The following is a 93,551-nucleotide window of genomic DNA, read 5'->3' on the forward strand; positions in this document are numbered from 1 at the left end:
GCCGAGGTCGGCTCGTCGCAGAGGATGAGTTCCGGCTTGGCCGCAAGGGCTCGGGCGATCGCGACGCGCTGCTTCTGGCCGCCGGAAAGCTCGGCCGGATAGCGGTCGATGAAGCCGTTGCCCATCTCGATCTGGTCGAGCAGTTCCTTCACGCGCGCCGTCTTTGCCGCACCATGCAGGCCGTCATAGAAGCTCAGCGGGCGGCCGATGATATCGCGCACGGTCTGGCGCGGGTTCATGGCGGTATCGGCCATCTGGTAGATCAGCTGGATACGGCGCAGCTCCTGCCGCGAGCGGTCTTTCAAGGCCGGCGTCAGCGGCTTGCCGTCGAAGGAAATCCGCCCGTCGCTCGGCGGCAGCAGGCCTGTAATCACGCGGGCAAGGGTCGATTTGCCGGAACCGGATTCGCCGACGACAGCCAGAGTCTGGCCTTTAGGAACATGTAGAGAAACATCGTGCAATACCCTGAAACCATTGGAATATTGCGCACTGATATTTTCGACTTTCAAAAGAGCGCTCGATTGATCGACGGCTTCCGCCCGTACCTCCTGGCGGACGTTGACAAGGGCACGGGTATAATCCTGCCTCGGCTCCTCGATGATCTGCTGGACGCTGCCGTATTCCACCGTCTTGCCGTGCCGCAGCACCATGATGTCGTCGGAAATCTGAGCGACGACGGCGAGGTCATGCGTGATGTAGAGCGCGGCAGTCTGCGTTTCTTCTATGGCGTGTTTGATCGCTGCGAGCACGTCGATCTGCGTGGTGACGTCGAGCGCGGTCGTCGGCTCGTCGAAGACGATCAGTTCAGGATTGGAGCAGAGCGCCATGGCAGTCATGGCGCGCTGGAGCTGGCCGCCCGAAACCTGATGCGGATAGCGCTCTCCGAACGTTTCCGGATTGGGCAAACCGAGAACGCGGAAGAGATAGAGCGCCCGCTTTCTCGCCTCCTCCTTCGTCATCAGGCCATGTTTCACAGTGGCTTCAACGACTTGATCACCCAAGCGATGCGCCGGATTGAAGGCGGCTGCTGCCGATTGTGCGACGTAGCAGACCCGCGCGCCGCGAATCCTGCGGATGCCTGATTTGCCGAGCGGCAGGATGTCGGTGCCGTCGAGCAGCACCTGGCCGCCGGTAATTTCCGCACCGCCTCGGCCATAGGCAAGCGCCGAAAGGCCGATGGTGGATTTGCCGGCGCCGGACTCGCCGATCAGCCCGAGCACCTTGCCCCTTTGGAGATCGAAGGAGACGCCATCGACGATGGTGACGCGCTTCGGCGGTTCGCCGGGCGGATAGCTGGTCGCCTCGATCTTTAGATCGCGAACGGAAAGAAGCTCAAGCATCGCCACGCCCTCCCTTGAGGCTGGAGGTGCGTCTCAACAGCCAGTCGACCACCAGATTGACACAGATCGCCAGTGCCGCAATGGCGGAGCCAGGCACGAGCGCGGCTGAAATGCCGAAAATGATCCCGTCCTTATTGTCCTTGACCATGCCGCCCCAATCGGCCGACGGCGGCTGTATGCCGAGGCCGAGGAAGGACAGGGTGGAGAGAAACAGGATCGAGAAGGCAAAGCGCAGCCCGAATTCGGCCAGCAGCGGTGACAGCGTATTCGGCAGGATCTCGCGGAAGATGATCCAGAGCTTGCCTTCGCCGCGCAGCTTGGCGGCTTCGACGAATTCCATGACCGCGACATCGAGCGCCACGGCGCGGCCGAGGCGATAGACGCGGGTGGAATCGAGGATGGCCATGACAAGGATCAGCACGATCAGGTTCTGAGGCAGGACGGCAAGCACGACGAGCGCGAAGATCAGCGTCGGGATCGACATCATCAGATCGTTGAAGCGCGAGAAGACCGTGTCGATCAATCCACGCGAGACGGCGGCGGTGAAGCTCAGGATGATGCCGAGCGAGAAGGAAATGATCGTTGCCGCGAGCGCGACGGACAAGGTCGTGCGGGTACCGTAGATCAGACGCGACAGGATATCGCGGCCGAGATTGTCGAGGCCGAAGAAATATTGCGCATCGGCCGGCTGCCAGACATTGCCGACGACTTCCGTCTCGCCGTAAGGGGCGATCCAGGGCGCGAAGATCGCGCAGATAAACGCGATCAGGATACCGATGATGCCGATCCAGGCGGTGACAGGGATATCTCTCAATCTCATCGCGGATGCCTCAGACGCGGGTTGGCGACGATGGCGAGAATGTCCGCCGTCATGTTGAGGAAGATGTAGACGGCGGCGAAGATCAGGCCGCAGGCCTGGACCACGGGCATGTCGCGCACCGTTACTGCATCGACCATGTACTGACCCATGCCCGGATAGACGAAGACGACTTCGACGACGACGACGCCGACGATGAGATAGGCAAGGTTCAGCGCGATGACGTTGATGATGGGCGCCAGCGCATTGGGCGCGGCATGCTTGACGATGGCGCGGAAGGCGGAAAGCCCCTTCAGCTCTGCCGTTTCCATATAGGCCGACGACATGACGGACAGGATGGCAGCTCGCGTCATGCGCATCATATGCGCAAGCACGACGAGGACCAGCGTGGCCGTCGGCAGGGCGATCGCCTTCAATCGGTCGAGGAAGCCCATCCCGTCGAAGACCGTCGCCGGAAAGGTCGCGATGCCGAATTTGACGGAAAAGAACATAATGAGGAGATAGCCGATGAAGAATTCCGGCAGCGAGATTGCGGCCAGCGAGATGACATTGATGATCTTGTCCGGTAAGCGGTTCCTGAAATGGACGGCGAGCATACCCAGGCAGACGGCCAGCGGCACCGAGATCAAGGCGGCGAAGCCGGCCAGAAACAGCGAATTGCCGAGCCGCTTGCCGATCTGCTCGCCGACGGAATTCTTGCTGGCCCAGGACGTGCCGAAATTACCCTTGACGGCATTGCCGAGCCATTCCGCATAGCGAGTGACGACCGGGCGGTTGAGGCCGAGTTCCTCGCGGATATTCGCGACCGCCTGCGGTGTTGCCGACTGACCGAGATAGGTGGTGGCGAAATCGCCGGGCAAGGCTTCGAGCCCGCCGAAGATCAGGACGGAGACCGCAAAGAGCAGGATGATGCTCAGCACGCAACGCTCTATAATGAGGGACAGCAGCGGAAAGCGCTGCTTGAACCTCAGCCCGGGCAGAACGGTTCCGGGGGGCTGATTGGACATGGCCGATGCCTCGCACTGGGAGCGGTTCCATGTTTCAGGGAATCGTTGAGCCGCTCTATCTTGTTGTTCTACGCAATTCCGAACGGAAAACAGCTGCGTATTTTCCTGAAATTGCCTGAAACGTCGGGAGGACCGCGAAAGGCTTTCGCGGTCCCGGCTTCCTCAGGGGTGAGGGCGTTTTCGCCCGGCTTCAGGCATCAGGCATCGAGCCAGACACGGGTCGCGACGTAGCCGTTCGACATGTCATTGCCGATATCGTGGACATAGCCCTTCACCTGCTTGGTGGAGGCGTTCACGAAATCGTTGAACATCGGCAGGATGACGCCGCCTTCGTCGCGCACCATCATCGCCATGGCGCGGTAGAGCTCCTTGCGCTTGGCCTCGTCCAGTTCCGAGCGGGCCTGAAGCAGAAGCTTGTCGAAGTCGGGGCGCTTGAAACGCGTATCGTTCCAGTCCGCCGTCGAAAGATAGGCGGTGGAATACATCTGGTCCTGCGTCGGCCGTCCGCCCCAATAGGAGGTGGAGAAGGGCTGAACGTTCCAGACATTCGTCCAATATCCATCGCCCGGCTCGCGCTTGACCTCGATGTTGATGCCGGCCTTCTTGCAGCTTTCCTGATAGAGGACGGCCGCATCGACGGCGCCGGGGAAGGCGACCTCCGATGTACGCAGCAGCACGGAACCACTGTGACCGGACTTCTTGTAATGGAAGGCAGCCTTGTCGGGATCGTATTTGCGCTGCTCGATCCCTTCGGGGAACAACGCGTAGGTGCTATTGATCGGGAAGTCGTTGCCGATCTTGCCGTAGCCCCCAAGGATCTTCTTGACCATCGTCTCGCGATCCATCGCGTATTTCAGTGCCAGGCGCAGGTCGTTGTTGTCGAAAGGCGCCTTGTCGCAATGCATGATGAAGACATAGTGGCCGCGGCCGGCCGTGGCCAGGATTTCCACAGTCGGCGCCCGCTTCAAAAGATCCACGGTCTTCGGGTCTACGCGGTTGATATAATGGACCTGACCGGACGACAGGGCGGCAATACGAGCCGTCGCATCGTTCATGCAGATGATTTCGACGCTATCGACGAAGCCTCGGTCGGTACGCCAGTCGTCCTTGTTGCGCTCGAGCGTGGCGCGTACGCCGGGCTCGAAGCTCACCATCTTGTAGGGGCCGGTGCCGATCGAGGCCAATGGGTCGTCATAGCCGCCGTTCGGCTGGATGACGAGGTGATAGTCGGTCAATAGCAACGGCATGTCGGCGTTGCCTTCGGTCAAGGTCAGGACGAGGTTGTCGCCGTCGGCCTTGATCTCCTTGATCGACTTCATGACGCCAAGCGCGCCGGATTCCGATTTCGCATCCGTATGACGCTTGAGCGTGGCGACGACGTCGTCGATCGTCAGATCCTTGCCGTTGTGGAACTTGACGCCCTTGCGGATCTTGAAGGTCCAGGTGGCGGCATCCTTCGACGGTTGCCAGGATTCGGCGAGCGAGGGGACGGCGGCACCCGTCAGCGGGTGAGATTCCACCAGCATGTCGCCCCAGCAGCGGCCGATGCAGAACATGACCTGCGACAGGAATTTCGCCGGGTCTTTTGAATCGGTAGCAGCGCCGCCTTCAAGGCCAAGCTTCAGATGACCGCCGCGCTTCGGTTCGGCTGCCATTGCGCTTTCGGTAAAGAGTTTGTCGGCGAGCGTCAAAGTCACGCCCGCAGCCATTGCGCGGCCCATGAATTCGCGGCGGCTGAGCCCGCCCGCGGTGACGCGGCTTGCCAGATATTTCGTGTAGTCGTTCATTCCCCTGTTCCTTCTTCTTGCCGTGTTGACAAAGCTTTCGGGCAAGTCACTTCAGGTCACGGTTCCTCTTCCGCCTGAAGTCTGTCGCCCGCGAGCATGCGGGAAATTCAGCGGTTGCCGCCGCTTCTATCTTCCTTTCCAGATTGGGGCTCGCTTTTCCGCAAAAGCCCGTGCGCCTTCCAATTGATCTTCGCTCGAATAGAGGACGTCGACGGTTGCAAACTGCCGTTTGGTAATCTTGTTCATGGCAGCCTGAAACGTCGAGCCTTCCGCTTCACGAACGATTTCCTTGATCGCCGCATAGACGAGCGGCGGACCGCTTGCCAGCAGTCGGGCCAGTTCCCAGGCCCGGTCCATCAGCTTGTCGGCCGTGACGATCTCGTTGACGAAGCCCCAGCGATGGGCCTCCTCGACATTGAGCCAGCGGCCGGTCAGCAGCATGTCCATGGCGATATGATACGGAATTCGTTTCGGCAGCTTGATCGACGCCGCATCGGCGACGGTGCCCGAGCGGATCTCCGGCAAAGCGAAGGTGGCGTGGGCGGCGGCGACGATCAGATCGGCGGAAAGCGCGATCTCAAGCCCACCGCCGCAACAGATGCCGTTGACGGCGCAGATGATCGGCTTGTTGAGGTCGCGCAGTTCCTGCAGGCCACCGAAACCGCCGACGCCATAGTCGCCGTCGACGGCATCGCCATCAGCCGCAGCCTTCAAATCCCAGCCGGCGGAAAAGAATTTCTCGCCGGCGCCGGTAACAATGGCGACGCGCAGATCCCGGTTGTCGCGGAAATCGCGAAAGATCAACCCCATCTTGCGGCTGGTCGCCAGGTCGATGGCATTCGCCTTCGGCCTGTCGATAATAACCTCAAGAATGCCGTCCACGCATCGCGTTCGAATGGGATCTTGCAACTTCCGCTACCTCCTTCGCCGGATGAGGGCATCTGCGACAACGACGCCGCGAGATTCTGGTAGGACCATCAATGGATTAATGTCCAGTTCTTCAAGCCGTGCGGCGTTCGTTACGACATATTCTGCCGCGGATAGGACGGCTTCGGCTACGATTTCGAGGCTGCTTTTCGCACCACCTCGATAACCTTCGATCAATTTGCGAACCTTCAGCCGCGAAATCCGCTCAAGAACCTCGGCTTTCGTCACGGGGAGCGTCAAAACGACGGAATCCTCAAGCAATTCCACGAGAATTCCGCCCGCGCCAACGGTTAATGTCGGGCCGACGACCGGATCGCGGACCGCGCCAACGATGAGCTCTGCGATGGGACGGTCGACCATCCGTTCGACGAGGAAGCCGCGAGCGACACCGGCCATGCTCTCGGCCGCATCCCTGACCGCATTCCTATCCCATAGGTTGAGCTTGACGGCACCGACATCGGATTTGTGCTCGACCCCAAGCGCCTTGAGCGCGACCGGGAAACCGAGCTCCTCCGCGCGGTCGGCCGCGTCGCGTGCCGTCATGGCAGTTTTGCCCATCGGGATGGCAAGGCCCGAGGCTGCAAGCTCGGCCTTGGCTTCGGCCTCGCTTAGGGTCTCGATTTCACCTGCTTCCGTGCGTGTGCTGAGAAGCGGCAATGGCTGTGGCTTCTTCCAGGCAACGGCAATCCCTCTAGCTATGTCCGATGCCGCCAGCGCTTCACTGATACCGCACAGCGGCACGATGCCGGCTTCGATCAATTGCCCGGCAATCGCTTCCGGCATGTTTTCGGGCAATGTCGCGAGAATGCCGGCGCGGGCCTCGGTCTGCTTGGCGGCCGCGATGATGGCGGAAACGGTAATCATCCAGTCCGTGCCGTCGCAGCGGTCTTCGCGCGGGAAATCAAGCACGATGAGGTTGAGGGCATAATCGCCGGCGAACATGGCGCTGAATGCTTCCGTCTGCCGTGCCAAATCACCCCAGACGAAGGTGTGGTAGTCGAGGGGGTTGGAGAGCGTCACCATCTGCCCGAGGCTTGCGCGCAACGCTGGCAATTGCTCGGGCTTCAGGGCACGGAATTCGACATTGCGGCCGACGGCGGCATCGGCCATCAGCGATGCCTCGCCGCCCGAACAGCTCATCGAGGAGATCGCATTGCCGTCGAGCGGACCTGCGACGTGCAGAAGTTTCAGCGTTTCGATGAGTTCCGGCAATGTCGCGACGCGGCCGATGCCGAGGCGATCGAGAACGGCGTCGGCAACCGCGTCGCTTCCGGCAAGCGATGCCGTATGCGAGACAGTGGCGCGCTGAGCCTGCTCGGATTTTCCGACCTTCAACGCGACGACCGGCTTCTTCAGCGCTCTGGCGCGTATGGCGAGCGCCTCCAGCGCCCTTATATCGCCGAAGCCTTCGATATGCAGGCCAACCGCCGTGACACGGGGATCTTCAAGGACGGCCCGGGCTAGGTCCGACAGACCGGTCTGCGCCTGGTTGCCCGCCGTCATCAGATAGCTGATCGGCACGCCGCGTTTTTGCATGCTGAGATTGATGGCGATATTGGAGGATTGGGTGAGGATCGCGACACCGCGTTCGGTGCGCACGATGCCATGCTGGTCTGGCCAGAGCAGGGCGCCGTCGAGGCCATTGATCATGCCGTAGCAGTTCGGCCCGACGATCGGCATGGCGCCTGCCGCCTCGACAAGTGCCTGCTGCAGGTCCGCGCCGCCGGCCAGTTCCGCGATGGCTTCGCTGAAGCCCGAGGCATAGCAGACGGCGCCGCCAGCTCCTCTTGCGGAAAGTTCACGCACGATATCGACTGTGAGCGTTCGGTTGACGCCGACGAAAGCGGCGTCCGGCGCGTCGGGCAGTTCGGCGACCGACCGATAGCAGCGGCGACCAAGTACGCTCTCCTGCGTCGGGTGCACCGGCCAGATCTCACCAGCGAATCCCATGCGGTCGCATTGCTCGATCACGCGCCGGGCTTCACGACCGCCAAAGACGGCGATCGTTCTGGGTCGGATCAGGCGGTCAAGCGAGCGCTGCATCATGGGCTCACGCTCCGAACGGCCGAAGCAGATCACGGCTGATGATATGCCGCTGGATTTCCGAGGTGCCGTCCCAGATGCGCTCGACGCGGGCGTCGCGCCAGAAGCGTGCGAGCGGCAGGTCGTCCATGAGGCCCATACCGCCGAAGATCTGGATTGCCTCGTCGGTGACGCGGGCGAGCATTTCCGAGGCGTAGAGCTTGGCCGAGGCAATCTCGCGATTGGCCGGAATGCCGGCGTCGAGCTTCCAGGCGGCCGATAGGGTTAGCAGGTCGGCGGCGTCGATCTCGGTGATCATGTCGGCAAGCTTGAAAGAAACGCCTTGGTTCGCGCCGATGGGCTTGCCGAATTGCTTGCGCTCGGCGGCATAGGGTAGAGCGAGATCGAAGACACGGCGCGCCCGGCCGACGCAGGTGGCTGCCACCGTCAGCCGAGTTCCGTAGAGCCATTGATTGGCAAGATCGAAGCCGCGATGCACCTCGCCGAGCACCTGCGACTTCGGCAGCCGGCAGTCGGTGAAGCTCAGGATAGAGTTGTGGTAGCCGCGATGCGAAACCGAGTCGTAGCCTTTGAGAATGTCGAAGCCCGGCGTGCCGCGGTCGACCAGGAAGGCGGTGATCTTCTTCTTGACGCCTTTGTGAGTATCTTCCTCGCCGGTCGCGGCGAAGACGATGACGAAATCAGCGACATCGGCATGCGAGATGAAGTGTTTCGTGCCGTTGAGCACGAAATCATCGCCATCCTGCCGCGCCGCGCATTTCATGCCGCGCATGTCGGAGCCTGCGTCCGGTTCGGTGATAGCGAGCGCGTCGATTTTCTGGCCGCGCACCGCCGGAAGCAGATAGCGCTCGCGCTGTTCGCCCTCGCAGGCCATCAGAATGCCGGATGGACGGCCGAAGAAGACGGTGAGACCCATCGAGCCACGGCCGAGCTCGCGTTCGACGAGCGTGAAGGTGACATGATCGAGCCCCGCGCCGCCGATCTCTTCAGGGAAATTGCAGGCATAGAAGCCGAGTTCGATACATTTGCGCCGGATCTCGTCTCCAATTTCAGACGGCACGATGCCGGTGCGCTCGACCTCGTTTTCGTGCGGATAGATCTCCGTCTCGACGAAGTCCCTGACCGTCTTGACGATCATCTCCTGTTCTTCGCTGAGCCCGAAATTCACGATCGCTTCCTCCTAGCGTTTTTGTCCCACATGACGGCCGGCTCCCTCCGGCATGGCCAAGGCTGCGTGCGCGGCAGACATAGGCCTCAGCTTTGCCAGCACCTCCTCCGGTGCGGCAACTGCTCTGCCCGCCTTCGCGTCCACATGCAGCAGCATCTGTTCCGCGGTGGCGATCACGTCGCCGCTCGCGGTGTCATGCAAAGTATGGAACAGATGCAGCCGCTTTTCGTCGGACCCAAGGACCTGCGTGGTCGAATGGATGACTTGGCCGAGCTTGGCTTCGCCGAGATGGCGGATATGGGTTTCCACCGTATAATAGCTATGGCCGCGCTCGACATAATCGAGATTGACGCCGATCAGCCGCAAAAGCGCGTCAGACGTGTCGCCGAAGACCTGCAGATAGCGATGCTCGGTCATATGGCCGTTATAGTCGACCCAGGCCGGGCTGACCTTAGTGTCGATCAGGCGCAGTGGCTTTGTGATATCCGGCGTCTCTTTCCTGTCCCCGCCATCAGCCCAGAGCTGCCGTTCGAAATCCTTCAGCAGCTTGCCGGCGCCCCAGCCTTTGCCGCCATGGCCCCCCTTCAGGCTCTGAAGGATGCCCACGAGGTTTTCGTCGCGGATGCGTTCGAGTTCGCGGATCGACAGGCCGTCCGCCTGCTCGTCGGACTGCCGGCCGATCTTTTCGACGAGGGCGTCGTCGAGATCGACGACGTCCATAAGCTTCGTCCAATTCCACTGCAGGGCAGGGCCGAACTGCGCCAGGAAGTGCCGCATGCCGGCCTCGCCACCGGCAATGCGGTAAGTCTGGAACAGGCCCATCTGCGCCCAGCGCAGGCCGAAGGAATAGCGGATGACATCGTCGAGCGTCTCGACGGTGCAGATATCGTCCTTGATCAGCCAGAGTGCCTCGCGCCAGAGCGCTTCCAGCAGGCGGTCGCCGACGAAAGCTTCTATTTCCTTGGCGATATGCACGCCCTTCATGCCGATGGGAGGCAATCGTTCCATCGCCGCCTGGATGGTCGCAGCACTGGTCTTTTCGCCGCCGATGATCTCGACGAGCGGCAGGAGGTAGACGGGATTATAGGGATGGGCGACGAACAGGCGCTCGGGATGGCGCATGTCGCGTTGCAGATCGGTCGGTAGCAGCCCTGAGGTGGATGAGCCGATCAACGCATCCGGCCGTGCGGCTGCGTCGATCTGCGTCAGCACCTTGCGCTTGAGATCCAGTCGCTCGGGCACACTTTCCTGGATCCAGTCGGCACCATCGACCGCCGCTTCCAGCGTGTCCCGGAACGTGAGCTTGCCACGCGGCGGAAGCGGCGCGCCGGTCAGCATCGCATAGGCTTTCTCGGCATTGCCAAGAACTTCGCCGACGATGCGAGTTGCCTCCGGATGCGGGTCATAGACATCGACATCGATGCCCGCGAGCAGGAAGCGGGCGATCCATCCGCCGCCGATGACGCCGCCGCCGATACAGGCCGCCTTGTTGATCTTCGTCATTGTGGCCTCAGCGCTTCGTCAGTTTCAGCTTCTTGCGGACATCTTCGGGGCCGATGATGCGTGCGCCCATGCCTTCGACCACCTGCACCGCCTTTTCGACGAGCTGAGCGTTGGTCGCGAGCATGCCCCTTCCGGCATAGAGATTGTCTTCCAGCCCGACACGGACATTGCCGCCGGCAAGGATCGCAGCCGCAGGATAGGCCATGGCATTGCGGCCGATGGAAAAGGCCGAGAAGGTCCAGCTGTTGGGAACGTTATTGACCATCGCCATAAAGGTGTTGAGGTCATCGGGCGCCCCCCAGGGGATGCCCATGCAGAGCTGGATGAGGACCGGGTCCTCGATCAAGCCCTCCTCGGCAAGCTGCTTGGCAAACCAGAGATGACCGGTGTCGAAGGCTTCGATCTCCGGACGCACGCCGAGATCGGTCATCTTCTTCGCCATGGCCCTCAGCATGGAGGGCGTGTTGGTCATGACGTAATCGCCAAGATTGAAGTTCATCGTGCCGCAATCGAGCGTGCAGATTTCGGGCAGGCATTCGGCGACGTGGCTGACACGCTCGGTGGCGCCTGCCATATCGGTGCCCCTGGCATTCAGGGGCAGGGGGCTCTCGACACCGCCGAAAATCAGATCGCCCCCCATGCCGGCCGTCAGGTTCAGTACGACATCGACATCGGCGGAACGAATGCGGTCCGTGACTTCTCGGTAGAGTTCGTTGCGGCGGCTGGCAGCGCCCGTTTCTGGATCGCGGACATGGCAGTGAACCACTGCCGCCCCAGCCTTGGCGGCGTCGATCGCGGAGTCGGCGATCTGCTTGGGAGTGATCGGAACATGGCTGGATTTGGAAACGGTGTCGCCGGCACCGGTCACGGCACAGGTGATGAAGACATCGCGATTCATCGCAAGAGGCATTTTTGTTCTCCCTCGTATTGAGGACATTACGAGCCATGAGAGGCCTTTATGCTTTGCATTATCGGAAGTATTCGATACAGTTTCGGAACTGTCGGAGGAATGGGTGATGCTGACACTGGCCAATGAGACGCTCGACATCGACCTCCTGATCCTTCCGGAGACGAACCTGATCCTGATCGCGTCGGTGATCGAACCCTTGCGCGGCGCCAACCGCATTTCCGGAGCCGAGCTATACCGGTGGCGTCTGTTCACGCCGGATGGATCGCCTGCGGAAACGACTAGCCTCATTCCAGTGCCTGCATGTTCCAGCTTCCGGCCAAGCTCGGACGCAACGCCGCTATTCGTGCTCGCCAGTTACAACTGGCGACGCAGTGCAACGCAGGCATTGAAAATGCAGCTCTCGCAAACGGCGCGTCATCGATCGATGGTCGCCGGCATCGAATCCGGCACTTGGTTGCTTGCCGAGGCCAGCCTGCTCGACAATGTCTCCGCCGCCGTCCACTGGGAGGATTTTGACGATTTCGCGCTTGCCTATCCGCAGGTGCGTGCGGTCAGGGATCGCTTCGTGATCGATGGCAAGCGGATCACCACAGCGGGATCGCTGCCGACCGTCGACCTCATGCTGGAGATCATCCGGCAGCGGCAGGGCTATTCGCTGGCGCTCGAGGTCAGCCGTCTGTTCATCTATGAGTCGGCGAGTACTCAGAGTGCAGGGGAGCTTTCGCCATCGACGGCCGGCCTGCGCATGCGCGATCCGCGAGTTGCTCAAGCCATCCGCCTGATGGAGGACCATATCGAGCAGCCGCTGGTGCTCACGCGTCTCGCCCGCCGCATCGGTGTCAGCGCACGCCACCTGCAGGCTCTTTTCCAGGAGAGTATCGGCGCGCCGCCGCATGTGCATTATCTGGCTTTGAGGCTCAATGCGGCGCGGCGCAAAGTCATCGAGACGAAGGCCTCCTTTGCTGAGATCGCGGCCATGACGGGCTTTAATTCGGCATCGGCTTTTTCGCGCAGCTATCGTGCCAGCTTTTCCGAAAGTCCCTCGGGCACGCGCCGCAGGCTGCGCCGGCATGTTACGGCTGCAGCAGAGCCGACATAGGCCGGAAGGCCTCGCGCACCATTTCCGCCAGCTCGCGGATCGCCTCGCTGGAATGATAGGGATTGCGGCGGAGCACGACACGCGATGAATCCACAGGTGGGAAACCATCGTCACTCGTTAGCTCGCGACAGCCATGCGGAATGTTGCTACGCGATAGCGTGGTCACAGCAAGCCCAGCGGAGACGGCGTTTTTTAGGCCCGAGCTTGTATCGGCGATGAAGGCAATACGATAGGCGCGGCCCTGCTGTTCCAACGAGCGCAAGGCAAAATCGCGTGCCCATGTCGAATTACGATAGGTGGCAACAGGCAGCGGCACGGCATCATGCAGGCGATGCACCATGGATGTCACCCAGACCGTCGGATCGATGCAGAGAACTTCACCCTTGTTCTGGTTGCTCCAATCGAAGACGACGGCGAGATCCAGTTCGTCCTTCTCCAGAGCGGCCAGATTGTGCGCCGTGTAATCGCAGGAGACAGTGACCTCGACCGCCGGGTGCCTGATAGCGAAAGCGGCCAGTGCCGCGGGTAGAACAGTCTGACTGTATTCCTCCGGAATTCCGATCCGGACTGGCCCGTCGAGCGGCTTCGTGCGGATATTCGCCGCCGCCTCGTTCAGGAGCTCGATCACGCGTTGCGCGTAGGGAAGTAATTGAGTGCCGGCGCGGGTGAGAACGGCGCCCCGGGCACTTCTCTCGAAAAGCGTTTCGCCGATCGTATCCTCGAGCCGCTTGATCTGGGCGCTGACCGCCGATTGCGTGCGGCCGATCCTTTGAGCGGCCGTGGAAAAATTGGACGTCTCGGTGATGACGAGGAACGTTCGCAGAAGGTCGCTCTCAATGGGGTCACGCATTCGGGTCACAAATATTTCTGATAGCTACTATCTCTACTATTCGTTTGCCTGATGTCAAATATCGGCGCACACAAGCAGCGTTCCTTCGTTCCTCGAGTCCACACATGACATTCCAGTTTCCGGCCCGCTCCGCTTTTGCCAGCGATTACGAGAGGGGCGTTCTACTTGTGGCGACAGCAATGCTTGCGTGGAGCTGCAGCGGCATCTATGCGCGCCTGCTGACCGCCGACATATGGACGGCGATCGCCTGGCGTTCGCTGTTCGGTGGCCTGTTCCTGCTGATTCCAAGTTTTTTCCTCGAAGGCGGCTTTTCGCGGCGGCAATGGGCATCGATTTTTCATCCCGCCGGGTTGGCGATGCTGGTCTGTCAAACTGTCAGCCAGGCCTGCTTCATCGGCGCGCTCTATACCACCACGGTCGCGAATGTGACGATGATCTATGCGACGGCGCCGTTCATCGCCGCATTTCTCAGTTGGACCATGCTGAAAGAGCGTGTGGCCAGGCGGACCTTGATTGCCGGCGGCATCTGCCTCGTCGGCGTCGCCGTCATCGTTGCCTCATCGATCGGCGGTGGCACGGGCATTGGCGATCTGCTGGCGCTCGGCATGACGGTCACCTTCGCGCTCATCATCGTCATTCCGCGTATGGATCCCGGTATTCCGATCCTGCCGTCGAGCGTCGTCAGCGGGCTTTTGACATTCGTCGTCTTTGTGCCCTTTGCTTCGACAGGCTCGGTGGATATTTACAATTGGCTTCTGCTGGCGGCTTTCGGAGCGACGAATTTTGCACTCGCCTTCGTCCTGTTTCTCTTCGGGTCGAGAAAGATGCCAGCTGCCGATGCCGCTCTCATCAGTTCGATGGAGATCGTCCTTACTCCATTCTGGGTCTGGCTGTTCTTTTCCGAAATGCCCCCGATTGCGACCTTTATTGGCGGAGCGATCATCTTCGCGACGATCGTCTGGCATACGGCCATCGACCTCAGGCATAGCCGCCGCCGTCGCGCGTTGGCTTAGCGGCGCGACATTACGAAGCCGCTATTTCTCGCCATGAGGCGGCGCGCCGACCGATCCGCGCTGGATCAGCCCCGCCTTGATCGCTATCCGTTCCACGGGCAGATCCTTGCCGTTCAGCCTTGAGATCAGCCTCTCGGCCGCCTTCTTGCCCATTTCATAGACCGGCTGGTCGATGACGGTGATCGGGGGCGTCGTGACGGTGGTCCAGTCGGCGTCCAGAAAGGAAATCATCGAAATATCGTGCGGTATGGACAATCCCAGTGCCTGCAAGCTCTTGAAGACTCTAAGGCCGACGAGGCTGTCGGATGTGATGAGGGCGGTCGGCGGCGCCATGTCCTGCAGCAAGCTTTTGACGACGGAGTCAGTCCTTGGCTGATTGGTTGCGCCAAGCCTCACATAATGTTGAGCCGTCTTAATGCCGGCGTCAGCCTGCTGTTTCAGCACTCCCTCCATGCGTTCGCGCACCGCGGAATTGGAAATGCTGCTGATATCGCCAAGGAACTCACTCTTGGCATCCATGGCCGATATATAGGCGATCCGCCGATGCCCCATGTCGAAAAGATGGCGGGTGGCGATCATGGCTGCATCAAAATCATCACCGGTGACCGCATCGACGCCCAGTTCCGAAATGCTCCTGTCAAACAGAACGAGCGGCACGCCGACGCGGCGTATATCCTGAAGATGCACCATCCGGTCACATCGTGCCGGTGTCACGATCAATCCATCGACACGCTTGCCAATGAGCAGGTCGACCGCTGATTTCTCCGCCTCGAACTCCTCGCCGGAATTGGCGATGATGACGTTGAAACCGGCTATGCGTGCGACATCGCTGATCCCTCTGACGGCGAGACTGAAGAAAGCATTCTCGATATCGCCGACTATAACCCCGATGATTCCGGATTTGCCGGTCGTCATGCTGCGTGCCAGTTCGTTCGGGCGATAGTCGAGCGCTGTTGCGGCGGCAAGCACCTGCTCGCGAACCCTGTCGCTGACGACGCCATAGCCGCCGAGCACCCGTGCTGCAGTTGCCTTTGAGACATTCGCAGCTCTTGCAACATCGGCAACGGTTACGGGGCGTTTCGAGGTGAGGGGTTCTTCCATTCAATGACGACTACAAGAGTTGTTGACGGGCGGTCAATCTCAAGTTAACAAATAGCAATGAGACCGGTCTCTTTATATATGATACCGGTCTCTTGTCCAGATAATCTCTTGCCAATGTATGGGTGGAGAGGCGGACGCGCATGCACGAATGCCAAGAAGAGCATCCTTCAGAGCGGAGAACGAACATGAAACCATCTGCTATATTCGCGGCCATTGCCGCGCCGTTGCGCGCCGGCGCGCTGGCCTATCTCGTCGCGGCAAGCGTCGGTCCGGCGATTGCTGCCGACAATCCCTACAATCTGATCGATCCAAACGTCATCAGCGTCGGTACGATGGGCGACGCCAAGCCCTACACTTTCACGACGGCTGACGGGCGGTTCACCGGCTTCGATATCGAACTCTTCGAGAATGTCGTTTCCCGCATGGGCTTTCCGAAGGACAAGGTGACCTTCACTGGCCAGGAATTTTCCGCCCTGCTGCCATCGGTTGCCAATCAGCGCTTCGACGTTGCCGTGGCGGCGATCGGAACCACCGAGGCACGTAAGAAGTCAGTCGATTTCTCTGACGGCTATCTCGCCGGCTACCTTTCTGTCCTGACGTCGGATGCCTCGATCAAGGATGCAAGCGGCCTCAAGGGCAAGCGTCTCGGCGTCGTGCAGGGCACGCTGCAGGAAGTCTACGCGACGAAGAATTTTGCCGGCACGGATCTGGTCAAGTTCCCCGACAACAATTCCGCCGTGGCGGCGCTGAACAACGGCACGGTCGATGCACATTTCCTCGACTACGAAGCCGCCAAGCAATATGGCGAGCGCTACCCCGCGCTGAAAATTGCGGTGAACATCCCGTCCTTCGATGCACCGGCAGGTTTCGTCGTCCGCAAGGGCAATGATGCTTTCCGCTTGGCGCTCAACAAGGCGCTGCATGAGGCGATGCAGGACGGCACCTGGAAGACGCTCTACGAGAAGTGGTTCCCTGGCTCGCCGATGCCCGATCAATATCTTCCCAAGAAGTAAGGCCGCGCCACCGTCCGGGCGTGCCGGACGGCGGCATTGACCTGCCTCGCGAACTTCATGGGGAATTGAATGGATTGGTTTGAAAACCTCCGTCGCAGCTTTCTTGACTGGAATGCGATGGCAGACGTCCTGCCGAGCATGATCACGGTCGGACTGAAGAACACGCTCATCCTGGCCGCCGCCTCCACCGTGCTCGGCGTTGTGATCGGCATGGTGCTGGCCGTGATGGGTATTTCGCAATCGCGCTGGCTGCGCCTACCGGCGCGCATCTATACCGATATATTTCGCGGCCTCCCGGCGATCGTGACGATCCTGATCATCGGCCAGGGCTTTGCCCGCATCGGCCGCGAGATCTTCGGTCCGTCGCCCTTTCCGCTGGGGATCATCGCGCTCAGCCTGATCGCCGGCGCCTATATCGGTGAGATCTTTCGATCCGGTATTCAAAGCGTCGAACGTGGGCAGATGGAGGCCTGCCGTGCGCTCAGCATGAGTTACGGGCAGGGGATGCGGCTGATCATCATCCCTCAGGGCGTGCGGCGCGTCCTGCCGGCCCTCGTCAATCAATTCATCGGCAACGTCAAGGATTCGAGCCTTGTCTATTTTTTGGGACTGCTGGCTTCGGAGCGCGAGATTTTTCGAGTCGGCCAGGATCAGGCCGTCGTCACCGGCAATCTCTCACCCTTGCTGCTGGCAGGGATCTTCTATCTCGTCATCACCGTTCCACTGACGCATCTTGTCAACTATATCGATGCACGTCTGCGTCTTGGGCGCCAGGGCCGCAGTTCCGGTGCGACAAGCGGCCTTGTCGAGGTCGGTGAACTCGAGGCGGCTTCGAACGCTCAGGTTCCAGATGCTTTGCGCTTCAAGGGCGGGGCCGTTCAAATCCGCGATCTCAGCATGTCTTACGGCGACCTTGAGGTGCTGAAAGGCATTGATCTCGATATAGAAAAGGGCACCGTGACCTGCATTATCGGCCCATCGGGATCGGGAAAGTCGACGCTGCTCAGATGCCTAAACCGCCTGGTGGAGCCAAAGCGCGGCGATATCCAGCTCGACGGCGAAAGCATTCTGTCCATGAAGCCGGAAAGTCTGCGCCGGCGCGTAGGCATGGTCTTTCAGCATTTCAATCTCTTTCCGGATCATACAGCGCTTGAAAACGTCATGCTGTCGCTGACGAAAATCAAGAAGATGCCGAAAGGCGAGGCTCGCCGGATTGCCGAGATCCGCCTTGCCGAGGTGGGGCTGGCCGGACGCAAGGATCATCGGCCTGCCGGCCTTTCCGGCGGCCAGCAGCAGCGCGTTGCCATCGCCCGCGCCCTTGCCATGGAGCCGGAGGTCGTCCTTTTCGACGAAGTCACGAGTGCACTCGATCCCGAGCTGGTGAAGGGTGTCCTCGATTTGATGGCCAATCTCGGACGCCAGGGCATGACCATGGCGGTCGTCACGCACGAAATGGGGTTTGCCCGCAAGGTGGCCGACCAGGTCGTGTTCATGGATGAAGGTCGCATCGTCGAAGCCGGGCCGCCGCAACAGATTTTCGACAATCCTCAAAGTGACCGCCTGAAGCGCTTCCTCGCAGAGGTTCTCTGACAAACAGGGCCGGCGAGACTTCCGACGGCCTTTCGATCGCAACATTCAAACTGACAAGGTTTCCCAACATGCATGCTTCCACTCGTCCTTCGAAGGTCGTTGTCGTCGGCGGCGGTATCTTCGGCGTTTCCACGGCCGTTCATCTGGCGCGGCTCGGCGTTCAAACGACGCTGATCAATGACGGTGCTTTGGCAAACGGCGCATCCGGCCGCTCGCTCGCCTGGCTCAATTCGGCACGGCGCCGGTCCGATGCCTATCATCGGCTACGCCTGGCCGGGATCGACCGCTATCGCACACTTTCCGTCAAATATCCGGATGCGACCTGGCTGCGCTTCGATGGCGGCCTGACCTGGGATGCCGATGATGCCGATAACGACATTGTTGCCGTTTTCGATTATGAGCATGACCTCGGCTATGATGCGCAGTTGCTGGCGCCCGATCAGATTGCCAAGACGACGCCGGGCGTTGATGCCCGTTCGGTGACCAGGCAGGGAGCGATCTTCAATCCGGGGGAGGGCTGGGTCGATCTGCCTTCCTTGATCGGCGTTCTTGCCGAAGAGTTCCGGGCCTTGGGCGGCGAAATCATCACTGATGCGGGCCGGGCAACCGTGAATGTGCAGGGTGGCCGCGCCAGCGGCGTTACGACCGCGGACGGTGCCGATTGGGCCGCGGATGCCGTGCTGCTGGCGGCCGGCGGTGAGGTGCCGGCGATCGTTGCGCTGGCCGGTCAGCATATCGGCGACGATACGCCGATCGCGCTTCTCGTTCGTACGAAGCCGATCAAGCACCCGCTGAAAGCTGTGCTCAACACGCCGCGCGTTGCCATTCGTCCGACACCCGACGGCGCCTTTGCGCTGGATTCGGCCTGGTCGGAAGAAGAGGTGATCAAGAAGGCGGACGGAAGTTACGAGATCAAGCCCTCGACGCTGGAAGGCTTGCTGCTCGAAGCCTCAAAGGTGCTCGAAGGGAATCCGAAGCTCGAAATTGCCGATTACGGCGTCGGCCCAAAGCCTATTCCGGGCGACGGCGAACCGGTATTCGGTGAATTGCAGGCGATCCCGGGCTATTTCGTCGCCTTCAGCCATAGCGGCGCAACGCTCGGCCTGATCGCCGGCGAACTGCTTGCCCACGAGATCGCCACCGGCAGGCGTCATCCACTATTGGCTTCCTTCCGGCCGGAGCGTTTCGTCAGCTGATTCAGTTGGCAGATCTTTCTCTGATGAACGAGGTCTGCCATAATATCAACATACTACAGCCCATTTCTAAAGCATAATAGCAGCATTAGTTGATGAAGCGAGGCTCATTGAAGCGGCCACCGTTCTGCAACAAAATGTAACAACTCATAACACCCCGTTACGCCGCGAATTGCTATATTCGGCTGGTGTTTAAACGTGAGGTCGCTGATGCTGGCTAACCCTGTGCCGTCCCATTCACAGACCGATGTGTTGATCTGTCTGGACAACCAGCAGGTCGCATCCCGCATCGGTGCGGTCCTGTCGCAGCAGGGATTGACGATATCGGCAATACCGGCGGCCGGGCTTCAGCAATGGTTGGAGCCGAATGGCTGCCAACTTGTGGTGACGCATACCGCAATGATCGGAGAGGTGCGCGATCGCCTGAACCTGCCGGTCGTCAATATCGAAACTTTCATATTCGATCGCCCGGATCATATAACCGAGGGCGCTGCCCGGCAATTCGATGGCGACGCCTTCGTCAAGCGCGTATTTTCGGTCATGAATGGAACGCAAAAGCGGGCGGCCGCCGGCTGACTTGAGCAGCCGGCACCATGGCTTTTCAGAGCCGTTGCTGGCTGGCCTTGTCGAAGAAGTGCAGGTTCGGAGTCTTGAGCGACACTTGAATCTTCTGGCCCGGCACAAGCTCGACGCGTTCCCGCATCACCCAGGTCAGTTCCTTGCCTTCGAGATCGAGGGCGACATGCGTTTCCGAGCCAGTTGGTTCGACAACGGTGACGGTCGCCGTAACACCGCCTTCCGAAGCAAAGGAAAGATCTTCCGGTCGTATGCCAAGGATGACCTCCCGGCCCTCCGAATGAGCCGGGGCGTTTTCAAGTTCGATGCGGGTGCCGGTCGGCAGCACGAGGGCCGAAGAAGCTCCGCCCATGACCTCGCCCTCAAGGAAATTCATGGCCGGCGAACCGAGGAAGCCGGCGACGAAGACGTTTCTTGGCCGATCATAGAGTTCCAAGGGTGAACCGACCTGCTCCACCTTTCCGCCCTGCAAGACGACGATCTTGTCGGCCATGGTCATGGCTTCGATCTGATCGTGGGTCACATAGACGATCGTTGTCTTCAAACGCTGATGCAGAGCCTTGATTTCGGCCCGCATCTTCACGCGCAGCTTGGCGTCGAGGTTGGACAGCGGCTCGTCGAAGAGGAAGACCTTGGGATCGCGCACGATGGCGCGGCCCATGGCGACGCGCTGACGCTGGCCGCCGGAAAGCTGGGCGGGCTTGCGATCGAGCAACGGCTGCAGCCCCAGTATCTTGGCGGCTTCGCCGACCTTCTCATCGATCTCGGCGCGCTTTGCGCCGGCCAGCTGCAGCGCAAAGCCCATATTCTGCGCCACCGTCATCTGCGGATAGAGCGCATAGTTCTGGAACACCATGGCGATGTCACGATCCTTCGGCGGCAAGTTATTGACGATTCGCCCGCCGATCGAGATCTCGCCGCCGGTAATATCCTCAAGCCCTGCGATCATACGCAGCAGTGTGGACTTGCCGCAGCCCGAGGGGCCGACGAGAATGACGAATTCGCCGTCCGCGATTTCCACGTCGACGCCATGGATGATGTTTACCGCGCCGTAGGACTTCCTGACGTTCTTGATGGTCAATCCGGACATGACATTCTTTCCCTTTGGATCGATCAGTGCTTCTTGCGGATGCGAAGCGCCTGGTATGGCTTGCCCGGCAGGTCCACGCCGAAGGCAGCATCTGCCTTGCCGCCTCGAACGATGGCGCCGTGGCGGGTCGGATGCGGGATCGGCGCTTCGACTTTCTTGGCGGGCGTGATCGTCATCTCCCACGTGTCGATGATATCGACGTCATAATCGGTTCCGTCCTTCGGCAGGCCGGTGGACCAAATGACGGGTTGGTGTTCGCCGAGATAGATGTAACTGACATCGCCGTCGCGTGCGCCGGAAACGCGGGTCCAGGGCCATTCGCCGAAGGAGGCCATCGGCTCGAGGCCGTTGACCACATCCTGCTCCAGGAGATCGCGCAGGAAGCCGATGCGCTTCCAGGCTTCGCCGCGTAATTCTCCGCCCTTTGCCCACCAGATGAGGTCCTCAGGATGCGAATAGGTTTCGCCATGGCCGGCATAGCCGCCGCGCGTCACCGTGATCCAGAAGCGATGCACCAGCTCTTGCGCCGTCAGGTTGCCCCAGGACTGGATGATATTGCCTTCATATTCCGGTTCGTCGTTGACGACTGGCTTGCCATAGGCTTCGCGCCATTCCTGCGTGCGCTTCACGTCCCAGTTCTGAATGCAGGTATGGGTCACCCACGGCTTGCGATGATCGAAGTTCATCGTCGGCTCGCCATTGTGGATGGACTTCAGATGGCCGTAGGGATCGTTCTCTTCGAGAATGTGGAAATAGCGGTCCCACTGCTGCAGCGGCTTGGTGTCGAGGAGGAAATCATATTCATTCGCAAGCGCCCACCAGACATTGCGATAGGCGGCTAGGCGTGCCGCGAGATAGGCGACATAGCGGAAATCCTGCTCGGCCGACATGTCGGCATAGCCCCAGCGGTCATATGGGTGGAATATGATGATGTCGGCTTCGATGCCGAGATCGCAGAGGGCAGCGACTTGGCTTTCGAAATGGCGGAAGAGAACCGGGTTCGGCCTGTCGAAGTCCTCCTTGCCGTCGGCGCCCTTTTCAAAGCAGGCATGGAGCGGCTCGTTGACGTTATAGGGATAGTCCTTCGGAAAGACGCCCATACGGATCTTGTTGAAGCGGGATTTTTTCAGCGTCTCGAGCGTCTGGGCCTGCATGTCGAGCGGCTGGTGCGTCCAGGCATAGCAGGTGGTGCCGAACGACAGAAAAGGCTTGCCGTCGGCATAGGCGAAATGGAATTTGTTATGGACATGCACGGGGCCGTGGTTGCCCTCGGATGGCCTGGTCGCGACGAAAGAACCGGTCTTGCCATCCAGTTCCGATGTCTTCGAGCGCGTGCGGAACGACCATTCGCCTTCGTTGTCCGGCATGAAGCGAACGCGATAGACGCCGTCGCCATCGTAGAAACCGGGCACGCGGATCTCGCGGCTGTTCTGGCTGAAAACGGCATCGAATGCCACATCGAGATAGGGATTGCCGCCGGAAGGGCCGTTGAAGGCCGCTTCGAACAGCCCCCATTTTTCGACGGACGCGTTGGACATGATGTTCTCCTCGGAAGATGTGTGGCTGGCGCGATCGCTCAGCCCTTGACCGCACCGGAGGTGAGGCCAGAGACGAAGTAGCGCTGGAAGATCAGATAAACGATGGTGGCCGGTAGCACCGTCATGACGATTGCGGCATTCAACTGCCCGTAATCATTGGAAAACTGGCCCTGGAAGGACATGAGCCCGAGCGGCAGCGTCCACATGTGCTGGTCCTGCAGCAGCACGAGCGCCATCGCGAACTCGTTCCACGTCGAGACGAAATCCAGGATCAGCAGTGCCGCAAGGACAGGCAGGCAGACCGGCAGGAAAATTCGGCGGAAGATGGTGAAATGGCTTGCGCCGTCGATGAGGGCCGCCTCCGACAATTCCTTCGGAATGCCCTTGAAGAAGCCGTGAAGGATGAAGACCTGATAGGGCACGCCGAAGGCGATGTAAGGCAGGATCACGCCGGGATACGTGTCGATCAGCCCGAGCGAATTGACCAGCGTAAACAGCGGCGCCAGCATGACCTGAAAGGGGATCATCGTGCCGAAAACGACGAGGAGTAGCAGCAACTTGCTGAACCGCAGCCGGATCTTGGCGAGTGCATAGGCGGCCATCGCCGAGAGGATGAGACCGAGCGGCACCTTGATCACAGTGATGATGGTGCTGTTTAGGAAGGCATTGGCGAAATTGCCGCGCCCCCAGGCGCTCGAATAATTTTCGAAGGCCGGATCGAGCGGCGGCATGAAGGCGCCGGTCGATGTCACGTCTGCCTGCGTTTTCAGCGAGGTGAAGACGATAAAGACGAAAGGGGCAAGCCAGATCGCGGCCACCACCAGCAGCGCGATCCACAGGCCGATCAAAACAGGATCCCGCTTCCGCTTCGCAGGCGTGATTGTCTCGAAGCCATCCGACATGGATGTGGCCGATGCCGCCGTCATTGTTCGGCCTCCTCATGCTTTTGCGTCCAGCGCAGGTAGGGGATGACGACGATGATGGTGATCAGCAGCAGCACAACAGAGATCGCCGCGCCACGGCCGAAATCGAAGATCTGCATGGCCTGCGTGAAGGCCCAGAGCGCCAGCATCTGCGTGGATTGAGCCGGTCCGCCGCCCGTCAGGCCGTAGACGATATCGAAGGCCTTGAGCGACGAGATGAGCGAGAGAACCAGCACGATGGTCAGCGTCGTGCGCAACGCAGGCAAGGTCACGTAGCGGAAGATGTTCCAGCGCCCGGCGCCATCGATGCGGGCAGCTTCGACCAGCGTCTGCGAGACATTCTGCAGGCCCGCAAGGAACAGGACCATGGAGAAGCCGACGGATTGCCAGAGGAAGGCGACGAAGACGGAGTAGAGCGCGATATCCTTGTCGCCGAGCCAGTCCTGAATCCAATCTTGCAGGCCCATCGAGGTCAGAATTTCGGTGAAGAGACCGAAGAACGGATCATACATCCACTTCCACATGGTCGCGACCGCGATCGGGGCGATAATGACAGGCAGATAGAAGATGGCGCGAAAAGTGTTGCGGGCAAAGAGCTTCTGATTGAGGCTCAGCGCCAGCAGCAGGCCGACCATGGGCGGAAAGATCACGCACATGATTGTCCAGATCACCGTGTTGCGGAAGGCGACCCAAAAGACCGGATCCTGCGTGAAGATGTATTGATAGTTCGCCAGACCGACAAAGGGGCGCTGCGGGTCGAGGCCGTTCCATTTCTGGAAGCTCAGCACCACTACGTTCAGCATCGGATAGAGCGCGAAAATCGCGTAGATCAGCATGGCCGGCGCAAGCAGGATCGCTGCCTGAATGCGGGGATCATGGGTTCGATTGCGGAATGACATTCTAATTGCTCCCGGCGGCAGCTGGCGCGTGGGCATACAGACGAGGGAGGCCGCCCATCGCAATTTGCGATGAGCGCGGCGGCCTCCATCAGGGGATCAGCTACGACCGGAGATGAATGTCTGCAGCTGCTTTGCAGCGTCTGCCGGCTGGATGTTGCCGGAGGCAACATCGTTGATGACCCGGAAATATTCGGTGGTCACGTCAAGCGGAAACGCCTGGTCACCATTCATGTAGACCTTGCTGTAGTTTTTGAAGATCTCAAGCCATTTCGCCTCGAGCGGTTTCTGGTCGGTGTACTGGACGTTCTTGTTGACGGAGATCGAGCTGATTTGGCCGACAAGATCCTGCTGCATCTTGGTCGACAGGAAGTAGTCGAGGAACTTCGCAGCAAGATCCGGATTCTTGCTCTTGGTGCTGATGTAGTTGTACTCAGCAAAACCGTAGAGGCGGTTGGTGTTCGTCGGGAACGGCACGACTCCGTAATCGTCGAGATTGACCTTGCTGCCGCTCAGCTGGCTGACCAGCCAGTCGCCTTCGAGCATCATCGCGGCGCGGCCGGCGACGAACAGCGTATAGGACTGCTGGTTGCTGATGCCCATGAAGGGCTTCAGCGTATAATCCTTCGTCCACTTGGCAAATTCGGTAAAGGCTTCGGTCGCGCAGGGTTCCTTGGTCCAGTCGGCCTTCATGGCCATCAGCGCATCATGCTTGTCGGCGCCGCACTTGGTTTCGAGCAGCACGTCCATCAGGCGCATGACGTGCCAGTTGACCGAACCGCCGAAGGTGAAAGCCGGAATGCCGGCCGCCTTGAGTTTTTCTGCATCTGCGAGCAGCTCGTCGTAGGTCTTCGGCTCCTGGGTGATGCCGGCCTTCTGGAAGAGCTTCTTGTTATAATAGATCGCTTCCCCTTTGAAGGTGAAGGGAACGCCATGCTTGCCGCCCGGATAGAGATCGGCAAAAGCGGCGGCCGACGGAAGCAGTTCGTCGTTCCACTTGTACTGGGTGTAGTACTTGTCGAGCGGCAGCGAGAGACCAGCCTTCACATATTCGCCACCAAGGCCGAGCCCAGCCCAGCTGAAATAGATATCCGGCCCTTTGCTGGAGCCAGCGGCAACGCGAAGTGCGGTCTTGTGTTCATCGACGCCGCGCTGAACGATTTCGACATGGGTGCCGGGATTGGCGGCTTCGAAGTCCTTTGTCACCTTCTTCAGCGCGCCGTTTGCCGCGCCATTGTCGAAGTTCAGCGTCCACAGCGTCAGATCTTCCGCGGCAACATTGGTTGCTGAAAAAGCAGCCACCACCATCGCGGCGGCGCCGAACCAATGCGCATATTTGAAGTTGCCAGCCATCTCCCGTCCTCCTCTGAGCAAAGCTGAGGGCGGTTTTGACAAATCGTCGTCAACATGTCAACTGGTATGATGAGCTTATCAGCCGTATCACGTAAAGTGATCCCGAAAGCAGCTTATCACGAGCACGGCCGAAGCCGCGCCGGGATCCATGTGTCCCAAGGCACGATCGCCGAGGCGCGATGACCGGCCTTTTGCTGCAATCATGTCTTTCGTTGCTTCTGCGCCTGCCGCACCCGCTTTGAGACCTACTGCCAGACATTCGGCAAGCGGCAGGCCTTGATCTCGGGCGGCTCGGCAGGCGACAGCGGCGGGCACCCAGGCGTCGACCATGGTCTTTTCACCGACCTCGGCCTTGCCCCTGTCCTGAATGCCCTTGGCGAAGGCCGAAAATATCTCCACCATATCGTCGTCGCTCAGCGAGGCCTTCCCCTTGGAGACGGCACCCGCACGCATGAGCGCCGTCGCATAGAGCGGTCCGGATGAGGCGCCCACCGCATTGAGGAAGGACTTCGCCGCTGTGTTGAAGACCAGTGTCGGATCTGATGTCGATGAATCCAGCTCCAAAACCGCTTTGGCTGCAGCGGCAAAGCCAAGCTCCATAGCGATGCCGTGATCGGCATCGCCGATCACGCCGTCCAATTCGCAGAGACGGTCCTTCTCGCTGGCCATCGCCTCGGCGATCCGCGCGAAAAGCGACTTCAGCTCTTCTGTTCCGATCATGGTCATGACAGCGCCTCGCCGGAACGGAACATGGCGCAATCGCAGGGGTGATCGATGAGCCGCTGCAATTCGTCATCGAGATGCATGAGGGTGATCGAGGCTCCGACCATTTCCAGCGACGTGCAGTAATTGCCGACCAGCGACAGGTGAATGTCGACGCCTGCATCGTCAAGCATCGACTTGACTTTGCGCATCATGATGTAGAGCTCCATGAGCGGCGTCGAGCCGAGTGAATTGACGAGCACGGCAACGCGGTCACCCGGTGCCGGCTTCATTTCGTCGAGGATCTTGCCGACGAGTTCGCTCGTCACCTCGTCCGCCGATCGCATCGGTCCGCGGGCGACACCCGGTTCGCCATGGATACCCATGCCGATTTCCATCTCGTCGACGCCGATTTCGAAATTCGGCTTGCGTGTCTGCGGCAGCGAGCAGGGGGAAAGCGCCACACCCATCGTATAGGTGCGCTCGTTCGCCCAGCGCGCCACACGCTCGACATCGTCGAAAGCGTACATCAGGTCGCAGGCGGCGCCAGCGGCCTTGAAAATGAAGACGTTGCCGGCAACGCCGCGACGGCGCTCCTTCTGATCGGCTGGTGCAGAGGCGATGTCATCCGTCGTCAGCACGGTACGGACCTCGATGTCGTCCATGGCAAGCATTTCCGCCGCCATGTCGAAATTCATGACGTCGCCTGCATAATTGCCATACATGAACAGCACGCCGGTGCCGCCGTCGACTGCCTTGGCGCATTCGATGATCGGATCGGGTGGCGGCGAGGCAAAGACATTGCCGATCGCAGCGGCATCGGCGAGCCCCTTGCCGACGAATCCGAGAAATGACGGCTCGTGCCCGGAGCCGCCGCCAATAACCAGACCCACTTTGCCGGTTCGCGGGCCACGGTTTGCCACGATCGAGCGGGGCGACCCGTCAATAGCGCGCAGGTGACGCGGATGGGCTGCCAAAATGCCGGCCAGCATTTCGTCGACAGCGGCCGCACCTTCATTGATCAGTTTCTTCGTCTTCACGCCGATACTCCCAAATCATTGCGATCGTTGGAACTAACTTGCGCGTCTGCGAATGAAGGTCAATCCATCAAAGCGGCGGAAACTGCCTCATAGGCTGCAAGTGTCAGCCGGGCATTTCCGGGCTGTTTCAAAAGACGAAGTTTCCCCAATTCGATTTCTTGCGAGACGGGTGTGATGTTGACCAAATGGAGTTGCGGTGACATTTCGGCTTTCGTCGTGATGAAGGCGAGCACGGCGGTCTGATCGGACGACAGGCATTCTTGCCACGGGCTGCCGGCAAGACGGGACAAGATGGAGACGGCTTTGAAAAGCGGCCGGGCGTTTCCCGCTACCGACGGCTCATTTTTGCCAGCGATCAGGCCGAAAGAGCCGGTCAGCGCCGAAAGCGTCAGACACTCCAATCCGGCATCGAGGACGCGGGCGGCATAGCCGAGCGCAAAGGCCTCGCCGAAGCGGGCATTGTGCCGCGGATCGCTGTTGGCCATGGCGATGCGTGCGCCATGGGGATTGTCCATGGTCCGGCTACCATAGGGGTTCTGCCGCATCGGTATGGTCGAGGGGCCGATACGGTAAGGCTTGTCACCGTAGATGGCGCGCACCGAGCGTGTGATGAAGGGCAAGGCTTCCAACGTCTGCATGACGCTGAGATCATCTGCCGCGTGCACGATCGGATTGGTGCAATGGGTGATGAAGCCGAGCGTATCGGCGGGCACCCGTTTGCGATTGAGTTCGGTAAAATAGCTTAGCATGCCGCCGCCGATGCGCACATCGGGGAAGGCCGCATGCGCGGCCGCGTAAACGTCTTCGAGAGGCGGGCAGTCTGGCCATTTGCTGCCCGGCGGGGTCGATTGCCGATCGACCGAAGGCGATATGACAATGGCGTCAGGCTTGAAACCGGCATCTCTCATCAGGGTCGCGATTTGCTGTGCTTCGGCAAGCGGAGCAAGGCGGCACGGCAATGCGATTTCCAAAGTCGATCGTCCGGCATGAAGCGCTGCGATGGCCGCAAAGGATTTTAAGGCATCAACGCCATGGCCGGCATCGGGGTCGAAATGAAAGAGCAATTCCTGCGGCGCGATTTCCGCAAGCCGATTACGCGCGGCGAGCGTGGCCTCGGCTTCCTCGGGCGTAACGACGAGCCCGATCGCAGGCATTGTCCCGGACTTTTCTCCCAGATTCAGCGTGATCGGACGCTTGTCCGCAACGGTCGCCGCCGGCGCGATGGTCGGACGCCGCATGTCGCCGATGGCGAGAACGATCCGCTGCCGCATAGGCTCGCCGGCCGGGATGCGATAGGGCCAGGGCAGGGCAAGCGGGCGAACATAGGTCTTGTAGGAAGCGTCCGACCAGTTGCGCTGGTCTTCCATTTCGAACGTGTCGCCCTCCATGCGGCATTCGGCGGTCACGTCGGCGGTTACGCTATGGGTGATTGCCCGCATGTCCTTGAAGGGCTGCCATGGTTCGATGAGGTCGGGGAAATGTGTGCTCTCGCGGGCGCCGTCAACATGTTCCACCAAGACGGGCGTGCCGGCGACGGCGACAATTGGATGCAGTATGCAAAAGCCGCAGCGGTTGGTTTCAAACCCGGTATTCGAGAGCGCCTCGGCTTCGAAGATCAGTGCTTCGTTTGCCTCAGCGACAATCCGCACGCTGATTGTTAGTTCCGTTTTTTCGGGTCCTGCACAGCGCGCGACATAGCTGATGGAAAAGCCGTCTTGACGCTGATCGATCCGCAGGTCGTCGATAGCGGGAGCATAAGTGCCCCAATCGCGATCACGGATCAGATAGGAAACGCCTCGCAGGACTTCCGCGCCGTCATAGCGGATCGTCCGAAGATTGCCATCCTTGAAATCGACCGTGAGTCTACCGGCGGTCAGCCGGACCGGCGCAGCTTCAGTCTCGCGCGTGCCGTAGAGCTGAAACGGATCGATCTCGGTGGTCATTTCAACGTTGCTCCGATATCGACCACGCGCCTGCTGGCGGCGCTCTCATAGGCCGCTTCGACAAGCGCAAAGGTTTTGAGATTGTCCGCGCCGGAGGTGGAAGTCTCGCCGCCATCGGCAAGGCGGTCTGTCCAATGCTGTTGGATCGCAAGGACGCTTTCCTGGATGTTGTGCCACGGACGCGAGGCCCAGGACAGAAGCTGCGGCGAGGCATCCGAGACGGTCGCACCATCAGGGCCGTTGACCTCGAGACGATATCCCTGCGACAGCCGAATGCTACCCTTCGTGCCGTCGAGTTCGATCAGCGTCTCCGGGAATGGCTCGGTGGCAAGCTTGGAGGCATAGCTAACATCGACGATCGATGTCGCGCCATTCTCATGATCGAGCAGGATGGTGGCGACGTCCTCGCCCTTGATCTTCGGATTGACCCGCTTGGTGCGGGCCGTCAGCGAAGCGACGTCGCCGAAGATGAAGCGGGCGATATCGAGCGTATGGATGCCGAGATCCTCGATAATGAACCGTTCGCCTTCGGCGAGATAAGGTTGACCCGAAAACACGTCGTAGCCGGAGCGGAAGGAGAAGCGGCCCCAGAATGGCTCGCCGATCGCGCCCGATTGCAGAGCAGCCTTGACGGCCTGAATGGGTGTCTGCCAGCGAAAATTCTCATGCACCATCAGCGGCACGCCGGCTTCAGCGCAGGCTGCGACCATGGCCTTGGCATCGCTCAACGTCGTTGCGAAGGGTTTCTGGCAGATCGCCGGGATCTTGTAGGATGCAGCCATCTCCACGAGGGCGCGATGGCTTGCCACCGTCGTTGCAATGTCGACGAAATCGAAGCCGCCATCGGCAAACATTGCTGCGGCATCCGCGTAGCGGCGCTCGATGCCGAACTGATCGCCGACGAGCTTCAGCCGCTCCGGGTCGCGGTCGCAGATTGCGACGATATGAGCCCCTTGAACATCTCGCCACGCGTGCATCTGATTGATCGCGAAGAAGCCGCAACCGATCAATGCGCCCTTGAGTTCTGCCATTTCAGCCTGCCTTTGCCATTTGCATGAGAGTGACGCGCTGCTGTAGGCGCCGTTGCGCCTGGTCCACGACGACAGCGATGATGATGACACATCCCTTGATCACCATCTGCCAGAAGGATGAGACACCCATCATGACGAGGCCATCCGAAAGAATGCCGATGACGAAGGCGCCGATGATCGTACCGCCGATCGTGCCGCGCCCGCCCGACATGGAGGTGCCACCGAGCACGGCTGCTGCAATGGCGTTCAGTTCGAAGCTTTCGCCGGTTGCCGGATGCGCCGCCATCAGTTCCGACGAAATGACGATGCCGACGATGGCGGCACAAAGCCCCGAGAACATATAGACGAATATCTTGACCACATCGACACGGATGCCGGACATGCGCGCGGCGCGTTCGTTGCCGCCGACGGCGAAGATGTGCCGGCCGATCGGCGTCGAACGGGCGACATAGGCGGCGGCGAGCGCCAGCACGATCAGGATCCAGATGGAAACCGGAAGGCCAAGCAGACGGCCGGCGCCGAAGACGTCGAAGCCCGTCGTATCATATTCCGGCCGTCCTACAAGGTTCGGGAAGGTCTGCCCGTCGGAAGACAGGAGCGCAAGGCCGCGGGCTATATAAAGCGTTCCGAGCGTGGCGATGAAGGGCGCCACATTGAGCTTGGTGATGAGCAGGCCATTGATGAGCCCGATCAGCAGCCCGACGGCCAGCGTGATCAGAATGATCTCGTAGATGTTGAAGTAGACGGTATAGCCGATCGGCAGTTCGACACCGTTCAGGATGAGGGCGCCCGCCACCATGCCGCAAAGGCCGACGATGGAGCCGACTGAAAGATCGATCCCGCCGGTGATGATCACGAAGGTCATGCCCATGGCGAGAAAGGCGTTGAGCGCGACATGCTTGGACATCAGGATGATGTTGGCGGTCGAGGTGAAGTTCGGCGCGAAAATCGCAAAGAAGATGACGACGGCAAAAAGCGCGATGAAGGTTCTGAGCTTCATCAGCGTCAGGAGAACGGAGCCGTTCGAGCGATTGGTCGCGAAGGTGGAGGACGTATCTGCGGTCATGACGCGAGTTTCCCTGTATGTCCGTGTCCCTTGGCGGATGCCGCGATGATGGCCTCTTCCGTCGCTTCGCTTCTGTCGAGAACGGTCACGAGCTTGCCGTTGCTGAGCACGGCGATGCGGTCTGAAAGTGCCATGACCTCTTCAAGGTCCGATGTTGAAAACAAGATTGCCAGGCCCTTGCCGGCGAGCCTGCGCATGGTACGGAAGACGTCGGCCTTGGCGCCGACATCGATGCCGCGGCTCGGCTCGTCCATCAGAAGCACCTTCGGATCGGTCATCAGCGCCTTGCCGATGACGACCTTCTGCTGGTTGCCGCCGGACATGGAGGTGACCTCGAAATCCGGATTGGGGGCCTTGATCGAGAGATCGCGGATCATGCCGCGAATGGCATTCTTTTCGGCCGCCGGATCGATATGGAAAAGCAGCCGGGCGAAGCGGCCGAGGCTTGCAAGCGTCAAGTTGCCGGCGATGGAGAGGACCTGCACCAATCCTTCGCGCTGCCGATCCTCGGGGATCAATGCAAGGCCGTTCCGGATGCGCCGGGTGGTGTCGCGGGCGCGGATCTCGACTCCGTCGATGTAGATCCGCCCGGTCGAATGCATATGCCGGCCCATCACGCATTCGAAGAATTCGCTGCGTCCGGCACCCATCAGGCCGTAGATGCCGAGGATTTCGCCGGCGCGCACCGACAGCGAGACATGATCGACGGCAAGGCCGCCCGTACGTCGCGGCAGGCTGATCTCCTCAGCACGGAAGGCTTCCTTGCCGATCGTATGGCCTCCGTCCCTGGCAAAGTCCTTGGCATCCGATCCGATCATCGAGCGGACGATCCATTTCGTATCGATATCGCGAACCATGGCCTGGCCGGTGATCTGCCCGTCGCGCAGGACGGTGATGTAATCGCCGATCCGCATCAGCTCTTCCAGCCGGTGCGAGATATAGACGATCGCCACGCCTTGAGCCTTAAGCTCTGCAATGACCTTGAACAGAATGTCGACTTCCGCCGCTGATAGCGCCGATGTCGGCTCGTCCATGATGAGGATGCGGGCATCGAGCGAGATGGCCTTGGCGATCTCGACAAGCTGCTGCTGCCCGATCGGCAGGTCTTCCACCATGGTTTCGGCGCTGATGCCGGCATCGAGCCGATCCAGAAACCCGTTGGCCCTTGCGATCTGCGCCTTGTGATCGATGCCAAAGACGCCGCGGGTGATTTCTCGCGTGGCAAAGATGTTCTCGGCCACTGTCATGTTGGCGAAAAGATTGAGCTCCTGGAAGATCATGCCGATTCCGCGGGCCTGCGCGTCGGCCGGGCTGCTGAAGGAAACTTCCTCGCCCTCGAGCAGGATGCGGCCCGAGGTCGGCCGTTCGACGCCGGCGATAATCTTCATCAGGGTGGATTTGCCGGCACCGTTTTCGCCGACGAGCACGTTGACCGCGCCGCGATGCAGTTCGAGGTTGGCGTGCTTGACGGCAACGATGCCGGAATAAACCTTGGAAACGTCCTCCAAACGCAGGATGATGTCGTTATTTCGCATTTCGCTCATGGTCATTGCCCCAATTTCAGGGCCGAGGGGGTGATCAGCGGAAGCTGACCGGATGCAGGCAGCGGAAACGCACCGGTCACGTTGATCGTCTTTCCGATCAGCCCGTCGCGAGGCAGGGCCGCCAGAAAGGATGAGTTTGCCTTCTCATTGAAGGCTTTGCCGAATTGAGCCCATTCGATCTGGTTCCTGAATTCGTTGAAGTCGAGGAAATCGAGCGCGTCGCGCAGCGCCGTGCCGCGGACCGCCGGGCCGATCTGCACCTTCGCGTCCGCCTTGCCGTCGCCATCCACATCGACGTCGAGGGTTCCGGCGCGGGAGGCTGTGTCGGCAGCAGCGATCTTGCCGCTCAGCTTGACGGCATAGGTCCAGGGCGATGACGCCTGTTTTCGCGGATTTCCGTATTTCGCGCCGGCATCGTCCGGGTTCGATTTTATCGCCTGCAACACCGCCTTGAGGTCGCCCGCGCGTTTGTCGATGTCGGGAAGAACCTGAGACTGCCAGATCGCATCGACCTTTGCCGTGGGATCGAAGGCAGTCTTTGCCGCCGCTGCCGCCTTCTCCTCGGGCGTCGGCGTCTTGATAATCTTGCAGCCGGGCAATGCCGCGGCCAATACAAAGGCCACGAGCGCGCCTCTGATCCTCAACATGCAATGCACCTCGATCTTGCGCGAAAACATTCAGAGAGCGCGGTTCGTCCGCGCTCTCCAAGCTTCCCGGTCCGCCATCAGTTCTTCAGCGCGAAGGTCTCAAGCTTGTTGGCATTATCAGCATTGATGAGGACGCAATCCATCAATTGCTTCTCATCCTTCGGCACCGTCTTGTTCTTGATGTAGGCATCGGCCTGTTCGACCGCCTTCTGAGCCTGGGCATAGGCCGGCTGCATCACGGTCGCCTTGATGCCGCCTGCCTTGATCGAGTCGCGTACATCGTTGGAGCCGTCGAAGCCGACGACGATCACGTCCTTGCGGCCGGCGGCCTGCAGGGCGGCAATCGCGCCCATCGCCATGGTGTCGTTGCCCGAGATCACGCCCTTGATGCCGGGGTTTGCCTGAAGGATTGTCTCCATCTTGGCATAGGCTTCCGTCTGGCTCCAGTTCGCCGACTGCTTGGCGACCAGCTTCAGGTCGGGATAGTCGTCGATGACATCGTGGTAGCCCTGCGAGCGGATGCCGGCATTCGTATCGGCTTCGCGGCCGACGAGCTCGGCATAATTGCCTTTCTCCCCCATCAGCTTGACGAATTCCTGCGCGCCGAGCTGGGCACCCTGATAGTTGTTGGAAACGATCTGGGCGACCGCGATGCCGGTGACGTTGATTTCGCGGTCGATGAGGAAGGAGGGAATGCCCGCATCCTTGGCCTTCTTCAGAGCGGCGACGGTCGCGTCCGCGCCGGCATTGTCGAGGATGATGGCTTTGGCGCCGCGTCCAATGGCCGTGTCGATGACTTCCGATTGCTTGTTGGCATCGTCGTCATGCGTCATGACGAGCGTCTCGTAACCCAGCTCTTTTGCCTTGGCTTCGGCGCCGACGGCCTCTGCCTTGAAGAATGGATTGTCGAAGGCCGGTGTGATGATGGCGATCAGATCGGCCGCAAAAGCCGGCATTGCCGTTCCCAGAGCAAGCGCACCGGTAAAGGCTGCAAGTGTCAGTCTGCGTCTTAGTTTCATGGTCTCCTCCCAGTTATGAAACAGGCCCCGTTCCCGGCGGGGCGGCAAAGGGAGGGCGAGACCCTCCCCGGGGCCGTCGATCAGGTGATGCGACGGATGCTTTCTGCGATCTCCTGCGGCTCGAACACTTTCTTCCAGTCGTCGCGCATGAGGGCAGGGATGCCGAATTCGATCGCCTTGTTGCAGGCATCGGAGAACACGCCATCGACTTCCTTGAAGATGACGGCGCCCAGCACGTTCATGTGGCCCAGCAGGAAGTCGCGGGCGGCCTCGGCCGGAACGCCGCGGGCGACGCATTCATCCATGGCCTGGCGCATGACGACGAGCAGCGAGGCGCAGACGGTTTCGGAAAGACCCGGTTCCAGCATCGCCATCTGCTCGACGGTGACGCGGTGCGAACGCATGACGGGCGCCCAGATGACCTTGGCGATTTCCTCACCGAGAGCATAGGCGCTTTCCGGACCCTGCATCAGCGCCGAAACGATATGCTGCTTGGCAAAGAGGCCGCCGAAATGGTCCTTCTTCGCCTGCATGTCGGTCTCGTCGTTGAAGATCGGCGGGTGGCAGGGATGGGTGACGAAATAGATGAGGTCTTCTCGGCTCGGCAAGTGCCCGGCGAAGGGGGCGGCTGCATCGAGAGCAACGACCATTGTGTCGGGCTTCAGCTTGCCGACGATACCGGCTGCAACCTTGCCGATCGCGGTGTCCGGTACTGCGAGGATCACCACGTCTGCGCCATCCAGCGCGGCATCGACGGGGACGCAATCGATGGAAAGATCATTCTTCAGGCGGGCCTTGCCGGCGTCGCTGACCTCGACATGGCGCACGTCGAAGCGCGAGCCCTTCAGGTTCTTGGCGAGCCGATAGCCCATTTTGCCACCGGCGCCGAAAAGAGCAATTGCAGTCATGTTAGTACCTCGTTCACTTTCAGAGTGTGGTATCGTAAGTGGTATAATGAGTCAATGAGTATGCCAACTGCCTGCCGAAGAATGCACAATTATGATCCTCTGCCGTCGCGGATCTGCGCGAAGTAATCGTCAATGCCGACCTGCCCGCCCTTCAGCGCGATCTGCAGACCGTTGGTAGGCGCGTAGCTGCCATGGGCGGTGCAAAGCGGTGAACCCGGTGTTTGCGGCAATGGGAGAAGTGTCGTCAGGGCCTCGACCCGCAATTCCTTCAGCGCGTGGCTCGACGTGTCACCGCCGGCAATAACGGCGCGGCCGAGATTTTCCTGTTCGATCAGACGTCGCAGGATCGTGCCGAGGGCCTGGCCGAGACGATGGCGTGCGCCGGGAATACGGTCGATATCGCCGCCACGGTCGGCCGAAGGGCCGAGTGCCGTGTGAAGAATGACGCTACGGCCGGCCTTGAGGCTGGCCACGCCCGCGGCCACCGCCGCATCCAGCGCCAGCTCGGCATTTTCGCCAACAAGCACCAATGGATCGAGATCGACGCCGTCAAAACCATAGGCCATGGCACGGCGGATTTGCCGCTCGGTCGTTAGCGATACGCTGCCCGAAACGACCGCCAGGCGATCCACCTTACCCGGAGAAGCGAACTCCGGCTTCTCTCCGATCAGACCTTCGTTGCGCCAGGCATCGAAAAGGGCATATTCGACGCCAGATGAGCCTGCGACGAAGGCGTTGCCCTTGCCTGCAAGACGCCATAGCTGCTGTCCGGCGGCAGCCTGGGTTTCTGGGCCGTCGACATCGAGAAGTAGAATACCTGCCTCTTCCGCGGCCAGCGCATCGATCCGCGCATTGGCATCGGTCGCCCGGATCGTGACGAGGTCGGCTAGGTTGACGGGGAGGGACGTTTGCCTGCCCAAATGGACGGTCAGATCGGCCTCGCCCATCGGCGTGACCGGATGTCGGCTCATGACCGGATGGCGGTCGATGCGGAACACCTGCCCCTGATAGGCGGCAAAGAGATGGCCGAAGGCCGTGTAACGCCTAAGCTGCGGCGCTCCGACGACGACCGGCACGACGGTTTGCTTAAAGAGCGCCTTGCCGATCTCGATCGCCTTGCCGATGTTGCCGATCCCGGGGCTGGAATCGAAAGTGGAGCAGACCTTGTAATGGCATAGGGCCGCATCAAGACTTTTCAGCCATTGGAAGACGGGCGTCAGATGCTCGTCCATCCATTGCGGCGTTTCGCTGCGGCTGGTGCCGGCGATGCCGATGGCGCGGCAATCCTTGAACCGCTCCAGCATGGCCTCGCTCGGAACGCCGAGAAAGAGAGCGGTTGGCACGCCGTTTGAGGCAAGTGCCTCCATGACGTCGGTCGAGCCGGTGAAGTCGTCGCCGTAATAGCTGAGAAGAAGATTGGACATCGCTGGAAGACTGGACATCGCTATTACGCGCCCTTGCCGTCACTGAATTTCGCGATAGAGGCGGCAAGCTCCGGATGATCCCTCGCATAGTCGGCTAGCGGTATGCCGCAAACTGCCGCCTGCCAGGCCTGCTTAATCGCGCGAACGCCCGCGGCTGGTCCGAAGGGGTGGCTGACGATGCCACCGCCGCAGAGGTAGAGAAGATCGGTCGTCCGGCCGGTGCGCTGATAGGTTTCGGGTGCCTGGCCACCCCATTGGCCGGAGCCGGCGACGGGAAGCGGACAGTCAGACGGATCGAAAAGCGGCGTGGTGATTGCCTTGAAGGATTCGACGAAACTGTCGTCCGGCTCCCAATATTTGACCCTGATGCCGTTGATCTGGAACTGGTCGACGCCGAGCAGGCGCCAGAATTGCTGGTATACCTTAAAATCCATGCCTGCGCCGGGATGACGGGTCAGTACGTCCCAGCCGTTGCGGTGCGCATGCAGCACCAGTCCCGAACGCTTGCGCAGGAAGCTCATGCCACCAAAGCCGATGGAGTTGATATTGACGACGGCGCAATTGCCCCCCGCCTTCAGCACGAGATCGTGGTTGCGCATCATCTCGTCTGGATCGGCATGGGAAATGCCGAAGGCATACATCACCTTCTTGCCGGTTTTCTGCTCATGATCGAGGATCAGCGGCATGATGGCCTCGATACGCTCTTTGAGCGGCGAATAGGCTGGGCTCGTCAGCTTCTCGTCGTCCTTGATGAAATCGACGCCGGAGCCGATCAGTTCGCCGACGAGGGCGGCGGTCTCCTTCGGCCGCAGACCGAGTGCTGGCTTGACGATGGTGCCGATGATCGGGCGGCCGCTGACGCCGGTCAGGCGCATGCTACCGGTAACGCCGAATTGCGGACCCGGATGCGCCTCGCGAAAAGCTGCCGGCAGCTTCATGTCGACGATGCGGATGCCGGTCATGCCCTTGATCGAGAAGACGCCGCCGATCGCGATCGTCATCAGCGCCGCAAGATCGGTGCCGATCGCGTCCAGCGGAAAGGCGATATCGACATCGGCGCGATGGATCGGACCGCGGCCTTCGGTGACTTCCGGCCAGGTCGGGCGCTCGGCGTCGGCAAGCGGGCGGATCGCGGTGACCCGCGCGGCGACCCGCGCCTTGAGCTCTTCCGTCTCGCCCGGCACCGCGACGAAAGTGCCGGTCGACTGATCGCTGGCGATCTTGCGGGCCATCGCCTCGATGCTGCCGGGCGTTTCAATACGGTAGGTGATGGTGATGCTCATAAGCGACTGAATGCTCCTCTTACCAACGCTTTTTCGCGTGGCGCAAACTGGTGATCTGGTATAATGAGTATTCCAACTTCTGCAACGATTTTTTTCCCCGTCAGCCGGCAAGCCGTTCCGTACAGGCTTCCACCGCGGCGGGGAAAAATGCATAAGGAGAAAAAGCTTTGGGAAAGCGGGATTCCATGGGTCAGCCGGTCGAGCAAATTGTACGTCGAAAGCTTTCTGACGAGGTATTCGACCGGCTGGAGCGATTGATTACATCGGGAGAGCTCAAGCCTGGCGATGAAATGCCGTCCGAACGCGTCCTGATGGAGCGCTTCGGTGTCGGACGCCCGGCGATCCGTGAGGCCATGCAGGCGCTCGCCAATATGGGACTGGTCAACATTTCCCATGGCGAGCGCGCCAAGGTGCTTCAGCTCACGGCGAAGTCGATCTTCCGGCAGGTCGATCTGACCGCAAAGATCATGCTGTCGCAATCATCCGATTCGCTTGAGCATCTCAAAAGCGCGCGCATCTTTTTCGAGCGCGGAATGGCGCGCGAGGCGGCGGCACGCACAACGGAAAGGGATGTTGCCGATCTTCGCGAGATCATCGAGCGGCAACGCGCCTCTCTCGGGCAGGCGGAAGAATTCATTTCGGCGGATATGCAGTTTCATACGCGCATTGCCCAGATTTCCGGCAATCCGATCTTTGTGGCTGTCAGCGAAGCCATGCTGGCATGGCTGAAAGCCTATCACACGGATATGCTGATCTGGACCGGCAAGGAGAAATTCACGCTGGTCGAACACGAGGAAATCCTCGCGCGTCTGGCGGAGAATGATGCGGACGGAGCCGAACAAGCCATACTCAAGCATCTGGAAAGGTCGCGCGCGCTCTACATAAAATAAGCGGCCTCCGCCTATTTTATTCGGTCCGGATGGTGTCCAATGAAGCGACGCCGTCCTTTTCATCACATTTTATCCTATCATCCGCCAGATGCAGTTGTTGCCGGATGATGAACGCGAGAAATCGGGCAAACTCGGAAATCCCGGTCGGCAATTTCAGATAGAGTTCAGCCAGTCCGGCTATATCCTCGGCCTGTCACTCACGCGAAGCGGCTGTGCTTTCGATATGCATTGCCATTTTCGTGTTGCAAAACAGTTTCATAGCTAGTTCGTCGCACCGTTCCGGTGCAAAGCCCCCCGAAGAACTGAGGATATCAAAACGTGGCTGATGTTTGTACGCAAGGCGTGGACACGGGCTTTGTCGCCCTGGGTTATGCCAAGATTGCAATCCTGGGCGTCGTGCAGGGACTGACCGAGCTTTTGCCGGTCTCCTCCACCGCCCATATGCGCCTGGTGCCGGCTTTGCTCGGCTGGCAGGATCCGGGCTCGGCCTTCTCGGCGGCAATGCAGCTTGCAGCACTTGCCGCCATCGTTTCCTATTTCTGGAGCGACGTTCGTTACGTCACCTTCGGATCGCTCGACGCCATCAGGCAGAGAGATTGGCGTTCGCCTGCAATGCGGCTTGCGATCGCCATCGTGATTGCGACCGTGCCGATCGTCATCGCAGGTCTTCTTCTCGCATCCTCCCTGAATGCCTGCGGGACGTCATTTCGCAGTCTCTGGGTGATCGGCATTGCCTGCGTTGTCATGGGTCTGCTGCTGGCGATCGCGGAACTCTACAGCCGTCACCGGAAAGGAATCGAGCAGATGACGCTTGTAGATGCCCTGTTCGTCGGCATCACGCAGGTCGGTGCGCTGGTTCCGGGCGTCTCGCGTTCGGGGTCTACGCTGACCGGCGCGCTATTCCTGGGCCTCAAGCGCGACGAGGCCGCACGTTTTTCGTTCCTGCTGGGCTTGCCGGCCATTGCGCTTGCAGGTTTGAAGGAGCTCTTCACGCTCTATAAGGCGCATCTTCCGATGGAAGCCTGGTCGGTGCTGATCGTAGGGCTTATTGTCGGCAGCATATCGTCCTTCATCACTATCTGGGGACTGATGAGCTTCCTCGAGCGCTTTTCGACCTGGCCTTTTGTGATCTACCGCATCGTGCTCGGCGTTGTTATCATCTTCGGTGTGCTGACCATGGGCTGGGCCTGAGCTATCCGACTGCAGTGCATGAATGATGGCGCTGCCCCTTGGGGCAGCGTTTTTCGTTTGGGACCATTATCCGAAGACGAGGCCGCCGTCGACGATGAGGTTCTGCCCCGTCACCGCCCGTGCCCAGGGGCTTGCAAAGAAGAGAACCGCATCGGCCGCCTCCTCCGGAGTGGTGACGCGGCGCAGCGGCGTGTTTGCAGCGATAATGTCGAACACGGATTCCGGCGTGGCGCCGCTTGCATCCGTGGTGCGCAGAAGGCCGCCGGATACCATGTTGACTGTGATCCCGAGCGGGCCGAGTTCCGCGGCAGCCGTTCTGGTCAGCGACAGCAGTGCCGCCTTGGCGGCGGTATAGTCGTGATAAGGCACCACCGGGTTCTGGAAGAGGTTGGTGCCGATGGTGATGATCCGGCCAAAACCCGGCTCAGCCATTGCCGGACGCGCTGCCTGTATCAGGTTCAGGGCGCCCTGCAGCGCGGTTTCCAGCTGCATTGCCATCTCGGCCCAGCTCAAGGCATCCAGTTTCGAACGCGCGTCGCCGTTGAAGCTGAAATCGGCCAGCGCATTGTGGACGACGGTCGTCGGCGATCCGAAATGCTGCGTGACATCGGAGACAAGCCGCTTTGTGTCCTCGATATCGCGAATATCGGCCTGGAAGGCTTTGGCATGATCGCCGAGCTGCGCTGCGAGGACTTCTGCCCGCTCGCGGCTTGCGCGATAGTTGATTGCCACCTTCGCGCCTTCACGGGCAAAGGCGGCCGCAATGGCGGCGCCGAGGCCGCGCCCCGCGCCGGAGATGATCACGATCTGATCCCTGAGTAACAGGCTCATGTCTCTACTCCTTGTGTCTGTTCGCCCATAGCGCATGGAAATGCTGCACGGGGCCGTGGCCGCTTCCGACCGCAAGCTGACCCGCGGCGGCAACCGCGGCGGCGAGATAGGCTTTGGCCGATGCGACAGCTTGCGGAAGCGGCAAGCCCTTGGCGATCTCCGCGGCAATCGCGCTGGAGAGCGTGCATCCGGTTCCATGCGTATTCTTCGTCGGCAGCCGCTCAGCCTCGAACCAGGTCAATTGGCCAGCGCTTGCCAGCACATCCGGACTTTCGTCACCTTCAAGATGACCGCCTTTGACCAGGACAGCCGACGGCCCGAGTGTGGCCAGCGCAAGCGCCTGACGCGCCATGTCCTCGCGGCTTGTTGCCTCGGCATCGTGCAATAGTGCCGCTGCCTCGGGCAGGTTCGGCGTTATGACTGTCGCGAGCGGTAGCAATCGCGTCGTCAGCACGTCGACGGCGTCGGCAGCGAGCAGGGCCGCACCGCCCTTGGCGATCATGACAGGATCGAGCACGACAGGCACGCCGGGATGCCGCGCCAGAATGTCGGCAACGGCATCAGCGATCGCGGCGTTTGCGATCATCCCGATCTTGACGGCATCGACGCGGATATCGGCAAAAATCGCCCGAATCTGATCCGCCACGAATTGAGGCGGCACCGGATGGACGCCGGAGACGCCCTTGGTGTTTTGAGCCGTCAGGGCCGTCAGCGCGGCCATTCCATAAACGCCGCGAGCTGAGAAGGCTTTCAGATCGGCCTGGATGCCGGCGCCGCCGGAAGGATCGGAGCCGGCGATGGACAGGACATTGCGGATCATCGGCGGGCCTCCTTGATGGCATTCGCAATGAGGGCTGTCGCCGCTTGCGGGTCTGGGCGGCCGCATATGGCCGAGACCACCGCGAGACCGTCGGCGCCGGCTGAGAAAACATCGGCGGTATGTTCCGCTTTCAGACCGCCGATCGCGACCGATGGAACCGGGCAGAGCCCGACGATCCGGGAAAGGCCATCGATGCCGATCGGCTGCTTGTGATCGGCTTTGGTCGGCGTGGCAAAGACCGGGCCGATGCCAGCGTAATCGACGATATCTGCATCGATTGCGCAGGCGAGGGCCTCCGTTTCCGCCGAGAGGCCAAGGATCATGTCCGGACCGATCATACGGCGGGCATCGGCGGCATCCATATCGTCCTGACCGATATGCAGGCCATCGGCGCCGATGGCGATGGCAGCTTCGACATTGTCGTTGACGATCAGCCGGACATTGGTTCCATGCAGGATCCGCTTGAGGGCACGGCCAGTCTCGATCATGGCTGCAGTCGAAGCATGCTTATCGCGAAGCTGGATGATGGTGGCGCCGCCGGCGACGGCTGCGCACGTCGTCTCCACCATGCCGAGTTCGGCGCACAGCATGGGATCGAGGACGAGATAGAGCGAGAGATCGAAGTCTTTCATGCTACCCATATCCTTGCGTCGCGATCCAGTATTTCCGGGGTAAGACCGGCGAGTGCATCGAGGAAGCGCCAGGAGAAGGAGCCTGGCCCCTCTGCCGCCGCTCCTGCCCGCTCGCCGGCGACCGCGAAGGCGGCAAGCGCCGCGACGGTTGCATCCAGTGGTGCATCCGGCGATGTCGCGGCAAAGGCACCGGCAAGACAGGTGAGAGAGCAGCCGAGCGCCGTCACTTTCGGCATGAGCTGCGAGCCGCCGGCAATGCGCCGCGCCCTCTGCCCGTCGGTCACGAAATCTGCAACGCCGGTTACCGCAACCACGCAGTCATGCTTTTCGGCCAGTTGCCGGGCGGAATCCTCCGCCTGCTCGACGGCATCCCGGCTATCGACACCCTGGCCCCGGCTCGCACCGCCGGCAAGCGCGATGATTTCCGATGCATTGCCGCGAATAATCCCCGGCCGCAGCTCGAGCAATTGCGCGACCGCCTTGCGACGGAATGCAGTCGCGTAGTGAGCGACTGGATCGAGAACCCAAGGCCTGCCGGCATTGTTCGCCGCCCCCGCAGCCTTCAGCATGCCCGCAAGCCAGCCGGACGAGAGCGTGCCGATATTGATCGTCAGCGCGCCGGAGATAGCGGCAAACTCGCCGGCTTCCTCTTCGGCATGCACCATCGCCGGCGATGCGCCGGCGGCGAGCATCACATTGGCCGCGATATTCATGGCGACGAAATTGGTGATGCATTGCACCAGCGGAGGGTTGGTCCGCATCGTGCGAAGCATATGGCCTGCTGTGGTTTGGTCTTGCATATCGCCCCTTTCAGGCGGCGAGACGCATAGGGACGACGTGCTGTGCTTTGCGAGGTCCCGAGCGACTCCCTCCGCCAGCATGATCTGGTTCAGGTTCGAAGGGTGCTTCTCAGCCCGCCGGATAGCGGACGCCCCTGTCTCTCATCTCCTTATCTTTCGCAGACAAAAGCAGCGCTGTCATCATCAAATCACAAAGGCCGTGACGGCGGGCGAGATCAGGTCTGCCCGCTTTCTGCATGATCTATGCAAATAGCGCATAGGTGCAGTGATACCTTGGCTCTGCAAAAGGATGGTCGCTTCGACTATATATTTCTCATCGAAGCGACGAGAGCGCCAAGCACGGCAGCTCAGCTTCGAAAGCCCAAGGAAAGGGGATCATCATGAACGTAGCACGCTCTTTCAATAACTGGCGCAAGTATCGTCAGACGGTCGCCGAACTGGGCCGTATGTCTACGCGCGAACTGCACGATCTGGGTATCGACCGCGGCGAAATCCGCAATGTTGCCCGCGCAGCCATCGCTCGCTAACGGCCGCAACGGCTCCTAATAAAAGCTGCCTTATGCCAGCGCCTGTTCCTTCCCGAGCAGGCGCTTTTGCTTTGCGTCCGTAGTCGCCTGCTCTTGCAGTGCATGCCGAAGATTGCATCGGTTCAGCTATCTGCTTTTCGCATGGCGCATAACTGCCTTGCAAAGAAGTGCCTATGAACTGAGCAAAAGACTGATACCTTTCTCCCACCGAAGCGATGCATCTCCTCCCGCATCCTTTGCTTGGCAGACGTCCTTCTCCTCCCAGAGACGACTGCAGGAACAATGGAACTCCTCCTCCCATCCGTTGTTCAGTTCTTGTAGAAAGCCTGCCGCACCTCCTCCCGCGGCAGGCTTTTTCATTTTCATCGAATGCCGCGCCCAGCAGCGAGGCGTTGAAGAGTGCGCAATTCCCTCTCGCAAAAATGAACGGCCGCCACTATGTGCGACCTATGTAGCGCGCTACATCGAAGATCGCCCCAACTTGAACCCCGAAAAAGGAGGATGCCATGACCGGTTCTGCCGAATACACGCCGCCGAAAATCTGGACCTGGAACAAGGCCAATGGCGGCCAGTTCGCCAACATCAACCGTCCGATCGCCGGGCCGACCCATGAAAAGGAATTGCCGATCGGCCGCCATCCCCTCCAGCTCTATTCGCTTGGAACGCCGAACGGCGTGAAGGTCACCATCATGCTGGAAGAGCTGCTGGCGCTCGGCCATAGCGGCGCCGAATATGATGCCTGGCTGATCAGGATCGGCGAGGGCGATCAGTTCGGCAGCGGCTTTGTCGACGTCAATCCGAATTCGAAGATCCCGGCTCTCCTTGACCGGAGCGGCCCGAAGCCGGTCCGCGTTTTCGAATCGGCATCGATCCTAGTGTATCTCGCTGAGAAATTCGGCGCCTTTCTGCCGAGCGACCAGCCGGCTCGTGCCGAATGCCTCTCCTGGCTGTTCTGGCAGATGGGCAGCGCTCCCTATCTCGGCGGTGGCTTCGGTCATTTCTACGCATATGCTCCGACGAAGATCGAATATGCGATCGATCGTTTCGCCATGGAGGTAAAGCGCCAGCTCGACGTGCTCGACCGCCGTCTGGCCGAAAGCGAATATATCGCCGGCGACGACTACACGATCGCCGATATCGCAATTTGGCCGTGGTACGGCGGTCTTGCCAAGGGCTGGCAGTATGGCGCGGCCGAATTTCTGCAGGTGCAGGACTATAAGAACGTGCAGCGCTGGGCCGAGCAGGTCTATTCGCGTCCGGCCGTCAAGCGCGGCCGCATGGTCAACCGCATGTCGGGCGATCCCTCCGAGCAGCTGCGCGAACGCCACGATGCAAGCGACTTCGATACGAAGACGCAGGATAAACTCGAAGCTGCCGGCTGATTCCGGCAACTCCACTTTTCGTAGCAATGAGCTCGCGGCCCTTCGGACCGCGAGTTTTTTTGCGCTTGCGGCCGGTGTTGCTGGCCTTGGCAAGTCAGCCTCGCTCCACCTTGAAAAGCGTAATGTTCGGTTGCCGAAGCCCCCCGGCATAGAACGCGGCGCGATCCTGCGAAGCGTTTCGACTTTAGTGAAAGAGGAATGCTTCTACATGCAGCAAATCGCTGGCAACGGTGCCTTGGATAGAAACCTGACAGCGGGCGCATCGTCGCAGCAGCGGGATGAGGACAGGCTGGCGCTCCTGAAGTGCTTGATCTCGGGTGGCGACGAACGCTTGGATTGCGATGCTGCCAGCGGTCTCAATATGTATGGCTATGGCCCATCGCCTCGGCCGCGCGACCTTGCCTTCGGTTCATCCACGGCCTCGACCATTTCTGCGGCGGCTTTTGCCGAAGTCGAGTCTTATTACATGGGCTTGATGCGCGAGATCGCAACCGGCTCGGCTGCAGCGATCTATGGGCGCGAAATCGGGCGCATCCGCGACGATCTGCTGCGTCTGCTCGGCCTCAACCAAAGATCCGAACCGCGCGTCGATGCGATCCTTGCCACATCAGGCACGGACATCCATCTTTTTGCCGCCTCGCTTCTGGCCCGCGAGGGCGATCGCGATCTGATGACCATCACGCTGATGGGCAACGAGACGGGCAGCGGTGTCATGACCGCGTCGGCCGGCCGGCATTTCATGAGCCGCGTCAGCAGCGAACGGGCCGTCGTCAAGGGCGAGGAATTGCGGCCGGGTGACGCTACGCGCAACGCCACCATTGCAGTGCGCAACAAGGATGGTTCCCTTCGCGCCGAGGGCGAGGTTGAAGACGAGTTGCGTGGCCTGATCGAGCTTGCCCGCGCCGCCGGCCTCAGATGCCTGCTCGTGGTTACGGATGTGTCGAAGACCAGCTTACTGGCACCGAGCCTGGAGACCGTTCTACGTTTGAAAGCGCGGTTCGAAGCCGTGCTGGATATCATGATCGATGCCTGTCAGTTTCGCCTGTCGGCGGCAACGATCCGCGCCTATCTCGCGCAGGGCTTCATGGTCGCGGTCACAGGTTCGAAATTCCTTGCCGGGCCGATTTTCAGCGGTGCGCTTCTCTGCCCGCCGCAAATGTCGGAACGCTTCAAGTCCCGCACGCTGCCGGCCGCACTTGCCGACTATTGCGGGAAGGCGGAATGGCCGGAAGGCTGGGTCGCCCGCGAAGTTCTGCCGGAACGTGCCAATTTCGGGCTGCTGCTGCGCTGGAAGGCGGCGCTGTTCGAGCTCGAACGCTTCGCCGGTATCCCCGAGGATCGCATAATTGCGGTCCTCTCCGCCTTTGCCAGGGCAGTGGCTGAGCGCCTTTCCGGCGATCCAGCCTTCGAGCAACTGGAAAGCCGGCCCTTGGATCGGCGTGCGCTGTGGGGCGCGTCGGCGGCTGTTCGCTGGGATGAGATCGCCTCAATCTTCTCGTTCTACCTGCGCAATAGCACCGATGGCGCCATGCTGACGGCGGCTGAAATGGCGACCGTCTACAAGGATTTGGCCATCGAGAATGATGACGTTGCCTCGGTACGCCTCGGTCAGCCGGTTCGCTGTGCCGATTTTGGCGACATACCTGCCAGCGCCCTTAGAATCTGCCTGAGCGCGCCGCTGATCGTGGCGGCCTGCAAGGGCGAAGAGGCGCTTGCGACGCTCATCACGCAGGCGATGCTGGTTCTGGATCGTACCGCCGAAGTGGCGAGCCGGCAAAGGGACGTGTCCAACGCGCGGGAGATACGCCGCAGCGCGTAATTGCCGCCGCATAATTCCTTAGATCGGGATCGATTTAAGGATAAAATCATGCCGCAGCTTATCGCGCTACTGCGATTTATGAGCCCCGGCGTTCGTCGCCGTCAAAGCCGGCGAAGTCGCCCCTGACGATGCCGTGCCGCTGCAGCTTGTCGTAGAAGGTCTTTCTGGGAATGCCAAGCGCCTCGATCGTGCGGCGGACATCGCCATTATTCTGTGACAGCGTCTCGCGGATGAGTTCGGCTTCGTAACGCTCCACCCGGGCGGGCAGCGGCAATCTGGTATCCGTCATCGGCATTTCATTGGGTTTGGATGCCGCTGCCGTTTCGAGGCCAAGCACGAAGCGTTCGGCAAAATGCGAAAGCTCCCGAACGTTTCCCGGCCAATCGTGCTGTTGCAGATGACGGCTCACAGCCACGGAAATGGCAGGGACTTCACGCTTGAACCGGTTCGCGGCCCGTTCGGCGAAATAACCGAAGAGCAGGGGGATGTCGTCGCGACGTTCACGCAGGGGCGGGATGGAAAGAGTGACGACGTTGAGTCGATAATAGAGGTCCTCGCGAAAATCGCCGCGCTGGCCTGGATCGCCAAGATCGACCTTCGCCGCCGCCACGACGCGCAGATCGACGGGGCGGACCTCGTTCGTACCAAGGGGGGTCACCTCGCGCATCTCGAGCACGCGCAGCATCTGCACCTGAATGGCCGGAGGCATGCTTTCGATCTCGTCCAGGAAAAGCGTGCCGGAGCTTGAGTGCTCGATCCGCCCGACGCGTTTCTTCTGTGCGCCCGTGAAGGCGCCCGGTTCGTGACCGAAGAGCTCGCTTTCGATGACGGTTTCGGGCAGGGCGCCGCAGTTTAGCGCAACGAAATTGCCCTTGGCGCGGCGGCTCCAGCGATGCAGCAGGCTTGCCACCACTTCCTTGCCGCTGCCCGTTTCGCCGGTCACTAGCACATCGACGTCGGTATCGGCGATCTGTCGCAGCGTATGGCGTAGCCGCTCGATGGCGGGGGTCTGGCCGATCAGAGGGAGATCGCCCTGAGCCTGCTCGGCTGCCTGCCGCAGCGCGCGGTTTTCCAGCACAAGCCGCCGCTTTTCCGCCGCGCGGCGCACGCTTTGCACCAGCCGGTCCGTGGCAAAGGGCTTTGCGATGAAATCATAAACGCCATTCTGGATTGCCTGCACCGCCATCGGTATATCGCCATGACCGGTCATCAGGATGACAGGCAGATCGGCATCGAACGTCTTGATATGGGCGAAAAGCCGCTGTCCATCCATCTGCGGCATCCTGATGTCGGAGACGACGACACCGGCAAAGCCGGCATGTAGGGCACTGAGAGCATCTGCTGCCGTCGGGAAGGCCGAGACTGCGAAGCCCGCGAGTTCGAGCGTCTGCTTCGTCGCCTTCAGCAGATCCTTGTCGTCGTCGATGAGGAAGACGGGCGAGCTCTCGTTCATGGTATGGCCTTGCGCAGATGGATGGTGAAGCGGGTGCCGCTGCCGTTGCTCTCGACGTCGATCCGGCCGCCGTAGTCGACGACGATATCCTTCGAAATGACGAGGCCGAGGCCGAGGCCCTTTTCCTTTGAGGTATTGAACGGTGTAAACAGCTGGTCGAGGATTGCTGCGGGAATGCCAGGCCCGTTGTCCGAGACCACGATCTCGACTTCCTCCGAAGTCTCGCGCACCGATACTTCGACTTTGGCCTGTTTACGGCCCTCCAGGGCTTCCAGAGCGTTTTGGAACAGGTTGATCAGCACCTGCTCCAGCCGGATGCGCGTGCCGATGACGCTGAGCCCCATCGGTGGCAATTCGATCTTCAAGGCATCCAATCGGCCGGCAAATCGACTTCTGAGAAGGATGACGGTTCCCTCGATCACGCTTCTCAGGTCCACCGGTTCCGGCGCGGTCCGCCCCTTGCGGGCAAAGGCCTTCAGTTCTTCGGTGATGGTGCCGATACGCTCCGTCAGTGCCGCGATCGCGGACAGGTTCTCCTTGACCGGCTCCGTCTGCTGTCTGTCGAGAAAAATATGCGCGTTCTCGGCATAGGCGCGGATCGTCGCCACCGGCTGGTTGATCTCATGGGCGACGCCGGCTGCGACCTGGCCGAGAATGGCGAGGCGATTGGCCTGTACGAGATCCTGCTGCACGCCCTGCAGCTTGGCTTCGGTCGCCCGATGGTCCGCTATCTCCGCTTCCAGGCGGTCGCGCGCCAGGCTGAGATCCTCCGTGCGCTCCAGAACACGGCGCTCGAGTTCCTCGCGCGCGATCCTGCTGACGGCGATCTGCATGACGGCGACGTCCCGGCGACGCAGCAGAAAGGCGGCAAAGGCCAGAATCGGCAACAGGACGGTCAAGGTGAGAAAGCGCATCTCGCGCACCGAAGATGCGATCGCCTGATCTGTCGGGATCAGATAACCGAGCTGCCATGGCGTCGAGGGGATTGGCGTCGTCAGGCGCAAATATTCTGCAGCACTGCTCCCCGGCAGGACGGCGCGTACGATGGTCGCATCCGGACCTACGGTCTCCGGATGGCTGATCGGCAGGGGCGACAGCGGTGCTGCGCCGAACTGCAGGCTCTTTCGAATGGCAGCAGCCTCTTCACGCGAAAATGGCGTCGTCGTCATGAAGCGCCATGAGGGCAGGCTGGTGATGAGGACGACGCCGCGTTCATCGGTCACGTATGCCGGGCGGCCGGTCTCGCTCCAATCGGCCTCGAGCTGATCGAACTCCATCTTGACGACGACGACGCCCAAGGCGGAACCGGCCGCGCCGACGCGGCGGGAAATATAAAGACCCGGGCGATTGCTGACCGTGCCGAGCGCGTAATGCTCGGCGGTTCCGGCTTCCATCGCCTTGCTGAAGTAATCGCGGAAGGAATAGTCGTTGCCGACGAAACTCAAGGGCTCGCGCCAATTGCTCGATGCCATCGCAACGCCATCCTTGCCGGTGACATAGAGGACGGAGGCGCTGGTTCCCGAAACCAGGCTTTCCAGCTTGCGGTCGAGGGCAACGACGTTATCGGCGTGTTGGTTGGTGAGCGCATCGCGCACCTGCTGATCGTCGGCCAGCAGCAGCGGCAGGGCGCGGGGCCGCTCAAGGACTGCCCTCAAAAGCGCGACCTTCAGGTTCGCATCCGTGTGTCCCTGCCTCTGCAGCATCTGTATTGCCGACAGGCGGCCGTAGACGCTCGCCCCGTAGAGGCCGGCGGCAAGAATGGCCGCGCTCAGAAAAGCGAAAACGAACCAGACGCGGCGGGAGCGCCGACCCAGTTGCTCAGGCGTCAAAAGTCGTTCGTTGGCCGGGCGCTGCAGCATGGCCATATTGTGCATGATTTCGCGCTCATAGCAAATCGATCTGTGCGGATCTTCGCACATTCTGACGTTCAACATTCTGTAATTGATCTCGAAGCACAGCAAAAACAATAGGTTATTTTGAGTTATCTGTTTGGCACACGCATTGCAGAGGGAGACGGAACAGTCGGAGGCTGTTGAATTCTAGTCGTCGCCCGGAGGGCCGAGAGATCGGTTGGGCTTAACGGAGGACATCATGATTGCTCCCATCGCTGCCGCCGAAACGCGCGGCAAACTTCCCTTCTACCGGCACCTTTACGTGCAGGTTCTCACCGCCATCGCTGCCGGCATCCTGCTTGGCCATTACTACCCGCAACTCGGCGCTTCGCTGCAGCCGCTTGGCGATGCCTTCATCAAGCTGGTGCGCATGGTCATCGCGCCCGTCATCTTCCTGACGGTCACCACCGGTATTGCCGGCATGTCGGATCTGAAGAAGTTCGGCCGCGTCGTCGGCAAGGCGTTCGTCTACTTCCTTACCTTCTCCACCCTGGCGCTGATCGTCGGTCTGATCATCTCCAACGTCGTGCAGCCGGGCGCCGGCATGCACATCAATCCGGCGACGCTGGATACGAAGGCCGTCACCAATTACGCCGCGCAGGCCCATGATGCCTCGGTCGTCGGCTTCCTGATGAACATCATTCCGGATACGATCGTCGGAGCCTTCGCCAAGGGCGACATCCTCCAGGTGCTGTTCTTCTCGGTCGTCTTCGGTATCGCGCTCGGCGCCGCCGGCGAACGCGGTCGTCCGGTCGCCGACTTTCTGCAGGCGCTGACCACCCCCATCTTCCGCATGGTTGCGCTGCTGATGAAGTTCGCGCCGATCGGCGCCTTCGGCGCGATGGCCTTCACCATCGGCAAGTATGGCATCGGTACGATCGCCAATCTGGCTTTCCTGATCGGCACCTTCTATGCGACGTCGCTGCTGTTCGTGCTCGTCGTGCTCGGCGCGGTTGCGCGCTACAACGGCTTCTCGATCCTGGCACTGATCCGTTACATCAAGGAGGAGCTGCTGCTCGTGCTCGGTACGTCTTCTTCCGAGGCGGCGCTGCCTGGCTTGATGAACAAGATGGAACGTGCTGGCTGCAAGCGCTCCGTCGTCGGCCTCGTCATTCCGACGGGTTACTCCTTCAACCTCGACGGCACGAATATCTACATGACGCTGGCGGCGCTCTTCATTGCGCAAGCGACCGATACGCCGCTGTCGCTCACTGACCAGATCCTGCTGCTGCTGGTCGCCATGCTGAGCTCCAAGGGCGCTGCCGGCATCACGGGCGCAGGCTTCATCACGCTTGCCGCGACCCTTGCCGTCGTTCCCTCGGTTCCGATCGCCGGCATGGCGCTGATCCTCGGCATTGATCGCTTCATGTCGGAGTGCCGCGCCCTGACGAACTTCGTCGGCAATGCTGTTGCCACGATCGTCGTCGCCCGCTGGGAAAACGAACTCGATCAGACCAAGTTTGCCGCCGCCATGGCGGGGCAGCTGAGCGAGGAAATCGACGTGCCTGCATTGCAGGCCGCCGAGTAGGTTTGCCCCTATCCGCAACTACGGAACGGTCCTCCTGCGGGGCCGTTTTCAGTTTCCGTGCCCGTCCGGTCACAGTTTTGTTTATCGCTGCGAATGCAACCCCTCCGCACACCGTCATCAACAGTGGCCTTCATAAAACTGTCACCGCAACAGCTCACAGCATCTTAATGAAAGTTGGGAAGCATGGCGCTGCCGCGGGCAGAACAGGAGGGCATGTGTGAGGGATGATTTTGTGATCACATGCCGGCCGGCCTTGAGACGAGTATGCCTTTGCCGAACGTGTTGCGGGTAGTCGCGGGCCATGGCGTCTTCAATCTCAGCGCAGCAAAAGATCCTGAAGCGTTCGGAGAGTTTTCTGTCCGAGCTTGCCGCTCATGCCGATGCTCTGCTCCACGGCCGCGTCTGCGAACAATATGCCGCCATCTGCTATAGAAAAGGCATCGGACAGGACGATGCCGAGGTTCTCGTCGTCACGAGCCGGGAAAGCGGTCGCTGGGTCGTTCCCAAGGGTTGGCCGATCAAAGGCAAGAAGCCGCATGAAGTCGCTGCCATAGAGGCCTATGAGGAAGCCGGCGTACGCGGCAAGGTGAAGAAGAAGCCCTTCGGCTACTTTACCTATCTGAAGCACCTTGCCGACGGCAGTCACGTTCCCTGTATCGTCGGACTGCATTTGCTGGAGGTCGATCAGATTTTGCAGGATTTTCCGGAGCGGGGCCAGCGCCGAACCGAATGGGTCTCCTTCATCGAGGCCGCCAATCGCGTACGCGAACCGGAACTCAAAGGGCTTCTGCTTGCAGCCGAGCGGAAGATACGCAAGGCAAAAGGCAAGAGGTGAGCATCCCGCGAATCGCCGTCGTCGCCCCGCATCCGCCACGCACTGGTGGAGGAAAAGGCCGCTCAAATAAGCCTGCAGCGAACGGCCCGCATCTTCGTAACCAGGGCCGCCGGGATGATCACTTAGTTTTAACAGGCGTAACGAGCCGCGAGCTGGGGGATTGGCTGCCATGCGCTTCTGCGCTTGCCCTTGCCGCATCGATGCCTATATTGACCCAGCGTTCGACCGCGTCTGTTTAGGTCGATATGCCTCCTGGCTGCAATAGCTGCCTTCACCCGGCAACGAGCTGGCCGGCGGACTTTGGAAGGAGAAATTTCATGTCCATTACTGCGAATAATATCGATAGTTCAAAAGCTTCTACCGTCCCGCATGGTGAGATTGCTGCCGCCGTGCGACAGGCGCGGGAAGCCATCGGCTACACGATCGACGATCTGTCGGAAACCTGTGGTCTCACCAGCGAGGAAATCGTTGAAATTGAGGCAGGCGCAGAGGCCGATCCGGCAAAGCTTCGCCGTATTGCCACCGCATTGCAGGTTCCGCCCTCGACTTTTTTCATCATGTGAACAAGCGGCGCACTTCGGTGCGCCCCTTCAATTTGCGCTGGAACACAGTGCATGGCATCAGCATCCCGGTAATAGCGCTTGAAGCGTTCCTCCCATATCCGGGATGCCCATTTCCCCGTACCGTCTGGTTGTCCCGTTCGAGGTGATGTCGCCGCTGCACGCGATGTGCCGTTCATCCGATAGGGATGTCCTTTATGGAGTATTCGGCTAGAGCCGGACGATTTTAAGTCTGTTCAACCTGAAATCTGAAATCGCTCTGCAATCAACAAAGCCGGCATGATGGTGTCGTTCGGAAACAGATCACACTTTTCGACATCCGGCGGATGCCTTTGAAGGCAGCCCGCTTTCGCAGGCCCATCTCATTGCGAGATGCACGTCCTGCCGCGCCGTTTCGTATTTCAGGCATTATTTTGTTACCCAACATTTCCGGTGGCGGGAATTTTGTAAACCAACGTTTCCAAGCCGGGAATTTCCGTATTGGTGCCGCAAAACCCTTCTTTTCAGGGAAATGATAGTTTGTATAAGGATTGAAAGAACGGAATGAAGCCTATGAACGCCAACGCTGCTCCCGACATTCTGATAGTCGATGACGATCACGAGATACGCTCTCTGCTGAGCCGGTATCTCGAGGAGCAGGGCTTCCGTGTAGCGACGGCAAGCGATCTGCGCGGCTGCAACGACGCGCTCAACCGCCGGCATCCCGACCTGCTGGTGCTGGACGTCATGCTTCCCGATGGGTCGGGCCTCGACCTCTGCCGTGACCTGCGCAACCGCCGTCCCCGCGTCCCGGTCATCTTGCTGACCGCCTTAAAGGAGGATATTGACCGCATTCTCGGTTTGGAGATCGGCGCCGACGATTATCTCGGCAAGCCGTTCAATCCGCGCGAGCTGGCCGCACGCATTCGTGCCGTCCTGCGCCGTACGAACGACGATCTTTCGTCGGAGCCGGAGCATAGGCGCTTTCAGTTCGCCGATATGATGCTTGATCCGCAACTTCGCCGCGTCAGCAGGGACAATGGCGAGGTCATCTCCTTGACGGGCGCGGAATTCGATCTTCTCAAGGCGTTCCTGGAACGCGCGGGGCGGCTGTTGTCCCGCGATCAGTTGCTCGATCTGACGCAGGGACGCGACCGCGATCCGGCCGATCGCTCGATCGACGTCCTGATGAGCCGGTTGCGCCGCAAGCTCGGGGAAACGGTGGAAGAACCAATCTTCCGGACGATCCGCAACGGAGGCTATCAGCTCGTCGTTCCGGTAACGGCTATCAAGGGCGATTCATGAGGTCGCTCGGCGCGCGTTTGGCTCTGCTTTTGATGACCGCCATCGTGCTGGTCGTCATTTCCTCGTCCTTTGTCGCAAGTCTCGTCATGCGCGGACCACGGCCGGACATGACCGTCGAGCGCATGGCTAGACAGCTTTCCATTCTGGCGACCTTTGCGGAGAAGGATAGGACAGCGGCGGCGGCAGCTGGATTGGTCGTCAGACCCATGCCGGCCGTAGGTCAGCGCGACCAGGAGCTCTCGCGCTTTCTCATGGAAGCGCTGCTTCGAATTGCCGGCATGCGCGAAGCGATCATATTGCGTCAATCGACCGGCGAGATGATCGCCTCCCTGAAGCTCTCCGACGGCAACTGGCTGATCATGCCGATGCCCGAGCACGGTCCGCCGCCGGACGGCTGGAAGATTCTTGTGGGGTGGCTCGGCCTCATCATTATCGGCAGCGTGCTGGTTTCGATCTTTGCCGCGTCGAAAATCATGAAGCCGCTGCGTCTGCTGGAGGAAGCGGTCGCTGCGGTCAATCCCGACGGCACGCTGCCGCATATACCGGAGACCGGCCCGGGTGAGATCCGCGCGACTGCCCAGGCCCTCAACGGCCTGTCGGCCAGGGTGAAAGCCGCCACGGAAAGCCGCATGCGGCTTGTCGCCGCCGCCGGTCACGATCTGCGGACACCGATGACGCGGATGCGCCTGCGTGCGGAATTCATCCGGGACGACAAGGAACGGCACAAGTGGTTTTCCGATCTCGAGGAGCTCGACAGGATTGCCGACAGCGCCATAGGGCTGGTTCGGGAGGAGATTTCCAATGATAGTCTGGAAAAGGTCAGGCTCGACAGGATCGTCGAGGATGTGGTCACCGAGCTGAAGGCGATCGACATGAACGTCAGGGCCGGCGACATGGAACAGACGACGATCTGCGCGGGTCCGCTGGCCGTCACGAGGGCGCTGCGCAACCTTCTCATCAATGCTGCGACACATGGCCAGTCGGCAACCGTGACGGTGACGCATCTCGGCAACAGGGCCGTTGTGCGGATTGTCGATACGGGTCCGGGCATTCCGGAGGATCGGCTGAACCAGGTGTTCGAACCCTTCTTCCGAATCGACATGGCAAGGCAGAAATCCTTCCCCGGCGCCGGCCTAGGCATGGCCATCGCGCGCGAAATCGTTACCCGGTTCGAGGGTGAGATCACGGTACGCAACCGTCAACCCCGGGGCCTGGAGCAGGTCGTGTCATTCAAGAGCGCCGACGCCAGGGTTGCAGGCTGATACAAACAGAACAGGCCAACAAACTCATCGTTCGAACATAAACCTGCTTCGCTTGAGAAAGGGGCCGGTCCACGCCGGTTTTCGCCCATGTAGGCTTTACTTGCCTGAAGTATTCAAAAATTCTAGAAATGACGATGCTTATGATAATATTAAAGAATTTTCTAAATAACGCTCCTGCGAAGGGAAAAACCGAGACACTAAATTTCGTCAAAATGCCTTGTTTCAGCAATCTTCAGAAATGTTCCGGGCACCAACTGATGTAAAATTACAGTCGATCAGCAGCGTGACTCGAGCAGGCTTTGATCGCCCCGCATACCCGGCTTCGCCATGACGCCCCCAACACGAATGGTGAAGCCGGATTGCTTTCCGGCCCCGGCCTTGGATTTTTCCCGGAAATATCAGCCTGTTGAGAATGCCCCATCGGATCAGGCTGCGAGGCATTGCGGGCGGGTAGCCGAAGGTCAGGCCGATTACGCGGGAACAGGTGAACGCCAAAATGATCGAATTCGTCGAATAGATCAGTGTGAAGCTGGACTCAAATGATTGAAGGTAAAGCTCAAAGCCGAGCGCGGTCGCAATGCCGAAAGCACCACCCAGCAGATACACGAGTACGGTTTCGGTCAGGAAGCGCTGGAGAATGCTTGCGCTGACAACCACGTGACAGGCGCCAGAGGAGCGGCAGACAGCAAGTGCCCAGGCCCGATGCTTTGCCGTGATCGAGTTTTGGCGGGCGCGGGAATTGGGTCATTGGCACGTTTGGGACTGACGGTTATCGGGACCTTATGTTCCACGGTGTTCGGATGAGATTATTTAGCCGTGCTCGGGTGCGGGCCTGTATCGGCATCGATAACGGCGGGAATCGATACGTCGACCAGGCCATCCCAGCCGCCGCCCAGTGCCTTATTGAGCGCGATATAGTCGGTGGCTATCGAAGCCCGGCTTTCAATGACGGATTCTTCGGCGCTGTAGAGCGAACGCTCGGCATCGAGCACATCGAGAAAACCGGTGGCGCCGGCCTTGTTAAGTGTGCGCGAAAGATCGGAAGCGCGGCGATAGGAGCTGCTGGACGAGGCGAGCTTGACATATTTCAAACGCTCCTGGGTAAGCGACACCACGGCGTTCTCGACATCCTCCATGGCCGATAGGACGGCCGATTGATAAGCGATGAAGTACTGATCACGCTCGGCCTTGGCGACGTCGACTGCGGCCTTGAGCTGGCCCCCCTGAAAGAGCGGCACCGTCAGTGACGGACCGAGCGACCAGCCGATGGACGACGTCTTGGCGAGATCACCGATGCTGGCGGCCGACGATGTGATGTCGCCCGTCAGGGAGATGGAGGGATAACGATTGGCCTCCGCCTGACCGATCTTCGCGGTGTACTGCGCAAGCTGCCGCTCCGCGAGACGCACATCCGGGCGCGATGTGAGGATATCGGCGGGAATGCCGATCGCAACGTTCATCTTCGGGCTTGGGATCGAACCTCCCGTCTTGAGCCTTTCTTCCAAAGTTGCAGGCGGCTTGCCCAGCAGCACGCTCAGGCGGTGAACCGCTTCGGCATAGGAGATTTCGTAGGCTGGAATGTCGGATTCCGTGCTGCTGGCCTGCGCGTCGGCTTTGGCTGTATCGACCGCAGTGGCGCTGCCTGCCTGATATTCGGCATGCGTAAGCGCCGCGCTCTTGCGCTGCGATATCGCGGTGCGCCTGGCCAGATCGCGCAACGCCTGATATTCGCGTGCCTGGACATAGTAGGAGGCGACATCGCCGATCAAGGTCAGCATGGTGTCGCGGAGCTGCTCGTCCGCGGCATCGACGCCATATTTTGCCGCTTCGGCGGCGCGTTTGTTGCCCCCGAAGAGATCCATCTCCCAGCTCGCGTCGAAACCTCCCGCATATAGCGTGGAAAACGTCGCGTCCGCCGTACCGCTCTCCGCGGCGGAGGTGCGCGTGCGCGTGGCCGAACCGGTTCCCTCGACGGTCGGCAGCAGTGCCCCTTTCTGCTCCCGGTAGGTGGCACGCGCCTGGCGGATTTTCGCCTTGGCCGTCGCCACGTCAAGATTGTCGGCGATGGCCTCCTCGATCAACGCATTGAGGGTGGGGTCCTTGAGTTGCTTCCACCATTGAGACAGTTGCGGGACCTTGCGCGGTTCGGTCGCGCCCTTGTCGCCCCAATGCGATGGCATCGGGAGGCCGGGTGCGCGGTAGTCCGACCCGACGACGCAGCTTGTCAACGTTCCGGCGAGCACGGCGGCAATGATGATATTTGATGGCTTTGTGTTTGAACGCGAACAAGTCGGCAAGATTTCTATCCCTGTCTTATTGATTTTGAGCGTTGGCCTTATGGAGCCCGCATAAGTTTAGCCCCGTCGCATGGGGCAATTTTCCTCCGTGGAAAAAGGCTACGGCGTTCACACAGAATTGGTCCGGGAACGCCGGGCGGGGCGTTCCCGGACCATTCGGCCCTTTACGGGCCGCTCCTTCCAACCACCAGAGGCGTCCGGGGGGGATCTCAAATTGGTCGGAAGCGGAGAGGAAATGGTCGATGGTAACTATGCCGTGGAGTTTTCCCGGCCAGGATTTTCTTCCATCAATCAGTGGAAGGCATGCGGACCGGGAACGAGCGATCGCTCGGCGTCCTCGAGCTTCGCCAGCTGATCGGCGGTCAGCACATTGCGCAAGGCGAGCGCCTTCTCCTTGAGGGCCGTTGCCTTGCCGGCGCGATCCAGAAGGTGATCGGCCATCAGCTCGCCGAAGAGTTCCCCCTGTTTGCCGGCATCACGATCGGATTGAGGAGCAGCCGCAGCATCGGCCGGCAGAGAGCCCGCAGGCTGGTGCTTGGGAAAAGCCAGAAAATCCGTCAGCGCATTGGTATAGTCCCTCCAGGCATCGAGCTGAGTACTGCGAATACCAATCAGCGTTTCAAGCGCCGACAATTTGCCTGCGATCGCCAGGGCCGGATTCTGTCCGTGAGGGAAGCCGCCGGGCGGGCCAGGAGGCAGCATGGGCATGTCGCCGCCAAAAGCCATCATCGGACCTTCCGGGTGCTGGCCCGGAAAAGACCAGCCAGGCGGCGGCATGCAGGGCTGTGGAGGTTGTGGAGCCTGGATGCTCATCGGATTCTGCCCATCCGGCTCACCGGCCGGCTCCGTGGCATAGGCCGAAGCGGCTGCGGAGCCGATCGCGGCTGCCAGCAATGTTGCAATGAAGTATTGTTGCCTCATGATCAGTACCTTCATTTCAATTAACTGATGCTGAGGCTAGTTGGGCCGTGTGAATGCAATACGTCCCTATGTGTCGGAGTATTTCCTGCAAAAGGAATGTTGCGAACGAAGTTTGCCAACTGGCGGCCGGCAACACTTTATTACAATTTTCCGTCTGACGATGCTGGTCCGAGATTCCTGGACGCTCGGCGCCGAAATTGGCAACTGCCGCATCTCGATACGGCGGTTGCCTATGCCCTGCATATCGGCATCCCTACCGCGGCCGCGCCTTTGCTGTTACCGCCATAGCGACTTGCTCTGGTCTGGCCGCTATTCCTTGCCGCTGGATGCGGCCGATGTCGATTGGTCGGCCTCCTTCAAGGCTGCCGCACATTCCTCGCAGCATACTTCGACCGATTTGCCGCCGAGATTGACCTTGATGGTTTCAGCACCCAGTTCGCAGTCGCAAGCGGCACATGTGGTTCTCTTCATCTCATGATCCTTTCCTGATCGATCCCGTTGCCGGGGCAGGGTCATGAGAACACCGATCATTGCATCGGCGCTGTCGGAATCTTTAGCGAGCAGCGTAACGCTTCGGCTTCAATTGTGCCGAGCGCTGGAATTCCGCCGGCGTCAGGCCGTAGGTCTGTTTGAAGGCGGCGCTGAAATGGCTGTGGCTGGAAAAGCCAAGATCGAGCCCGAGCATGGTCAGGTCGTCATAAGAGCCGAGAAGATCGAGCGCGCGCGCCAGCCGGAGCCGTAACTGGTAACGGTAGAGCGGTATGGCTTCCACCTGTTGGAAGACCTGCGTCAGATAAACGGGCGAGACGCCGACCTCCTTGGCGATCTCAGCAAGCGTCCAGCGGCGGGCGAGATCGGAAGACAGGACGAGCTTTGCGCGGTCGACAAGTTTCTGCCGGCCGAAACTGGCGCCGGCTGCATGTGACGTGCGCTCGCCGAGCGACCGGCGCACCAGGGTCAGCGCCAGCGTCTCGCCTTCGAGGCTCTCGGCTATATTGCGGCTCAGCCCATGACGCAGCATCGCGACAAGCGCCTGGGCACGGGGATCTATCCGCCGCCGCTGGCGGCGAAAGACCACACCGTCGCCGGATTGAACCTGATCCTTTGGAACAAGCTCGTGAAGGACCGTTTCGTCGATCATGAGGTCGAGACAGGAATCGCCGCCGTCGACCGGATGGCTGATCCGATATCCCTGCTCGCGGTTGAAGAACAGCACCTGGTTTGCTTCCGCAACGACGTCGTTCTGGCCGACATGACGCTTGAAGACGCCGCGATAGGGATAGACAAGGCTCGTCCGATGGGTGCACTCCTCATCGGTCTTGTGGCGGCATTCGCCATTGCAGACGACATCGCGGATGAGGACGGTCTTCGTCTTCAGCAGCAAAGCTGTCGAAATTTGCGACATGCCAAAATCCTCATCCCAGGGCCGGTACTCGCCACATTAGCTAATCTTAGCACGGCCTGCACTATCTTTAGTAGCGGCTATAGACATGGACGTCGCTTCCGTTCTGGCCGCGAGAAAGGCCGATATCCTTCAGCTGATCGTCCGACAGTTCCAGAAGTGCAGTGCGGTTTCTCCTTTCGGCCATCTTGCGCGCGAGCAGATGTACAAGGTCCGGCAACAGCGAAAGAGGCGAATGCCGGGCTTCGTTGTGGCTGCGGACACGTTTGGAAGACGTTAAGGTGTTTGCAGCTTGCATGGTGATACTCCATCGTTTGTTTCGATGGAGGTAGTGAACCATCGGGACAGCATTCGCGCTGTCAGATAATTTAGCGATCGAACGCGGCTGTGATCATTCGGCAAGCCGCCGGTGGTGGTTTTGTATTTTATTTGTCGACATAATATCCGCTTGAGCGATAGTGTCGGCGCGGCTCCATCCGGTGCGGGATGGATGCCTGCAAGGCAAAGATTATCGAGGAGAATAGGAATGTCGTGGCAACATCCAGTACCCAGGATCACTGAAGAGGAAAGGGACCAGCGCCTTTCGAGGCTTAGGAAACTGCTCGATGCGCAGGGCCTGGGCGGCATGTTGCTGGGGCCGACAGAGAGCCTGCGTTACTTCACCGGGCTCGTCTGGCATGCGAGCGAGCGGTTTCTGGGCGCGCTGGTGACGCCAACGGGGCTACACTATATCGTTCCGGGCTTCGAACGCAGCCGGGTGGAAACCCTGCCGCATCTGCCGGCGGAAATCCTGGAATGGCAGGAAGAGGAGAGCAGCGCGGCACTCATCGCCCGCGTGCTGGGGGATAAGGGCGTTTTGGCGCTCGACGACAGCATGCCGCTATATTTCTACCACGGGCTGGCGGCCGAGCTCGGAGCCGAAAGACTTGTCAATGGTGGGCCGATCATCAGCAGCTTGCGTCGGCTCAAGTCTCCAGCCGAAATCGCGCTCATTCAATATGCCATGAAACTGACGCTGGACGTGCACAAGCAGGCGCACGCCTTGCTCAAGCCGGGAATTCGCGCATCGGAAGTGGCGGAGTTCATCGACCGGAGTCATCGTGAGGCCGGTACCGATGGCGGCTCGACCTTCTGCATCGTGTCCTTCGGCGAGGCCACGTCACTGCCACATGGCGCTGACGGCGACCAGACGCTCGGCGAAGACGACGTCATTCTGGTGGATACCGGCGCCCGCATCGACGGCTATCATTCCGACCTGACGCGGACATACAAGCTGAAGAGCGGCGACAGCGCCTTTGAAGATGCCTGGGCGATCGAGCGTGAGGCGCAACAGGCGGTTTTCGGTGCCGCAAAGCTGGGCGCCGCCTGCTCCAGCCTGGACGATGCGGCGCGCGCCGTGCTGACGAGACATTCGCTCGGGCCGGACTACAGGCTGCCGGGATTGCCGCACCGTGTCGGTCACGGCCTTGGCCTCGAAATTCACGAAGAACCCTATATCGTGCGCGGCAACGCAACGAGGCTTGCGCCCGGCATGTGCTTTTCGAACGAGCCGATGATCGTCTTCCCGCAGAAATTCGGCATCAGGCTGGAGGATCACATCTACATGACCTCGGACGGTCCGCGCTGGTTCACCCCGCCTTCCAGCGGACCGACGGAGCCGTTCGCGAGCTGAGAATTTTCAAAGGGCGGCCGTCAAGCCGCCCGCTTCCCTTCTTCGTCGAAGACATGCAGATGCTGCGCCGGGAAGCCGACATTGACCCGATTGCCGGCGCTCAGTGCGGTGCGATCCAATGTGAACACCTTGAACGGCAGGCCGTGCAGTGAAAGGTGTAGGATGATGCCGAAGCCGGTGGGTTCGATCAATTCGACATTGGCGGCCATGTCGGACGGATCAGATGACAAAACGACATGCTCCGGGCGGATGCCGAGTGTGACCTTCGTACCATCAGCCAGTTTCAGCGGCGCGGGAAGCGGAACGAGCGTACCATCCTTGAGTCTGACGGCATTGCTCTCATACGTGGCATCGAGGAAGTTCATGCCGGGCGAGCCGATGAAGCCCGCAACGAAGAGATTGGCGGGGCGATCATAGAGTTCAAGGGGGCTGCCGACCTGCTGCACGACGCCGCCGTGCATGGCGACGATGCGGTCCGCCAGCGTCATCGCCTCGATCTGGTCATGCGTCACATAGATCGACGTTGCTTTAAGATCGCCATGCAACTTCTTGATTTCCGCGCGCATCTGCTCGCGCAGCCGCGCGTCGAGATTCGATAATGGCTCATCGAAGAGGAAAGCCTTCGGCTGGCGCACGATGGCGCGACCCATGGCGACACGCTGGCGCTGACCGCCGGAGAGCGCCTTTGGCCGGCGCTCGAGCAGCGGATCAAGTCCGAGCTTGGATGCCGCACCGGCGACAGCCTTTGCAATGCCGTCCTTTGCCACCTTCCGCAGCCGCAGGCTGTAGCTCATGTTGCCGGCGACGTTCATATGCGGATAGAGCGCATAGGACTGAAAGACCATGGCGATATCGCGATCCTTCGGATGCAGCTCGTTGACGCGGTTGTCGGCAATGCGGATTTCGCCGCCGCTGATGTCTTCGAGGCCGGCAATCATGCGTAGCAGGGTGGATTTGCCGCATCCGGAGGGACCGACGAGCACGACAAATTCGCCGTCCTTGATCCTGAGATCGATGTCGTGCAGCACCTGCACATGGCCGTAGGCTTTCTTGACGTTCTGAATATCGATCGATGCCATGTGACTAACCCTTGACCGCGCCGGCCGTCAGGCCCTGCACGAGATAACGTTGGATGAGCAGGAAGAAGAGTGCGGCCGGTATGAGCGCCATGACGCCGGCCGCCATCATCTGCCCGAAGTCCACGGAGAATTTCGAGACGAAGGTGAGAAGCCCGACCGGGAAGGTCGCAGCCTGATTGCCGTTGATCAGCATCAGCGCGAAGAGCAGTTCGCTCCATGCCGCCGTAAAGACGAAACCGAGGGTGGCTGCGATGCCGGGAAGCGTCAGCGGCAGGATGATCTGCCGGAAGGCGGTGAACTGCGTCGCGCCGTCGATCATCGCGGCCTCCTCCAGATCTTTCGGGATGCCGTCGAAGAAGGACTGCATCAGGAAGGTGGCGAAGGGCACGTTGAAGGCAGTGTAGACGATGACGAGGCCCGTCAGGCTGTTGGTCAGATGCATCGGCGTCAGGATCTTGAAGATCGGCGCGACGAGCATGACGAGCGGAAACATCTGGGTCAGCAGCATCAGCGCCACGATCCAGTATTTGGCGCGGAAATTGAAGCGAGAGAGCGCGTAGCCCGAGAGCGATGCGCAGATCGTCACGGCAATCGCCGTCGAACCGGAGACGATCAGGCTGTTCTTGAAGAAGGTCGGGAAATCGCTGTGCTGTATCACGAAGGAGTAATGTTCCCAAGTCGTGCGCGACGGCCACATGCGCACGCCTTCCGTATAAAGCAGGTCGTTCGGTGTGACCGAGACCTTGAGCAGCCAGAAAAGCGGGAAGAGCGCAAAGACGACGTAGCAAAGAATGGCTAGGCGATGCGCGATGGTCGGAAGGATGGATCGTCTCATGGCTCAATCCTTGTTCAGCAGGGTCTGCCGCAGCAGGATGATCAGCATGGAATAGGTGAGAAGAAGGACCAGCAGCACCAGCGCGATGGCCGAGGCATAGCCGAAATCCAGCCGCTTGAAGGCCTGCGTGAAAATGTAGCTCGCGACGATCTGCGTGCGGTCTGCAGGCCCGCCGCCCGTCATGACGACGATCAGATCGGCGAAATTGGAGACCCAGACCGTACGCAGGAGCACGGTGATGGCGATGGTCGGCGCCAGGAAGGGAAGCGTAATCGAACGAAAGCGCTCGAACCAGCCGGCGCCGTCGATCGAAGCCGCCTCATAGAGGTCGCGCGGGATGGCCTGAAGGGCTGCCAGAAGCGTGATCGCGAAGAAGGGAATGCCCCACCAGACATTGGCGACGATCGGCCCCCACATCGCATAGTTCGGATCGGACAGAATATTGCCCGGCTCGCTCATCAGACCCACGCCATAGAGCCAATGCGGTATCGGGCCGATCACCGGGTTGAACAGCCAGGACCAATTGAGGCCGGCAAGGAAAGACGGCACAGCCCACGGCAGGAATACCAGCGCCTGTACGATCGATCGGCCGAAAAACGGTTTGTCCAGCAGAAGCGCCAGGATCAGCCCGAAAGCGAACTGCAGCAGCACCGAAGCGCCGGTCCACCAAAGCGTATTCTTCAGTGCCCAGTAGAAAGCCTTATCCTTAGAGAGATCGCGGAAATGCTCGAGACCGATGAACCCGCCGGAAAATGGATTGAGCAGTTGAATATCGCGAAAGGCGTAGGATATGCCGATCGCCAGCGGCACCAGCATCACCGCAATGATGAGGATCAGGGAAGGGGCGCTGTAAAGGTAGGGTTCCGAGGCGTCGGCAAGGCGCTTCGGCCACGGCCTGCGGTCGTGGCGCCTGTCGAGCGTGCCGGTGATCGAGGTCATCTGCGAGAGTTCCCATTCGCGGCGTTCGAACGCCGTCTGTTTCAAGTGGGCAGAAAGGGCGGCGGATCGCTCCGCCGCCGCATGCGGGACTTACTTCTTGGCCAGGAATTTCTGCTGGGCCTTGGTCAGGTAATCAGCCCACTGGTCGGCTAGATCCTTCGCCGAGATATCGCCGAGCAATGCCTGCTGCGAGGTCTTGATGGCGAGCGAATCCTTGAAGAAGGCGAATTCTTCAAGATAGGTCGGCATCACTGTGGGAACGGTGTCCTTGTCGGCCAGTTCCTGGAACCAGCCCTTGAACTGATCGCCGGCATAGAATGGGTCCTTTTCCGCAGCCGCATAGGCCGGCAGAGCACCGATCTTCTTGTTCCAGGTAAGGTTGCCTTCCGGCCCCTCGAGCGTTGCGATCAGCTTCCAGGAGAGATCCTTGTTCTGGCTGCTTGAGAACATCGACCAACCGCCGTAGCCGATGGTCGGGAAGGACTTGCCATCCGGGCCTTTCGGCAGCGGCGCGACGCCGAAATCGTCCTTGTTCATGCGCTCGGCGACAGCGATCAGCGCGTCGGGATCCTGGTCGAGGAAGGCGCAGGTGCCGGAATAGAAGCCGGCGACGACTTCGTTGAAGCCCCAGTTGACGCTATCCTTCGGCGCATAGCCCTTCTTGTAGAGATCGACCATCCATTCGATGCCTTTCTCCCAGCCGGGGCTGTTCATCGTCGACGTGCCGTCATCCTTGAAGTACTTGTTGTCGCCGGCCATCGAGGCGGCAAAGATCATCCAGCCGTTGAGCCCGCCCGGACCGCCGCGCATGCAGTAGCCGTATTTGCCCGGCAGCTTGGAGATGGCTGCGGATGCCTTGACGAATTCGTCCATCGTCTTCGGCGGCTCGGCGACACCGGCGTCCTTCAGAATCTTCTTGTTGTAGAACATGGCGCGCAGATAGAAGCCGTAGGGCAGCATATAGGCGGTGTTCTTCACGTCACGGCCAAGCTGAAGAGCGCGCGGCGTCAGTTCCTTCGTGTGCTCCCATTTGGCGAGGTAAGGCTCGAGGCTTTCGAGCATGCCGTTATTGCCGTAGAGCGACAGCCAGGTGTCGGGCATTTCCATAACGTCGGGCGTGTCGCCGGCCGAGACCATGGTGGCGAATTTCTGAAACGCCTCGTTCCACGGCAGGGAGATGATATCGACCTTGGTGCCGGGATTTGCCGCCTCGAACTTGGCGACGATCGATTTGAGCGTCTCTGTGCGCTCCGGGCTCGTGATGACTTCCACGAGCTTCAGCGTCGTATCGGCAAAGGCGGTGCCGCCCATCAAGGCGGTAAAGAGTGCTGCTGTTATCAGTCTTTTCATGTTGGTTCCCCTTTTTAGGTTTTCCTCTCAGATTGACGATTTCACGAGGCGGCGGCGATCGCCTCCTCGAGTTCCTTCCACAGGGCCTCGGTTCCTTCGAGGCCGACATGGAGACGTACGGAGCGCGGATTGATGCCGAATGCGTGTGCGGAATTCGGCTGGGCCTTCTGCTGCAGCACGACTTCGCCCGGCACGATCAGGCTCTCATGTCCGCCCCAGCTCACACCCAGTTTGAAGAGCCTGAGGCGGTCGGCGAAGGCGCGCACATCGACACCCTCGCGGAAGATGAAAGAGAACAGGCCCGAGGTTCCGTTCAGGCCGGCGGGCAGCCGGTTGGCAAGGCCCGGATGACAAACCTGCTCGACGACATCGAGCTCCTGCAGCCGCTGGGCGATCGTCATTGCCGCCGCCTCATGCGCCTTCATGCGGATCGGCAGCGTGCGCAGACCGCGGATCAGAAGCCATGCGTCGAAAGGCGAAAGCTTGCCGCCGAGATAAGGGTAGGCTTCGGCTTTCAGGCGGGCGATCATCTCCTTCGAGCCGGCGACGACGCCGGCGACCACGTCGCTGTGCCCACCGAGATATTTCGAGGCGGAATGAATGACGAGATCGACGCCAAGCTTCAAAGGCTGCTGAAAATAGGGCGTTGCCCAGCTATTGTCGATCATGGAGACGACGCCGTGCTGCTTGGCTAATGCCGCCAGCGCGCCGACATCATGCGCCTCCATGACCCAGCTCGTGGGGCTTTCCATATAGAAGACCTTGGCGCCGGGAAGTGCTTTGGCGACGGCTTCCTCGTCGCGCCCGTCGACATAGGTTACCTCGACCTTCATGCGTTTCAGAACAGTGCCGAAGAGACGGAAAGCATCGGGATAGACATGCTTGACGGCGACGATCCGGTCACCCGGCTCGACGAAGCTCAAGACGGCCGAAGAGATGGCGGCCATGCCGCTGGCAAATCCGAGCGCATCCTCGCCCCCTTCGAGCTTTGCCAGCATCTCCTCGAACATGCGTACCGTCGGGTTAAGGCCGCGCGTATAGATCGGCCGCACCTTTTCTCCGCGATAGGACGCGATCATCTCGTCATAACTGGAGAAGGTGAACAGCGAGGTCTGGAAGATCGGCGGCACGACGGCCTCGGCGAAATTGCCGTCGTCGTGAGCGGTAATAAGGGACGCAAGTTCGAACGGCTCTAGCCCGTCGGTCATTTGGACATTTCCTTGATGTCTTCCTCGACGACGTCGAGAATTTTCAGCGTTTCGGCGCGCGCCGCCTCGGGATCCTGGTCGACGATCGCGTTGAACAGCGTGCGGTGATAGGGGAAGGACCGGCGGGCGAAATCCTGCCGGTCGAAGGGATGCTCCCAGAAGCGCTCGAAGGTCTCGCGCATCTGCTCGAGAAGCTGGCGGAACAGCGGATTGTGCGTGGCGTCATAGACGGCAAGGTGAAAAGCCAAGTCTTCCGGCCCCGACGTGCCCTTGGCCATGTGCACACGCTCCATCTCGTTGAGCTTCTCTTCGATGATGGCGATGTCTTTGGCGGTCCGCTTTCTAGCCGCCACCATGCCGGCCTCGCACTCGATGCCGCGGCGGACCTCCAGCGTCTGCAGCAGCGCGTCGCGCAGATGCGGCGGGTCGAGCGACAGCGGCATGTGGATCGTCGCCTTGGAAACCGGCTTCAGCAGGTAGGTGCCGCTGCCCTTGCGTGTCTCCATGACGCCGAGCGCCTGGAAATAGGTGATGACCTCGCGAATGGTGGATCGTCCTACCGAAAGCGCCGCCATCAGCTCGCGCTCCGTCGGCAGCCTGTCGCCCGCCTGCAGCTTCGACGACTCGATGAAAGTCGACAGCGCCTCGATGACTTGCTGCGTCCGATCGATGGAAGGAAGGGGTGTAAGCATGGGCTTTGTCATGGGAGGTAAATTGGTCTGACATCTGCCATCAGGTCAATCTCTTTTTCTTGGAGTCGGTATTTTTTCCGGCCGTAAATTTTTGCAGGAGGAGTGAAGGCGAGCTGGGACGAAGGTTGTTTGCGGCCTTCAACAGCGTTGGCAGCGCTGATAGAAGGAGCCTGATATGAGTCCGAGATTGGAAGAGAATGGCCGCGCGAGATCGATATTCACGGAAGCTGGAATGCGCGAAATGCGATCATACCGGTTTCGCCGAGGTTTCCGAAACTGACGATCGCCGCGCGGCGAGCCGCGATTTCAAGATAGACGAGATGCCGCGCGGCTTTTCCACCGAGCGGCCATCGACCGATCCGCGCAAGCATATGATCCGCTGCCGTTGCGGCTCGGTCTTTGCTTTTGAACAGGACACAGTTTACGCGCCTGGCGGCGAACCGCGCCGTTGAATACCAGGCACCCAGAACAAAAAAGCCCCGCGCGGGCGAGGCTAAGCTTGTGCCGCCCCGGGGAAATCGGAAGCGACGCGGCGTGTTTAATTGCGGTCACTCGTTCCGGCCAGGTCAGTTTTGGCGATAGCGGTACGCTCGCGTAAAAAAGCTCTTCGGATTTGATGTTTTGCCGATTGCTGCCGTCTCTACCGCGGTCCTAAATCGGACACGTCTGAGGCACGCTTCGCAGATTTGTAACATTAACGTTACAAAACTATCAGGAAGTGCATTTTCGTTCAGCTGCCGTTCATTTAGGCGAAGGCAAAAAAGTATTTGCCGCAATGGCTTATGGCCCTAGAGGTCAGCTTCCGGCCGGCTTTCCAGCCCGATTGCCGAGCCCGGCAGATATGAAAAGAGCTTGGATATCAGCATGCGCCTGCTTCTTGCTTTCATCGATTGGATCCGGCGCCGTCGGCAACGGCGGCTGGAAAGCGAGACGGCTGAATATTCGGCCGACGACCCGTGGGTTCTGCAGCAGATCGAGACATTCGAGCGTGAATTGAAGCGGTAGAAGGGGAGGCACAGCCCGCCTGGCTTCAATCCCGCAGAACGATACCATCCCTGGCGACAAGCTTGCCTGCCTTGAAGACGGAGCGCCCCTTCGGGACAGCCACGATAGCTTCGGGTACATGCTCCGCCTGCAGCGTCACGAAATCGGCTTTCGCGCCGAGACGTAAACCATAGCTGTCGAGCCGAAGCGCCTTGGCGCCGCTTTCGGTGACGACATCGAAGGCGGCCTTCAACTCGTCATCCGTATGAAAGCCGGAGCGATAACCGATCATCATGGCGCGCCCCAGCATGTCGCCGTCACCATAGGGCCACCAGGAGTCGCGGATATTGTCGCTGCCGCTGAAGACGGTAACGCCTGCAGAGCGGAGCAGGGTAACGGGCGGGAAGGCATGGGCGCCCGGCGCATTGGTCATGATGGAAACACCGCTTTCGGCGATGAGGCCTGCAGCACGTTTTGCAACGTCGACCAAAAGATCGCCAAGTCCGTAGGCATGGCTGATCGCGACGTGTCCGCCCATGGAGAGTGCGCGGGTACGAGCGCATATCTGCTCGATGGTGAAGAGACCGAGCGTGCCGCCGTCATGAAGATGAATGTCGACACCGACGCCACGCTTCTCGGCAACGCCGAAAACAACGTCGAGATGTTTTTCGATATCCCGGTCGAAGCTTGCAGGGTCAAGTCCTCCGACAAGGTCCGCACCCATGGCGATCGCCTCGTCCAGAAGCTCAGGTGTGCCGGGGCTCTTCAGAATGCCGCTTTGCGGAAAGGCAACAAGCTGGATGTCGATCAACCCGCGATATTCCTCGCGCACGGCAAGAATGGTTTCGAGCGATTTCAGGCCGACGGAGCCGTCCACCATGACATGGCTGCGCATATGCGTGCTGCCATTGGCAATGCAGAGTTCGAGCTGGTTTTTCGCCCTCACGTCCATCGGCGCGGCCTGCGCCATGTTTTGCGCCTGGAACGCGACGCGCTCGTGCACGTCGAAGCCGTCGGTACATGGCTTGTGTGGTATCCAGGTGTCGCCGTAGAAACTGGTATCGAGATGAATATGACCCTCGACGAAGCCCGGCACCACAAGGGCGCCTTGAAGATCGATAACCCGGGAGGCCGAGACGGGCGCTCCGGTCAACTCGAGCGACACGATGCGGCCGTCCGCGACGCCGATATCCTTGCTCGATCCATCAGGAAGCCTCGCCCGAGTAAAGAGGGTTTCGATGTCGCTCAATTTTCTCTCCGTGAATAGCCTTTGGTCCGAGCGGGAACCGCCCGCATTGTGGCGGTCTCACCGCTCGAACGCTTCTTTGAGGCCGAAGCCTCTGTGCTCTCGCAGGTCGAGATCGGCCTCGATATGCGCGATATGATGAAGCATCAGGCCGCAGGCCGCATCGACGTCCTTGCGCTCCAGAGCGGCGATGATGTCGCCGTGCTCCGAGTGGCCGCAACTGGAAGCGCTCGATTGCCCGTAAAGGGCGATCACCAAGGAGGAGCGGGCGACAAGCTCTTCCATGAAGCGCTGCATGATGAGATTGCCCGATATCGACGCCAGCATCAGATGGAAGTCGCCCGAAGCCTTTATCTCGGCCCGACGCGCGGATTGACCGCGCTCGCCTACCAGGCGGCCTTCCTCCACGAGAAGCTGTTTGAGCTGTTCGAGCTGGACCGGGTTGATCCGCTCGGCCGCCGACTTCAATATGCCTGGTTCGACCAGGCGACGGGCGGCGAATATCTGCCGGGCTTCCTCGGGCGAGGGGTAGGCGACGAAAGCGCCCCTGTTCTTTTCGACACTGACGAGGCCTTCGTAAGACAGCGCCTGCAGCGCAGCTCGCGCCAAGGTTCGGCTGACATTGAACAATCCGCCGACATCGCTCTCCGACAGTTTCGTTCCCGGTGCGAGCCTTCGCTCCACGATCGCGTCGCGAATGGCGTCGCGGATCTGCTGCGCACCGGTCTCAGAGGAATCGCTGGGCGTCAGAAGCCCGTCTGCTGAAGAATCCATGATTGCTTGCCTGAATGATTGGCGAAAATGATAGCCCGGTTTCGCACCAAAGTTAAACGAAATCTGATGCAACAGAGACGCTAAATCGTATACAATTTTTTGCACAAATCGAGCACAATAGCCTATTTCATGAGCATATGGCGGATCGTCTCTCAGGAGGACAAAACAGCCAATCCCGAAAAAACTGTAGAAATTGCAAATGGTTAGTGCGGCGCAACAAAACTGGCACGATTGATGCAATGTCTTTCCCGAACCAAAGGGGAAGATGATGTCGAAAGCGGCAGAGATCGATATAGTGTCCGTTTCGAAGGTCTACGGTGCGACCACGGCTGTTCATGCGATCAGCTTGAAGATACCGGCGGGCTCTTACTGCTGTTTCCTCGGCCCCTCCGGCTGCGGCAAGACTTCGACGCTGCGCATGATCGCGGGTCATGAAGGTATTTCCTCCGGCGACATCAGGCTCGGAAATACCGTCGTGACGGACTTCCCGCCTGCCAGGCGCGGCACGGCGATGATGTTTCAGTCCTACGCGCTGTTTCCCCATCTCGATCTTGTCGACAATGTTGCCTTCAGCCTGAAAATGAAGGGGGTCGCCAAGGACGAACGTCGGGCCAAGGCGCTCGAAATGCTGAAGCTCATGCAGATGGAAGCCTATGCGACCCGACGTCCGGCTCAACTTTCGGGCGGCCAGCAGCAGCGTGTCGCGCTTGCCCGCGCATTGATCACGGATCCGGAAGCTCTGCTGCTGGACGAACCGCTGTCGGCGCTCGATCCCTTTTTGAAGATCCGTATGCGCGCCGAGCTGAAAAAGCTGCAGAAATCGCTCGGCATCACCTTCGTCCATGTCACGCACAGTCAGGAAGAAGCGATGGCGCTTGCCGACATCATGGTCATCATGAATGACGGCCGGATCGAGCAGGCCGGATCGCCGCGAGAGGTTTTCGAGCACCCGGCGACCGCCTTTGTCGCGCGCTTCATGGGCGACCACAACGTCCTGTCCGGCCGCGTCACCTCAAGTGATGACGGCGTCATCACTATGGCCGTGCCCGAAGGGCAGGGCTTTTCGGTAAAGGGGGCAGGCCGCGCCGTCGGAGAAGCCGTCGATATAGCCGTTCGTACAGATCGTGTCCGGCTCTCGCAGTCCGACGGGAAGGGCCTCGGTTTCAACGGCGTGGTCTCCAACATCGAATATCGCGGCGCGACGCTGAAGATCACCGTCATCGGTGCCGGCAGCGACGATTTCACCGTGATCGCAAGCAACGACGATGACGCCGTCAGATCCATAGCGGTCGGCGACGCCGTCTCGCTGAGTTGGGCTCGGGAGGACGCAATCCTTCTTGGCCGTATGTCCGCATGAAAATTTCAAGCATGAAAAAAGGGGAACTGACATGACGACTGAAACGAAAACTACCAAGACGACGAAAGGCATCTCCCGCCGCTCGCTGCTGAAGACCGGCGCTGCCGCTCTCGGCGCCATGGCCGGCTCGGGCGTTATCACCGGCTTTCCGACCATCTGGGCCAAATCTAACATAACCTTGCGCCAGTTCGGCACCGGCGTTTCGAACATCAATGCGATCGCCGAGAAGTGCAAGGCCGATCTCGGCATCACGCTTGAGATGACCGCGACGGATTCCGATGCCGCCGCCCAGCGCGCCGTGACGCAGCCGAACAGCTACGATATCGCCGATGTCGAATACTGGATCGCCAAAAAGGTCTTCCCGACCGGCGTCTTGCAGCCGATGGACGTCAAGAAGCTCAAATATTACGACAAGATCGTGCCGCTGTTCATCAATGGCAAGCTGAAGCCCGACAGCGTCATCGCGCAGGGTACTGCGCCACATACGGTCGGCTTCGTGGAGGGCCAGGGCTCCCGCAAGTTCGCCAAGGAGCCGACGCAGTGGATGACAATGGTTCCGACCATCTATAATGCCGACACGCTGGGCATTCGTCCCGATCTCACCGGCCGTCCGATCACCAGCTGGGCCGATATTCTCGATCCGGCCTTCAAGGGCAAGACGGCAATCCTCAATATTCCGTCGATCGGCATCATGGATGCCGCAATGATCATGGAAGCCGCCGGCAAGATCAAATATGCCGACAAGGGCAACATGACGAAGGCCGAAATCGACAAGACGATCGAGTTCCTGATCAAGACCAAGGGCGACGGTCAGTTCCGCGCTTTCTGGAAGTCTTTCGACGAAAGCGTCAACCTGATGGCATCGGGCGAAGTGGTTATTCAATCCATGTGGTCGCCGGCGGTCGCCGCCGTCCGCTCGAAGGGTATCGCTTGCACCTTCCAGCCGCTCAAGGAAGGCTATCGCGCCTGGGGCGGCGGCCTCGGCCTCGCCTCGCATCTCAAGGGCGCGCAGCTCGATGCGGCTTATGAGTATATCAACTGGTACACCTCCGGCTGGGTCGGCGGTTACCTTAACCGCCAAGGCTACTATTCCGCCTGCATGGAAACGGCCAAGAACTTCATGTCGGCCGACGAATGGGGCTATTGGATCGAGGGCAAGCCGGCGCAGGGCGACATCCTCTCTCCGGAAGGGAAAGTCATGGAGAAGGCCGGCGCCGTTCGCGACGGCGGCTCCTTCGAGGCCCGCATGGGGGCGGTCGCCTGCTGGAATTCGGTCATGGACGAGGACCGCTACATGGTTCGCCGCTGGAACGAATTCATCGCTGCCTAAGCTCCGATCGACCATCTCCTCTCCCCTTCAAAACGGGGGGAGGATTCTACCAATGGAGAAGCCGGATCATGGCGACAATCGCTTCCTCGGATGCGGAACAGCAAACTCAAAAGGCTGGACGCGGATTTGCTTTGCCCGCCTGGGCGGTCGCCTATCTGCAGGCAACGCCGCTCTTTCTCATTCTCGGCTTTTTCTTTCTGTTGCCGATCGCCATGATCGGCATCGTCAGTTTCTGGGATTACGATTTCGCTGGCCTCTATCCAGCATTCCTGACTACGAATTACACCGATACCCTCGGTTCGTGGGTTACATGGAAAACTTACCTCAACACATTGAAATTTACAGCAATTGTTTGGGCGCTTACGCTCTTCATTGGTTTCTGGGTCGCCTATTTTCTCGCCTTCCACATTCGCCGCACCTCGACGCAGATGATCCTTTTCCTCGTCTGCACGGTGCCTTTCATGACGTCCAACATCATCCGCATGATCTCGTGGATACCCGTTCTCGGGCGCAACGGACTGGTCAATTCAACGCTCATCGAGATGGGCCTCATCCCGAAGCCGATCGAATGGCTGCTCTATTCCGACTTTGCCGTCGTGCTCGCCATGGTGCACCTCTATACGCTGTTTATGGTGACGCCGATCTTCAACACCCTGATGCGTATCGACCGCTCGCTGTTCGAAGCCGCACGCGATGCCGGCGCCAGTGGATGGCAGGTGCTGTGGAATGTGGTCATCCCGCTTGCGAAACCCGGCATGGCGATCGGCAGCATCTTCGTTGTTACGCTCGTCATGGCGGATTTTTCCACTGTGCAGGTGATGTCTGGCGGTCAAAGCGCCTCCATAGCCTTGATGATGAAAAACCAGATGTCGCTGCTGCAATATCCGGCCGCCGCCGCCAATGCGGTGGTGTTGCTGATCGTCGTATTGCTGATGGTCGCTGCGATCCTGCGTATCGTCGATATCCGCAAGGAGCTCTAGGATGAACCGGGAAAAACGCAGCCTGGAATTCTATGTTTTGGCAATCTTCTTCACGATTTTCGTGCTGTTTCTCTACGGCCCGCTCTCGGCAGTCATCATCCTGTCCTTCCAGGGACCGGACGGCGGCCTGACCTTCCCATTGAATGGCGTTTCGCTGCATTGGTTTGCCAATCTCTTCGAAAAGCAGGCGGTCGGCGATTTCGGAGCCTCGTTCCAGCGTTCCCTGATCCTCGGCGTGATGGTCATGATCGTGACCGTCATCGTCTCGCTGCTGGCGGGTCTCGCCTTTCGCCGCCGCTTTCGCGGATCGACATTCCTGTTCTATGCGACGGTCGCCAGTCTCGTCGTCCCGTCCATCATCATTTCGCTCGGGATCGGCGTGGTCTTTCAGCAGGGCGGCATTGCGCCGGCCTGGTATTCCTCCGCCTTCGGCGCGCATCTGACCTGGACCTTGCCCTTCGGCGTGCTGATCATGTTCGCGGTCTTCAACCGGTTTTCACCGGCCTATGAGGAGGCGGCCCGCGATCTCGGCGCCAGCTCCTGGCAGACCTTCCGCCATGTCGTGCTGCCGATGATCGCGCCGAGCCTGATCGGCGTCGGCCTGTTCGGTTTCACGTTGTCTTACGACGAGTTCGCCCGCACCCTGATGACATCAGGCACCTACAACACGCTCCCGCTCGAAATCTACGGCATGACCACGAATGTCACGACGCCGGTGCTCTATGCGCTCGGAACGGTGACGACGCTCTTCTCCTTCACCATCATCCTGCTGGCGCTCGCAATAATGACCATGCTCGGCCGCCGCCAAGCCAAGAAAAGTTGAGATCATGCGCCTGCTGCTCATCAATCCGAACACCACCGTTTCCATGACGGAGAAGGCGGCAACAGCTGCGCGCGCGGTGGCTAGCCCCGGCACGGAGATCATTGCCGCCACATCGCAGATGGGACCGGCTTCGATCGAGGGATATTACGACGGCGCCATTGCCGTGCCTGGCATGCTGCGCGAATTGAAGGAGAGGCAGGTGGGCGGCTATGACGCCGCAATCATCTGCTGCTTCGACGATACCGGCCTGGAAGCCGCGCGCATGCTTTGCGATGTGCCGGTTGTCGGGCTCTGTGAGGCCGCCGTCGCAACGGCCGGCTTCCTGGCGCAGCGGTTCAGCGTGGTGACGACGCTCGAGCGTTCGCGCATCCTGATCGACAATCTCGTCCGGCGCTATGGCATGGGTAGCCGCGCCAAGGTTCGCGCGTCCGATATCCCTGTCCTCCAGCTTGAAGATCCGTCTTCGGGTGCAATCGGGAAGCTGCGGGCGGAAATCGAGCGAGCGCTTGCCGAAGATGGAGCGGAGGCCATCGTGCTTGGCTGTGCCGGCATGACGGATCTCGCAAGGGAGCTGCAATCGATCTACGGCATCCCGGTCGTGGATGGTGTCGCCGCAGCGGTCAAGCAGGCCGAAGCCTTGGTATCGCTGGGTCTTTTTACCAGCAAGCGCAGCTCCTATGCCTCGCCATTGCCCAAGCCTTTTTCAGGTGCGATGCAGGATTTTGCACCGAGTTCAGCGTCGGCTTAACCTCGTCACAATCCTAGCCTCGGCGAATCGCTGCGCTTTGCGAATGGCATATCTCGGCTGCCGGGACTACAATGTCCGGATAAAGAACGAGAGTCGTGGATTTGGCACAGAGAGCCGGCAAAGCTGATCTTCCCTTGCATGGCGGCCGCGTACCACGCTGGCTCGGAGACCGGATGACGCGCCTGGGCGCTGTCATCACCGAGGCGATCGTGCAGCATTACGGGCGCGACGAGTTGTTTCGCCGCCTGGCCAATCCCTTCTGGTTCCAGTCCTTCGGCGCGGTGATGGGCATGGATTGGCATTCCTCGGGTATCACGACAAGCGTCCTCGGTGCCTTGAAGCGCGGCCTGACGCCGCTTTCCGGCGAACTCGGCATCCATGTCTGCGGCGGCCGCGGCGCGCAATCCCGAAAGACGCCAGGCGAACTGCTCGATATCGGCGATCGCGTCGGCGTCGACGGCGCGTCCCTTGCCATGAAAAGCCGGCTAATCGCCAAAGTGGACAGCGCCGCGGTGCAGGATGGCTTCGACCTCTATCTGCATGGCTTCATCGTCGCCGACGACGGCAAGTGGGTCGTCATTCAGCAGGGCATGAACGACGAGCGGCGGCAGGCGCGGCGATATCACTGGCTATCGGAAGGTTTGACGACCTTCCTGGATTCGCCGCATGCAGCTATCGAGGGGCGTGAGCAGGGCGAGATCATCAATCTTGCGGACCGGCGCGCGGTGCGTTCCCGCAACCGCCAGCTGGATTTGCTCGCCTCATTAGGCCCAGATAAAATCATTCGCGAATTCAGCGCGCTCGAAGGACAAGCTCCAGTAATAAGCGAACAAGAGGCGCAGCCGATGTTGCCATATCTTGTCATGCCGGCACATCACGATGTCCGTCAGGAGGACGTAAACATGCGGCGCCTGCATGGAAATCTTGCCGCGGCTGCCGATCGTGGTCCGGTGGATTTTGAGGAGTTGCTTCTGACGCCCGGTGTGGGGGCGCGCACGGTGAAGGCTCTGGCGATGGTTGCCGAAGTCGTTCACGGCGCACCGTGCCGCTTCTCCGACCCCGCGCGCTTCTCGCTCGCCCATGGCGGCAAGGACCGGCATCCCTTTCCGGTGCCGCTGAAAGTCTACGACGAGACGATCAACGTGATGAAATCCGCCGTCAGGAAGGGGCGTCTCGGCCGCGGTGAGGAATTGTCGGCACTGAAGCGGCTCGATGACCAATCGAGAATTCTGGAACGATACGTCACAGGCCCCGATCTCAAGGAGATCGTGGCCGGCGAGTTCGACTGCTCCTTCTCCTATGGCGGCCGAAGCGTCTTCGGCTGGGAGCCTCCCGAGGGTTCTAGGAACGGCGCCGGCAAGGGTGCCCCCCGCTTTTCCAAGGGCTGAGTCGAGGTTCGGGAGGGGGAGGAGCGGCTAAGCGCCGCTCCGTCATCGGCTCATGGCAAGGTATAACCGATCACATAGTCGCCCGGTTTCGTTCCGACCGAGCCATGACCGCCGGCGACGATGACGACATATTGCTTGTTGTCGCTGGCGGTGTAGGTCATCGGCGTTGCCTGACCGCCCGCGGGCAGACGCGCTTGCCAGAGCTGTTTTCCCGTCGTCACGTCATAGGCTCTGAGATAATCGTCAACGGCCGCGCCCAGGAAAGCGACGCCGCCTTTGGTAACGATCGGCCCGCCGATACCGGGAACGCCGACCTTGAAGGGAAGGGGCAGCGGGGTCATGTCGTGAACGGTGCCGTTCTTGTGCTTGTAGGCGATCTTGCCGGTCTTCAGATCGACACCGGCGACATAGCCCCAGGGCGGTGCCTGGCAGGGAATGCCGAGCGGGCTGACGAACGGCCCCATGTAGACGCCATAGGGTGAGCCTTCGTTTCTGTTGAGCCCTTGTTCGCTGCCCTTGTCGCCGGCACCCTTCGGCGGAATCTCGGCGCGCGGCACCAGTCGCGAGGTGAAGGCGAGATAGGTCGGCATGCCGAACATGATCTGTCGTTCGGGATCGACGGCGACGCTGCCCCAGTTGAAAGTACCGAAATTGCCGGGGAAGATGATCGAGCCGCGCAGCGACGGCGGCGTGTAGCGACCTTCATATTGATGCTGGTGGAACGAGATACGGCAGGCGAGCTGGTCGAACAGCGAAATGCCCCACATGTCCTTTTCCCGCAAGGGCGGCGGCGAGAAGGTCAAATCGGAGATCGGCTGGGTCGGGGAGGGGTGATCTTCCGGAATGGTGCCGCCGGGAGCGGGTATTTCCTTGAAAGGAATGATGGGCGCACCGGTGCGCCGATCGAGCACATAGATGTCGCCTTGCTTGGTCGAAGCGACCAGTGCGGGAACGGTGCTGCCGTCGGCCTTCGTCAGATCGACGAGCACGGGCTGAGCCGGCACGTCCATATCCCAGAGATCGTGATGGACGAATTGCTGCACCCATTTGAGCTGTCCGGTATTGATGTCGAGCGCCACCACCGAGGAGGAAAAGCGCTCGACATTGGCGCTGCGGCCCATGCCGAGCTGATCGGGCGTCTGGTTGCCGAGCGGGACATAGACCATGCCGAGCTTCTCGTCGGCGCTGGAAACCGACCAGCTGTTGGGGGAGTTCGTGGTGTAGGTCTGGCCGGCGGGCAGGGGCGCCGTCTGGTCCGGATTGCCCGAATCCCAATTCCAGATCAGTGCGCCGGTCCGCGCATCGAAGGCGCGGATGACGCCGGATTGCTCCTGGGTGGAATAGTTGTCGTTGACCGCGCCGCCGATGATGATCTTGTCGGCGACGATGACGGGCGGCGACGTCGAATAGTAGTAGCCGGCGGGGTTATATTTCATGCCGGTTTCAAGACGCAGCACGCCCTGCGCGGCAAAGCTCGAGCACACCTTGCCGTTAGCGGCGTCGAGGGCGATCAGCCGGGCATCCGAGGTCGGCAGATAGACGCGGTCGGCGCAAGGCGCTCCGGCAGCGGCCGCCTTGTCATGATAATAGGAAACGCCGCGGCAGGTCTGATGCTGGCGGTTCGGGTTCATGCCGGCATTGGCATCGTAACGCCATTTTTCCTTGCCGTCTGTGGCACCGATGGCGATCGCCAGGCTATGCGGCGTGCAGATATATAGCGTGTCGCCGATCTTCAGCGGAGTGGCCTGGTAAGTGGTCTCGCCGATATCGTCAGGGCGTTTGACGTCCCCGGTCTGGTAGCGCCACACTTCCTTGAGATTGGCGACATTTTGCGCGTTGATCTGATCGAGCGGCGAATAGCGCTGACCGTAGGCAGTCCTGCCATACTGGTGCCATTCGCCATTGGGGACATCGCCGCCCATCGGAGCATTAGCCACCGCGGTTGTCGGCAATTCGCCTGAGAGGTCGTGAGGGTCCGTCGTCATCGAATAGGCGGCGACGAGGATGGCGATAAGGAGAGGGATGGCGAGCGGCCAGGGATTGGCCCCGTAGTGAACGCCATCGAGGCTGCGAAAGCCCAGCGGACGCCGGATCCAGGGCGTGAGCAGCCAGAGACCTATCAGAATGATCAGGCCGCCGCGAGGGCCGAGTTGCCACCAGTCGAACCCGACCTCCCATATCGCCCAGGCGAGCGCTGCAACGACGAAAATGGCATAGAGCCAGAGTGCCGCCACGCGGCGCATATAGAGCAGGATGGCCGTAACGAGGAAGACAAGGCCGGCCAGCAGATAAAAGAAACTGCCGCCGAGCAGCACGAGCCACAGACCACCGCCGCCGAGCGCCAGGCCGATGATTGCCAGAATGATCGAAGTGATGATGATGGCCATGATCCGCTCCAGTCTATCCGCCCATTGAACAGTCGTTGATCGAACGCGTGCAAAACCACCCGGATACCCGAGGAATCCAGGGACAGCCTATGTCGAAATCGATGTTGCTAGTTTCTCTGGCCGCGACTGGTGCCGTTTCCAGGACGATTTGGATCGATACATCAGACTCCCCGATCAATCGGAAATCGAACGCCGAAGTCGGAAGAATGTTCCAATCCGCCTGGCAGTTCAAAGTTCGATGCCGCAGCGCCCCAATTGATTAACGGACGTAGTTAATTTTTAAACAATTACTCGACTACTAATGGAACCAATATTGGAATTAAGGGTTTCCGCGCAGAATCGGAGGACGAGGGATGAATTTGAAGATCGTTACCGCGCAATCGGAAGTCGAGACGGACGATACCGGAACCTATCCGGATGGCATGATGGAACGCGTTCTGGTCGAATTTTCCACAAGATCCGAGCTGCAGCATCGTAAGTCCCACGAGCGGGATTACGGTGCGCGCAAGGCTGTCAGACCGATACCGGCCGGGTTGGCTTGAGGGACTGAGAAGGCCATCTGCCCACGCGAGCGGCATGCTACAAGCCCGTAATCGCGATCAGATATAAAGCGGTGCCATTCTGCGCCAGGTGCTTGCACCATGCGCTCGCCCATTCCACACATGCAGCCGATGGCCGATCTGCTTCTCGGTCAGTAGTCGGCTAAGATAGCGATTGTTGTCGAAGAATGGATCGGCGTCGCCGATCGTCATGACGATATCGATCTGGCGCAGTTTCTCCAGTTGCCATTCGCAGGAGAGTCCCGGCAGAAAATGGGTCGGCGTGTGAAAGTAGATATCATCGTCATAATAGCCGTCGAACAGATCACTGAAGAATTCCACCTTCGTCGTCAGATCGTAACGGCCGGAAAAGGCGACCAGCTTGCGGAACAGGTGAGGATGGCGGAAGACCAGGCTTGCAGCCTGGAAGGCGCCGAGGCTGCAGCCATGAACGATAGTGCACTCATGCCCATTCTTCTGCGCCATCAGCGGCAGCACTTCGTGGAGAATATATCCCTCGAAGGCACTATGGCGGCAAATGCGTTCGGCCGGGTGGCGATGGGAACCATAGAAAGTCTCCGTGGCCAGGCCCTCGATGCAGTAAAGCTGAAGATGTCCGGCATTCAGCTTATCGGCAAGACTGGCGACGATGCCGATCTGCTCGTATTGCCAGAAGCGACCGTCACGCGTGGGGAACACCAATACCTTGGCGCCGGCATGGCCGAACACCAGCAACTCCATGTCTCGATCCAGCCTCGGGCTGTACCAGCACAGGTATTCGCGGTTCATAGCACCTTGAAAAATCGCCCGACCTTGTCTTGCAGAATTGCGTTCTGCTCTTCCATGCCAGCGTACTCGAAATGGCCGGCATCGAGGATGAAGATTTCGTTAAATTTCTGCGTCGCATTTGCGACGGAGAATTGGCATGGAGGAGCGACTGCGGGATCGAAAAGGGCAGGCGCGACCAGCATCGGTACGGTGATGCGACTTGCCGCGATCGCGGCATCGAAGAAGCGCAGCGTCTCCAGAACGCTGCCATGTCGTTTCTGATAGGCCTGGACGGATTGTGCACTGCCAACAGTCGGCAAGGTCAGCCATAGCTGCCTGTGGCCGAAGGTCGGAACGATGAGATGCCCGCGCCTGATCCTCGCATCGAATGGAATTGCCAGAGCGCCGATCCCGCCACCGAAGCTGATGCCGCTGTAACCGATATGGCCGGCAAGCCAGGGATAAAGGGTCTCGAGGGTGGAAACGGCGAGCCAAATGTCGTCGACACAGCCGCCGATGACATAGCGAGCGCGGCTTTCGATGCCGCAAAGAACATGTCCGGGGGCATCCGCGGGGATCTGCGGGCTGGCGCTGAGGGAAAGCCCGCGGCAGCACGGAAACAGGACGGCCGTCTCTTCCACGGGCAGATCGAACTCAGGTTGGTCTCGTCCGCCATATCCGTGTCCGACGACGAGGCCACGCCGCACTTGACGCGCGCGCGGGACGAGCAGCCAGCCGTTGATCTGAAACGATCCCGTCGACACGTAGCTGATATCGAAGACATGCCAATCGGCATGGCGCAGCCGGCTATGCCGCAGCCTCGGCTCCGGGTCGACCGTAAGGGCGGCCTTGTAGCGTTGCTGCCAGAAATCATCGAAGCCGGTCGGCGCCTGCGGCGGTTCTATAGCCAGCAATTGCTCCGGCTCCATGCCGTAAGTGGGATCGAAATCGAAGGGATGGGTCGTCGGGATGGTCATGAGAAATTTGTCGCGTGAAAGGGCGATTGATGTGTGAGGTATAGCCAATCACACATTCGGTTTGCAGTTCCCGCCATGGAAAATTCAGGCAGGCGAGGCTGACCTCGGCCGCATGGTCTTGCCGCCGATAGGCGCGTCCCAGGATCCGGCCGATCTTCAGCGGGAAATTGCCTGGCACTTCCGGCCCGGAACGAGAAAGCCCCGCTCCGATCGCTGCTCCTGGAATTTGCCATGAAAGTCCATCGTCCCTGGCAGACATTCAGCTGTTGCGGCTTTGACCACACACAGCGAAAAGATGACGCAAATAGACCGGCTTTCTTGCAAACCACTGTCGCCTCGTCAGCTTCGTTGGAGTATAGTGGTCAAATGGTGAGGATCTTGACAGTACTGGCCGGAATTTTGATTGCAGGCTCCGCATTGGCGGGGCAAAATCAAGTCGTTCAGAGCGGTTACAAGATTCAAGATTGCTCGAGCGCGGTGGATGAAGTTCTGACCAAGACGAAAGGGCGCCTCCTGTCTGTCAAGCCGCGCGAGAATCGCTGTATCGTTACTGTCATCGTTCCGCATGGCGAACAACGGCCGGAAAAGGTGGTCGTTCGTGTCGATTTCAATGATAATGACAACAACCAAAACAATGGCCAATAGCTGCAGGCGGTAAAAGGGACCGCGTGAAAAATGGGCGAAGTCATCCAGTTCCGGCCCAAAACGAAATCCGGCAAACACCTTTACGCGCAAGCCCAAATAGAAAGGGAACTGCTGCTTCCTGTCGCCGCCGCGCAATCACCCGCTGGAAAGAGCAGCCGTGCAAATCAGCCGGACGTACCGCCTGGGGTGAAATCGAATGCAGGTTTTCCAGTGAACGGCATCGCTATCGTCTTAGGTGCGGTCCTGATTTATGTGCTTATGATATCGCATGTCGTCGGCCAGCCGCATTATTCTGCCCGCGCCAACCTGATGCCATCGGTTTTCGTGCAGAACTAGATTTGTCCGGCAGCAATGTCCCGGCAAAGCCAAACCGGAGCACTCGGTCCGCCACCCATGCAAACTCATTTTCGGCGCTATTTTTTCCCAACGCTCCCGCAGGCATGATGCCGACTGCTGTCGCGCCACGATCGACGGGCCGCAGCTCGTCTCCCCCCCCCTGCGAACGCACGAGGGAGATCCGACAACATTTCTTTGCAAAAGGTCCGCAATTGGCCATGTTTCGGTAAAGGCGCCGCCACAGTTCTCATGAGAATGACCATTCGAGATTTGTCCAATGGAGCGGTCGATGGATACGCAGCCTGTGAAATGGTGGAATGGCCAAAGCGAGACAACCCGGAGGCTCGGATCCGCGCTCGCGGTTTGCGGCACTGTCGTCGGTGCTCTCTATGTGATTGTGCAGACCGGTCCCAGCGACCGCGCCATGCGATCTATCGACGATATCGGCCGCATCGCGATCAACGGCCCGAGACCCGTACAGCAGCTCGCCATGAACGACTTGCAGACAGCGATCGACGCGAGCCCCGCAAGACCTTTGATGTCGGTGCCGATTCCGCAACCGTCGCCGCTTGCCGCCGGGATCAAGAGCAGCGCGCCGGCAAACCGGGTGGCAGTCCACGCCGCTACGGCGAAGGCGAACGTCGCATCGGCCGGTGACGTGGAACATTTCAACCGCTGCCTGCCGCAATGCGAAACGCGCGATCCGCTCATTGCTGGTCATCCGGAATATGCCGAGGCCGCTCCATCGCCGGAGACCGACAATCCTCCGGTCGCCGTGGAAGAAAGGGTCGGATTCCATCCGCTCGAGGGTGCGCGTCACCTATTGAACAGAGCCGCGGATGCCCCCGGCGTGATGTTGCGCCGCAGTCGGCAGGCAATCGACCGCATGGACTGGTAGTCTATTCCCGCAGGCCGGGCGCCTAGATCGGTTCAGCTCTTCACGGAATCTCTGAGCCGCTTTATCTCTTTGCTTTCACGCAATTCCGGACCGAAAACCGCTCCGCACTTTTCCCGGAATTGCTCTAGAATGCACGCTCCGCCCAGATCTTTGCCAGCTCCACGAGCGTTTTGACTGCTTTTTCCATATCTTGACGGCTGACCCATTCCAGCGGGGAGTGAAAGGCGTGGCCGCCGGCGAAGATATTGGCGCACGGCAAGCCCATGAACGACAGCCTGGACCCATCTGTGCCGCCGCGAATGCTGCCGCGCACGGGCGTCATGCCGGCCCGCCGGATCGCTTCGATGGCATTATCCACGATCTGCGGATGGCGATCGAGGATCGTCTTCATGTTGCGGTACTGGCGCTTGACGGTGAATGTGTGGGAGGAGCCGGGATAGGCCGCCATGGCCTCTTTGACGATCGCTTCCAGCATGGTTTCCTTCTCGACGAGACCTTGCTCGTCGAAATCGCGGATGATGAAGCCGAGTGAAGCCTTCTCCATGGAGCCGCTGACACCGGTCGGATGGATGAAGCCCTCCCGTCCGGCTGTCGTTTCGGGAGCGATCTCTTTTGGCAGCCTGTCGATGATCGCGCCCGCGATCTTGATGGCATTCTCCATTTTTCCCAGGGCGAAGCCGGGATGAATGGCCACGCCTTGGATGACGACTTCGACGCTGTCGGCGGAAAAGGTCTCGTCTTCTATATGTCCCGCCGTTTCACCGTCGATCGTATAGGCGAACTGCGCTCCCAACTTCTTCAGATCAACCTTGTCGACGCCGCGCCCGATCTCCTCATCGACCGTAAGCAGGAGCTTGATCGTGCCGTGGCGGATATCAGGGTTGTCGACGAGATATTGAGCGGCGGTCACGATTTCGGCGAGGCCGGCTTTATCGTCGGCTCCGAGCAGCGTCGTTCCGTCCGAAGTAATGATGTCATTACCGATCTGATCGCGCAGGGCAGGGTGCTCGTCGACAAGGATGACCTGCTGCGGGTCACCGGCAAGGCGAATATCGCCGCCGCCATAGTTTCGCAGGATCTGCGGCTTGACGTTGGTGCCGGTAAAGTCGGGCGCGGTGTCCATGTGAGAACAGAAGCAGATGACGGGAACCGGTTTGTCTATATTCGACGGAATGGTGGCGTAGACATAGCCGTGCTCATCCAGATGCGCATCGCTCAAACCGATCGCCAGCAGCTCCTCGACAAGGATCCTTCCGAGATCCCTCTGCTTTTCGGTGGAAGGCTGCGTGGACGAGGTCGGGTCCGATTGCGTATCGACGACAACATAACGAAGAAAGCGATCGGTGACTGTATCGGTCATGAACCTGGCTCCAGAATATCTTTAATTTTCTATAGCTGTAGCGCCGCGCGGATGCAGCGATAAACCGATTTCGCGCCGAAAGGCGGCAACATCCAAGACGGCTCGCGCTGTAGCGGACAAAACAATGGCCGCTCCGGCGCCAGGCAAGAGCGGCCACACCATGATGGCTTGAAGCTGTGGCCGAAACCCTCACTCGGCCGACGTCAGCGTGACCGACGTGCCGGTTGCGGCAAGGTTCAGACCGAGCTGACCCGTTACGCTCACGGTCTGAAGATGGATGGAACCGGAGGTGCCGCCGACGAGGATGTTGGTACCGACGCCCGCACCGACGGTCGCCTCGACGGTGGCACCCTGATAAAGGCCGCTCAGAGAACCATGATGATAGCCGGCTGTCGGCGCGAAAACCAACCAGACAAGCCGGCTGCGCGTCGTGAAGCCGAGATCGACCCCCATCTTTCTGATCGCACCGGTGTAATGATCGACGCGTTCGCGTCCGACGGTCGAATGGAAGGTGCAGTCCACCTCTTTTGCCGAGCCGAGGACATAGCCGACGCCGCCGCCGATTTCGCATTCGAGGTAGCCGATTTTCACGCCATTGCGCTGGTCCGCCTCTTCTTCGCGATAGGTCGTCGGCATATCCGCCGCCCGTGCCACCGCCGCGCCCGCAACGATCAACGATGCTGCTGAAAACGCCAGGGTCAAAATTTTTCTCATCTGTTTTCTCCTTGTCAGAGTATTATGGGTGGCACGCACCCTCGTGATCGGGCCGATAGAATCAACCCTTACTTAACATTCGTACGCGCACAACGATCCCAAAAATAAGGCGGCTATCGTCATGATCCACGCTACAATATAGGGAAGCCCGTCCGCAGCGGCATCCCCGCACCGTTTCACGTTTTGCAACCGACTGAATCGCACCGTACAAAATCGGTGGCTTGCGATTAGCCGTGCTGCAGCAGCTTCTCCTTTGCGGCGAAAGCAAACACGTCGACCGGTTCGCCAAGTCCTTTGAGCGGGAAAGAGCCGAGGCTTTCCATGTCGCGCTGGCATGCGGCCATGTCGACGAACGCCTTTGAAAGCAGCACCGGCCGCTTGACCTCCTTGGTCAGCGATTCCAGCCGCGAGGCGATATTGACGGCCGGACCGATGACCGTGAAATCAAGCCGAGTGCGTGAGCCGATATTGCCGTACATCACATCGCCGACATGCACGCCGACGCCATAGCGCAATACTTCGCGGCCGTGCTTGCGATTTTCTTCGTTGAGCGCTGCAATGGCCGTTTGCGCCTCGCTGACGGCGAGAAGGAGATTGTGGCAGGCATTCGGATCGCTCAAGGGAAAAATGGCCAAAAGCCCATCGCCCATGAATTTGAGGATCTCGCCGCCGTGCTTTTCGATCGGTTCGACCATCGCATCGAAATAGCCATTCAGCAGCTCGATGACATCGTCGCGCGGCCACATGTCCGAAATGGTCGTGAAATCACGCAGATCGCAGATGAGGATAGCGGCACCGACCGTCGTACCGCTGCCTCGGGTCGTGGCGCCCGCCAGGATCTTTTCGCTGGCATGCGGTCCGACATAGGTGCGCAGCAGCGTGCGCGCCATGATGTTCTTCAGCCGGATCTCGGTTACCATCGTCAGCGCCGGCAGCAGATCCTTCAGGAAGGTAATGTGCTGCTCGGTGAAGCCGCCGGGGGCATCTGCGGCGAAGGTCACGATGTGGCGCTTGCCGAGCGTGTGGTAGATCGGCCAGGCGATATAGTCGGTCAGTCCTTCCGCATGCATTTCCTTGTAGAGCGGATAATTCAGTTCCGCATTTGGGCAGGTTTCGAGATTTTTCCGGACTTCGGTCGCGCCGTTGAAGATCTCGTTGATGGGGCTTGCCAGAAACTGAGGCGTATTCTCGACCCCGTAGCTGAAGGTGGCGATATCCGCCTCCTTCATGCCGGTGCGCCATAGAAGTCTTGCGCCGAGCCATTGCGGATGCAACGTTCTGAAATGCATCGTCGCTCTGCCGATCGGAATCCCGACCGCCCGCATTTTTTCGCAGAGTTCGACAAGGATGTTGTCGATGAACCGCTGGTCGCGGACATCATTCATAAGCCAATCAAGGATCTTGCTTTGTTTTGTCGGCCAGCTGCCTTGATCGTCCTGCGTCGAAGCGGCAACTGCCTCTATGGAAGATTGCATTTCCTATACCCCACAAATTCCGTCATCCGTCATGGATCGTGAGCGCTATTCAGTCCGAATAGAACTATACGCGTCTCGCCAGTGACCGGGAACGGCAATCGCCTCCAATTCGCGATTTCGTATATTATTTGCCCGGCTATGGCGGAAGAGCCTTGAATCGGCCATAGGCTTGATATGGTCCCTCAACTCCCGCAGCGCAATATTCTATCGAAGAGGCAAGGCATTGAGAGCATATCTGGCAGGCCCGGAAGTCTTCCTTCCCAACGCGAGAGAAATCCTCGATCGCAAGATCGCACTGGCGCGCAGCTACGGCTTTACGCCTGTTTCGCCCGGCGATCTCGCCGTGCCCGAGACGGAAACACGCCGCCAGCGCGGCCTTGCCATCAGCGCGATCAATGAGAGGCTGATGTCCGGCGCCGACCTCATCATTGCCAACCTGACGCCGTTTCGCGGTATTGCAGCCGACGTTGGAACCGCTTTCGAGCTCGGGTTCATGTGCGCGCGCGGCTGTCCGGCATTCGCTTTTTCCAACTGTGTCGACGATCATTTCGAACGTGTGAGTGGGCTTTACGGCGGAGAGGTTCGGCTGGGACCGGACGGTCGCCATCGCGGTCCCGACGGCATGGCGCTGGAAAACTTCGACATGGCCGACAATTTGATGCTCGATGGCGGCATAGCGGCGCGCGGCGGCGTCATCGTTACCCGCAAGGTCGCATCGGATCAGCGTTTCCTTGATCTCACAGCTTTCGAGGAATGTCTGGACTTGGCTGCCGAGAAACTGCTGAAGCAAGCCGCCAGCGTGTGATGTGCCGCCTATTGGCTGTTTCTTTCGCTGTTGCAGTGACGTGGTAAACGTTCGTTTGAACTTCACCATATCCCGAGGGCTTCATTGACGGCTTCGGCTCGCGCAGGCAGTTGTTCATAGGCAGCAATGTCCGGTTCGGCAAAGGCCGCCAAGCCAAGCGATCTAAGGATATCGCGTCCTTCTAGGTCCTGGTGGGCGCCAACCAGTGCGGCGCGAAGCGCCGCAACGATTTCCGGAGACTGCTGCCGGGAGGCAACCAGCAGAGGAAAAGGTGCCGGCTTTGTCGTGGCGATAACTCGCAATGGTGCAATCACGTCCGGCTCATGAATATTCAGAAGCTGATAGGCATAAGCATCAATGGCGCCGACATCGACGGCGTCCGAACGGATCGCTTCGATGACGCCGCGCGGATTGAGGAGAGGGCCGACAGTCTTGTTCGCCTTCCCTCCGCCAAGCGATGCAAAGAATTCCCGTGGCGCATTATAGCCGGATTGCGAGTCCCGCACGGTCCAGCCCCAGCGCACGGCCGCAAGATCGGCTTCTGTGAGCGTCCGGTCACGCGCGGTGACGATATGGCTTGCGTAGACGGGCTGCCCGTTTGCCCAGTCTGCCAGCGAAACCGGAGCGGCCAATGGCTGCGGACACTCTGCTTTCGGCAATTGGGAGAACGGAAAACCGCACATGAAGACGGCCCCCATGTCCGGGCGAGCCCACAGCTCCGAAAGAGGTGCGGGGGCGGCATGGGCAATGACCTCGAGTTCGACGCCCGACCGGTCTGTGAGCCAACGAAAGAGCCGATCCCAAAGCCCCGATATTTTCGGGCTCAGATTGTACATTCGCGAGCAGGCAATCGCAGGAGCTGGAGATACCGTCATGCCGCGTCACGCAAACCGAAGCCGCTGGCCAATATTCATGCGTTTTGCTTTTTCGACCATCGCCGCGCCGAGCGCGACGTCGGTCGTGCTAAGGCCACGATGCCAGAAGAGGATGGTTTCGTCGTCGCTTTCGCGGCCGGGCTTGGCGCCGCAAACGATCTGGCCGATTTCGGCATGCAGCGTCTCGGCCGTCACCTTGCCCTCATCGACATGGCGGCGAAGCGCGCCGAACGGGCGGCCGGGGCCGCACTGTCCCCAATCGTCGACGACGACCTTGTCCATGATGTCTGTGAGGTCGAATTCGAGCGCGCTCATGGTGCCGTAGGGTACGACGAAGGCACCTTTCTTGACCCAGGCGGTCTTGAAGAGCGGCGTCGGCTCCGGCAGGCGGCTTGCCTCGATCATGATATCGGCGCCTTTCAGGCAATCCTCCCAATTGTCCGTCACGATAATTTTCTTGCCTAGATCGGCTTCCAGCCGTGCTGCGAAAGCGTCTCGGCTTTCCGGGCGGCGCGAGTGCACGCGGATCTCATCGAAATCGAAGAGGTGATCGAGCAGCCGCACGTTCCAGTAGGAGGTGCCGCGTGCGCCGATATGGCCGAGGATCTTGCTATCCTCGCGCGCGAGATGGCGGGCGCCGATGGCGGTGACTGCGCCGGTGCGCATGTCGGTGATGGCAGTCGCATCGACGATCGCCTTCGGCACGCCGGTGCGCGGATCGAACAGGTTAAGGACCGCCATTTCGGAGGGCAGCCCCTGCTTGTAGTTGTCGACGAAATCGCCGACGACCTTGACGCCGGCATAGTCGAGCGGCTTCACGTAACCGCGCAACACGTTGAAATGACCTTTGTCGGAGCTCTCAGGCACGAGATGGACGCGGGGCTCAATCACGGTCTCGCCGCGTCCTTGCGCATCAAGCGCCTTGGTCACGCCGTCAAGGATTTCATCATTGGAAAGCGCCAGCGCCTTGGCATCGATGGCGTTCAGATAGTCGATCCAGATTTCCTGCATTACCGTTCTCCAGGCATGTCACCGGCCGTGCCGGTCTGTCGAATGATGCAGGTCGATAGGCGGCCTGCGGGAAAGTGAGATGACAGGCGGGAACCGCCTTGCCGCGAGGTTGATCAGGTTGCAGACTTCATGGCCGTATCTGCAATGAACCCCGATACTCTTTGAAAGTCGGGACCTTGGGCGCGGTCCTCCTCAAGCGGCAGCACCAGTTGGCGCACCTTGCGATAGGCGCGCTGCGTTCCGCTGCCGAGTTCGCCCGCCACACCGCGCAGATCAACCGCCTGGGCGGACGCGACAAGCTCGATCGCCACGAGATAACGAAGCCGCTCGATCATCGCTTCGATTTTCGAGAGAACACTCGGCGCCATCGACGCCTGATCCTCGATGCCATCGGCCACCGGGATCGGTGTGAGCGAAACCGGCATGGCCAGATGTCGTATCTCGGCTTCGAGTGCCGAGACCGTTTTCTGCACCGTGGCAAAGCCTGTTCTGCTCTGCCCGAGTGGGGTCAGGAAACGTGGCAGCTCCGACATGCCTGGAGACATGATTTTCATGCTGCGATAGGCAGTCGCAGCCGCACAATGGGCGATCGCCTGGCCAAGCCGCTCCCATGCCAGAACGAAGGCCGTCATGTCGAAATTGCCATGTGACAGGATAAGCCCTTCCTCCGCCAGCACGACGGGATTGTCGCCGGAGCTGGCAAGCTCGATCTCGGTTGCGGCGCGCGCTTCGCCGATCGCATGGAGGAGGGCGCCCCAAACCTGCGGGGCACAGCGATAGCTCAAGGGATCCTGCAGGCGCCGCGCCGCGCCATCGATAAGGAGAGAGCTTCCGGACAGCAGCTCGCGAAGCCTTGCCGCCGCCTCGCGCTGGCCGAAGGCCGGCCTTGCCGCCAGCGCCCGGTCGTCGAAGGCCGATACATTGGCGCGGAATGCCTCGAAATTCAGCGCGACAGCCGCAAGCGACCAATCGAACAAGCGTTCGATATCCTCGATGCACAGGCATGCCTTGCCAACCGACAGGCTGTTGGCCACCACGAGGACATGTCCGTCCTTGGGTCCGATCGGCAAAGGCATCAAGCCTGCCTTCGATAAAGCATCCTTTGCCGGCATGGCGGTGCCGTCAAGTTCGGCCTCACCATCTCCCAGTAAGGCCCGTCCCATATGTGCCAAGGGCGCAAGATCGGCTGCACCGATCGAACCGAGCGATGGCACCACCGGATGAAAGCCCGCATTCAACGCGGCGACGAGGCCTGCGAAGACCGGCAGCGACACGCCGGAGCCGCCAGCCGCCATGCCGGCGATGCGGGCGGCCATCATTGCCCTTACCGCTTCGCGCGGTAACGCTGGCCCGACGCCGACTGCGCGGGCTTGCGGCACGCGCATTTGAAAAGCAATGAGGTCGTCGGTGGCTAGGCGAGTGTCGACGCCCGCGCCCAATGCCGTCGTCAAACCATAAACAGGCCGGTCGGCCGCCAGATAGCGTTCAACGACAGCGCGGGCTGCGGCGATCTTGTCTTCGACGTCAGGCGAAACCTCGATCCGTGCGCTGCGTCGCGCGATTGCAGCAATGTCGCCTATCTTCGGTGCAGCATCCGTGAAAGACACAATGTGTACGGCTTCGGTCATGCCTGCTTGCCTCCAGGAAAAGCACTTATAGCCCGGCGGCTCTTTCTCGATCCAGCCTCTTGACGGTATTTGTTATAGGGATAGGTGAGCAGTGCGCATATCCCCGGTCGAAAGTCGCGAATATTTCCTTGTCAGCTCTCCGATCAACGATCGAATGGGGGCGGGCGCGCGGATCGCCAGGCGATGCCCAGCGCGAACAAGCTGTTGCCAATTAAGTGTTCGGATTGTCCGAGGAATTTATCGCACGGCTGGCTTAACCGCTCTAATTTCTAGGTGTTCCAAGGGTTGATGACGTTTAAGCCGGCAGCCTCAAAAGGGCCAGTATCGCGCGTGGCTACGATAAGGCCGTGGGAAGCGGCCGTGGCGGCAATATAGCCGTCCGCCTTGCCAATGGATTTGCCCGCCGCCCTCGCCAGCGCCATCAGGTCGGCATAGGCTTGCGAGGCGTCCAGGTCGAACAGCAGAATCCGGTTGGCAAAGGCCGGCAAAACCTCTCTTTCCAGTCGGTCTTGATAGATCCTACGTCGCTTGCCTTCCGGCATCGTCGCCAAGCCGAAGCGCAGTTCGGCAACCGTGATGATCGAGAGGTAAAGAGTATCGATCATCTGTGCGTCGATCCACGACAACACATTGGGATCCGGCGTGGCCTTCCACAGCTCGGAAATGACGTTGGTATCGAGAACGATCATTCGAAGCTAATCGGTTCGACCGGGGTCTTGTCGCGAAGCTGATTGAAGCTCTCGGCTTCAGCCTCGGTTAGCCCCCCCGCTTCGCGGGCGATGGATGTCAACAGCGAACCTAGTTTCAGACGACCTTCCGGCTTTGCCGCTTTTTCCAGAATGTCGCGGATTTCGGCTTCAGTGCTGCGACCATGCATAGCAGCTCGCACCCGGATCGCGCGATGCACCTCGTCCGGAACATTGCGGATGGTGATGGATGCCATTGCTTCATGCTCCCACATTTGATTGCATTGATAGCAATATATAGGAGTGCAATCAGATAAATCAACAGAAACCGGGCTGCCGGAGTTTTGCCGCGCTTGCGAATCCAATATGAGC

The 93,551-nt window shown here is 60.2% G+C and carries 88 protein-coding genes and 1 riboswitch; of the genes, 30 read left to right on the top strand and 58 right to left on the bottom strand.

Annotation, left to right across the window (positions count from 1 at the left end; all coding sequences use genetic code 11):
- From Q4Q11_RS01695 to bcoG, 9 genes are all read right to left on the bottom strand, one after another.
- Positions 1-1,340: ABC transporter ATP-binding protein (locus Q4Q11_RS01695; RefSeq protein ID WP_498568382.1), on the bottom strand; the 1,340-nt coding region annotated here is incomplete at its 3' end.
- Entirely contained in the window at positions 1,333-2,160 is an 828-nt protein-coding gene (locus Q4Q11_RS01700; RefSeq protein WP_112504112.1) for an ABC transporter permease, read from the bottom strand. The genes Q4Q11_RS01700 and Q4Q11_RS01695, both read right to left, overlap by 8 nt.
- Positions 2,157-3,164: an ABC transporter permease gene (locus tag Q4Q11_RS01705; RefSeq protein ID WP_498568383.1), complete on the bottom strand. Its 1,008-nt coding sequence runs from the start codon at positions 3,162-3,164 to the stop codon at positions 2,157-2,159. The genes Q4Q11_RS01700 and Q4Q11_RS01705 overlap by 4 nt, the downstream gene beginning before the upstream one ends.
- 197 nt (positions 3,165-3,361) lie before the next feature.
- Complete coding sequence (locus Q4Q11_RS01710) at positions 3,362-4,951, bottom strand: ABC transporter substrate-binding protein (protein ID WP_498568384.1); 1,590 nt, start codon at positions 4,949-4,951, stop codon at positions 3,362-3,364.
- A gap of 126 nt (positions 4,952-5,077) precedes the next feature.
- Positions 5,078-5,860: a carnitinyl-CoA dehydratase gene (locus Q4Q11_RS01715; RefSeq protein ID WP_112504118.1), complete on the bottom strand. Its 783-nt coding sequence runs from the start codon at positions 5,858-5,860 to the stop codon at positions 5,078-5,080.
- Positions 5,861-5,866: 6 nt separating this feature from the next.
- The gene (locus tag Q4Q11_RS01720; RefSeq protein ID WP_498568385.1) at positions 5,867-7,924 is read right to left on the bottom strand and encodes an acetate--CoA ligase family protein; all 2,058 of its coding nucleotides are present in this window, start codon (positions 7,922-7,924) and stop codon (positions 5,867-5,869) included.
- A 4-nt stretch (positions 7,925-7,928) separates the two neighbouring features.
- Positions 7,929-9,089: an acyl-CoA dehydrogenase family protein gene (locus Q4Q11_RS01725; RefSeq protein WP_498568386.1), complete on the bottom strand. Its 1,161-nt coding sequence runs from the start codon at positions 9,087-9,089 to the stop codon at positions 7,929-7,931.
- A 12-nt stretch (positions 9,090-9,101) separates the two neighbouring features.
- The gene (locus tag Q4Q11_RS01730) at positions 9,102-10,592 is read right to left on the bottom strand and encodes a carnitine 3-dehydrogenase (protein WP_498568387.1); all 1,491 of its coding nucleotides are present in this window, start codon (positions 10,590-10,592) and stop codon (positions 9,102-9,104) included.
- Positions 10,593-10,599: 7 nt separating this feature from the next.
- Positions 10,600-11,502 (bottom strand): 3-dehydrocarnitine:acetyl-CoA trimethylamine transferase BcoG, encoded by a 903-nt coding sequence (gene bcoG / locus Q4Q11_RS01735; RefSeq protein ID WP_498568388.1) that lies wholly within the window; start codon positions 11,500-11,502, stop codon positions 10,600-10,602.
- A 106-nt stretch (positions 11,503-11,608) separates the two neighbouring features.
- Here bcoG and Q4Q11_RS01740 point away from each other — a divergent pair, with 106 nt between their 5' ends.
- Positions 11,609-12,601: a GlxA family transcriptional regulator gene (locus Q4Q11_RS01740; protein ID WP_498568389.1), complete on the top strand. Its 993-nt coding sequence runs from the start codon at positions 11,609-11,611 to the stop codon at positions 12,599-12,601.
- On the opposite strand, the gene Q4Q11_RS01745 is transcribed toward Q4Q11_RS01740, so the two are convergent.
- Entirely contained in the window at positions 12,576-13,451 is an 876-nt protein-coding gene (locus tag Q4Q11_RS01745; protein ID WP_498568390.1) for a LysR substrate-binding domain-containing protein, read from the bottom strand. The genes Q4Q11_RS01740 and Q4Q11_RS01745 overlap by 26 nt on opposite strands.
- A gap of 104 nt (positions 13,452-13,555) precedes the next feature.
- Between Q4Q11_RS01745 and Q4Q11_RS01750 the strand changes: the two genes are divergently transcribed.
- Entirely contained in the window at positions 13,556-14,464 is a 909-nt protein-coding gene (locus tag Q4Q11_RS01750; RefSeq protein WP_498568391.1) for a DMT family transporter, read from the top strand.
- Positions 14,465-14,485: 21 nt separating this feature from the next.
- Here the strand turns inward: Q4Q11_RS01750 and Q4Q11_RS01755 are convergent, their stop codons facing one another.
- On the bottom strand, positions 14,486-15,565 hold the full coding sequence (locus Q4Q11_RS01755; RefSeq protein WP_498568392.1) for a LacI family DNA-binding transcriptional regulator: 1,080 nt from the start codon (positions 15,563-15,565) through the stop codon (positions 14,486-14,488).
- A gap of 185 nt (positions 15,566-15,750) precedes the next feature.
- On the opposite strand from Q4Q11_RS01755, the gene Q4Q11_RS01760 reads away from it, so the two are divergent.
- From Q4Q11_RS01760 to Q4Q11_RS01775, 4 genes are all read left to right on the top strand, one after another.
- Positions 15,751-16,578, top strand: a complete 828-nt coding sequence (locus tag Q4Q11_RS01760) for an ABC transporter substrate-binding protein (RefSeq protein ID WP_498568393.1) — start codon at positions 15,751-15,753, stop codon at positions 16,576-16,578.
- Positions 16,579-16,647: 69 nt separating this feature from the next.
- Complete coding sequence (locus tag Q4Q11_RS01765) at positions 16,648-18,168, top strand: amino acid ABC transporter permease/ATP-binding protein (protein WP_498568394.1); 1,521 nt, start codon at positions 16,648-16,650, stop codon at positions 18,166-18,168.
- A gap of 68 nt (positions 18,169-18,236) precedes the next feature.
- Entirely contained in the window at positions 18,237-19,364 is a 1,128-nt protein-coding gene (locus tag Q4Q11_RS01770) for an NAD(P)/FAD-dependent oxidoreductase (protein WP_498568395.1), read from the top strand.
- 207 nt (positions 19,365-19,571) lie between these two features.
- The gene (locus tag Q4Q11_RS01775; protein ID WP_498568396.1) at positions 19,572-19,937 is read left to right on the top strand and encodes a hypothetical protein; all 366 of its coding nucleotides are present in this window, start codon (positions 19,572-19,574) and stop codon (positions 19,935-19,937) included.
- Between the two features lie 25 nt (positions 19,938-19,962).
- On the opposite strand, the gene Q4Q11_RS01780 is transcribed toward Q4Q11_RS01775, so the two are convergent.
- The 16 genes from Q4Q11_RS01780 to oiaX all read right to left on the bottom strand — a co-directional run bounded on the left by Q4Q11_RS01780 (position 19,963) and on the right by oiaX (position 38,344).
- On the bottom strand, positions 19,963-21,027 hold the full coding sequence (locus Q4Q11_RS01780) for an ABC transporter ATP-binding protein (RefSeq protein ID WP_498568397.1): 1,065 nt from the start codon (positions 21,025-21,027) through the stop codon (positions 19,963-19,965).
- A 23-nt stretch (positions 21,028-21,050) separates the two neighbouring features.
- Positions 21,051-22,565: a DUF5060 domain-containing protein gene (locus Q4Q11_RS01785; RefSeq protein WP_498568398.1), complete on the bottom strand. Its 1,515-nt coding sequence runs from the start codon at positions 22,563-22,565 to the stop codon at positions 21,051-21,053.
- Positions 22,566-22,603: 38 nt separating this feature from the next.
- A complete protein-coding gene (locus Q4Q11_RS01790) occupies positions 22,604-23,491 on the bottom strand; it encodes a carbohydrate ABC transporter permease (protein WP_112504146.1) in 888 nt (295 codons plus the stop codon).
- Positions 23,488-24,387 carry a carbohydrate ABC transporter permease gene (locus tag Q4Q11_RS01795; RefSeq protein WP_498568399.1) on the bottom strand — a complete coding sequence of 300 codons (900 nt, stop codon included), beginning with the start codon at positions 24,385-24,387 and terminating at the stop codon, positions 23,488-23,490. Before Q4Q11_RS01795 ends, Q4Q11_RS01790 begins: the two co-directional genes overlap by 4 nt.
- Positions 24,388-24,483: 96 nt before the next feature.
- The gene (locus tag Q4Q11_RS01800; RefSeq protein ID WP_498568400.1) at positions 24,484-25,737 is read right to left on the bottom strand and encodes an ABC transporter substrate-binding protein; all 1,254 of its coding nucleotides are present in this window, start codon (positions 25,735-25,737) and stop codon (positions 24,484-24,486) included.
- 87 nt (positions 25,738-25,824) lie between these two features.
- Positions 25,825-26,463 (bottom strand): dihydroxyacetone kinase subunit DhaL, encoded by a 639-nt coding sequence (gene dhaL / locus Q4Q11_RS01805; RefSeq protein WP_113215759.1) that lies wholly within the window; start codon positions 26,461-26,463, stop codon positions 25,825-25,827.
- Positions 26,460-27,479, bottom strand: a complete 1,020-nt coding sequence (locus Q4Q11_RS01810) for a dihydroxyacetone kinase subunit DhaK (protein ID WP_498568401.1) — start codon at positions 27,477-27,479, stop codon at positions 26,460-26,462. The genes dhaL and Q4Q11_RS01810 overlap by 4 nt, the downstream gene beginning before the upstream one ends.
- 59 nt (positions 27,480-27,538) lie before the next feature.
- Entirely contained in the window at positions 27,539-29,422 is a 1,884-nt protein-coding gene (gene apnL / locus Q4Q11_RS01815) for a D-apionate lactonase (protein ID WP_498568402.1), read from the bottom strand.
- Complete coding sequence (locus tag Q4Q11_RS01820) at positions 29,419-30,453, bottom strand: Gfo/Idh/MocA family protein (RefSeq protein WP_498568403.1); 1,035 nt, start codon at positions 30,451-30,453, stop codon at positions 29,419-29,421. Before Q4Q11_RS01820 ends, apnL begins: the two co-directional genes overlap by 4 nt.
- A gap of 1 nt (position 30,454) precedes the next feature.
- The gene (locus tag Q4Q11_RS01825) at positions 30,455-31,519 is read right to left on the bottom strand and encodes an ABC transporter permease (protein ID WP_498568404.1); all 1,065 of its coding nucleotides are present in this window, start codon (positions 31,517-31,519) and stop codon (positions 30,455-30,457) included.
- Positions 31,516-33,063, bottom strand: coding sequence for a sugar ABC transporter ATP-binding protein (locus Q4Q11_RS01830; protein ID WP_498568405.1), 1,548 nt, complete (start codon positions 33,061-33,063; stop codon positions 31,516-31,518). Before Q4Q11_RS01830 ends, Q4Q11_RS01825 begins: the two co-directional genes overlap by 4 nt.
- A gap of 2 nt (positions 33,064-33,065) precedes the next feature.
- Entirely contained in the window at positions 33,066-33,710 is a 645-nt protein-coding gene (locus tag Q4Q11_RS01835; protein WP_498568406.1) for a DUF2291 family protein, read from the bottom strand.
- A 77-nt stretch (positions 33,711-33,787) separates the two neighbouring features.
- On the bottom strand, positions 33,788-34,729 hold the full coding sequence (locus Q4Q11_RS01840) for a D-ribose ABC transporter substrate-binding protein (protein ID WP_498568407.1): 942 nt from the start codon (positions 34,727-34,729) through the stop codon (positions 33,788-33,790).
- A gap of 80 nt (positions 34,730-34,809) precedes the next feature.
- The gene (locus Q4Q11_RS01845; protein ID WP_498568408.1) at positions 34,810-35,637 is read right to left on the bottom strand and encodes a phosphogluconate dehydrogenase C-terminal domain-containing protein; all 828 of its coding nucleotides are present in this window, start codon (positions 35,635-35,637) and stop codon (positions 34,810-34,812) included.
- Between the two features lie 89 nt (positions 35,638-35,726).
- Positions 35,727-37,061, bottom strand: coding sequence for a four-carbon acid sugar kinase family protein (locus Q4Q11_RS01850; RefSeq protein WP_498568440.1), 1,335 nt, complete (start codon positions 37,059-37,061; stop codon positions 35,727-35,729).
- Between the two features lie 23 nt (positions 37,062-37,084).
- Positions 37,085-38,344, bottom strand: a complete 1,260-nt coding sequence (gene oiaX, locus Q4Q11_RS01855) for a 3-oxo-isoapionate-4-phosphate decarboxylase OiaX (protein WP_498568409.1) — start codon at positions 38,342-38,344, stop codon at positions 37,085-37,087.
- Between the two features lie 185 nt (positions 38,345-38,529).
- Here oiaX and Q4Q11_RS01860 point away from each other — a divergent pair, with 185 nt between their 5' ends.
- Positions 38,530-39,234: a transcriptional regulator NanR gene (locus Q4Q11_RS01860; protein WP_112504173.1), complete on the top strand. Its 705-nt coding sequence runs from the start codon at positions 38,530-38,532 to the stop codon at positions 39,232-39,234.
- 318 nt (positions 39,235-39,552) lie between these two features.
- The gene (locus Q4Q11_RS01865) at positions 39,553-40,425 is read left to right on the top strand and encodes an undecaprenyl-diphosphate phosphatase (protein WP_112504175.1); all 873 of its coding nucleotides are present in this window, start codon (positions 39,553-39,555) and stop codon (positions 40,423-40,425) included.
- Between the two features lie 66 nt (positions 40,426-40,491).
- Here the strand turns inward: Q4Q11_RS01865 and Q4Q11_RS01870 are convergent, their stop codons facing one another.
- From Q4Q11_RS01870 to thiM, 4 genes are read right to left on the bottom strand one after another with little or no spacing between them, the layout of a single operon-like run.
- On the bottom strand, positions 40,492-41,256 hold the full coding sequence (locus Q4Q11_RS01870; RefSeq protein WP_498568410.1) for a 3-oxoacyl-ACP reductase: 765 nt from the start codon (positions 41,254-41,256) through the stop codon (positions 40,492-40,494).
- Positions 41,257-41,260: 4 nt separating this feature from the next.
- Positions 41,261-42,076 (bottom strand): bifunctional hydroxymethylpyrimidine kinase/phosphomethylpyrimidine kinase, encoded by an 816-nt coding sequence (thiD, locus tag Q4Q11_RS01875; protein WP_112504179.1) that lies wholly within the window; start codon positions 42,074-42,076, stop codon positions 41,261-41,263.
- Positions 42,073-42,708 carry a thiamine phosphate synthase gene (thiE, locus tag Q4Q11_RS01880; protein ID WP_498568411.1) on the bottom strand — a complete coding sequence of 212 codons (636 nt, stop codon included), beginning with the start codon at positions 42,706-42,708 and terminating at the stop codon, positions 42,073-42,075. Before thiE ends, thiD begins: the two co-directional genes overlap by 4 nt.
- Positions 42,705-43,508, bottom strand: coding sequence for a hydroxyethylthiazole kinase (thiM, locus tag Q4Q11_RS01885; RefSeq protein ID WP_113215772.1), 804 nt, complete (start codon positions 43,506-43,508; stop codon positions 42,705-42,707). The genes thiE and thiM overlap by 4 nt, the downstream gene beginning before the upstream one ends.
- Positions 43,509-43,557: 49 nt before the next feature.
- A riboswitch (TPP riboswitch) is annotated at positions 43,558-43,654 on the bottom strand.
- Positions 43,655-43,888: 234 nt separating this feature from the next.
- On the opposite strand from thiM, the gene Q4Q11_RS01890 reads away from it, so the two are divergent.
- The 3 genes from Q4Q11_RS01890 (at position 43,889) to Q4Q11_RS01900 (ending at position 47,236) form a co-directional block, all read left to right on the top strand.
- Complete coding sequence (locus Q4Q11_RS01890; protein ID WP_015342994.1) at positions 43,889-44,035, top strand: DUF1127 domain-containing protein; 147 nt, start codon at positions 43,889-43,891, stop codon at positions 44,033-44,035.
- 506 nt (positions 44,036-44,541) lie between these two features.
- Entirely contained in the window at positions 44,542-45,417 is an 876-nt protein-coding gene (yghU, locus tag Q4Q11_RS01895; RefSeq protein WP_498568412.1) for a glutathione-dependent disulfide-bond oxidoreductase, read from the top strand.
- A 208-nt stretch (positions 45,418-45,625) separates the two neighbouring features.
- Entirely contained in the window at positions 45,626-47,236 is a 1,611-nt protein-coding gene (locus Q4Q11_RS01900) for a hypothetical protein (protein WP_112504189.1), read from the top strand.
- A 76-nt stretch (positions 47,237-47,312) separates the two neighbouring features.
- Here Q4Q11_RS01900 and Q4Q11_RS01905 read toward each other — a convergent pair whose 3' ends face one another.
- Both Q4Q11_RS01905 and Q4Q11_RS01910 read right to left on the bottom strand, forming a co-directional pair.
- Positions 47,313-48,689: a sigma-54-dependent transcriptional regulator gene (locus tag Q4Q11_RS01905; RefSeq protein ID WP_498568413.1), complete on the bottom strand. Its 1,377-nt coding sequence runs from the start codon at positions 48,687-48,689 to the stop codon at positions 47,313-47,315.
- Positions 48,686-50,563: a sensor histidine kinase gene (locus tag Q4Q11_RS01910; RefSeq protein WP_498568414.1), complete on the bottom strand. Its 1,878-nt coding sequence runs from the start codon at positions 50,561-50,563 to the stop codon at positions 48,686-48,688. Before Q4Q11_RS01910 ends, Q4Q11_RS01905 begins: the two co-directional genes overlap by 4 nt.
- A 217-nt stretch (positions 50,564-50,780) precedes the next feature.
- Between Q4Q11_RS01910 and Q4Q11_RS01915 the strand changes: the two genes are divergently transcribed.
- The 5 genes from Q4Q11_RS01915 (at position 50,781) to Q4Q11_RS01935 (ending at position 56,050) form a co-directional block, all read left to right on the top strand.
- Positions 50,781-52,109 (top strand): dicarboxylate/amino acid:cation symporter, encoded by a 1,329-nt coding sequence (locus Q4Q11_RS01915; protein WP_498568415.1) that lies wholly within the window; start codon positions 50,781-50,783, stop codon positions 52,107-52,109.
- A 301-nt stretch (positions 52,110-52,410) separates the two neighbouring features.
- Positions 52,411-52,944: an NUDIX hydrolase gene (locus Q4Q11_RS01920; protein ID WP_498568416.1), complete on the top strand. Its 534-nt coding sequence runs from the start codon at positions 52,411-52,413 to the stop codon at positions 52,942-52,944.
- A 317-nt stretch (positions 52,945-53,261) separates the two neighbouring features.
- Positions 53,262-53,507, top strand: coding sequence for a helix-turn-helix domain-containing protein (locus Q4Q11_RS01925; RefSeq protein ID WP_498568417.1), 246 nt, complete (start codon positions 53,262-53,264; stop codon positions 53,505-53,507).
- A 549-nt stretch (positions 53,508-54,056) separates the two neighbouring features.
- Positions 54,057-54,788 carry a response regulator transcription factor gene (locus Q4Q11_RS01930; RefSeq protein ID WP_112504229.1) on the top strand — a complete coding sequence of 244 codons (732 nt, stop codon included), beginning with the start codon at positions 54,057-54,059 and terminating at the stop codon, positions 54,786-54,788.
- A complete protein-coding gene (locus tag Q4Q11_RS01935; protein ID WP_112504199.1) occupies positions 54,785-56,050 on the top strand; it encodes an ATP-binding protein in 1,266 nt (421 codons plus the stop codon). Before Q4Q11_RS01930 ends, Q4Q11_RS01935 begins: the two co-directional genes overlap by 4 nt.
- A 222-nt stretch (positions 56,051-56,272) precedes the next feature.
- On the opposite strand, the gene Q4Q11_RS01940 is transcribed toward Q4Q11_RS01935, so the two are convergent.
- The 6 genes from Q4Q11_RS01940 to Q4Q11_RS01965 form a co-directional block, all read right to left on the bottom strand.
- Positions 56,273-56,707 carry a hypothetical protein gene (locus tag Q4Q11_RS01940; RefSeq protein ID WP_498568418.1) on the bottom strand — a complete coding sequence of 145 codons (435 nt, stop codon included), beginning with the start codon at positions 56,705-56,707 and terminating at the stop codon, positions 56,273-56,275.
- Between the two features lie 149 nt (positions 56,708-56,856).
- The gene (locus tag Q4Q11_RS01945) at positions 56,857-58,347 is read right to left on the bottom strand and encodes an efflux transporter outer membrane subunit (protein WP_498568419.1); all 1,491 of its coding nucleotides are present in this window, start codon (positions 58,345-58,347) and stop codon (positions 56,857-56,859) included.
- Between the two features lie 291 nt (positions 58,348-58,638).
- Positions 58,639-59,268 (bottom strand): hypothetical protein, encoded by a 630-nt coding sequence (locus Q4Q11_RS01950; protein ID WP_498568420.1) that lies wholly within the window; start codon positions 59,266-59,268, stop codon positions 58,639-58,641.
- Positions 59,269-59,577: 309 nt separating this feature from the next.
- The gene (locus tag Q4Q11_RS01955) at positions 59,578-59,739 is read right to left on the bottom strand and encodes a hypothetical protein (protein WP_498568421.1); all 162 of its coding nucleotides are present in this window, start codon (positions 59,737-59,739) and stop codon (positions 59,578-59,580) included.
- 82 nt (positions 59,740-59,821) lie between these two features.
- The gene (locus tag Q4Q11_RS01960) at positions 59,822-60,673 is read right to left on the bottom strand and encodes a helix-turn-helix domain-containing protein (protein WP_498568422.1); all 852 of its coding nucleotides are present in this window, start codon (positions 60,671-60,673) and stop codon (positions 59,822-59,824) included.
- A 67-nt stretch (positions 60,674-60,740) separates the two neighbouring features.
- Complete coding sequence (locus Q4Q11_RS01965; protein WP_498568423.1) at positions 60,741-60,968, bottom strand: DUF1127 domain-containing protein; 228 nt, start codon at positions 60,966-60,968, stop codon at positions 60,741-60,743.
- A gap of 228 nt (positions 60,969-61,196) precedes the next feature.
- On the opposite strand from Q4Q11_RS01965, the gene Q4Q11_RS01970 reads away from it, so the two are divergent.
- Positions 61,197-62,342 carry a M24 family metallopeptidase gene (locus Q4Q11_RS01970; RefSeq protein WP_498568424.1) on the top strand — a complete coding sequence of 382 codons (1,146 nt, stop codon included), beginning with the start codon at positions 61,197-61,199 and terminating at the stop codon, positions 62,340-62,342.
- A 20-nt stretch (positions 62,343-62,362) separates the two neighbouring features.
- On the opposite strand, the gene Q4Q11_RS01975 is transcribed toward Q4Q11_RS01970, so the two are convergent.
- The 6 genes from Q4Q11_RS01975 to Q4Q11_RS02000 all read right to left on the bottom strand — a co-directional run bounded on the left by Q4Q11_RS01975 (position 62,363) and on the right by Q4Q11_RS02000 (position 68,445).
- The gene (locus tag Q4Q11_RS01975; protein WP_498568425.1) at positions 62,363-63,421 is read right to left on the bottom strand and encodes an ABC transporter ATP-binding protein; all 1,059 of its coding nucleotides are present in this window, start codon (positions 63,419-63,421) and stop codon (positions 62,363-62,365) included.
- 4 nt (positions 63,422-63,425) lie between these two features.
- Positions 63,426-64,256, bottom strand: coding sequence for a carbohydrate ABC transporter permease (locus Q4Q11_RS01980; RefSeq protein WP_498568426.1), 831 nt, complete (start codon positions 64,254-64,256; stop codon positions 63,426-63,428).
- Between the two features lie 3 nt (positions 64,257-64,259).
- Positions 64,260-65,195 carry a carbohydrate ABC transporter permease gene (locus tag Q4Q11_RS01985; RefSeq protein ID WP_498568427.1) on the bottom strand — a complete coding sequence of 312 codons (936 nt, stop codon included), beginning with the start codon at positions 65,193-65,195 and terminating at the stop codon, positions 64,260-64,262.
- A 90-nt stretch (positions 65,196-65,285) separates the two neighbouring features.
- Positions 65,286-66,545 (bottom strand): ABC transporter substrate-binding protein, encoded by a 1,260-nt coding sequence (locus tag Q4Q11_RS01990; protein ID WP_498568428.1) that lies wholly within the window; start codon positions 66,543-66,545, stop codon positions 65,286-65,288.
- A 41-nt stretch (positions 66,546-66,586) separates the two neighbouring features.
- The gene (locus Q4Q11_RS01995) at positions 66,587-67,753 is read right to left on the bottom strand and encodes a PLP-dependent transferase (RefSeq protein ID WP_112508619.1); all 1,167 of its coding nucleotides are present in this window, start codon (positions 67,751-67,753) and stop codon (positions 66,587-66,589) included.
- Positions 67,750-68,445, bottom strand: a complete 696-nt coding sequence (locus tag Q4Q11_RS02000) for a FadR/GntR family transcriptional regulator (protein ID WP_112508712.1) — start codon at positions 68,443-68,445, stop codon at positions 67,750-67,752. The genes Q4Q11_RS01995 and Q4Q11_RS02000 overlap by 4 nt, the downstream gene beginning before the upstream one ends.
- Positions 68,446-68,642: 197 nt before the next feature.
- Here Q4Q11_RS02000 and Q4Q11_RS02005 point away from each other — a divergent pair, with 197 nt between their 5' ends.
- Together Q4Q11_RS02005 and Q4Q11_RS02010 are read left to right on the top strand one after the other, a co-directional pair.
- Positions 68,643-68,897, top strand: a complete 255-nt coding sequence (locus Q4Q11_RS02005; RefSeq protein ID WP_112508621.1) for a hypothetical protein — start codon at positions 68,643-68,645, stop codon at positions 68,895-68,897.
- 412 nt (positions 68,898-69,309) lie between these two features.
- A complete protein-coding gene (locus Q4Q11_RS02010; RefSeq protein WP_498568429.1) occupies positions 69,310-69,450 on the top strand; it encodes a hypothetical protein in 141 nt (46 codons plus the stop codon).
- 25 nt (positions 69,451-69,475) lie between these two features.
- Here the strand turns inward: Q4Q11_RS02010 and Q4Q11_RS02015 are convergent, their stop codons facing one another.
- Both Q4Q11_RS02015 and Q4Q11_RS02020 read right to left on the bottom strand, forming a co-directional pair.
- Positions 69,476-70,678: an amidohydrolase family protein gene (locus Q4Q11_RS02015; protein ID WP_498568430.1), complete on the bottom strand. Its 1,203-nt coding sequence runs from the start codon at positions 70,676-70,678 to the stop codon at positions 69,476-69,478.
- A 57-nt stretch (positions 70,679-70,735) separates the two neighbouring features.
- Positions 70,736-71,449: a GntR family transcriptional regulator gene (locus Q4Q11_RS02020; protein ID WP_113215781.1), complete on the bottom strand. Its 714-nt coding sequence runs from the start codon at positions 71,447-71,449 to the stop codon at positions 70,736-70,738.
- Between the two features lie 268 nt (positions 71,450-71,717).
- Here Q4Q11_RS02020 and Q4Q11_RS02025 point away from each other — a divergent pair, with 268 nt between their 5' ends.
- From Q4Q11_RS02025 to Q4Q11_RS02050, 6 genes are all read left to right on the top strand, one after another.
- On the top strand, positions 71,718-72,806 hold the full coding sequence (locus Q4Q11_RS02025) for an ABC transporter ATP-binding protein (RefSeq protein WP_498568431.1): 1,089 nt from the start codon (positions 71,718-71,720) through the stop codon (positions 72,804-72,806).
- Positions 72,807-72,837: 31 nt separating this feature from the next.
- A complete protein-coding gene (locus Q4Q11_RS02030; protein WP_113215783.1) occupies positions 72,838-74,136 on the top strand; it encodes an ABC transporter substrate-binding protein in 1,299 nt (432 codons plus the stop codon).
- Between the two features lie 68 nt (positions 74,137-74,204).
- Positions 74,205-75,116, top strand: coding sequence for an ABC transporter permease (locus tag Q4Q11_RS02035; protein ID WP_113215784.1), 912 nt, complete (start codon positions 74,205-74,207; stop codon positions 75,114-75,116).
- A 1-nt stretch (position 75,117) separates the two neighbouring features.
- Positions 75,118-75,939, top strand: a complete 822-nt coding sequence (locus Q4Q11_RS02040) for an ABC transporter permease (RefSeq protein WP_113215785.1) — start codon at positions 75,118-75,120, stop codon at positions 75,937-75,939.
- 4 nt (positions 75,940-75,943) lie between these two features.
- Positions 75,944-76,687 (top strand): aspartate/glutamate racemase family protein, encoded by a 744-nt coding sequence (locus Q4Q11_RS02045; RefSeq protein WP_113215786.1) that lies wholly within the window; start codon positions 75,944-75,946, stop codon positions 76,685-76,687.
- Positions 76,688-76,788: 101 nt separating this feature from the next.
- Positions 76,789-78,075: a DUF763 domain-containing protein gene (locus Q4Q11_RS02050; protein ID WP_498568432.1), complete on the top strand. Its 1,287-nt coding sequence runs from the start codon at positions 76,789-76,791 to the stop codon at positions 78,073-78,075.
- Positions 78,076-78,125: 50 nt separating this feature from the next.
- Here the strand turns inward: Q4Q11_RS02050 and Q4Q11_RS02055 are convergent, their stop codons facing one another.
- Positions 78,126-80,462, bottom strand: a complete 2,337-nt coding sequence (locus tag Q4Q11_RS02055; protein WP_113215787.1) for a glucose/quinate/shikimate family membrane-bound PQQ-dependent dehydrogenase — start codon at positions 80,460-80,462, stop codon at positions 78,126-78,128.
- A gap of 353 nt (positions 80,463-80,815) precedes the next feature.
- Between Q4Q11_RS02055 and Q4Q11_RS02060 the strand changes: the two genes are divergently transcribed.
- The gene (locus Q4Q11_RS02060; RefSeq protein WP_112508646.1) at positions 80,816-81,004 is read left to right on the top strand and encodes a hypothetical protein; all 189 of its coding nucleotides are present in this window, start codon (positions 80,816-80,818) and stop codon (positions 81,002-81,004) included.
- A gap of 57 nt (positions 81,005-81,061) precedes the next feature.
- Here Q4Q11_RS02060 and Q4Q11_RS02065 read toward each other — a convergent pair whose 3' ends face one another.
- Positions 81,062-81,790, bottom strand: coding sequence for an esterase family protein (locus Q4Q11_RS02065; protein WP_498568433.1), 729 nt, complete (start codon positions 81,788-81,790; stop codon positions 81,062-81,064).
- Positions 81,787-82,746: an acetylxylan esterase gene (locus Q4Q11_RS02070; RefSeq protein ID WP_498568434.1), complete on the bottom strand. Its 960-nt coding sequence runs from the start codon at positions 82,744-82,746 to the stop codon at positions 81,787-81,789. Before Q4Q11_RS02070 ends, Q4Q11_RS02065 begins: the two co-directional genes overlap by 4 nt.
- Before the next feature lie 378 nt (positions 82,747-83,124).
- Between Q4Q11_RS02070 and Q4Q11_RS02075 the strand changes: the two genes are divergently transcribed.
- From Q4Q11_RS02075 to Q4Q11_RS02085, 3 genes are all read left to right on the top strand, one after another.
- Complete coding sequence (locus Q4Q11_RS02075; protein WP_162735689.1) at positions 83,125-83,391, top strand: hypothetical protein; 267 nt, start codon at positions 83,125-83,127, stop codon at positions 83,389-83,391.
- 30 nt (positions 83,392-83,421) lie between these two features.
- Positions 83,422-83,727: a hypothetical protein gene (locus tag Q4Q11_RS02080; RefSeq protein ID WP_498568435.1), complete on the top strand. Its 306-nt coding sequence runs from the start codon at positions 83,422-83,424 to the stop codon at positions 83,725-83,727.
- Positions 83,728-84,016: 289 nt separating this feature from the next.
- Positions 84,017-84,625: a hypothetical protein gene (locus tag Q4Q11_RS02085; RefSeq protein ID WP_498568436.1), complete on the top strand. Its 609-nt coding sequence runs from the start codon at positions 84,017-84,019 to the stop codon at positions 84,623-84,625.
- A gap of 124 nt (positions 84,626-84,749) precedes the next feature.
- Here the strand turns inward: Q4Q11_RS02085 and pepT are convergent, their stop codons facing one another.
- The 3 genes from pepT to Q4Q11_RS02100 all read right to left on the bottom strand — a co-directional run bounded on the left by pepT (position 84,750) and on the right by Q4Q11_RS02100 (position 88,174).
- Positions 84,750-85,985: a peptidase T gene (pepT, locus tag Q4Q11_RS02090; protein WP_498568437.1), complete on the bottom strand. Its 1,236-nt coding sequence runs from the start codon at positions 85,983-85,985 to the stop codon at positions 84,750-84,752.
- A 189-nt stretch (positions 85,986-86,174) separates the two neighbouring features.
- Entirely contained in the window at positions 86,175-86,699 is a 525-nt protein-coding gene (locus Q4Q11_RS02095; RefSeq protein ID WP_112508664.1) for a DUF992 domain-containing protein, read from the bottom strand.
- A gap of 227 nt (positions 86,700-86,926) precedes the next feature.
- A complete protein-coding gene (locus Q4Q11_RS02100; protein ID WP_113217750.1) occupies positions 86,927-88,174 on the bottom strand; it encodes an adenylate/guanylate cyclase domain-containing protein in 1,248 nt (415 codons plus the stop codon).
- 223 nt (positions 88,175-88,397) lie between these two features.
- Between Q4Q11_RS02100 and Q4Q11_RS02105 the strand changes: the two genes are divergently transcribed.
- Positions 88,398-88,979: a nucleoside 2-deoxyribosyltransferase gene (locus Q4Q11_RS02105; protein WP_112508717.1), complete on the top strand. Its 582-nt coding sequence runs from the start codon at positions 88,398-88,400 to the stop codon at positions 88,977-88,979.
- 62 nt (positions 88,980-89,041) lie between these two features.
- On the opposite strand, the gene Q4Q11_RS02110 is transcribed toward Q4Q11_RS02105, so the two are convergent.
- The 5 genes from Q4Q11_RS02110 to Q4Q11_RS02130 form a co-directional block, all read right to left on the bottom strand.
- Entirely contained in the window at positions 89,042-89,815 is a 774-nt protein-coding gene (locus Q4Q11_RS02110) for a phosphate/phosphite/phosphonate ABC transporter substrate-binding protein (protein ID WP_498568441.1), read from the bottom strand.
- A 45-nt stretch (positions 89,816-89,860) separates the two neighbouring features.
- Positions 89,861-90,865: an ornithine cyclodeaminase family protein gene (locus Q4Q11_RS02115; RefSeq protein ID WP_498568438.1), complete on the bottom strand. Its 1,005-nt coding sequence runs from the start codon at positions 90,863-90,865 to the stop codon at positions 89,861-89,863.
- A 113-nt stretch (positions 90,866-90,978) separates the two neighbouring features.
- Positions 90,979-92,493, bottom strand: coding sequence for an HAL/PAL/TAL family ammonia-lyase (locus Q4Q11_RS02120; protein WP_498568439.1), 1,515 nt, complete (start codon positions 92,491-92,493; stop codon positions 90,979-90,981).
- A gap of 269 nt (positions 92,494-92,762) precedes the next feature.
- Positions 92,763-93,182: a type II toxin-antitoxin system VapC family toxin gene (locus Q4Q11_RS02125; protein WP_113217746.1), complete on the bottom strand. Its 420-nt coding sequence runs from the start codon at positions 93,180-93,182 to the stop codon at positions 92,763-92,765.
- Positions 93,179-93,436 (bottom strand): FitA-like ribbon-helix-helix domain-containing protein, encoded by a 258-nt coding sequence (locus Q4Q11_RS02130; protein WP_112508720.1) that lies wholly within the window; start codon positions 93,434-93,436, stop codon positions 93,179-93,181. The genes Q4Q11_RS02125 and Q4Q11_RS02130 overlap by 4 nt, the downstream gene beginning before the upstream one ends.
- Positions 93,437-93,551: the final 115 nt, after the last annotated feature.

The sequence above is a fragment of the Rhizobium sp. UFLA01-1127 genome (genome assembly GCF_059803845.1).

Coding starts and splice junctions, on each gene's coding strand:
- Q4Q11_RS01700 (WP_112504112.1), bottom strand. CDS start 2,160: ATGAGATTGAGAGATATCCCTGTCACCGCCTGGATCGGCATCATCGGT.
- Q4Q11_RS01705 (WP_498568383.1), bottom strand. CDS start 3,164: ATGTCCAATCAGCCCCCCGGAACCGTTCTGCCCGGGCTGAGGTTCAAG.
- Q4Q11_RS01710 (WP_498568384.1), bottom strand. CDS start 4,951: ATGAACGACTACACGAAATATCTGGCAAGCCGCGTCACCGCGGGCGGG.
- Q4Q11_RS01720 (WP_498568385.1), bottom strand. CDS start 7,924: ATGATGCAGCGCTCGCTTGACCGCCTGATCCGACCCAGAACGATCGCC.
- Q4Q11_RS01730 (WP_498568387.1), bottom strand. CDS start 10,592: ATGACGAAGATCAACAAGGCGGCCTGTATCGGCGGCGGCGTCATCGGC.
- bcoG (WP_498568388.1), bottom strand. CDS start 11,502: ATGCCTCTTGCGATGAATCGCGATGTCTTCATCACCTGTGCCGTGACC.
- Q4Q11_RS01740 (WP_498568389.1), top strand. CDS start 11,609: ATGCTGACACTGGCCAATGAGACGCTCGACATCGACCTCCTGATCCTT.
- Q4Q11_RS01745 (WP_498568390.1), bottom strand. CDS start 13,451: ATGCGTGACCCCATTGAGAGCGACCTTCTGCGAACGTTCCTCGTCATC.
- Q4Q11_RS01750 (WP_498568391.1), top strand. CDS start 13,556: ATGACATTCCAGTTTCCGGCCCGCTCCGCTTTTGCCAGCGATTACGAG.
- Q4Q11_RS01755 (WP_498568392.1), bottom strand. CDS start 15,565: ATGGAAGAACCCCTCACCTCGAAACGCCCCGTAACCGTTGCCGATGTT.
- Q4Q11_RS01760 (WP_498568393.1), top strand. CDS start 15,751: ATGAAACCATCTGCTATATTCGCGGCCATTGCCGCGCCGTTGCGCGCC.
- Q4Q11_RS01765 (WP_498568394.1), top strand. CDS start 16,648: ATGGATTGGTTTGAAAACCTCCGTCGCAGCTTTCTTGACTGGAATGCG.
- Q4Q11_RS01770 (WP_498568395.1), top strand. CDS start 18,237: ATGCATGCTTCCACTCGTCCTTCGAAGGTCGTTGTCGTCGGCGGCGGT.
- Q4Q11_RS01775 (WP_498568396.1), top strand. CDS start 19,572: ATGCTGGCTAACCCTGTGCCGTCCCATTCACAGACCGATGTGTTGATC.
- Q4Q11_RS01780 (WP_498568397.1), bottom strand. CDS start 21,027: ATGTCCGGATTGACCATCAAGAACGTCAGGAAGTCCTACGGCGCGGTA.
- Q4Q11_RS01785 (WP_498568398.1), bottom strand. CDS start 22,565: ATGTCCAACGCGTCCGTCGAAAAATGGGGGCTGTTCGAAGCGGCCTTC.
- Q4Q11_RS01790 (WP_112504146.1), bottom strand. CDS start 23,491: ATGACGGCGGCATCGGCCACATCCATGTCGGATGGCTTCGAGACAATC.
- Q4Q11_RS01795 (WP_498568399.1), bottom strand. CDS start 24,387: ATGTCATTCCGCAATCGAACCCATGATCCCCGCATTCAGGCAGCGATC.
- Q4Q11_RS01800 (WP_498568400.1), bottom strand. CDS start 25,737: ATGGCTGGCAACTTCAAATATGCGCATTGGTTCGGCGCCGCCGCGATG.
- dhaL (WP_113215759.1), bottom strand. CDS start 26,463: ATGACCATGATCGGAACAGAAGAGCTGAAGTCGCTTTTCGCGCGGATC.
- apnL (WP_498568402.1), bottom strand. CDS start 29,422: ATGACCACCGAGATCGATCCGTTTCAGCTCTACGGCACGCGCGAGACT.
- Q4Q11_RS01820 (WP_498568403.1), bottom strand. CDS start 30,453: ATGGCAGAACTCAAGGGCGCATTGATCGGTTGCGGCTTCTTCGCGATC.
- Q4Q11_RS01825 (WP_498568404.1), bottom strand. CDS start 31,519: ATGACCGCAGATACGTCCTCCACCTTCGCGACCAATCGCTCGAACGGC.
- Q4Q11_RS01830 (WP_498568405.1), bottom strand. CDS start 33,063: ATGAGCGAAATGCGAAATAACGACATCATCCTGCGTTTGGAGGACGTT.
- Q4Q11_RS01835 (WP_498568406.1), bottom strand. CDS start 33,710: ATGTTGAGGATCAGAGGCGCGCTCGTGGCCTTTGTATTGGCCGCGGCA.
- Q4Q11_RS01840 (WP_498568407.1), bottom strand. CDS start 34,729: ATGAAACTAAGACGCAGACTGACACTTGCAGCCTTTACCGGTGCGCTT.
- Q4Q11_RS01845 (WP_498568408.1), bottom strand. CDS start 35,637: ATGACTGCAATTGCTCTTTTCGGCGCCGGTGGCAAAATGGGCTATCGG.
- Q4Q11_RS01850 (WP_498568440.1), bottom strand. CDS start 37,061: ATGTCCAATCTTCTTCTCAGCTATTACGGCGACGACTTCACCGGCTCG.
- oiaX (WP_498568409.1), bottom strand. CDS start 38,344: ATGAGCATCACCATCACCTACCGTATTGAAACGCCCGGCAGCATCGAG.
- Q4Q11_RS01860 (WP_112504173.1), top strand. CDS start 38,530: ATGGGTCAGCCGGTCGAGCAAATTGTACGTCGAAAGCTTTCTGACGAG.
- Q4Q11_RS01870 (WP_498568410.1), bottom strand. CDS start 41,256: ATGAGCCTGTTACTCAGGGATCAGATCGTGATCATCTCCGGCGCGGGG.
- thiD (WP_112504179.1), bottom strand. CDS start 42,076: ATGATCCGCAATGTCCTGTCCATCGCCGGCTCCGATCCTTCCGGCGGC.
- thiE (WP_498568411.1), bottom strand. CDS start 42,708: ATGAAAGACTTCGATCTCTCGCTCTATCTCGTCCTCGATCCCATGCTG.
- thiM (WP_113215772.1), bottom strand. CDS start 43,508: ATGCAAGACCAAACCACAGCAGGCCATATGCTTCGCACGATGCGGACC.
- Q4Q11_RS01890 (WP_015342994.1), top strand. CDS start 43,889: ATGAACGTAGCACGCTCTTTCAATAACTGGCGCAAGTATCGTCAGACG.
- yghU (WP_498568412.1), top strand. CDS start 44,542: ATGACCGGTTCTGCCGAATACACGCCGCCGAAAATCTGGACCTGGAAC.
- Q4Q11_RS01900 (WP_112504189.1), top strand. CDS start 45,626: ATGCAGCAAATCGCTGGCAACGGTGCCTTGGATAGAAACCTGACAGCG.
- Q4Q11_RS01905 (WP_498568413.1), bottom strand. CDS start 48,689: ATGAACGAGAGCTCGCCCGTCTTCCTCATCGACGACGACAAGGATCTG.
- Q4Q11_RS01910 (WP_498568414.1), bottom strand. CDS start 50,563: ATGCACAATATGGCCATGCTGCAGCGCCCGGCCAACGAACGACTTTTG.
- Q4Q11_RS01915 (WP_498568415.1), top strand. CDS start 50,781: ATGATTGCTCCCATCGCTGCCGCCGAAACGCGCGGCAAACTTCCCTTC.
- Q4Q11_RS01920 (WP_498568416.1), top strand. CDS start 52,411: ATGGCGTCTTCAATCTCAGCGCAGCAAAAGATCCTGAAGCGTTCGGAG.
- Q4Q11_RS01925 (WP_498568417.1), top strand. CDS start 53,262: ATGTCCATTACTGCGAATAATATCGATAGTTCAAAAGCTTCTACCGTC.
- Q4Q11_RS01930 (WP_112504229.1), top strand. CDS start 54,057: ATGAACGCCAACGCTGCTCCCGACATTCTGATAGTCGATGACGATCAC.
- Q4Q11_RS01935 (WP_112504199.1), top strand. CDS start 54,785: ATGAGGTCGCTCGGCGCGCGTTTGGCTCTGCTTTTGATGACCGCCATC.
- Q4Q11_RS01950 (WP_498568420.1), bottom strand. CDS start 59,268: ATGAGGCAACAATACTTCATTGCAACATTGCTGGCAGCCGCGATCGGC.
- Q4Q11_RS01955 (WP_498568421.1), bottom strand. CDS start 59,739: ATGAAGAGAACCACATGTGCCGCTTGCGACTGCGAACTGGGTGCTGAA.
- Q4Q11_RS01960 (WP_498568422.1), bottom strand. CDS start 60,673: ATGTCGCAAATTTCGACAGCTTTGCTGCTGAAGACGAAGACCGTCCTC.
- Q4Q11_RS01965 (WP_498568423.1), bottom strand. CDS start 60,968: ATGCAAGCTGCAAACACCTTAACGTCTTCCAAACGTGTCCGCAGCCAC.
- Q4Q11_RS01970 (WP_498568424.1), top strand. CDS start 61,197: ATGTCGTGGCAACATCCAGTACCCAGGATCACTGAAGAGGAAAGGGAC.
- Q4Q11_RS01975 (WP_498568425.1), bottom strand. CDS start 63,421: ATGGCATCGATCGATATTCAGAACGTCAAGAAAGCCTACGGCCATGTG.
- Q4Q11_RS01980 (WP_498568426.1), bottom strand. CDS start 64,256: ATGAGACGATCCATCCTTCCGACCATCGCGCATCGCCTAGCCATTCTT.
- Q4Q11_RS01985 (WP_498568427.1), bottom strand. CDS start 65,195: ATGACCTCGATCACCGGCACGCTCGACAGGCGCCACGACCGCAGGCCG.
- Q4Q11_RS01990 (WP_498568428.1), bottom strand. CDS start 66,545: ATGAAAAGACTGATAACAGCAGCACTCTTTACCGCCTTGATGGGCGGC.
- Q4Q11_RS01995 (WP_112508619.1), bottom strand. CDS start 67,753: ATGACCGACGGGCTAGAGCCGTTCGAACTTGCGTCCCTTATTACCGCT.
- Q4Q11_RS02000 (WP_112508712.1), bottom strand. CDS start 68,445: ATGCTTACACCCCTTCCTTCCATCGATCGGACGCAGCAAGTCATCGAG.
- Q4Q11_RS02005 (WP_112508621.1), top strand. CDS start 68,643: ATGGCCGCGCGAGATCGATATTCACGGAAGCTGGAATGCGCGAAATGC.
- Q4Q11_RS02010 (WP_498568429.1), top strand. CDS start 69,310: ATGCGCCTGCTTCTTGCTTTCATCGATTGGATCCGGCGCCGTCGGCAA.
- Q4Q11_RS02020 (WP_113215781.1), bottom strand. CDS start 71,449: ATGGATTCTTCAGCAGACGGGCTTCTGACGCCCAGCGATTCCTCTGAG.
- Q4Q11_RS02025 (WP_498568431.1), top strand. CDS start 71,718: ATGTCGAAAGCGGCAGAGATCGATATAGTGTCCGTTTCGAAGGTCTAC.
- Q4Q11_RS02030 (WP_113215783.1), top strand. CDS start 72,838: ATGACGACTGAAACGAAAACTACCAAGACGACGAAAGGCATCTCCCGC.
- Q4Q11_RS02035 (WP_113215784.1), top strand. CDS start 74,205: ATGGCGACAATCGCTTCCTCGGATGCGGAACAGCAAACTCAAAAGGCT.
- Q4Q11_RS02040 (WP_113215785.1), top strand. CDS start 75,118: ATGAACCGGGAAAAACGCAGCCTGGAATTCTATGTTTTGGCAATCTTC.
- Q4Q11_RS02045 (WP_113215786.1), top strand. CDS start 75,944: ATGCGCCTGCTGCTCATCAATCCGAACACCACCGTTTCCATGACGGAG.
- Q4Q11_RS02055 (WP_113215787.1), bottom strand. CDS start 80,462: ATGGCCATCATCATCACTTCGATCATTCTGGCAATCATCGGCCTGGCG.
- Q4Q11_RS02060 (WP_112508646.1), top strand. CDS start 80,816: ATGAATTTGAAGATCGTTACCGCGCAATCGGAAGTCGAGACGGACGAT.
- Q4Q11_RS02065 (WP_498568433.1), bottom strand. CDS start 81,790: ATGAACCGCGAATACCTGTGCTGGTACAGCCCGAGGCTGGATCGAGAC.
- Q4Q11_RS02070 (WP_498568434.1), bottom strand. CDS start 82,746: ATGACCATCCCGACGACCCATCCCTTCGATTTCGATCCCACTTACGGC.
- Q4Q11_RS02080 (WP_498568435.1), top strand. CDS start 83,422: ATGGGCGAAGTCATCCAGTTCCGGCCCAAAACGAAATCCGGCAAACAC.
- Q4Q11_RS02085 (WP_498568436.1), top strand. CDS start 84,017: ATGGATACGCAGCCTGTGAAATGGTGGAATGGCCAAAGCGAGACAACC.
- pepT (WP_498568437.1), bottom strand. CDS start 85,985: ATGACCGATACAGTCACCGATCGCTTTCTTCGTTATGTTGTCGTCGAT.
- Q4Q11_RS02095 (WP_112508664.1), bottom strand. CDS start 86,699: ATGAGAAAAATTTTGACCCTGGCGTTTTCAGCAGCATCGTTGATCGTT.
- Q4Q11_RS02100 (WP_113217750.1), bottom strand. CDS start 88,174: ATGCAATCTTCCATAGAGGCAGTTGCCGCTTCGACGCAGGACGATCAA.
- Q4Q11_RS02110 (WP_498568441.1), bottom strand. CDS start 89,815: ATGTACAATCTGAGCCCGAAAATATCGGGGCTTTGGGATCGGCTCTTT.
- Q4Q11_RS02115 (WP_498568438.1), bottom strand. CDS start 90,865: ATGCAGGAAATCTGGATCGACTATCTGAACGCCATCGATGCCAAGGCG.
- Q4Q11_RS02120 (WP_498568439.1), bottom strand. CDS start 92,493: ATGACCGAAGCCGTACACATTGTGTCTTTCACGGATGCTGCACCGAAG.
- Q4Q11_RS02125 (WP_113217746.1), bottom strand. CDS start 93,182: ATGATCGTTCTCGATACCAACGTCATTTCCGAGCTGTGGAAGGCCACG.
- Q4Q11_RS02130 (WP_112508720.1), bottom strand. CDS start 93,436: ATGGCATCCATCACCATCCGCAATGTTCCGGACGAGGTGCATCGCGCG.